93 protein-coding genes and 1 pseudogene are annotated in these 92,026 nt (G+C 40.9%); 28 read left to right on the forward strand and 66 right to left on the reverse strand.

Annotation, left to right across the window (positions count from 1 at the left end; translation table 11 throughout):
* Positions 1-144: 144 nt before the first annotated feature.
* Entirely contained in the window at positions 145-864 is a 720-nt protein-coding gene (locus C5745_RS16795; protein ID WP_105718176.1) for a hypothetical protein, read from the forward strand.
* 453 nt (positions 865-1,317) lie between these two features.
* Positions 1,318-1,788, forward strand: coding sequence for a hypothetical protein (locus C5745_RS16800; RefSeq protein ID WP_105718177.1), 471 nt, complete (start codon positions 1,318-1,320; stop codon positions 1,786-1,788).
* Positions 1,789-2,212: 424 nt separating this feature from the next.
* On the opposite strand, the gene C5745_RS16805 is transcribed toward C5745_RS16800, so the two are convergent.
* The 7 genes from C5745_RS16805 to C5745_RS16835 all read right to left on the reverse strand — a co-directional run bounded on the left by C5745_RS16805 (position 2,213) and on the right by C5745_RS16835 (position 12,916).
* Positions 2,213-2,686, reverse strand: a complete 474-nt coding sequence (locus C5745_RS16805; RefSeq protein WP_105718178.1) for a hypothetical protein — start codon at positions 2,684-2,686, stop codon at positions 2,213-2,215.
* A gap of 24 nt (positions 2,687-2,710) precedes the next feature.
* Positions 2,711-5,698 carry a type I restriction endonuclease subunit R gene (locus C5745_RS16810; protein ID WP_105718179.1) on the reverse strand — a complete coding sequence of 996 codons (2,988 nt, stop codon included), beginning with the start codon at positions 5,696-5,698 and terminating at the stop codon, positions 2,711-2,713.
* Positions 5,698-6,690 (reverse strand): hypothetical protein, encoded by a 993-nt coding sequence (locus C5745_RS16815; protein WP_105718180.1) that lies wholly within the window; start codon positions 6,688-6,690, stop codon positions 5,698-5,700. The genes C5745_RS16810 and C5745_RS16815 overlap by 1 nt, the downstream gene beginning before the upstream one ends.
* Positions 6,691-6,692: 2 nt before the next feature.
* Positions 6,693-8,009, reverse strand: coding sequence for a restriction endonuclease subunit S (locus tag C5745_RS16820; RefSeq protein WP_105718181.1), 1,317 nt, complete (start codon positions 8,007-8,009; stop codon positions 6,693-6,695).
* A complete protein-coding gene (locus C5745_RS16825) occupies positions 8,009-9,799 on the reverse strand; it encodes a type I restriction-modification system subunit M (protein WP_105718182.1) in 1,791 nt (596 codons plus the stop codon). Before C5745_RS16825 ends, C5745_RS16820 begins: the two co-directional genes overlap by 1 nt.
* Positions 9,800-10,035: 236 nt before the next feature.
* Positions 10,036-10,944 carry a DUF5655 domain-containing protein gene (locus C5745_RS16830; RefSeq protein ID WP_105718183.1) on the reverse strand — a complete coding sequence of 303 codons (909 nt, stop codon included), beginning with the start codon at positions 10,942-10,944 and terminating at the stop codon, positions 10,036-10,038.
* A gap of 115 nt (positions 10,945-11,059) precedes the next feature.
* Complete coding sequence (locus C5745_RS16835; RefSeq protein WP_105718184.1) at positions 11,060-12,916, reverse strand: hypothetical protein; 1,857 nt, start codon at positions 12,914-12,916, stop codon at positions 11,060-11,062.
* A 556-nt stretch (positions 12,917-13,472) separates the two neighbouring features.
* Between C5745_RS16835 and C5745_RS16840 the strand changes: the two genes are divergently transcribed.
* Positions 13,473-13,850 (forward strand): hypothetical protein, encoded by a 378-nt coding sequence (locus tag C5745_RS16840; protein WP_105718185.1) that lies wholly within the window; start codon positions 13,473-13,475, stop codon positions 13,848-13,850.
* Positions 13,851-13,869: 19 nt separating this feature from the next.
* Positions 13,870-14,334, forward strand: a complete 465-nt coding sequence (locus C5745_RS16845; protein WP_105718186.1) for a hypothetical protein — start codon at positions 13,870-13,872, stop codon at positions 14,332-14,334.
* Positions 14,335-14,445: 111 nt separating this feature from the next.
* On the opposite strand, the gene C5745_RS20280 is transcribed toward C5745_RS16845, so the two are convergent.
* From C5745_RS20280 to C5745_RS16855, 3 genes are all read right to left on the reverse strand, one after another.
* Complete coding sequence (locus C5745_RS20280) at positions 14,446-14,616, reverse strand: hypothetical protein (RefSeq protein ID WP_165793119.1); 171 nt, start codon at positions 14,614-14,616, stop codon at positions 14,446-14,448.
* 324 nt (positions 14,617-14,940) lie between these two features.
* Positions 14,941-15,255, reverse strand: a complete 315-nt coding sequence (locus C5745_RS16850; protein WP_105718187.1) for a hypothetical protein — start codon at positions 15,253-15,255, stop codon at positions 14,941-14,943.
* A 373-nt stretch (positions 15,256-15,628) separates the two neighbouring features.
* The gene (locus tag C5745_RS16855) at positions 15,629-15,823 is read right to left on the reverse strand and encodes a helix-turn-helix transcriptional regulator (RefSeq protein WP_207795830.1); all 195 of its coding nucleotides are present in this window, start codon (positions 15,821-15,823) and stop codon (positions 15,629-15,631) included.
* 105 nt (positions 15,824-15,928) lie between these two features.
* Between C5745_RS16855 and dinB the strand changes: the two genes are divergently transcribed.
* The 3 genes from dinB (at position 15,929) to C5745_RS16870 (ending at position 21,188) form a co-directional block, all read left to right on the forward strand.
* Positions 15,929-17,089, forward strand: coding sequence for a DNA polymerase IV (dinB, locus tag C5745_RS16860; protein WP_105718189.1), 1,161 nt, complete (start codon positions 15,929-15,931; stop codon positions 17,087-17,089).
* Between the two features lie 2 nt (positions 17,090-17,091).
* Positions 17,092-20,145, forward strand: coding sequence for a DNA polymerase III subunit alpha (locus tag C5745_RS16865; protein ID WP_105718190.1), 3,054 nt, complete (start codon positions 17,092-17,094; stop codon positions 20,143-20,145).
* Between the two features lie 602 nt (positions 20,146-20,747).
* Positions 20,748-21,188: an energy transducer TonB gene (locus C5745_RS16870; RefSeq protein ID WP_105718191.1), complete on the forward strand. Its 441-nt coding sequence runs from the start codon at positions 20,748-20,750 to the stop codon at positions 21,186-21,188.
* 132 nt (positions 21,189-21,320) lie between these two features.
* Here the strand turns inward: C5745_RS16870 and C5745_RS16875 are convergent, their stop codons facing one another.
* From C5745_RS16875 to C5745_RS16895, 5 genes and pseudogenes are all read right to left on the reverse strand, one after another.
* Positions 21,321-21,533, reverse strand: a complete 213-nt coding sequence (locus C5745_RS16875; protein ID WP_105718192.1) for a hypothetical protein — start codon at positions 21,531-21,533, stop codon at positions 21,321-21,323.
* Positions 21,534-21,618: 85 nt separating this feature from the next.
* Complete coding sequence (locus C5745_RS20505) at positions 21,619-21,813, reverse strand: hypothetical protein (RefSeq protein ID WP_207795831.1); 195 nt, start codon at positions 21,811-21,813, stop codon at positions 21,619-21,621.
* A gap of 214 nt (positions 21,814-22,027) precedes the next feature.
* Positions 22,028-22,990, reverse strand: a pseudogene (locus C5745_RS20510) (AlbA family DNA-binding domain-containing protein); the annotation flags it as partial.
* 153 nt (positions 22,991-23,143) lie between these two features.
* Entirely contained in the window at positions 23,144-23,368 is a 225-nt protein-coding gene (locus tag C5745_RS16885) for a hypothetical protein (protein WP_105718193.1), read from the reverse strand.
* A gap of 222 nt (positions 23,369-23,590) precedes the next feature.
* Entirely contained in the window at positions 23,591-23,878 is a 288-nt protein-coding gene (locus C5745_RS16895; protein WP_105718195.1) for a DNA/RNA helicase domain-containing protein, read from the reverse strand.
* 158 nt (positions 23,879-24,036) lie between these two features.
* Between C5745_RS16895 and C5745_RS16900 the strand changes: the two genes are divergently transcribed.
* Together C5745_RS16900 and C5745_RS16905 are read left to right on the forward strand one after the other, a co-directional pair.
* Positions 24,037-24,321: a DUF6922 domain-containing protein gene (locus C5745_RS16900; protein WP_105718196.1), complete on the forward strand. Its 285-nt coding sequence runs from the start codon at positions 24,037-24,039 to the stop codon at positions 24,319-24,321.
* Entirely contained in the window at positions 24,321-25,091 is a 771-nt protein-coding gene (locus tag C5745_RS16905) for a nucleotidyl transferase AbiEii/AbiGii toxin family protein (protein ID WP_105718197.1), read from the forward strand. Before C5745_RS16900 ends, C5745_RS16905 begins: the two co-directional genes overlap by 1 nt.
* A gap of 12 nt (positions 25,092-25,103) precedes the next feature.
* Here C5745_RS16905 and C5745_RS20105 read toward each other — a convergent pair whose 3' ends face one another.
* The 16 genes from C5745_RS20105 to C5745_RS16980 all read right to left on the reverse strand — a co-directional run bounded on the left by C5745_RS20105 (position 25,104) and on the right by C5745_RS16980 (position 45,148).
* A complete protein-coding gene (locus tag C5745_RS20105) occupies positions 25,104-25,397 on the reverse strand; it encodes a hypothetical protein (RefSeq protein ID WP_133166368.1) in 294 nt (97 codons plus the stop codon).
* Entirely contained in the window at positions 25,394-25,723 is a 330-nt protein-coding gene (locus tag C5745_RS16915; protein WP_105718199.1) for a nucleotide pyrophosphohydrolase, read from the reverse strand. The genes C5745_RS20105 and C5745_RS16915 overlap by 4 nt, the downstream gene beginning before the upstream one ends.
* 152 nt (positions 25,724-25,875) lie before the next feature.
* On the reverse strand, positions 25,876-26,082 hold the full coding sequence (locus C5745_RS20110; RefSeq protein ID WP_133166369.1) for a hypothetical protein: 207 nt from the start codon (positions 26,080-26,082) through the stop codon (positions 25,876-25,878).
* 3 nt (positions 26,083-26,085) lie between these two features.
* Entirely contained in the window at positions 26,086-29,268 is a 3,183-nt protein-coding gene (locus C5745_RS16920; RefSeq protein WP_105718200.1) for an efflux RND transporter permease subunit, read from the reverse strand.
* A gap of 4 nt (positions 29,269-29,272) precedes the next feature.
* Positions 29,273-30,757 (reverse strand): TolC family protein, encoded by a 1,485-nt coding sequence (locus C5745_RS16925; protein ID WP_105718201.1) that lies wholly within the window; start codon positions 30,755-30,757, stop codon positions 29,273-29,275.
* 4 nt (positions 30,758-30,761) lie between these two features.
* The gene (locus C5745_RS16930; RefSeq protein WP_105718202.1) at positions 30,762-33,851 is read right to left on the reverse strand and encodes an efflux RND transporter permease subunit; all 3,090 of its coding nucleotides are present in this window, start codon (positions 33,849-33,851) and stop codon (positions 30,762-30,764) included.
* An 11-nt stretch (positions 33,852-33,862) separates the two neighbouring features.
* Positions 33,863-34,942, reverse strand: coding sequence for an efflux RND transporter periplasmic adaptor subunit (locus C5745_RS16935; protein WP_105718261.1), 1,080 nt, complete (start codon positions 34,940-34,942; stop codon positions 33,863-33,865).
* A 22-nt stretch (positions 34,943-34,964) separates the two neighbouring features.
* The gene (locus C5745_RS16940; RefSeq protein WP_105718203.1) at positions 34,965-36,857 is read right to left on the reverse strand and encodes an O-antigen ligase family protein; all 1,893 of its coding nucleotides are present in this window, start codon (positions 36,855-36,857) and stop codon (positions 34,965-34,967) included.
* Between the two features lie 87 nt (positions 36,858-36,944).
* Positions 36,945-38,567 carry a TlpA family protein disulfide reductase gene (locus C5745_RS16945; RefSeq protein WP_133166370.1) on the reverse strand — a complete coding sequence of 541 codons (1,623 nt, stop codon included), beginning with the start codon at positions 38,565-38,567 and terminating at the stop codon, positions 36,945-36,947.
* 46 nt (positions 38,568-38,613) lie between these two features.
* The gene (gene lepB, locus C5745_RS16950) at positions 38,614-39,501 is read right to left on the reverse strand and encodes a signal peptidase I (RefSeq protein ID WP_105718205.1); all 888 of its coding nucleotides are present in this window, start codon (positions 39,499-39,501) and stop codon (positions 38,614-38,616) included.
* 148 nt (positions 39,502-39,649) lie between these two features.
* Positions 39,650-41,671, reverse strand: coding sequence for a transglutaminase-like domain-containing protein (locus C5745_RS16955; RefSeq protein ID WP_133166371.1), 2,022 nt, complete (start codon positions 41,669-41,671; stop codon positions 39,650-39,652).
* A gap of 74 nt (positions 41,672-41,745) precedes the next feature.
* Positions 41,746-42,756 carry a BF3164 family lipoprotein gene (locus C5745_RS16960; protein WP_105718207.1) on the reverse strand — a complete coding sequence of 337 codons (1,011 nt, stop codon included), beginning with the start codon at positions 42,754-42,756 and terminating at the stop codon, positions 41,746-41,748.
* 73 nt (positions 42,757-42,829) lie between these two features.
* Positions 42,830-43,066, reverse strand: a complete 237-nt coding sequence (locus C5745_RS16965; protein ID WP_105718208.1) for an NVEALA domain-containing protein — start codon at positions 43,064-43,066, stop codon at positions 42,830-42,832.
* A gap of 235 nt (positions 43,067-43,301) precedes the next feature.
* Positions 43,302-43,880, reverse strand: a complete 579-nt coding sequence (locus C5745_RS16970; protein ID WP_105718209.1) for a hypothetical protein — start codon at positions 43,878-43,880, stop codon at positions 43,302-43,304.
* A 12-nt stretch (positions 43,881-43,892) separates the two neighbouring features.
* The gene (locus C5745_RS16975; RefSeq protein WP_105718210.1) at positions 43,893-44,936 is read right to left on the reverse strand and encodes a BF3164 family lipoprotein; all 1,044 of its coding nucleotides are present in this window, start codon (positions 44,934-44,936) and stop codon (positions 43,893-43,895) included.
* Positions 44,933-45,148, reverse strand: coding sequence for an NVEALA domain-containing protein (locus tag C5745_RS16980; RefSeq protein ID WP_105718211.1), 216 nt, complete (start codon positions 45,146-45,148; stop codon positions 44,933-44,935). Before C5745_RS16980 ends, C5745_RS16975 begins: the two co-directional genes overlap by 4 nt.
* Before the next feature lie 193 nt (positions 45,149-45,341).
* Between C5745_RS16980 and C5745_RS16985 the strand changes: the two genes are divergently transcribed.
* Both C5745_RS16985 and C5745_RS16990 read left to right on the forward strand, forming a co-directional pair.
* Positions 45,342-46,721 carry a sensor histidine kinase gene (locus tag C5745_RS16985; protein WP_105718212.1) on the forward strand — a complete coding sequence of 460 codons (1,380 nt, stop codon included), beginning with the start codon at positions 45,342-45,344 and terminating at the stop codon, positions 46,719-46,721.
* Positions 46,711-47,391, forward strand: coding sequence for a response regulator transcription factor (locus C5745_RS16990; protein WP_105718213.1), 681 nt, complete (start codon positions 46,711-46,713; stop codon positions 47,389-47,391). Before C5745_RS16985 ends, C5745_RS16990 begins: the two co-directional genes overlap by 11 nt.
* Positions 47,392-47,812: 421 nt before the next feature.
* On the opposite strand, the gene C5745_RS16995 is transcribed toward C5745_RS16990, so the two are convergent.
* Positions 47,813-47,998, reverse strand: coding sequence for a DNA/RNA helicase domain-containing protein (locus tag C5745_RS16995; protein ID WP_105718214.1), 186 nt, complete (start codon positions 47,996-47,998; stop codon positions 47,813-47,815).
* Positions 47,999-48,044: 46 nt separating this feature from the next.
* Positions 48,045-48,326, reverse strand: coding sequence for a hypothetical protein (locus tag C5745_RS20515; protein WP_133166372.1), 282 nt, complete (start codon positions 48,324-48,326; stop codon positions 48,045-48,047).
* Between C5745_RS20515 and C5745_RS20520 the strand changes: the two genes are divergently transcribed.
* Positions 48,303-48,749, forward strand: coding sequence for a hypothetical protein (locus tag C5745_RS20520; protein WP_133166373.1), 447 nt, complete (start codon positions 48,303-48,305; stop codon positions 48,747-48,749). The genes C5745_RS20515 and C5745_RS20520 overlap by 24 nt on opposite strands.
* Before the next feature lie 35 nt (positions 48,750-48,784).
* Here C5745_RS20520 and C5745_RS17005 read toward each other — a convergent pair whose 3' ends face one another.
* The 3 genes from C5745_RS17005 to C5745_RS17015 all read right to left on the reverse strand — a co-directional run bounded on the left by C5745_RS17005 (position 48,785) and on the right by C5745_RS17015 (position 51,106).
* Positions 48,785-49,093 (reverse strand): nucleotide pyrophosphohydrolase, encoded by a 309-nt coding sequence (locus C5745_RS17005; protein WP_243403380.1) that lies wholly within the window; start codon positions 49,091-49,093, stop codon positions 48,785-48,787.
* A gap of 405 nt (positions 49,094-49,498) precedes the next feature.
* Positions 49,499-50,500, reverse strand: a complete 1,002-nt coding sequence (locus C5745_RS17010; protein WP_105718217.1) for a nucleotidyl transferase AbiEii/AbiGii toxin family protein — start codon at positions 50,498-50,500, stop codon at positions 49,499-49,501.
* A 3-nt stretch (positions 50,501-50,503) separates the two neighbouring features.
* A complete protein-coding gene (locus C5745_RS17015; protein ID WP_105718218.1) occupies positions 50,504-51,106 on the reverse strand; it encodes a DUF6088 family protein in 603 nt (200 codons plus the stop codon).
* Positions 51,107-51,641: 535 nt separating this feature from the next.
* Here C5745_RS17015 and C5745_RS17025 point away from each other — a divergent pair.
* Entirely contained in the window at positions 51,642-52,562 is a 921-nt protein-coding gene (locus C5745_RS17025; RefSeq protein ID WP_133166374.1) for a hypothetical protein, read from the forward strand.
* 131 nt (positions 52,563-52,693) lie between these two features.
* Here C5745_RS17025 and C5745_RS17030 read toward each other — a convergent pair whose 3' ends face one another.
* Positions 52,694-53,047 carry a winged helix-turn-helix transcriptional regulator gene (locus tag C5745_RS17030; RefSeq protein WP_105718262.1) on the reverse strand — a complete coding sequence of 118 codons (354 nt, stop codon included), beginning with the start codon at positions 53,045-53,047 and terminating at the stop codon, positions 52,694-52,696.
* Positions 53,048-53,153: 106 nt separating this feature from the next.
* Between C5745_RS17030 and C5745_RS17035 the strand changes: the two genes are divergently transcribed.
* Both C5745_RS17035 and C5745_RS20665 read left to right on the forward strand, forming a co-directional pair.
* Positions 53,154-53,702, forward strand: a complete 549-nt coding sequence (locus C5745_RS17035) for an NAD(P)H-dependent oxidoreductase (protein WP_105718220.1) — start codon at positions 53,154-53,156, stop codon at positions 53,700-53,702.
* A 249-nt stretch (positions 53,703-53,951) separates the two neighbouring features.
* The gene (locus C5745_RS20665; RefSeq protein ID WP_262508130.1) at positions 53,952-54,233 is read left to right on the forward strand and encodes a helix-turn-helix domain-containing protein; all 282 of its coding nucleotides are present in this window, start codon (positions 53,952-53,954) and stop codon (positions 54,231-54,233) included.
* Positions 54,234-54,786: 553 nt separating this feature from the next.
* Here the strand turns inward: C5745_RS20665 and C5745_RS17050 are convergent.
* From C5745_RS17050 to C5745_RS20300, 10 genes are all read right to left on the reverse strand, one after another.
* Complete coding sequence (locus C5745_RS17050) at positions 54,787-55,317, reverse strand: GNAT family N-acetyltransferase (protein ID WP_105718222.1); 531 nt, start codon at positions 55,315-55,317, stop codon at positions 54,787-54,789.
* Between the two features lie 59 nt (positions 55,318-55,376).
* Positions 55,377-55,526, reverse strand: coding sequence for a hypothetical protein (locus C5745_RS20290; protein ID WP_165793121.1), 150 nt, complete (start codon positions 55,524-55,526; stop codon positions 55,377-55,379).
* 352 nt (positions 55,527-55,878) lie between these two features.
* Positions 55,879-56,802, reverse strand: a complete 924-nt coding sequence (locus C5745_RS17055; protein WP_105718223.1) for a glycerophosphodiester phosphodiesterase family protein — start codon at positions 56,800-56,802, stop codon at positions 55,879-55,881.
* 76 nt (positions 56,803-56,878) lie between these two features.
* Positions 56,879-58,285 (reverse strand): RagB/SusD family nutrient uptake outer membrane protein, encoded by a 1,407-nt coding sequence (locus C5745_RS17060; protein WP_105718224.1) that lies wholly within the window; start codon positions 58,283-58,285, stop codon positions 56,879-56,881.
* A gap of 13 nt (positions 58,286-58,298) precedes the next feature.
* A complete protein-coding gene (locus tag C5745_RS17065) occupies positions 58,299-61,760 on the reverse strand; it encodes a SusC/RagA family TonB-linked outer membrane protein (protein ID WP_105718225.1) in 3,462 nt (1,153 codons plus the stop codon).
* Between the two features lie 218 nt (positions 61,761-61,978).
* Positions 61,979-62,938, reverse strand: coding sequence for a FecR family protein (locus tag C5745_RS17070; RefSeq protein WP_105718226.1), 960 nt, complete (start codon positions 62,936-62,938; stop codon positions 61,979-61,981).
* Between the two features lie 69 nt (positions 62,939-63,007).
* The gene (locus C5745_RS17075) at positions 63,008-63,616 is read right to left on the reverse strand and encodes an RNA polymerase sigma factor (RefSeq protein WP_105718227.1); all 609 of its coding nucleotides are present in this window, start codon (positions 63,614-63,616) and stop codon (positions 63,008-63,010) included.
* Between the two features lie 253 nt (positions 63,617-63,869).
* Complete coding sequence (locus C5745_RS20295) at positions 63,870-64,040, reverse strand: hypothetical protein (RefSeq protein ID WP_165793119.1); 171 nt, start codon at positions 64,038-64,040, stop codon at positions 63,870-63,872.
* A gap of 324 nt (positions 64,041-64,364) precedes the next feature.
* Entirely contained in the window at positions 64,365-64,679 is a 315-nt protein-coding gene (locus C5745_RS17085; RefSeq protein WP_105718229.1) for a hypothetical protein, read from the reverse strand.
* Between the two features lie 93 nt (positions 64,680-64,772).
* A complete protein-coding gene (locus C5745_RS20300) occupies positions 64,773-64,919 on the reverse strand; it encodes a hypothetical protein (RefSeq protein WP_165793122.1) in 147 nt (48 codons plus the stop codon).
* Between the two features lie 144 nt (positions 64,920-65,063).
* On the opposite strand from C5745_RS20300, the gene C5745_RS17090 reads away from it, so the two are divergent.
* On the forward strand, positions 65,064-65,720 hold the full coding sequence (locus C5745_RS17090) for a hypothetical protein (protein ID WP_105718230.1): 657 nt from the start codon (positions 65,064-65,066) through the stop codon (positions 65,718-65,720).
* Between the two features lie 331 nt (positions 65,721-66,051).
* On the forward strand, positions 66,052-66,693 hold the full coding sequence (locus C5745_RS17095; protein WP_105718231.1) for an alpha/beta hydrolase: 642 nt from the start codon (positions 66,052-66,054) through the stop codon (positions 66,691-66,693).
* 216 nt (positions 66,694-66,909) lie between these two features.
* Here the strand turns inward: C5745_RS17095 and C5745_RS17105 are convergent, their stop codons facing one another.
* A complete protein-coding gene (locus C5745_RS17105; RefSeq protein ID WP_105718233.1) occupies positions 66,910-67,629 on the reverse strand; it encodes an ATP-binding protein in 720 nt (239 codons plus the stop codon).
* 105 nt (positions 67,630-67,734) lie between these two features.
* Here C5745_RS17105 and C5745_RS20120 point away from each other — a divergent pair, with 105 nt between their 5' ends.
* A complete protein-coding gene (locus C5745_RS20120; RefSeq protein ID WP_133166375.1) occupies positions 67,735-67,929 on the forward strand; it encodes a hypothetical protein in 195 nt (64 codons plus the stop codon).
* A gap of 97 nt (positions 67,930-68,026) precedes the next feature.
* Here the strand turns inward: C5745_RS20120 and C5745_RS17110 are convergent, their stop codons facing one another.
* The 4 genes from C5745_RS17110 to C5745_RS17125 form a co-directional block, all read right to left on the reverse strand.
* Positions 68,027-68,443 (reverse strand): hypothetical protein, encoded by a 417-nt coding sequence (locus tag C5745_RS17110; protein WP_105718234.1) that lies wholly within the window; start codon positions 68,441-68,443, stop codon positions 68,027-68,029.
* Positions 68,444-68,591: 148 nt separating this feature from the next.
* A complete protein-coding gene (locus C5745_RS17115; RefSeq protein WP_133166376.1) occupies positions 68,592-69,233 on the reverse strand; it encodes a hypothetical protein in 642 nt (213 codons plus the stop codon).
* A 303-nt stretch (positions 69,234-69,536) separates the two neighbouring features.
* Entirely contained in the window at positions 69,537-70,772 is a 1,236-nt protein-coding gene (locus C5745_RS17120; protein ID WP_105718236.1) for a TlpA family protein disulfide reductase, read from the reverse strand.
* A complete protein-coding gene (locus tag C5745_RS17125) occupies positions 70,769-71,173 on the reverse strand; it encodes a nucleotide pyrophosphohydrolase (RefSeq protein WP_243403381.1) in 405 nt (134 codons plus the stop codon). Before C5745_RS17125 ends, C5745_RS17120 begins: the two co-directional genes overlap by 4 nt.
* A 143-nt stretch (positions 71,174-71,316) precedes the next feature.
* On the opposite strand from C5745_RS17125, the gene C5745_RS17130 reads away from it, so the two are divergent.
* A complete protein-coding gene (locus C5745_RS17130; protein WP_105718238.1) occupies positions 71,317-71,835 on the forward strand; it encodes a hypothetical protein in 519 nt (172 codons plus the stop codon).
* 127 nt (positions 71,836-71,962) lie between these two features.
* Here C5745_RS17130 and C5745_RS20305 read toward each other — a convergent pair whose 3' ends face one another.
* Positions 71,963-72,133 carry a hypothetical protein gene (locus C5745_RS20305; protein ID WP_165793123.1) on the reverse strand — a complete coding sequence of 57 codons (171 nt, stop codon included), beginning with the start codon at positions 72,131-72,133 and terminating at the stop codon, positions 71,963-71,965.
* Between the two features lie 63 nt (positions 72,134-72,196).
* Between C5745_RS20305 and C5745_RS20310 the strand changes: the two genes are divergently transcribed.
* Together C5745_RS20310 and C5745_RS17140 are read left to right on the forward strand one after the other, a co-directional pair.
* A complete protein-coding gene (locus C5745_RS20310; protein ID WP_165793124.1) occupies positions 72,197-72,340 on the forward strand; it encodes a hypothetical protein in 144 nt (47 codons plus the stop codon).
* 1,223 nt (positions 72,341-73,563) lie between these two features.
* Complete coding sequence (locus C5745_RS17140; RefSeq protein ID WP_105718240.1) at positions 73,564-74,262, forward strand: ATP-binding cassette domain-containing protein; 699 nt, start codon at positions 73,564-73,566, stop codon at positions 74,260-74,262.
* 544 nt (positions 74,263-74,806) lie between these two features.
* Here the strand turns inward: C5745_RS17140 and C5745_RS17150 are convergent.
* The 3 genes from C5745_RS17150 to C5745_RS17165 all read right to left on the reverse strand — a co-directional run bounded on the left by C5745_RS17150 (position 74,807) and on the right by C5745_RS17165 (position 77,032).
* Positions 74,807-75,019: a hypothetical protein gene (locus C5745_RS17150; RefSeq protein WP_133166377.1), complete on the reverse strand. Its 213-nt coding sequence runs from the start codon at positions 75,017-75,019 to the stop codon at positions 74,807-74,809.
* A 138-nt stretch (positions 75,020-75,157) separates the two neighbouring features.
* The gene (locus tag C5745_RS17155; protein WP_105718263.1) at positions 75,158-76,192 is read right to left on the reverse strand and encodes a Fic family protein; all 1,035 of its coding nucleotides are present in this window, start codon (positions 76,190-76,192) and stop codon (positions 75,158-75,160) included.
* Positions 76,193-76,786: 594 nt separating this feature from the next.
* On the reverse strand, positions 76,787-77,032 hold the full coding sequence (locus C5745_RS17165) for a hypothetical protein (RefSeq protein WP_105718243.1): 246 nt from the start codon (positions 77,030-77,032) through the stop codon (positions 76,787-76,789).
* Between C5745_RS17165 and C5745_RS17170 the strand changes: the two genes are divergently transcribed.
* Positions 77,032-77,214, forward strand: a complete 183-nt coding sequence (locus C5745_RS17170) for a carboxymuconolactone decarboxylase family protein (protein ID WP_105718244.1) — start codon at positions 77,032-77,034, stop codon at positions 77,212-77,214. The two genes, C5745_RS17165 and C5745_RS17170, sit on opposite strands and share 1 nt — an antisense overlap.
* 254 nt (positions 77,215-77,468) lie before the next feature.
* On the opposite strand, the gene C5745_RS17175 is transcribed toward C5745_RS17170, so the two are convergent.
* Positions 77,469-78,182, reverse strand: a complete 714-nt coding sequence (locus tag C5745_RS17175; RefSeq protein ID WP_105718245.1) for a VOC family protein — start codon at positions 78,180-78,182, stop codon at positions 77,469-77,471.
* Between the two features lie 123 nt (positions 78,183-78,305).
* Positions 78,306-78,647, reverse strand: a complete 342-nt coding sequence (locus C5745_RS17180) for a winged helix-turn-helix transcriptional regulator (RefSeq protein ID WP_105718246.1) — start codon at positions 78,645-78,647, stop codon at positions 78,306-78,308.
* Positions 78,648-78,761: 114 nt separating this feature from the next.
* Between C5745_RS17180 and C5745_RS17185 the strand changes: the two genes are divergently transcribed.
* Together C5745_RS17185 and C5745_RS17190 are read left to right on the forward strand one after the other, a co-directional pair.
* Entirely contained in the window at positions 78,762-79,238 is a 477-nt protein-coding gene (locus tag C5745_RS17185; RefSeq protein WP_105718247.1) for a hypothetical protein, read from the forward strand.
* Positions 79,211-79,783: an EF-Tu C-terminal domain-related protein gene (locus C5745_RS17190; RefSeq protein ID WP_105718248.1), complete on the forward strand. Its 573-nt coding sequence runs from the start codon at positions 79,211-79,213 to the stop codon at positions 79,781-79,783. Before C5745_RS17185 ends, C5745_RS17190 begins: the two co-directional genes overlap by 28 nt.
* A gap of 390 nt (positions 79,784-80,173) precedes the next feature.
* Here C5745_RS17190 and C5745_RS17195 read toward each other — a convergent pair whose 3' ends face one another.
* The 7 genes from C5745_RS17195 to C5745_RS20315 all read right to left on the reverse strand — a co-directional run bounded on the left by C5745_RS17195 (position 80,174) and on the right by C5745_RS20315 (position 87,677).
* Complete coding sequence (locus C5745_RS17195; protein WP_105718249.1) at positions 80,174-82,858, reverse strand: glycoside hydrolase family 78 protein; 2,685 nt, start codon at positions 82,856-82,858, stop codon at positions 80,174-80,176.
* A gap of 354 nt (positions 82,859-83,212) precedes the next feature.
* Positions 83,213-83,662: a YciI family protein gene (locus C5745_RS17200; protein ID WP_105718250.1), complete on the reverse strand. Its 450-nt coding sequence runs from the start codon at positions 83,660-83,662 to the stop codon at positions 83,213-83,215.
* A 60-nt stretch (positions 83,663-83,722) separates the two neighbouring features.
* Complete coding sequence (locus C5745_RS17205; protein ID WP_105718251.1) at positions 83,723-84,610, reverse strand: helix-turn-helix domain-containing protein; 888 nt, start codon at positions 84,608-84,610, stop codon at positions 83,723-83,725.
* Between the two features lie 363 nt (positions 84,611-84,973).
* The gene (locus tag C5745_RS17210; RefSeq protein WP_105718252.1) at positions 84,974-85,219 is read right to left on the reverse strand and encodes a hypothetical protein; all 246 of its coding nucleotides are present in this window, start codon (positions 85,217-85,219) and stop codon (positions 84,974-84,976) included.
* A 419-nt stretch (positions 85,220-85,638) separates the two neighbouring features.
* Positions 85,639-86,307: an ATP-binding protein gene (locus C5745_RS17215; RefSeq protein ID WP_207795832.1), complete on the reverse strand. Its 669-nt coding sequence runs from the start codon at positions 86,305-86,307 to the stop codon at positions 85,639-85,641.
* A 634-nt stretch (positions 86,308-86,941) separates the two neighbouring features.
* A complete protein-coding gene (locus C5745_RS17225) occupies positions 86,942-87,355 on the reverse strand; it encodes a nucleotide pyrophosphohydrolase (RefSeq protein ID WP_105718255.1) in 414 nt (137 codons plus the stop codon).
* Between the two features lie 154 nt (positions 87,356-87,509).
* On the reverse strand, positions 87,510-87,677 hold the full coding sequence (locus C5745_RS20315) for a hypothetical protein (RefSeq protein WP_165793126.1): 168 nt from the start codon (positions 87,675-87,677) through the stop codon (positions 87,510-87,512).
* Positions 87,678-87,803: 126 nt separating this feature from the next.
* On the opposite strand from C5745_RS20315, the gene C5745_RS17230 reads away from it, so the two are divergent.
* The 4 genes from C5745_RS17230 to C5745_RS17245 all read left to right on the forward strand — a co-directional run bounded on the left by C5745_RS17230 (position 87,804) and on the right by C5745_RS17245 (position 90,315).
* Entirely contained in the window at positions 87,804-88,475 is a 672-nt protein-coding gene (locus tag C5745_RS17230) for a carboxypeptidase-like regulatory domain-containing protein (protein ID WP_105718256.1), read from the forward strand.
* A 17-nt stretch (positions 88,476-88,492) separates the two neighbouring features.
* Positions 88,493-89,083 carry a hypothetical protein gene (locus tag C5745_RS17235; protein WP_105718257.1) on the forward strand — a complete coding sequence of 197 codons (591 nt, stop codon included), beginning with the start codon at positions 88,493-88,495 and terminating at the stop codon, positions 89,081-89,083.
* Positions 89,084-89,183: 100 nt separating this feature from the next.
* Positions 89,184-89,840, forward strand: a complete 657-nt coding sequence (locus tag C5745_RS17240; RefSeq protein ID WP_105718258.1) for a tetratricopeptide repeat protein — start codon at positions 89,184-89,186, stop codon at positions 89,838-89,840.
* 16 nt (positions 89,841-89,856) lie between these two features.
* Positions 89,857-90,315, forward strand: a complete 459-nt coding sequence (locus tag C5745_RS17245) for a hypothetical protein (protein ID WP_105718259.1) — start codon at positions 89,857-89,859, stop codon at positions 90,313-90,315.
* A 193-nt stretch (positions 90,316-90,508) separates the two neighbouring features.
* Here the strand turns inward: C5745_RS17245 and C5745_RS17250 are convergent, their stop codons facing one another.
* Positions 90,509-91,618: a Fic family protein gene (locus C5745_RS17250; protein ID WP_105718260.1), complete on the reverse strand. Its 1,110-nt coding sequence runs from the start codon at positions 91,616-91,618 to the stop codon at positions 90,509-90,511.
* Between the last annotated feature and the right edge of the window lie 408 nt (positions 91,619-92,026).

Genomic DNA, 92,026 nt, shown 5'->3' on the forward strand with positions numbered 1-92,026 from the left:
GCTCAGGCCGCTCTGCTGCCAGTCTGCTATCATAGCAAACATCTGGACTCTTTTTTCTTCTTTGCTCATCCAGCAAAGCTAGAAACAACATAAGATTATTCATAGACGTGGCTCACAGGGCGGATACTACAGTATTTGGGTAGTATGATAAGTTATCCAACACTTGAACAAAAGGTAAGGGCTTTTCAGAGAGAACTTGACGAAGCATTATCAAATGTTAAAACTGTAAGAAATCAAGCTTTTGACGAGTTGCTAATTAAGAAAGGTGAACTTAGGTCAAAGAATGATTATTTAATAAAACAACTTCGTGCTTTAGAGCAAATTGATGTTTTAAGAAAAGAACTTGCAGGTCTTAAAATCAAAATAGAATCTTTGAAATCAAATATCTATTCAAAAGAAAAAGAGCAACGGAACCGTTTGCAGAATGCCTTTCAAGTAATCCAGTCTTTAACCTTGCGTTTGTTGCATAGTGACTTAGGAAGACAAGCTGAATTTAGCACCAGTAAAAAAGTTGAATTAGACTTTGAGAAAAACACTTTTTCATTAGACGGTGAAAACAATTTTTCAGAAAGCTCGAATGTGTATTTAAAAAATAGTGTTCGCTTTGCTATATTTTTCGCATCGCTAGAAAAGGACTTTTTCAGACTTCCTAGGTTCATACTTTGCGATAATATTGAAGACAAGGGTATGCAGCCAGACAGAAGTCAGAGTTTTCAAAAGGAAATTGTGCAATTATCGGCTGAATCAGAAGTAAGACACCAAATTATTATAACTACTTCAATGATTTCCCCAGACCTTGACAATACTGAATTATGTGTAGGGGACTTTTACTCCGAGACAAACAAAACTCTAAAGATTGAATAAATGAAAGCAGCACTTCACAGTCATACACATTGCCAAGTCGTCCAAGTCGTCCAATATCGCTGTCAGCTTAAGAGAGGATAACTTTATAAAAACTTCGAATTTGAACGTAATTGTCCTTGATAACATCAAAAAATCGTATTTTACCGAGATGATATAGTAATTGCCTATAACGGAGGTCACCGGTCCAAAAAAACGGCTCTTATATTGAAATATACTAAATTGATTATCAAGATACAACCTATAGTATGTATTATATTTTTGGAGTAACGATTCAAAAGAAAAGCATGAATTAATAGCTAAGCTATTACCAATTCATCCAATGTTTTGTAAGCACCATTGTTTCATTATAAGGCTTGTTTTTGTCAGGAATTGGGCCAACTTCAATGATGACAGTAACAGCTTTTCTTTATTTTTAGGTGTATTTTGTACAATAGTTTGTAGTAACAACATCGTATGGATACAATCAAAGAATTTAATATTAATCCTGTAGGTGTAATTTCCAAAGAATTCTTAAATCACGGCGTTCACACGTTTCATGAAGCATGTTTATTTGTGATAAATTTACCATATAAGAGAAATACAGATAAGGAAAACCCAAAGGCCATTTTTATTGATAAGTGTGGAACGTGTAGTACGAAGCATGCACTGTTAAAGCAGCTTCGCATGGAGCATGATATGGATGATATTAAGCTAGTGATAGGTGTTTTTGAAATGAACGGTATAAATACCCCTCAAATTCTAGATACATTGACAAAATACGAATTGGAGTTCATACCAGAAGCACATACCTACCTAAAGTATCAAAACGAGTGTTTTGATTTTACAAAAGCAGGCTCTTCACCAACAGACTTCATGGACTACTTAATGTTTGAAAAAGAAATTTTACCAAAACAAATCAATAAATATAAAGTACCTCCGAAATGAAGCCGTTTTTTTGGACCGATGACTTCCGAAATAATCGGACCAGTATTCCGAATTAGCTGGACCGGTGACCTCTGTTATAGACAATAACTACTCCTTTAAATATTTCGTCAAAGTCGGCTTTTAAATTGTCTGGTGTCATTGCTAATCTCTGTTGTTATGCTTATATAAATGATAGACTAGGAAGGCAGCGTATTTCGTTCATTAAGCGTCTCTTGTTAAGCTTTTTAAATAATTGATAAAGGCTGAACAAGAGACGAGCATGAATTTGGCTTCGTCAAATGAAACAGTGTTTTATTGTCTCCCAATATTTTCTTACAATATGCCACCAGTGCCGATACAGATTCTTGTATAGAATTCCTATAATCAGGAGGGGTACGATTCGACAAAAAGTTTAGGGTTAATCTGAGACAAATTACACACCATCTTAAAAGTTATATGGATTACTTTTCAAAATATGTTGATGCAAAGTCAGCAAACTGTCTTTACACCAATCATCTGCAAGATTAAAATCATTTCTACGAGTAATTTTCCCTAAAGGTGATTCTAAGAAAAATGTAGAAAGAGGCCTTATATTATTTGTAAAATAAGCTCTTTCCCAATAAATATCCCTGCATGAAGTAATCACAATCTCGGTGTCCGGATGAAGTTCGAGTTTTTCAATTAATTCATCCATCCTATATTGGTCGTCAGTCGGCGAATGAATGATTATCTTTTTTCCTTTTAATATGATAACTATCGAAAAATCCAAATATTTTCCTGTTGGAGCTGGGAGAAAGCTTGGTAATGGATTGCCATCAATATCTGTTGCGATTACACCACTAGTTAACCATTCGGCTATTTTATTGATTGCAGTTGTTTTACCTGTACTTGGTGCTCCTGAAATAACTAAAAACTTCATAATAATGATAATAGGTTTGTTTTATTACTCTTTATTCAACTGATTATAAATTCTTTTCATAATAAATTCTTTCACTAAACCTCCAAAAGCTTTATCTTCTAATATCTTTTCAAAAATCTCCTGGTTCTGATCCATTCTACCAATGAGCTTCTCGATAAATTTATCATCAAAAGCATATTTGAAAGTATCCAGCTTATTTGCTCTTGCCTGCAATTTCAGTGTTTCATCTTCCAAGAGTTCTGCTTCTATCTGGTCGAAAAACAACTTATCCGCTTCTTCGAATTCGGTTCCGAAACGGTCATTGAGCAAGTGAATAATTTCCGACAGTAAAGCTTCTTCTTCCTTTTGTCTTTTTAGACCCGCTTCTGTGATACCGCTTAATTCGCCATCTTCATTTTTTATAAGTTCAATGGCTCCTTCTTTTATTTTTTGAAGTCTGTAATACTCCAAAGCAATTTCGTCATCTAATTGGATAACTTCTGACAAATCTCTTTTCGGTAAACGGGTCTGTAATAACTTCGCATAAGAGTAAAATTTTTCGGAATCCACGTCTGTAAAGGGCATGATCTGGGATAAGAAAGCATATAGATTCGTCCAGGTTCTTAATCCTTTTTTAAACTCATCCTGATGCTCTTCGTCCAACCCTTTGAACCTGTCTACTGAATTATCCGTAAAAGCATACAAATATTTTTGGTCTTTTGAATTATTCATTTTCGTAGCTGGGTTAAAATAAACCTGAGCAAAAGCATCTATTTCAGTCTCCCAATACACCTGAAACTGGTCTAATCTCTGTTTTAAATCAAACAAGTGGTTAATGTCCGGATCTTCAGTAACAGACGTGATTTCATAATATGGTTGGAAAGAATCCAGAATGATTTGCCGGTCGTTGACAAAATCCAGCACAAAGGTATCTTCTTTACCCGGACAGGTTCTATTCAGACGGGATAAGGTTTGAACCGCTTTTACACCGGACAGTTTTTTATCTACATACATTGTGTGCAATAAAGGCTGGTCAAAACCAGTTTGATATTTATCGGCTACAATCAGGATTTTATATTCTTCGGTATCAAAAATTTCGGGCAACTCTCTTTCACCATAACCTGTTAATTCAGGTTCTGAAACGCCATCCGGATAATTAGCGTCCTTTACCTCGCCCGAAAAAGCAACCAATACTTTGATTTCATTTTCATAACCTTTTTCCTGTATATATTTTTTAAATTCTTCAAAGTAACGCTTAGCGTGCAGTCGAGAACCACATACCAGCATTGCTTTTGCTTTTCCTCCGATTTTTTTGGCAACGATTTCCCGGAAATGTTCGATAATTACTTCTGTCTTTTGAGCCAGGTTATGGGGATGCAGGGAAACATATTTACCGATTGCTTTGGCTGCTTTGCCTTTGTTGAATTTCGGATCATCCTCTATGGCTTTTGTTAAGCTGAAATAGAGTTCGTAAGAGGTATAATTCTGTAATACGTCCAGGATAAACCCTTCTTCAATTGCCTGTCGCATCGAGTATAAGTGGAAAGGTTTTGGTTTTCCTTCCTCATCTTTATCTCCAAACACCTGCAATGTTTTATACTTAGGTGTGGCAGTAAAGGCAAAGAAAGAAATATTAGGTTGCTTCCCACGGCTTTGCGCGGAAGCTTCTATCTGTTCCCTCACAAAATCATTCCCATCGTAGTCATCTTCTACTTCTTGATGAGCGGCATCTTCCAACGATTTTGCGGCCAATACCTCCTTCAATTTTTTACTGGCTTCACCACCTTGAGAACTATGAGCTTCATCAATAATAACCGCATATTTACGTTCTGGTAATTCTCCTACTTTATCCACCACATAAGGAAATTTCTGTAAGGTGGTAATGATAATATTAGTACCGTAGCCCAATGCTGACGCTAACTGGTTACTGTCTTTATCTATTTTTTGTACTACTCCGGTTTTATGTTCGAACTGGTAAATGGTATTTTGCAGTTGGTTATCCAGTACCCGGCGATCTGTGACGACAATGACCGAATCAAACATACGCTCGTCAATTTGGTTGTGTAAGCTGGATAAACGATACGCCAGCCAGGCTATCGAATTACTTTTTCCCGAACCCGCCGAATGCTGTATCAAGTAGTTTTTTCCAACACCTAGTTCCATTACTTTATTGCTGATTGCCCTTACTGCATCTAATTGATGGTAACGAGGAAATATCAGGCGTTCTTTCCTGTAAATTCTGCCTTCTGATATGATTTCTTCAGTTTGTAAATGCACAAATCGCTGAATAATCTCCAGCCAGCTGTCTTTTGCCAGAATATTTTCCCACAAATAAGCTGTTCTGTAACTATTAGGATTAGGTGGATTACCTTTTCCTTTATTATATCCTTTATTGAATGGGAGCCAATAGGTCTTGCCGCCGTCCAGACGGGTTGTCATAAATACTTCGTCCTGATCAACAGCAAAATGTACCAAAGCCCGTTTCTTGAACGCAAATAATATTTCGCGGTTATCTCTTGTAGTACTGTATTGCTTTAAAGCATTACTGACGTTTTGACCAGTAAACTGATTTTTGAGCTCTAATGTCGCTACTGGGATACCATTTAACGATAATAGAACATCTACCGAATTTTTATTGTCTTTACTATAGTAAATCTGGCGGTAAACTTTTAGGCTATTTTGATTATACAAATCCACTGCATCAGGATTCAGACCAGACGCCGGTTGGAAATACGCCATCTGGAAGCGAACGCCATAATCTGTAAAGCCATTACGCAATACATCCAAACTGCCACGTAAATCCATTTCTTTGTACAAGCGTTGCAATACCCGGTTTTCTACATCAGCACCGTGTACGCTTTCTATTTTAGTCCAGCGGCTAGGTTGTGATGCTTTCAGGAAACGGATAATTTCGTGACGAAAGAAGCCCAGCTCTTTGCTATAGGTAGATGCATCACCTAAGGCATAACCTCCGTTTTCTATAAGCGATTGCACCAATGCAGATTCAAATGTATGTTCTGTAGTTATGCTCATTATTCTTCCGTATTACTAGTTTCTTCCTGCATTTGCTGCTGGATAAAGATTTTATAGGCCACGTCCTTAAAAATTCTCACCAACGTATATTTTTCGTGTTTGCTTAAAACCTCTTTTAAAGTAAACTTTTCACCGGAGTAGCAGTCTCTTATAAAATCGTAATTGATTCCATAAAGGGCTTCCGTAGGCTCATCTATAAAAGCAGGAAGCTCTTCACCGATCACTTCACAAGTATCGGGATCAAGGAACTTTACAGCAGGATTATTTTCAAAATTCACATCTTTTCCTAAAAATGTCTTTTTACCTTGTATAGATGGCCAATACACACCATAAAATTCTGATATGCCCGGTGGGTGTATTTTCGCTAATTGGATCGCTCCGTCAATGGAATTATAAGTAGTATCTCTGATCATTCGCAGAAGAACCTGAAAAGGCTCCATATCAAAACTTTTTGCCAGAACTTTCTTTCCGGTGGAAACTTCATCTGTCAAAAACTCCTCAGCTTTTTCTATCTCATCTCCTATGAACCCAAAGAACATATTTTCTTCATTAATCTGGAAAGGTAGAAAGGCTTCGGTTTCGTGGCTGTATTTTATTTTCCAGACTTTGAAACCGTTCTTCTTCCACGACCAGCCTCCGAACATAAATTCAAAATCGCCTAAAGCGTCTTCAAAAGATTGTGGTTCATAGCCTTTTATCGAATTACACAAAGTCGTAAATAAACGAGTAATGTAATCCAGGACATCTGTAATGTCTGTATGCGGATTGGCCAGGTCTTCATCGAATTTAATGGATGATATCAAATTCAAAATAAGAGGATAGGTACGGGTCGTTTCTCCGGCAAAGCAAATCAAACAATCTCTCCGAGGTAATTCAAATAGTTTTACTCCGGAATGCCACCTTTCACCCCCACTTAGGCAGCTATCCGTAGCAAATACCAGTTCATCCAAACCGTAGTTGTTTTTTCTTATCCAGGCAGTACAGAGTGTCATAATTAATCTATTACTTTTATTTTTCCCGTCACCACTTCACTAATTAAAGCAGTACGGTATTCGGTTAATAGTTCTATTAGTTTTTGCGTTTTGGCTATTTTGGCATCAATACGGGTACATTCGGTTTCGATATGGTAAACGATGGATTGTTGTTCTTCTAATGAATATTGAAAAAATGGAGTATTATAAAATGCACCGTGATTCAAATCTGGAATTGTAGTTGTCCCAGCCATTAACAATAAATACTCTTTAATCCTACCACTTTTCAAAAAATAAAAAAGAAACATTTTATCAACCAATTCTCTGTTAAAGTCTATTAAAAAGAAATTATTATGAAATACTCCCTCTACACCAGTTATTGGTTCTCCAGTTGCTCCAGTTCTAGCCATCAAAATATCATCTTTATTACAAATCACATTCGGAGAAGGTTTTTCAATGTATTCTTTTGCTTGATCTGGGTTATTGATAGATCGGATTGTTATGTACTCGAAAGAATTATCGACCTTAGAAAGAAATCTTTTCTCAATAGAAATTTGTAACCCTTGTCTGACAGTGCAGATATTCTTCATTCTTTTCACTTCCCAATGCTCCGGTATTTGGCCTAACCACTCAATACCGCTATCTTTCATTTTTACTTTGGGGTCAATGCCTTTGGTAACTGCCTGATTAATGATTGTGATTTTTTCTTCTTCATAGAGTTCCAGTAAACGTTTTTTATCAGCAATGAGGGCATCTATTTCATCAGTTTTGCGGTCAAGGTAAAAGGCAATGGCAGTTTGTTCTTCTTGAGGTGGCAAAGTAACTCTAAGATCATTTACTTTATCAATTTTAAGGTTAATCCTTGTGAACCCATTTGCACCAGTTAAAAGATTATGACGTAATGGTTTGCTAAATAATTGGTAATTCAAAAACTCAGGAACAATATTTTCGTCCGAAATTCTAAACCCTTTACAAAAACTATTTAGGTAAGTTTCTTCTAAATCTGATGTAAGAACAGCAGATTTTCCTACATCTTCATAATTTTCTGAGCTCATTAGAAAAAACAAATCTCCCTTCTGAACTTTATTTTGGCTTTCATTCTCTGAAATTACGACTGTTTGAAGATTGTCTACATCAATTTTTAAATTATTGGCAATATTGGTAAATGGAATAAAAGACTTATTTTCTGAGTTTGATAGTTGGTTAAAATCATTTGCACTCTTCCCAGAAAGACCACCATATAGATAGCCTAAAAACCGCATACGTTTTTCTTCCCAATGACTTGGAATTTCTCCAACCCACTCGATACCGGATTCTTTATATGTGTCGTATGACTTCATTATTCTAAAGTTATTTTTTCGGTTTCCAATGTCTTTTCTTCCAAAGCCAAAATATCTGCTTTAATTTCAGTTAATGATCTCAATGGCTTAAATTCATAGAAATACTTGGTAAAATTGATTTCATAACCAATTTTGGTCTTGCTTTCATCTATCCAGGCTTCTGACAGATGCGGTTTTACTTCGGTTTTGAAATACTCATCAATTGCCTGTTGAACCAGCTTACCCTCTTTGTTCTTTTTCAGGAAAGGAATGTTTTCATAATCCCGCAAGGAGGTATCCGGTTTGGGTTTTCCTTTTGTTTTTACGACTTTACCATCTTCTTTTAACGGTTGTTCTACCGTTACCCGCCAATAGCCGAAAAACTCATTCGGATAAATCTTTACAAATTCATTTTCCCTAAAATCACCATACAATTGGGTAATTAAGCCTATGCCTTTTGTATTGCCATTCTCTGCAATCTTTTTACGTTTATTGCCCAAACTTCTGTCCATCTTCTGCCAGAATCGATTGAATTCTAACTTACCTTCTTTGAGCAACTCTTCGTCCTTTACACCTGTAGCGTTTACGAGTTGTATTTTTCCTTTACGTTCTTCGCTTTTATGATTGGTCACGATCCATACATATGTGCTGATACCTGTATTGTAAAACAGTTGATCTGGCAGGGCAATAATCGCCTCCAGCCAATCATTTTCAATGATCCATTTACGGATATTGCTTTCACCACTTTCCGCTGCTCCAGTAAATAATGGTGAACCATTAAATACAATACCGACACGACTCCCCGTACTTTTCATTTTACAGATCATATGTTGCAGGAACAACAAAGAACCGTCATTAATACGGGGCAATCCTGCTCCAAAGCGTCCGCTCATTCCTTTTTTCTCCGCTTCGGTTTTGATGGTTTTTTCTGCTTTTTTCCAGTCCACACCAAATGGCGGATTGGACAGCATGTAATCAAATTTCTCACTTTCCAATCCATCCACTGTAAAAGTATTTCCAAACTTGATATTGCTTGGATTCTGCCCTTTAATCAGCATATCCGATTTACAGATTGCATACGATTCGGGGTTTATTTCCTGTCCAAATACTTTCAGTTCAGCCTTGGGGTTTAATTCTTTTACATATTCTTCTCCAATAGAAAGCATACCTCCTGTTCCGCAAGCTGGATCGTATAAGGTTTTTACAATTCCTTCTTTGGTCAGTATTTCTCGATCTTCATTAAATAGTACATTCACCATTAACCGAATCACCTCTCTTGGTGTAAAGTGCTCTCCGGCTGTTTCATTGGACTGCTCCGCAAATTTTCGAATCAATTCTTCAAACACATACCCCATTTCCATTGACTCCATATCGGATAGATCAATTTTTTTAAACTCTGATACCACTCGGAACAATATATCCGCTTTATCCATCCGGTCGATCTGGTCATCAAAATTGAAGTATTCAATAATTTCCCGGGCTCCTGCTGAAAAACCATTGATGTAATTTCTCAGGTTAAGAGCAATACTATTGGGGTCAGCTACCAATTTTTTAAAATCAAACTGACTTTTATTATGAAAGTTAAATCCGGCAATCTTGTTTAGGGCTATATCTTTAGCATTATCCTTCAAGGAAGCAATTTTGGGTAAATAGTCTAATACTTTTTGCTTGGTAGGAGCCAATACGCAATCTAACCGTCTCAAAGCAGTCATAGGTAGAATGACTTTTCCATAATCGGACTGCTTGTAATCTCCTCTTAGCAAATCTGCTACTTTCCAAATGAGGTCTGCTTTCTCTCTAAACTTTTTCATTTATTAATTTTCTTAAAATGTTTTTTTAGTCCGGTTATTGTGCGAATTTAATGTTATTAATGGTACATACAATGTAATTCTGAGAGTTTTTATAGCTTGTTCTACTTTGCAATAAAACCCTAATTCCATCCCTTTACGCAAACAAAGACTTAACTCTTGACTTTATAGGTGTATAAGTTATGATTCTCTGCGCGGTACTTAGAGAATTGCTTAGATCAATCCATTATTCTTTCAAATTAAATAGCCTGCTTCACCAAGCTCATAATATACTCTAAATCTTCTGTGTTCCGCACCGCTATTTGATAATAGCCACTCCCCCATTTCGTTTTATCCGCCATCATCACCCCTAAATTTCTTAAATCCAAGAAATCATAATATTGGGTGTTGATATAGAGTTTTAGCTCTTGGGATTGTATAACTACATCGAGTATAATCCGCTTTTCTTTTTCGAAACTAATGTATAGCTTCTTTGCCATCACGGCGATATCATCTGCTAGATTTAATATGCCGGTTTTATAAGCTTCATACAATTCCTTAACGGAATCGGACTTTCCCTGTAGATGATCATCTTCTGTATACACCTTTACTTCGCTGGTAACCTTTTCCAGTTCGGAATCAGCAGATGCTTGAATTGTCTTTATAGTGGGTGCTGCTTTGGATTTCTTGATGGGATTGACCACGATGATACCGCCTTCGTATTGCTTGATCTCCCATAGCTCAATAGGCAGATCCTTAAAGTTGGATGCTTGCTTTTGGAAGTCTGTAAAGGATGGCGACACGAAAATGACCTTGGACTGCGACCAATCTACATCTGACCGCTTGAGGTTTTCTTGTTGCGATTCGTTGTATTCTACAATAAACTCAGCTTTGTTCTCCAGCATCAGGTTTAGGTAGGACACTCCTTGGTCTACGACGGAAAAGTTTCGCTCCCGTTTGTACTCGATAATGACAAAGGACTGGCTATCCGCATCGTAGGCCAACGTATCAAAACGCTGGGCTTTGATGGTGAACTCAGACTTGACTAAATTCAATCCTGTGATCGCTTCGAGATTAGCCTCGAAAAGCTTTTGCATATCTTTCTCTAGCGTACAGGGCTTTTCTTTTAGGGTATTCAGCTTGTTTTCTTCTTGGTTGAATAATTGCATAGGCTAAGATAGTAATTTTGTGTCATTAAGACTTCTATGGAAAAACAGCTGTGCTAAAATGGCAACGTTTATCTTTAAAACTCCCATCATCCGACAAGTTTACAGCAGTAGTAAATTACTTTCCAATATGCAAATTGAAAAACGGAATATCCACCAATACAGAAGCATTAAACCGCCAAGTATCTATATGCCTACTGTGTTGATCTACACTATTATATTCTCTTTTGGCAGGATTATACGTACCGTGAACTCCCAAGGTAAAGGGGCTTTTCCCCACATTATAAAACAGCCCTAATCCCGGTGCAAGAAACTGTTCAAATCTCACATCGGTATCGGTGGATACCTCGTCAGAAAGATTCTGGTTGACCAAACTTCCGATATCGAGCACGCTCGCAAAAATACTCCAAGAGCCTTTTTTCGCCATATTTTTAAACGACAATGTAAATCCTATAGGAGCTGTCAACCCGTAATTAAGACCAGTGGATTTAATATCGGCACCCTTTAGTCCCTCAGCGCCAATAGTAGCCCCTACATAACCATTGATGGTCACACTGATTTTATTAGCACGCTTGATGGCCGCGCTCCCTATCGGCAAAACGGCAGCTTGGATAAGGTCTTGAACCTCTCCGCCATCTTTCACCATAGTCAGGTCAATGAGAAAGCTAAGAAGCCTAAAAGATTCGCTGTCGCTGATAAAGATTTCGGGGTAAATATCCGTGCTGATACTTAGCAATTGGGGGAAAATAAAACTGTATTGTTTTTCGGTAATGGTATTGGAAAGGTCTAAGGTTTTAGTTAGGATTTTTCCCATAGTCGGAAGATCGACATGGGTTCCTATATTGGAATATTTTACTTTTAAAATAGGTTCATATATATAAAAAACTTGAAGTAAATAGTCCTTAAGTAAATCGAAGGATGGTGTTTTACTCTGCCTTAACGAGTTAAAACTATCTTCGAGCTTCCGAAAAAGTGCGGGAAAATTCTCCGCGTAATTATCGACATAAACCTGTAAACCAATATCACTTCCTGCCGATTCTAACTGTTGGTAGAGCAATGCTTTGAAAAAAAGGTTTACATCTTTATCTTTCAAACTATCTGCTGAAATCCAGATACGGTCAGATGGCTGTACATCACGAAAAGCATAGTTTAAGAGTTGGACAGTCACCAACTCACTATGCTCGGTTTTATAACGGTCTACTAATATATCTATGGCCTGAGATGGATTTGACTGTCGACCAAATTCCTGTAAAAGGGTATAATAAAACTCCGTTTCGTCCAACATGAACAAAAGATGGCGGTTTGTGTTCGGGATTTTCTGGCGTATAGACTCGAATGAGTTTTGTGGAAGATCTTGAAGGTCTAACTCGGCATGATAACGTAGCTGGTTGAGATCAGACGCATAATAAACTCCCGTGCGATTAAGATTTTTGATGTATTTATAACTATGTTGGAACAAGACTTCCAACTCCTTGTGGTTCTCTATCTTAGTCAGTAAAAGCCCTACGCTATAACTTGTTAACTCATCTTTGAATCGTTGCGCCATAAAACTCGCCGTGCCCTGTAACATAGCCCCCTGCCAACTATAACTGCTTATTGTCGACAATAAGCTTTTTGATGTAGGTGGTAATATATATGGGCCGGGATCAACAACCTGCTCGTCACCTGTACCAATAGAGTTGTGAATCTCTGAATTTATAGTACGATAAATAGCAATACACTCACTCTGAAGAAACGGGTTCTTACAAAGAGACTCCTTAGTAAATTCGATATTATACTTTCGCAGTGTATTGATGAAATTCTTCTTATCTTCTGTATACTCCTCCCATCTGCCGGATGCGCGGGAAGCCTTTTTATATAATTTTGCAAGGTAGGCGGCATCTCTGTATGTCGGCAGTTTAGTGAGTACGGAATCTTGTGCTTCGGCAGGCAGCACAATGAGGGATAATAGGAAAAAAAATAGTATCTTTTTCATAGTCAATAATGGTTTTAGTAGTTTTATTTTCTCATAGAAGTTATCTTCTAATCATATCCCCAATATTACGACGAATACTTTACATAAAAAACTGCAACTGCAACCAAAAGTGAATTTTTTTTATGCTACTAATTTCTCCTTTTTCCAACAGCATCTCCTGTATTTGCATGGGTGTTTTGTAACTTCCATTATAGACGCAAAGCCCGCCATGTTTCCAGTCCGGCAGTTTTACGTTCGCACTTCCAGTTCAGGAACACGTATACCTCAGTCGATACCCTCGATAGCTTCTCGTTTACTTTTTTTTCTGATAAGATCGTTGATAAAGAATTTCCGCCCTTTATTGGAGAAACATCTGTCCAGTGCTTCGTAGCGGATAATTGCGTGCTTATTGGTGGCCATTGATCAATTTTGTTGGTCTATATTACGAATATACGTCTTTTGTGTGTACTGTATGTGCACAGTTAATGACCAACCTGTGTACGTACAGTGTATACTGTGTGTTTTACTTTGTGACAAGTTTAATCATCCGTCCATAGCTTTCCTTACGGGAACCCGTATGGTTGGGTCTTTACTTTCCGGATTATTAATTTTATCCCTCAGTGCTTGCAACAGTTACAGATACGGCACCGAGGGATCTGCCGAAAAAAGCAATCTGACCATGGGGGTGGTCAAAAGCAAAATTGTCAAAGGAGAGACAACGCAGGATGAAATCCTTAAACTATTCGGCTCGCCTAACCTGGTGTCGAAGAACAAATCCAACCGCGAGGTATGGAGTTACAACAAAATGTCTGTCGAGAATAAGGCTGGTTCAACTGATTTTTTTGCGGGGCAGCGTGCCAGCCAAAGTACCAGTAGTAAATCTTTTGATCTGATCATCACTTTCGATGAAAACGATGTTGTTGCCGATTATTCTGTCGTATCTACTGCTTATTAACCTTAATCTATATACCAAAATGAAGAAAATTATTACATGTTTATGTGCTGTAGCGCTATTAAGCTCGTGCGCTACGCAAATGATCACTAAATCGCCGGCTGAAGTGAAGATGATGACGACCAAACAGTTTGAATCTGACCAAGATTTGGTATTCAAATCCGCTATCAGCTTACTGCAGTCCGAGAGCTACATCGTAGACCGTGCCGACAAGGAAACGGGATTGATCAACGCCAGCAAACGTATAGAGAACAAAAATGCCAATATGCAACGGGCGTTATGGGGCAGCTCGAAAGACGCGAACACCTCCAAAGCGATGTTTTATGTCGAGGGCATAAATGAAGCGGTAACGGAAGTAAAGATTACGTTGTATGAAGGTGCTGAGTCCAGCCGCAGTGGTTACTGGGGCCAGGTGAATAAGGACAAAGGAACAGATGATTTACGAGCCTCAGGTTTATCAGGCTTGGTTTCAAAGCTTACAAGCTGAGATTGAGCGAAGAAAGGCGCTGGGAAGATAATTTGGGGTAAAAGCCTTTCACTTGTTGGATAGAAATAATCGAAAAGAACTTCTAATCTAAAGCCACTCTAACGGATGGCTTTATTCGTACGGATCTAATCCGGCCCTTTCGACGGTGTACTCCACGCCGTCCTCTTTGGTTAAAAGTTTAGCCATACGATGGGCTTCGTATTCACTTGTAAATACCATCGGATCGCAGTTTTCTGCTCTGACGATGAAACAGACTTTTGTCGCGGTTAATATTATGCTCATATCGTAAAAACAAAAAAAATTAAATTATTTCACCGCCTCATAAAACGCTACAAGTCGGAGATAAGCCGGGCACTTCTCGCAGGTCACATCCGCAATTCGCGCATTTGCCTCTGAACTTGTCTCACAGCTGTTGACGTTGCTGTTTTGTTAGTTTCATTTTTATTATAGATTTATTGGATGAAAAAATTTAATTGGAATGGGCGCGACATTGAGTTTGTGGTGTTATCAGCATTCTCCTTGTTCTGTGCCATATTTTGGATAGCAATTAAGCTGGGTTAGTTTAGTTAAAAAGTTGTCCAGCAAATAGGGAGTATCATAGTATAATCACTTCACGAACTGTTGTTTTAACAATTCTCCGGTGTTCGGGTCAATAGTGCATAAAGTACTTCCGATCCAAGCCAGCAACTGATTTTCATTCAATTTAATTTCCAAGTAATACCCAAACATCTCACTATCTGGCAAATCAGCAATCCATACAATATTTCCGTTTGAACCTATTGCTAATAAGTTCTTCAATAACTCCCAAGTAATCATATTTTGATTAACGTCCAATAACAAAATTTTTATTTCTTTAAAAGAAATTGTCGTTATAATATTTCTTCCGTTCCAATTTTTTAGAGCATACTCGCTTAACTTCATTTTAAAAGGGTTGTATTAGCTAACAATCTGATTGTTTTATTTCCTCCGTTCCTCCTTCCACCCCGCCGATGGCAAATTGGCTTCAAAGGATAAGCAGACCAGCACATAAGCAGCACTGTCTAGTGATCGGTGATGCCTTAAAGAACATCAGGGAAGAGGATTTGATCGGCGCTGTTTGGGTATAATAAACCCCACATCTTGTGATGTAGGGTTTACCTAATTATATAAACTAAATTCAAAAATTTAACTATTTGCTATTGCTAATTTAAGAATTTATTTTTTCAAATCAAAATTTTACCGTGACTTCTATCGGCTCTTAACACGGTAGCCTACGGAAATGATGACATCGAGGTTGTAGAAGTTCGTTTACGCATCACGATACCCGATATAGATCCACCGAAATGATTTCATCAATGGTCAGACCATAATACCTTGCTATCTTGACCAGCAGGCCTATAGGCGGCTCGGCCATACCATACTCATACTTGGAATAGCGTGTACGGGTGATACCCAGCTCGTCGGCCAGCTGTTGCTGTGATCGCCCCCACTTAGCACGCAGATACTTCATATTGTCAGCCAGATACAACATTGTTCTAAATTTGAACAACAAACATACTAATATTTTTAGTATTTCAATATAGCTTTGTATAAAATTTAACAGGGAGGGAATAGCATGGAACGCGCAATAGTACACATGGATCTGGACACGTTTTTCGTGTCCTGCGAGCGCTTGAACAACGACAAGCTGAAGGGAATACCGATCATCGTCGGTGGTGGCGAACGTGGTGTGGTAGCCTCCTGCTCCTATGAGGCACGCTACTATGGTGTGCACTCGGCCATGCCGATCAAGATGGCGTTGCGGCTCTGCCCGGAGGCCAAAGTAATGAAGGGCGATATGGAACGATATTCCAAGCTTTCACATATGGTGACGGAGGTGATCGAAGAAAAAGCACCGGTGGTAGAGAAGGCAAGCATTGATGAGCACTACCTCGACATCACGGGTATGGACCGGTTTTTTGGCGCCTATAAGTGGACGGAGGAACTTTCCCAAGCCATTACCCACCATACGGGTTTACCGATCAGCTTTGCGCTCTCGGTAAACAAGACCGTGGCCAAGATTGGTACAGGCGAAGCAAAGCCTCTCGGTAAAAAGGAGATCAGCGCAGGGATGGTACGCCCATTTCTGAACCCGCTATCGATCAAAAAGATACCCATGGTGGGCGATGCTACCTTCCAGCTGCTCTCGCGTATAGGCATCCGGCAGATACATACGCTAGCGGATATGCCGATGGAAGTATTGCAGCAGATGATCGGCAAGAATGGTGTCGATCTCTGGAAAAAAGCCAATGGTATAGACTATACGCCTGTAGAACCGTACACCGAACGCAAATCGATTTCGACCGAGCATACGTTTGGCCAGGATACGATCGACTTGGCCAAGCTGCGCAGCGTAATCAGCGGTATGGTGGAAAAACTCGCCTATCAGCTGCGCAGCGAGCAGTGGCTGACCTCTACCGTGGTGGTGAAAATACGCTATGCTAATTTCGACACAGAGACCAAGCAGTGCCGCATCCCGTATACTTCGGCGGACCATACGCTGTCGCGCTGCGTGATGGAGCTATTCGACAAACTGTACAACAGGCGCATGCGCATCCGGCTGATCGGTGTGCGGCTGACGAATCTGGTGCGGGGCAGTCTGCAGATCGACATCTTTGAGGATACGCAGGAAATGGTGGCGCTCTACCAGGCGATGGACCGCATCAAAAACCGCTTTGGCGTGGATAAAGTGGGCCGGGCGTCGGGATTCAGGGGGTTACGTAGGGAGGAGGTCTGAGCATGTACCTGAACTGCCACTCCTACCACAGCCTGCGCTACGGAACGCTTCCGCTGGAAACACTGGTGCAGCAGGCGCTTGCCTGTGGGGTAACTTCGCTGGCCCTGACGGACATCAATACCGTGACGGGTATCTATGATTTTGCCAAAATATGCCGCAAGGAAGGGATAAAGCCTGTGGTGGGCATGGAATTTCGCGAAGGAAACCGGCTGCGCTACATCGGCCTGGCGAAAACGCAACGGGGTATCGGCGAGCTATGCCGCCTGCTCACGGCGCGCAACTGCGAGGGTACGCCCCTGCCCGATCAGGCTCCGGCTTTTGGCGACGCGATCATAATCTATCCGCTTTCCAACGTGCCGCAGCAGCTAGGCGAGGATGAATATATCGGCATCCGCCCCAGCGAACTGAACCTGCTGGTACAGGAAAAGTGGAAAAGGTTGTTGCCACGTATGGTGGCGCTAAACCCCGTCACGGTATCGGGCAAGCGGGAGCATAACCTGCACCGTATCTTACGGGCTATTGACCTGAACGTAGTGCTGTCCCGGTTGTCGGAAGAGGATTGCTGCCGGGTGGATGAATATATGCGGCCTGCCGGGGAGCTGCTGGAAATATACGGGGATTACCCGCAGATCGTGGCCAATACGGCACGGATAATGGAAGCTTGTAATTTTGAATTTGATTTCGCCACGCCCAAGAACAAAAGGCATTATACGGGAAACCGGGAGGGTGATATTAAGCTGCTGACGGGCTTGGCTTACGCGGGCTTGAAAAAGCGCTATGGGGAGAAAAACCGGCCTGCCCGCGAACGGGTGGACAAGGAGCTACGGGTAATCGATGAGCTGGGATTCAGTGGTTATTTCTTGATTACGTGGGATATCGTGCGCTACAGCAACAGCATGGGCTTTATGCACGTGGGCCGGGGCAGCGGGGCGAACAGCATTGTGGCATATTGTCTGGGCATTACGGATATATGCCCGTTGGAGCTCGATCTGTATTTTGAGCGCTTCCTGAACCTGAACCGCAAGACGCCGCCTGATTTTGATATCGACTGGAGCTGGCAGGAACGGGACGTGATATTACAATATATCTTTGACCGCTATGGAAAGGAGCATGTGGCGTTCTGCGGTACGAACGTAGAATTTAAGTACCGCTCGATATTCCGGGAGGTGGGCAAGGTATTTGGCCTGCCGAAGGAGGAGCTGGATGGGCTGGCCACCCAGCCGATGGAGTTGCACGATGACAACGCGGTGGTGGTGGCTGTACATAAGTATGGTAAGATGCTCGAAAAGTTTCCGAACCAGCGGAGTATGCATGCTTGTGGGATCCTGATATCGGAGGCGCCGATAACGGATTACACCGCACTGGAAATGCCACCCAAGGGTTTCCGCATCGTGCAGTTTGATATGCACGTGGCGGAGGACATCGGTTTTGAGAAGTTCGATATCTTGAGCCAGCGGGGTTTGGGTAGTATCAATGACGCGGTGAAGCTGATCAGGAAAAACCGGGGGATACAGGTGGATATACGGGATACGACGCTCTCCAAGGGTGAAAAGCGGTGTAACGAGTTTTTGGGCCTAGGCCAGACCATCGGTTGCTTCTACATCGAGTCGCCGGCGATGCGTGGGCTGCTGCGCCGCTTGAAGTGCGACAACTATCCTACGCTGGTGGCGGCTTCCTCCATCATCCGCCCGGGGGTGGCGCAATCGGGCATGATGAAGGAGTATATATTCCGGCATAACTACCCGGATCGTTTTGAATATTTCCACGAGGTTTTCGAGGAGCATCTGGGCGATACGTATGGCATTATGGTGTACCAGGAGGATGTGATCAAGGTCGCGATGCATTTTGGTGGTCTGTCGGCGGCCGATGGGGATATCCTGCGGCGGGCGATGAGCGGAAAGGGCCGGTCGCTCTCGGCCTTGCAACGGGTGAAGGATAACTTTTTTGCGTCTTGCGCACGCCTTGGGCATTCGGAGGAGCTGAGCCGCGAGGTGTACCGGCAGATCGAATCGTTCGCGGGCTATTCGTTCTGTAAGGCGCATTCGGCTTCTTATGCGGTGGAGAGTTACCAGAGTCTTTACTTGAAAGTGCATTATCCGCTGGAATTTATGGTGGCGGTGATCAATAACCAGGGCGGTTTCTACCGTACGGAGGTGTATGTGCATGAGGCGCGCATGTCGGGCGCGCATATCTTAAATCCTTGTATCAATAAAAGTGGGTATGAGACTACCTTATACGGAACGGATGTGTACCTAGGCTTGATGCTCCTGCAGGGGCTGGAGGGCAGGCTGGCGGAGGGTATTGTAGAAGAGCGTGAGCGCAACGGTGATTTTGTGTCGCTGGAGGATTTTGTGCGCCGTATACCGATCGGCATCGAAGGGGTGCAGCTGCTCATTTTTATCGGGGCTTTCCGTTTTACGGGCAAACCGAAAAGTGAACTGCTGGTGCAGGCGAGGCTGCTACTCGTGAATTTTAAGCCGGAGCAGCGCATGCCGCTCTTGTTGCAGGAACCGGCCAAGGAATGGTCGCTCCCCAAGCTGGAGCGCTCTTACTTCGAGGATGCTTTTGATGAGATCGAACTGCTGGGCTTTCCGGTTTCCTGCTCGCCTTTTGATCTGCTGCAAACAGCCTTCCGGGGGGATGTGATGGCGGCTGATCTGGTGAACTGCCACAAGAAGGAGGTCCGTATGCTGGCTTATCTGATTTCACGGAAGCATGTCCCGACAAAACGGGGCGTGATGTACTTTGGGACGTGGATCGATGTGAACGGTGATTATTTTGATACAGCGCATTTTCCGGACTGCTTGGAGCGCTATCCTTTCAGGGGCGGTGGCTGCTACTTATTGCTCGGCACGGTGGAGGTGGATTACCACTTCCCTACCTTGACGATCCACAAGATGGCTAAGTTGCCTTTTATCCCGGATCCGCGGTACAGCCACGACCGCGATAACCAGTACAAGATTCATCAGCAGATCCGTGAGGATGTGAGCATGACGCATCGCAAGCCTTATCCGCAGGCGCACGAGATTGGGCTGCCGAGGCGGAAGATGGGGTGACTTTTTGTCTTATTTCTATACTTTATAATTGTTCCCCCAAATCATTATTTTTGATAAATTTTGAGTTTTAAATTTGTTCGATAGCGTGTCTAGTTTGACGGGAAATTCTTTCAGTTCGTTAATCAGTTTTATAAAAGCTTTTTTTGTATCCGTGTAATCAAGTATAATCTCTCGTTTTCAATTGGCTCTAAGTTTTCTTGTTACCAAGGAGCTTGCTTGGTAGCTATATGTTCTCGCCCATTCTTTTCGGGCGAATTTTATGTACTGTCCATAGACTTATAAATATTGTAATAAAACTCCAAAAAACGTTGCTTTTATTCGGTTTATTATCTAGTTTTAGAAAACGTTATACAAGTAAACAGTAAGATTACTGTTTGGATAAATTTTAAACCTAATCAAAATTAATATTATGGAATACAAGGTAGTACCAGTTGTCGCATTGATAGACCACAAAAGCGCACCTCTAATCATGTTGCCGAACAGTTGGAAAAACTAATAAACCAAGTTGCCAAAGAAGGCTGGAACTATGTAAGACTGGAAAGTGTAACTACCCAGGTGAACGTTTGAATCAATCATCATCAATTTATATTAACTTTAAATAAATGAAAATCACAATCTTAATCTGTCTCCTATGGAATTGTGTGGCATTCGGATTTGGGCAGGAATGGCCAACCAGCGAATTTATTTCCAAATATAATTATCAGCCGGTAAGAGGTAATTTTCCAAATAATAGTCCAGACGAAAATAATAAGCTTATTCCACCAATGTATCCGGATGGTGTGGAAGGGATTAATACAATGATAAAAAAAGAAATAATATATCCTGACACAAAAAAAGCACCAAAAAATAAGGGAAAGGTGTTACTGGAGTATGTAATAGGAACTGATGGCTATGTAACGGAGATCAAGGTACTTGAAAGTGCCGGTAAACTTTATGACGCAGAAGCTAAACGTGTATTGCAAAAAATGGAAAGATGGATTCCAGCCTCTATGAAAGAGAGAAATGTACGAATACGTTATACTCATCCGGTAATATTTAAGTAACTTTCTGCATTTTATATCTGTTCACTTTTGCAAAATGGTAGGTCTTTAATCTCGATTTTCTCTTTTTTGAACTGTCACACTTAAAGTACAAAGTTTGGATCATAATTAAAAAAGCCACTCCAACGGGTGGCTTTATTTATCTTCGACAAATTCAGCTTCGTTGAGAACCTTTACAAATGGATGTAGTATCTTTTGAAAATCAATATCTCCGTTTTCTTTTAAATATTTTGTAGGATCCCCTTCGTACTGAAATTCAAAATCAATTTTAATGGTCATTTGTTTATTTGAACCTGTTCCTACTACATTTCCGTCAAAATTTGTGGATTTTCTTCTAAATTTAGCCATGATCAAATTTAATAAAAAGACACTTTGACATATCCTTCTTCCATAAATAATAAGTTTCTAAAACAATAATCTGTACTCACAAACACTACAATTCATCTGCATAGTCCTCACTGGTTTTGTATCCCTGTTCAGGATGATTATGGGTATACGGAAAACGCTTTTCCAGTTTTCCTTCTGAAATCATCTTAGGAAATATCTTGTTTTTCAGATAATCTACAGATTTTCCGATAATCTTTGCAACCTCATCCATCTTTACATAATCTTGCTTGCACGCGCGCATGATCGCTTGCTCGAGATCGGATTTTGATAAACGGTTTACTTTCTTTGATATGGAGGTGTCAACCTTTGAGGTGTCAACCTTTGAGGTGTCAACCTTAGTTGAATATTCTCCACCCTCTACCCCGCTATCATACTTACTGTCAGGACGTTTCGAAAAGGTGTCAACCCTTGTAGAAGTATAAACATTTTTTGCAAAGCCGGGTTTCTACATTCACTCACACCGCCGGAATAATATTGGTGCAGCGACACCAATAAAGTTCCTGGGTTGGAGAATGCAAACTTTCTGTGTCAAGCTCGATGGTAATATTGCCGCTCAACGAGTAGTCTGTGTGAACCAATGCATTGACAAATGCTTCCCGTAAGGCAGTATGTGTAGGCGTTTCGTCTACTCGTTCATCTTTATCCAATTGGAAAGGTTTAGGCAAGGTGGAAGACAGCTTGGGCCAGACCTTCAGATAGAACTGCAATAAGTTACATTCCCAAGTACCGTCGGGATAGATTCGATCTGTCCACCTTATCTTTTCGTCAGTGGTGAGATGTTCTCTGAAATCGGGGAAATAATCCGGCAGGGCATCCTGATCTTTTATGCTATCTTCCTTGCCAAACATCAAAAGCCCAGCTAAGGTAACTCCCTCTATCTTTGTTTTTCGATCCGTCCTATAGGCCCCGAGTTTCTTCAACAATTCTATATCCTCCAATGCGTGCCATGGGTGATTTGACTGAGAAGAAGAAAACAATTGCCTAAATTGCTTTATGGTTCTTGGATCTAAATCTTCAATGGTATAATGCTCTAAGATAAGACTATCTCTTTTGAGCTCCGCACTGGAGTCAGCTAGCATACGTTTCACTTCATCGTCCGTACAGCGGCAGTCTCCCTCGTGATTGCGCTTGTAGGTATTTCCGAGAGGATTTCTAGTGAGGTAAACAGGTCTTTCAGTTCTAGAAGCAAATGGCACACGGATAGCCAACAAATTACGCCCTTTACTCTTAACAACGCGCAGATCATCATTATTTAAGAGATTACGACTGATAGTATTCGGGTTATTACAGTCATCCCAAAAATGTTTATTGTAAGAAAGGATTTGCTCGTCCAAAAGGCCTTCTATCTCTAGGATGCCTTTTTTTTCTTTGACGCCGATGACTATAATTCCAGTATTGGTATTGGCAAATGCAGAATATGTTTTCCAAAGTTCTTTTGGAAAACCATTTTACCCAGACTTGTATTCTACCTCAAAGTATTCATCGGGAAGAAATTCGTCATTGACCAGAGAAAAAACAGAAAATTCATCGTCCTCAAAAAGATTTAGTTGCTTGTCTTTCATCATCAATCCCTAATTATTAATAAAAGCAATAAGTGAAATAAATGCTTTGCTATCCGGATCATATGCTACGGTATCAAAACGTTGACCTTTAATAATGAACTCCGATTTGATCAATTGAAGTCCGGTAATAGTTTTAAGACTAGATTCGAAAAGCAGTTGCATATCTTTCTTGAGCTTAAAAGGCTTCTCCTTTAAGGTAGATAATGTGTTTTTCGCTTGGGTGAATAATTGCATAGGCTAATATACATAATCTGGTTGATTCATGCTATGATTTGACGGCTAAGAAAATCGTTTAATTGTCTCACCTGCGGCAAAGCTACGCAATGCGTCTTATTAAATACTCTGTTACGCACATTGACTTTATCCTTGAAATGACGCGCAATATTCTGGGTAATTTCTTCAAAATTGTCCCTTCCATCCTCTTTCTGATGATAAAAGATCTTGATGCCGGCACAATTATCGTGTTCGAAGATCATATTGAGCAACGTACGATCCGACAGTCCACACGAATGCCCCCATATGTAAATGTGATTTGGGAATACCACGGCGCATACCTTTGGTATTCTCGTCCGCATTCCAAGGCCGTATATAATCACCATTGCGAAACTGAGATTCCAGATTGTACTCGTAAACGGTACAACCCATCTGTTCGGCCTGCATACGGATAAAGCTGGATGAGCCAATCTCGCCTTTTCGCACGGCTTGATAATCGTCGATGAAGAAAACGCATATGCGGCCTGGCATCCTACTTAATATGACGGACTATTTAAGTACAATATGTATCTAAATTAGGTCTTATCTCGTTACAAAAGGTAATCTTAAGTCCATTAAATAGATGGTTTCTATCCAAATTTATTTTAATTTATTTTCTTTTGTTTCCATTATCCTGTAAATTTGTATAAATGAGCGTAATAAAGGATATATCGCAAATCTTTCCCAAACATTTATTTTGGGATGTCGATCCAAAGAATTTAGATATTCAGGATGACAAGGATTTTATTATCCCTAGGGCGCTAATGGCCACAACGGAAGAAACTTTTGTGAAAGATATCCAACCCTTGGAGCAGCTTTACAGTAAAATGCAAATTGTTAGAGAATTGCGAAAAACAAAAGAGCGTATTAGTAATGAGGTCTGTAAACTTGTTGCTCGTCGTTATCATGTTAGGCAATTTTTACGTTATCAATAATGTCTGCTGTTTCTCCAATTCTATTAGAGACCATTCGTGAATTACAATCTTTAGAAAGTTTCGATGGCTCTGCTCTGGGTGGTGGCACGAACTTAGCTATCCGATACCATCATCGGATATCCACTGACATCGATATCTTTTTCCCTCATATCATCGGAAAAGCAGGTTATGAAAGAGTCAAGGAGGAAGTCCAGAAATTGTATGGTGCACGTGTGTTTGGCCTACAATTTCCCTGTGATATAGACGACCAGTATATTTTCCTTCGTTTTTTTATTATATGCGATGGAGAAACGATTAAGGTAGAGGTGCTTCAAAACATGAAAATGCTCGATAGTATAGAGGATATAGATGGTATTAAATTTATATCGGAACTGGATATAGCATTATTTAAGATGATGTCGGCCGCAAACCGAGCTACTCAAAAAGACATTTATGATCTTGACCTTCTTTCGGAAAAATTCCCATTGACATACCTTTTTGATCAGCTTGAAAGAAAACGTTCTCTATTTTCAGCAGAGTATCATCGTACTATTTTTGATCTCGACGGAGAGACAAATCCATTAGATCATCCTTTAACTTTATTGAAGTTTGACGAGGGAAATATACAAGGTAGTAAATCAAGGCCTCACCATTCACAAAATAGAGTTGATATTGTAAAAGGTCAGAAAGGTTGGCCCATTGCTCGATCGAGTTGGCGAAAAAAGGTTCGCGCTCTTTTTGATCAATTAAATATAACATTTCCAGGCCCCTCCTCTTCGGATGTGGAATAAAGAAAAATCAAATCACCTCCTCACCCTACTCCTGAAATACCGCTCCGTCTCATGCCCATAGATAACCACATCGATCCGTTTGGCGCTAAGGGGGAGTTTATACTCGACCATAACGCCCTGTTCGCTCAGGTTCTGGCGTTCGAGTATATCGGAAAGGCGGAACAGCGAGTTGCGCCACGACATGACTTCGTTCTGCGAGGGATTGTATCCGAATTGCAGCAAGAATTGCTCGCGGAGTATATCGGCCAGTTTATTTTGGATATTTAATTGTATAAACTCGGTTGGTGACCCGGCGTATAGTTTCATAATTCGTCGTATTTTTTTGCGGTGCCTTTCGCTTTATCAACCGGGTATTTCTCGTTGTTGCGTTTTATCTTGTCTTCGATGATCTGCTGGATATCGAGTCCATGCTTGTCGGCCAGTAAAAGGGCGTACATCAGCACATCCGCCAGTTCTTCTTTCAGCTTTTCGGGATCGGCTTCTTCGTTGCCTTTCCAAAGAAATAGTTCCAGCAGCTCGGAGGCTTCTATACTGAGGGCTACGGCGAGGTCTTTGGAATTGTGGAACTGCTGCCAGTCGCGGGCGTCGCGAAAGTTCCTGATCTGCTGCAAGAGTTGTTCGATATCTGTCATGGTGTGCTTCAAAAACGGCTTGATGGCTAAATTTACGAATTTTGTGGGAGTATTGGGGGAGAAATGGAATTATTGTTGACTGTACCAATCAGCGCAAACGGATTTTCATTCTGCATCAGGTGTAAATATTGGATATATTAGTGGGGAGGGTTTTAAAGTGGTATAAGAGCATAATCGCGGTGCACCACGGCATTCCAAATCGCCTCACGAACTGCTATCACAGGGCACCGCCAGCGGCTATTGGTATACGCCCCCTCAACCACGACCGATTTATTTATATGCTTCAAAATGAGATTGTACGCTTGCTCCGCCTGCGCAGCGAGATTGCTTTCGATCGTCTTTTGGTCTATAAAACACACAGATCAATCTATTTTCGTACCGCCCTTGCCTACCCCCATAAAAAGCGGTAAAAACAAGAGCGTAGCGACGGTAGATATGGTCAATCCTCCCATCGTGCCGACAGCAAGCGGAAACCAAAAGGCCTCTTTGCCGTCGCCGATCAAAAAAGGAACGAACCCCAGTATTGTTGATAAGACTGTCAACAATATTGGCCTTATCTTCGCTTGGCAGGCCTTGAGATATGCGCGTAACGGCGATAGCCCCGACCGGACGCTAACCAGATGACTGTATTCTTCGACAATGTAAATATTCGCATTTATAGTCAATGCCGCCAAAAGAATAAAGGAAGCATATCCGCCCTGGTCGAACTCGATGGAAAAAAAATAAAAAGACAGGAATATCCCGATGAAAGAGATCGGGATAACAAATACGATATATAAAGGCTTTCTAAAGGAATTGAATAAAACAGAACAAACGAGATAGATAACGATAAAAACATAGATCAACAAGAAATAATCCTGTTTCTTGTTATTCCCTCCATACCTAGGGTTAGCATCTTTTATTGTATAACCTAATGGCAGCCCTTCGGCAAACTCTTCTATATTGTGTTCCTGCACCTTTCTTCCTTGCTCATGTGCTCCGATGTATTCGTATTGTAGGCATAAACGAAATTGCTGATTAACCTTTCCCACTTCCTTTGGCATCTGCATTTTGTCGATACTCGCCAGTTCAGATAATTTGTAATCATGATCGTTGATATGGATGGGGATATGCAGCATATCCCAAATAGCATAATCGTCTGCTTGCTTCGCATGTAAAAACACACGATCTATACTGCCCTCAGGAGTAGGGAGGTTTCCGGCGTTTATTCTATTTCCAAGTACCGTGTTCAATTGTTCATAAAGCTGATAGGGTTGTATATTTTCCTCGATCAGCCGATCTTTTTTAAGGATAAATGCAAATTCTTCATAATCATCTTTGAACCAGCTGAATTCCGCATTGACAAATACCTCGCGGATACGTCGGTGTTCCAACAATTTTTGTTTGAATTGTTCGGCCCAGTGCAATAATTCGTCATAATTATATCCGAACATTTCCACCCGATAAGATCCGGCCCCCTCTCGAACATCATTACTAAATCCATCACCAAGCCCATAAACACCCCAACTGCCTCCCCCGAGCTCCAAAGACTTGGTAATGAGCCGAGATTTCAACAGGTATGGAAAACCACCATTGGCATGTTCTTCTACAAACTGAATACTGATACTGGCTTGTTGGGCACTGTGTATATCCGTTTGAAATTGCCTAACTTCCGGAAATTGACTGATGTAGCTTTCCATCTGCTGTACCAATCCATTCATCTCTTCTATGGTCGAATTACTCGGCAATGAAGCATTCACTTGTAAGCTTGTTTCTTCTCGATCGGTAAAATAAGTACCGTGCTTTACTTTCTGGACAAACAAACGCAATGTTCCCCCGAATGTATAGTTGACATAGGGTGCTACCGTTTCCTTATAGAACGCACTACCTAGTGTACCGTTATACCAGCTCGCCCATTTTGTATCTTTTTCTATTTTTTCGGGGAGAAGAAATACCGGCAAACCGAAAGCCAAAATCAGTAACGCAATGACGATAGCCCGCCAACGATACAAAAACCGGCATAAAACCCCGTAATACCGATAAAAATAAATCGAAAACCTTAGTCTCTTCCGACGGCGTATTATGGGTTGGTCGCCAGCCTTTTGCTTGGGTCGCTCTAATTTAAGTTTATCCAACAATGCGGGCACCAAAAACAAGGCAATAAACAACGAGATCCCCAGATTGACCATCATCACCATCGCGAAATCAAACAGGTTCAATCGGACACGCTCATCCATCAGAAAAACAACAGTTAATGTACCTATTGTCGTCACCGTAGCCGCCATAATAGACATAAATGCCCGAAGATTATTTTTACGGGTGATATGCTCGGCCATGACGATGGTATTGTCTATAATCAGGGTGAGAGAAATGGTAATCCCGGCTAAAGAGTACAGCTGGATTTCCAGTTCCAATAAATAATATAATATTGCCGCTATGGTCAAATTGCTGAACAGCGATATGACCGTGAGCAACACATACTTTAAATTACGGTAGGTCAATAACATAAACGATAGCAAAATGGCTAACGTCAAACTTGTTCTAAAATAAATCTTGTCGAGTTCTTTTTGGATAAACTCCGTTGCATCATAGTTGAGGTGTAATTCATATCCGGCGGGCAACATTTTTCTGACATCGTTAAGCTCCTGTTTTATCTTTTTTCCCAATGCCAATTGGTTGCTCCATTCATCTGCCACAATGGTTAGGTAGATCGAATTCAATCCATTTATACGAAAATAGCTTTGTGCCTGTTCCTCAACACGATTCACGCGCAGCAGTTTTTCCAAGGGGATGATCGTCCCGTCTCCTCTGCGAACACCGATGTGCATAAAAGCATCGGATATGGATGTATGTGCTGAACGTGCTGTGATCTGTATCCACTCCTTCTTTCGGGAAGGTGTTTCGACCATCGCCATATCGAGAAATTCAACCTGGGTGACTTCCGACAATGTTCGCTGTATTTCCCGCACGGTCACATCATATTTCCTTAAGACATCGGCATCATATTCCAAACGCCACACCATCGGCACAGCTCCCCGCACGTCCACTTGATAGACCCCTTCGATCAGTGCGAGTTGGGACTTTATACTTTTCTCTGCAAAGTCCTGTATTTCGTAGGGAGCCGCTGGCGCGTTAATGGTATAGGCCAATATCGACTTATTGGCATTTTTATCTGCCTTGCTCTGCGAAATGGAGGGGTAGGAAACATTTTCGGGCAGCATACTCCACGTCTGCCGGATAATGGTTGATATCTCAAAGCGGGCGACATCGATATCTGTATGTTTGTTAAACTCGACTTGTATACGCCCCCACCCGTTCCCGGATTTCGAGCTGATCTTCTTTATACCATCTATACGGTTCAGCATAGCCTCTAATCGCGACGTAGCTTCGAGCTCTACCGTTCTGGGCGAGCTGCCATACATGGAGAAGTGCACGCCAATATTCGGCAATGTCTGTGATGGCGCTAGTTTAATGGGTAGTAGCGGCACTAAAGCCAGTCCAATCAACGACAGGCAGGCAAATACCAAGATAACGGAGAAGGATGATATTGTTTGCTGTTTCCCCATCTGTTTACATGTGCATGTTATCAAAAATGTAGGACAGCGATTCGCCTGAATTAAAATCGTATAAGGTTAGTTTCCGGATTCTGAAATAGCATGTCCAGTAGTTTTTCAGCGCGGCAATATAGTTTTTCTGTGCATCTTTCTGCCGATTGAGGGATAACGTTAAGCTATTGATATCTGATTTACCAATGATAAATCGTTGCTTTGTAGCTTGAAAAGCGGCTAACCCCAGTTCTAACGCCTCTTCGGCACTGTTTATCATATCTTGCTGTACGCCAAAATCGCTGACCGTAACCATAATATCCTGTTCCAAACTTTGCTCGCGCTGCTGCGTGGATATCTTCGCTATATTAAGATTATTACGCGCCATATTGACTTTACCTTTTCTAACGCCCCAATCTAGGATAGGGATTGTTAGGCCGATACTCACAAGGTTCTGTTGCAGGGGGTTTCTGTAAGCCCCGGCAAAGGTCGGATCGACTTGATTGAAACCGGCACTTGCAGATAAACTAGCTTGAAAGGCGGCCTCCCGCTGCGTACGTTCTACTTCTCTTTCTGCCTCCATGATTTCTTGACGGTTAGCCAAATAGTCTGGGTTGTTTTTTGCGGCCAGCAATAATGCCTGTTCGACGGGAATATTGATATGCATTGGCCGTTCGGGCAAAACGACGGCTAGCTCCTCACGTTTATCCATATTCAGATAATTACTCAGGCTAAATGTCGCCCTCTGTAGCTCAATTTCGCTGTTCTTCAACGTATTTCGGGCGTTTACGGCATCCAATTTTAAGGTCAGCATATCGGCCTGCGATATAGCAGCAATCTTAAGCCGTTCTTGCCCCATAAGGAACAAGGTATCCGAAGAGTTGACGTTGTCCCTGGCCATTTCAAACTCAGCCTGCGCCATGGCCAACCCAAAAAAAAGCTCGATTACTGCCTCCGCTATCTCTTCCCGTTCGTATAAGTATTGCTTTTTTGCCTTTTCGTATTTCAATGGTTCCACCTTTTTTTCCCATTTAAAGGAATTAAAGCCCATCAAATTCTGAACATACCCGATCCGTAAGGGGACACTGGAATACTGCGAAAAACCTCCCTCGCTAAAATTTCGAAAGTACCCTATTTCCGAATCAATAAAAAAAGTACCTCCGGTCCAATCTAGATTCTGATTAATAGAAATATTCCCGGATGTATAAAAGGATTGCTGTACACGGTAAACATCAATATTATTGTCTGGATCGTAGCGCTTGGTGAACTCTCTATTGTATTGTACAGGCACAAGATTCAGATTCAGCGAAGGCAGTCGACCGGCCTTAAACGACCGGTATTGCCAGTAATTCGCGAGATAAAGATTTTTCACTCTAAACGACTGTAACGAACTATCACTAGCCATATCAATACTCTCTTGGAGTGTCAGCTGTCGAGTCTTGTTGGCCTGTGCCCTCGCCGCATCATACCATCCTACAACGATCAAAAGAATAAAAAGATACTTCCCCATATGTTTATATTTTTACGGCTTTCTTACGGTAAACAAACCAATACACCAATGGCACTACAAAAAGACTGATTGGTGTTCCTATCAACATGCCGCCAATGGTTGCTACGGCTAATGGTTTTTCCAGCTCTGATCCCATATCGTTGCTGAACAATAGCGGGAGCATACACACAATGGTTGTCATACTGGTCATTAGGATGGCATTGAGCCTCCTGCGTCCCGCTTCATGAATCGCCACCATTAAATCTCCACCTTGCTTGCGGAGCTGGTTCATGATATCCAATTTCAGAATGCTGTCATTGATGATGATGCCACTGGTCACGATGATACCGATAGCCGACATCAGGTTAAGACTATACCCGAAAACCATCAACAAACCCAAAGCCGCCGCTATGGCTATCGGGATTTCCATTAACACAATCAAGGGCTGGACAAAGCTTTCAAACTGTGCCGCCAGGATAAAATACATCAACATAATCGATACCAACAGAATGACCAGCAACTCATCCAGCATCTTTTGGTTGAAAAAAAATGCGCCTGAAAAGCCTATATCCCGCTCATTGTTTGGTCGGACCTGGTCCTGCAACTTTTTCCATGTTTCTTCTGGATGCGCCACATCGTACAATTCAAAGGGTATGAACTCACCGTTACGACCGGCTGTGATGTATTTCATCCCCTCTGTCATTTCGATGTTGACAAACTCCTTTAACGGTACGTTACGAGCTGGATCTTCCCGTTGTGATCCCGGTATATAGAGTAGCGTGTTTTGGATCGTTTCGCGCACGTCGGAACACTCCTTCCCCAGTACAACAGGAAGGTACTGCTGATAGGACCGGAGTGTGGTAATCTCTTCTTCCTTAAAGCCCGTTTTCAACGATTGGTTGACCAAATGGTAGGGTACATTATACAGCAGTAGTTTTTCGTGGTCGATCTGAATGTCCATCTGCTTCTGGAACGGCACACTTCGGGAGGGATACCCGGTTGAAGCATGGATACGGCTTTGCCAGGCGATAATAGAATCCTGCCCCGGCATATCGACCTGATTTCTGGGGTAATATTCGAGGCGAAGATCCGGTTCGGCAGTTGCAAAAATCCGCTCAAAGATGCTTCCCGTCGGCATAAAGGCCAAAATCGCTTGTGGAAAATCTTGCTCCAGATAACGCGTGATGCTATCCTGAAGCCCGTTGATGGCTGCCTGCTCGGCTGCCTGCATGTATATTTCACTTTCGGATACGGTATGTTCGCGTTCACTGTTCAATAAAAATTGTTGCTGTCCGATAAGCGCAGAAGTGACCGTTACCTGAGATTGTATGTGTTCTATAAGCGCTTTCGACCGTTTCTGATTTTCTTCCAGATGGATATTTTCATTCCATTCTATCTTCACCAGGAGTTCATGTTGGCTTATCTCGGGCATTTTTTCCTTCGGGATAATAAAAAATAGCCATACGCTTAACGGGAATATTGCCAATATCAACAACACCGTGATTGCCTTATGCGAAAATACCCAGTCTGCTATACGATGGTATATCCGCTCGGGGGCGGGCTTATTTCTCCTCCCCTGACCGCTTACGCTTACCGGTTTAGGTGATCGTCGTCCCGGTATCCGCACACCATAGATGAGTTTGTACAGTACCGGGAGCAACAATATCCCCGTAAGATAAGAAACCAGCAACCCTACAGTCACGGAAAAAGCCTGATCAAAAAATAATGCTCCCGCAATACCGCTCATAAAAATTAAGGGCACAAAGACGGCAATCGTCGTAAACGATGAACTGAGCATCGGCAGGATGACCTCGTTTGTCCCCTTGATGCAGGCCTCATCAATGCCCGAACCGCTTAAACGATACTGGCCGATATTGTCGGTAACGATTATGGAATTATCGATCATCATGCCCAGCGCCAGTATCAGACCTGTTAAGGAAACAATGTTCAGCGAAATATTACAGAGATAAAAAAACAAGAGACTGATGATCAGGGAAACGAACATACTGATGCCAATGATCAACGGGGAGCGTACGTCTCGCATAAAAAAGATAGACACCAAACAGACAAAAACAAAGGCAAGAATGAGATTTTGCTGTAAATTAACAATCGTATAATCCAATAATTCCGTTTGGTTTTGGGTCGTCGAAAATTGTATCTCCGGATAGGTGCGTTTGAGGCTTCCTATTGTACTTTCCAAAGCTTCCTGCAGATTGGACATGTTTTCATTGTCTTGCTTGATAATGCCCATACTAACGGCCCGATGACCATTGTATAACGCAACTCCTTTCTCCTGCTGGGACACCACCTCCATGTCTGCGATATCCTGCAATTGAAAAATCCGCCCATTCTTCCGGATATAGAGCTCTTGGATATCCTCAAGTGTACGCACTACGGAAGAAAAATTAATGTTATAGGCATAATGCCCATCCTTAACTTGCGTTGCTCCGGGTTCTATATTGTTGTCCTCTAGTGCTGATGAAATATCCGATAGTGTAATCCCGGTAATTTCCAACATCTGTTGTTTTGGTGTAACCAGAATCTGCTTGTCTGCTATTCCTGTGATATCGACCATGGCTACCTCCGGCAGTTGCTCTATCCGCTTTTTGATAACCGTATTGGCCAATTCGCTCATCACCAAGAAACCTTGTTCGTCATCCTTCCTATTTCCCAGCTTTTCTTCGTTTAAGGTGAGGTGGAGAAAAAACACGGGGATGTCGGTCGCACTTGCTTTAACCACGCGTGGACGTTCGATCTCTCGGGGAATATGGTTCATGGCTGCATCAATCTTTTCATTTACCTCAATAAAGGCCAAATCGGTATTCTGACCATAGGAAAAATTCAACCGAATGATGGCATGTCCGTTATGTGCTTCACTGTGGATATCACGGATATGGGATACTTGCAGCAACTGTCGCCGTATAGGGGACACCATCGTATTCTCGAGTGCCTGTGCCGACATATTCTTGCCGGATATCTGCACCGTGATTTCCGGGATGGGGATATTTGGCAACAGCGAGATGGGGATATGCAGATAGGTGATCACGCCCAGTATAAAGAACGCCAGAAAGGCCATAAATACGGCTATCGGTCGATTGATGAGGTATTTGATCATATGTACATACTTTAATGGGCCACCTTTACAGGCGTTTCATGCGCCAGATTAAGATTCCCCTCATAGATCACGCTGTCACCTGCATGCAATCCCTCTGTGATCACATAGCCTTTGGAATTCTCTAGACCTGTCTGTACATAATTCCAGTGTGCCTGATTATCTTTGGCCGTAAAAACGACCTTTCTATTGTTCCGCAATACCAGCGCCCCTTTTGGCACGATTAATTGTTTTCCTGCAGAACGCTCTACACGTACCCGGATATTCATACCCTCGTACAAGTCTTTCGATGTACCGCGGATACGAGCCTTCACCGTGACCATTCCATTTTCATCGACTAGCGGATTAATTTCATCTATTACGGCGGATGCATGATAGTTTTGAAGGGAAAAAGGAGATAATTCCACGCGATCACCTTGCCGGATCAGCGGAAGTTCGCTTTCCAACACCGTAAACCGGGCGTCCATGGCTTCATTGGCGATAACCGTACAAAAAGGTTCGTTGCTAGGTGGTTTATTATATTTCTTTGCGGACAGATTCGCAATTACACCATCATAAGGCGCATATAGTACCGTATGTGACAGGCTATAGTCCGCTAGCTCGTATTGGATCATACTATGCTCATAATTACTTTTTATCTTGGCAATCTTCATGATCTCTTGCGGAACCTTTAAGGAGTCTGCCAACATAAATCCTTGACTGATGAGCACGTCCTGCAATTCCAGTTTTGCTTTTTCTAGATTATCCGAGGCTTGTTTGAGGGCGTTCTCTAATTTAAATTGCGCCAGCTGTGCAATTTTCTGCCCCTTCTCGACACGCTGTCCGTTTTTGACGAAAATATCTTCAACGATATGTGCTTCCTCAAAATATAGATCGGCTTTTTGCGCGGCCACAACAATACCGTTCGAAATCAGCTCATGCTTAAATTCTTGTTCCTCTAGCCGGAAAGCTTTAATCTCTGCTGTTTCACTCGGCAACAACGCCTGCACATGTTCGTCATCTTCCCGTGACGTTTCATTGCCGCTCCTGCAAGCGCTTCCCAGTAGCGCTGTAAGCGCGCACAAACTCCAAAGGTGTGCCCGAAACCTCGTCATACTTTTGCATATCGGTAACGGTTTATTGCTCAATCGATACATGATGATTTACTAATTCTTTATTGTCCTCTTCGATACGCTTTCGCATTGCTGCTTTCATCTCTTCAACCGCAGGCGAATTTATTTTCACTTCTTTATTGACAACCTCTACCGCCATGTTATACGCTTTTTCATGTTCTCCCATTTCGTCATATAATTTCACCAGCAAATAATACGGATAAAGGCGGTTAGGTACCTGATTTGCTGCGTAGCGATAGTGTGCCTCTGCTTGGCTATATTTTTCCTGTCGCTGTCTATTACGGCCGATCAATATCCGAAACATTGGATCCGCACTGATGGCCGTGCCATCAAAAAGCACATGGATGCTTTCTTCATATGCTCCTGTCATGTACAGACTGCGCCCGTATTCAAAAAGAAAATGTGGTTGATCGCGCATAAAAGGATATATAACGCTGTAATCTTCGACTACGTGTTCATACATTCCTGCTTGGTAATGTAGCTGGCTCTGCCCCCAGGTTTTATGTGCGGTATACACTGGGTGTCGTTGATAAATAGTTCGGACGGAGTACATCGTTGCTAAAAGAAGAACTGCTATGACCGCATACCTATTCCATTGTCTACGAACCTCCAAGGCGATGGGATTCGCGGCTAGATCGATTGTGATATAACGCGTCGATATACAGCTTGCCAGAAAGAAAATAAATACAATCAAAAAAGGAATCAAACTAAAGGGGTAGGAAAATAGGGCAAAGACCAAGAGAGACGCCAGTCCGCCGACCGCCATGAATCGGCGATGGCGGATACCGGTTATGAAAGCAAACGCGAGGGTGAGCAAAAACAGCGCCAATGGAACGTACCCCTGCTCTGCCGCAATTTGTGCAAATTCGTTAAAAGCGTATTCGGGCTCCCCCGCCAACCATTCTTCCCTTGCTGTCCCTCTTCCAGATTCGAAATACACTTTCTGTGCGTTTCCATAACCTCCGCTGAAACGTCCCAATCCTTCTCCAAACCAAGTTCTTGAGGCCATTTCCATGCTCAACTTCCAGATCAACGCACGCCCATCCGCAGAATCCTTTTTCAAATGATAGAGACCAGCAACTGCTACGCAGATGATGGTTAGAAACACGATTGTCTGTCCTATTTTCCTTCCAATGGTGCGTCGCTTTTCTTTTTTTTGTTTGATAAAACACCGATAGTATCCCCCAAGCACGGCTGCGCATCCTATGGTCGCTGCCATCCAAGCGGCTCTGCTCATCGTAGTCGGTAGGATCAATAGGATTACGATGCAGGTTAACAGTCCGACAGCCCAGCGGATTTTTAATAAAATAGTGCTGCGTTGTCGATGCTTTGCCAGTGCTTCCTTGTCCGAACATAGATAAAAGAGAGAAACAGGCAAGATTACCGCAAGAAAGCCCGCGTAAGGACCGGGATTGAAGAAGGAGCCCGATACAGTATATAAAGCATGTCGTGCGGATGTAAAACCGTACAATTGCAATAAACCCCACAACGCTTCTATTCCCCCAACTAACATCAGGGTAAGCATTAGCATATACAGATTAATCTGATTTTGAACCAAAAAAATGCGGAAACAATAGTATAATATCCCAAGCAATACCAACGTTGCCATTTTATTGTTTATGGCTTGGAAGTATAGATAGGAAAGACCAAAAGCAATTATCAGCCAAGACAGTATAAAATAGTCGGCCGCATGGAATTTAACGCTTTGTCTGTTATTCCAAAACGATAATGCGGTGACTAACGGGATGAATGCTATTACTATATAAAAACCTATATTTTTTCCAATACCGGTATGTGTCTGCCAATCATCTGCAATAAGCGCATTTCCTATCAGTGCTATAAACGGTAGCAGGCAAACGTAATTTATCCAATGTATCCGCGGTTCCTGTATCTTCATTCCACGGGTTTAAAGGATTGTGCTTACTTGTTTCATCATAAAACAAATAAAGCAAAGCACCTCGATTTTAAGAAAGAAACGGACAACTCAATTCTGACGCAATTCTTGCGCGGATATATTGTCTAAAAAGTCCTCCCGCTTAAATTTATCCGGAAAACGTTTGACAAAATCAGACTTCCAATTACGCATCGAATAGTTATCGTCTAGTATTTTTCCTTCTGCACCGACTAGGATATAATGTGGAATTCCATTGAAACGGAATAGCTCGCGCAAAGCCAGGTAGTCGTCGTTGCTCACCCGGTATGAATTGACCATTTTTTGTTTTACTGTATATTCTTCATAGAATTGTTCACTGGTGCTCTCATCTGTCACAAAAAGAAAAGCAAAATCTGGGTGATCGGCGTATTGTTCGCGATCCATGTAATGGGTTTCAATCCTTGATCGACAAGGCGCGCACCACTCTGCCCAAAAATCGACGATCAGTACCTTACCTTTATATTCATCCGATATATTTTTAAAAACCTGTGCAGCATCGGTATCGGGCAACTCGTAACCTGCCCTTCGAATTTCGAGATAATCGGCGTAGTTCTTTATACCGTTAGCAACAATAGAATGGTCGATATGTTGGTTTTCTATAAGCTTTTTCCCTAAATCGGGGAGTTGATTAAGCATAACCGCCATGTGTCTCCCTAACGCAATGTCATTTATCAACCCTCTTTTAGTTAAACCCTCTGGCTGGGTCAATGTCGAATCAGTGAATGACGGTCGGACGCGAAACGGGTTTGCAGACTCATAATGGTTAATAAAAACTGAAAAATCGTAAGAGGCTAAATAGGCTTGATTATTAAAGTCTATCGCGGTGACAAAATCATAGTAATCGTCAGGGAGCGGCATCTTCAGTACCTGATTCGCTGTATCCTGCTTACTATAATAATCTCGATCACGAGCGTATTCAAAAAAATAACTGGCATAAACCATATCCAACTGTGCTTTAATCAGCGATGAAAGTTTCGCTTCCGCCTTGTAAGCCAACAAAACTGAATCTAAAAGTATGGACTCGGTTTTCCATTGGTTTAACCAAGTACTTTTAAATTTGGTCGGGGCCATCTTTTTCTGACGATCTAGTAATTCTTTATAATCTGGTCTACGTGAATCTATCGCAAATAGACGTTCATTGAATTTCCCTAAATCGCCTAAATATTGCATAGGATGCCGTGTGTAAATATTTTTTCCGTGATGATCCTTTTGCAAAAAATCTTCCCAATCTAATAACAATCCTAAGGTATGCCCAGGTTCGATATAAAACTCAAAGGCCTGATCATCAAAAATTATAGAGGAGATCTCAGGATAAAGTGCTTCATAGGAGAATTCAAAAGTGCCATTTTCATAAATTCGGGCCGTAACAGGCAAATCCTCGCGCGTGAAAAGATTGGAATGGTAAATCATACCGCTTGAAAAGCCCAACCCGATGTCGTAGCCCTTAATATAGCCTACAATACGTACAGAATCCTTCCTAAAAAAATCTTTGCTAGTATACGATGCCAAAACCGCAGAATTTTGGGCTTTCATCAGTTCAGTATGCACCCATTTCAACGCTTCTTTCTCTCGCTGCTCATTTGAATGTTTGATTCGCTGACTACCTTCGCTCGTTTGACCGAAAAGCGCAGTGGTGAAAATTACGGCAACAAACACGTTGAGTATCTTCGTCATTGGGTTTATCTTAATCTTCCAAAATTCCGTTCTTATCAAAACAATATCATTCAACGGGTTTAAAAAATCGCTCAAATCTATAGGTATTCGTCCCCAGATCTTTAGACTTCCAAATATAATCTACTTTGCCCACTATATGATCTTCGGGCAGCAACCCCCAATATCGAGAGTCTTTGGAGTCCATTGCGTTGTCTCCTACCATGAAATAGTAGTTCCTATCAAATTGGTACTGTCGGCTTGCATGCCCGTCCAGTGAAAATATGCCGCCATCTATTTCGATCAACTTCTTTCCGGTTTCATATTCGATTATCCGTCGGTAAAGGTTTATATTGGCGGTGTCTAGCGTTATTATGTCTCCTTTCCTCGGAATATAGATCGGTCCAAAGTCGTCAATCGTCCAACCGAGTGCTTTAAACATCTTTGGCGCATATGCCCTTGGCGACATGTACAAAGCCCGTTGCCCATCATTCGCATAAATTCCGTCACCGAACTTATTCAGTTGGCCGTTGAGATAGTAAGCGCCGTTATGTATCACTAGGGTATCTCCTGGTATCCCAACACAACGTTTGACATGATATACATTCCAATTTTTTACAATCTGTTTGGATTTGTAGTACGGATCATTAAAGACCAACACTTGATTTCTCTTTATCGCTCGATATCCGGTCAAGCGGAAAGGCCGCCCGTCCTTACTACTCCCTAGAAAATCTATTCTCGGCCCCGGAATCAGCTTGTTAACCAATATAAAATCTCCCGCAAACAGTGTAGGTTCCATAGAGAACGAAGGAATGCGAAAGGAGGCAAAGACAAGAATACGGAGAACGATCACTACCAGCATCGTTATGACGATCGCTAGCACAATTCTCCCAACATACCGACTATTGTTAATAGTCCTTTCCGTATCGTGTATATTGTGCTTTTTGCTATCTATCATGGTAACAAATAAAGCAAAGTAGTTGGGTTTCGGAAAAGAAAAGAACAATTCAATCCTTACTCAATTCTTGTGTAGTTTAATCGGGCGTTAATTTTCCTTATCTGCTCGATTTTTCAGTCACAGAAAAGAAACTCTATATGCCAAAGTACTACCAAAAATATTGCTTCTCTTGATGATATGAGAATATACGTTCTTCGACTCCACGAGAGATATTTTTCAATAAATATAACGCATTTTTAGGTCCGACAAACTCTAGTGATTTATAATCTATTCCCTTCCTTATCCCTAATGACACCCACTTGCTATCCCAATAAAATAATTCGTAGGTATCACCAGGTAAAACATCATTAGTATCATTACGAGGACAAATTCTTATTTCTTTTAATTGAAACGGATCTTTCAAATCAATCACGAAATAATTCGGTCCCTTTTCACTACTTTCGTAAAACGTATTTCTATCATTATCGAAAAGCATCTCAGCTGACTTGTTATACCCCCCCTTATTTCCTGAAACCTTCCCTTTTAATTTTGTCTCTTTTCCGCTGATTAATCCAATAAATTCAAGTTCAGCAATACTGATTTTTTGGGACGGCTCAAACTGACAAATAATATATCTTGATTCCTGCAGATTGTCCAATGGAAACCGAGTCATTTTAAGAATTAAACTGTCTAAGGTCATTATTTGGACAGAGTCAGAAAGGTCAGCTTTATTCGCGACAGAAAATCTTATACCCTGACTTCGCCTAGCGTTTGAGATATTATGAATTGACAGACGATATTTTCGGTCGAGGTTAAGTGCTATTTGTTCGTCCGAAGGAGAAAAATGGTGAGTTTCACCTTGCATATCCAACAAAAAAGGAGGGCCAGCAGGCACCATATAGTCTCCATTATAGTAGCATGGTAGGTAGACGATATTTTTCCCTACATTCTTAAATTCGGCGTAGCCGTTATTAGCGAGGCTCCAATCGACTGCTTGCCATTCGTCTGGGCTAAATACGGTTAGATACACCGTCTTTTTCTCTGAGTTGTTTAATTGTAGTCTAATTGACGCTGTCTCTAGATATTCACTTGTTACGTCTTTTAACCTATCATTCCGAAAAAAATCTGGTATCGGCTCGTCAACGTCAGCCAATGCCGCTAAACTTTTAGGGTTAACAGCGAAACCTAGTCGAAAAACTTTAGGAACGGTCTTATTGTAAATGATTTGGTTATTGGGAGAATCATATTTTTCTCCCACATAACTCGATCCGGTAATTATGTGCCGCGTGTCACGATGTATATTTTCATTCGTAATTAACTCGGTGGAATTATTTTTATCAGCTATGACAGCGTAAAAGTAATGTCGAGCGCCTACGTTACCCCAATGAGGAACTATTTCAAACGCAGTCGGAATGCCAAGAGCTCGCATAATTTCAACTCTTAATGTAGTTGCTTCGTAACATGTTCCAACTCTGCCGTTAAAGATATTTTCAAACGTCATGGGGAATAAGAAGGGGTAGCGAGCGCCTAGAACGCCGTCTTCTTTAAACCATAAGTGAATATCATCTTTTATACGTTTTGCCACTTCGTGAGGATCGGAGATTGAACCTATGGAGTCTACTAATGGTTTATATTCTTCCAAGAAGATTCTTTTGCTTTGTGGTGAATAAGCATCGGTGACCCGGTATGGCAACACATACTCTTTAAAATCTTCGAAATCAACCTTTTTTGACCAAGGAAAATTTTGTCTAGTATAGAAAGCAAACTCTATGTTTTCTTGGATCTGCTCTTGTGAAAGATACGAAACATCTTCAATTAGCCGAGAACCTCCAATAACAGAGCGTTGTTTTTCAGCTTCAAAAATACTATCCAGTCCTCTTATATAAATTTCTTTCTCAGGCTTTCTCTTACCTTCTTTTTTTTTTCCATTACGATCTAGCTCGCATTGCAGTGCAAGTTTTTTTAGAAAATCGAAATACGGTTGTCGTCCTTGGTTTTCGTCATCTTCTAGATGCTTTAGACCTCCTATATTATTTAAAATATAGCGTGCTGCCTCTAACCTCAGACTGTCATCCTTATAGTGCTCAATAACTCCCGCCTTGGTACTTTCGAAGTATCTCGTTTTATCATTTACACAGGAAATAAATAAAAAAATGGACAAAAAGATTACGCTTATCAGTGTTGATTTCATCTTATCAAAATTTAGACACATTCTACTTCCCTTTATATAGACATTCTATAAACCACGCATCCACTATAGTTTTATTATAATTCATAGCTCACGACTATAGGTTCGGGACTATGAGCGATCGCTTTAAGGTTATTTCCTTCAATACGTATATCCAATACCTTCCTATCTAACTCATAAATATGAATCAAATTTCCATCGAGGTCGAACTGATATACATACTTTCCGTAGGTAGCTATGGCGTCAGGATCGGACACCTCTCCTGCATACAGCGCAAAAACATTTTGCTCCGTAACATCCACTGATATAAATCCTTCTACACCTTTGTTATGGATATTTCTTCCATTCTTTACAGTATAATCTAACTCATCTTTTACAAATTCCCATTTCTTTACAATGGTATCTGTTTCTAAATTATAAAACTCTACTACTCCAGCGTGAAATATAACGTTAGCTAAACATTTCCTATCTGGCGACAATTGACTTTTGCCAATATTTGCCTGAGCATGCAAAACCTTAGAAAAATTTTGGTTTTCCTGTGGACGATATTCTGCTCCGTAATATATCAATTCTAAGGAATCATTCATTATTGCAAACTTCCCATCCGGGAAAAAGCCTGTAGCAACGTACCCTCTATTTGTTTTATACAATTCGTTTATTGAGTAAGATACGTTAACATTTTTATCAAGAACAGGATTGAGATTAGCTTGGTTTGTAAAAATGCTATCGGTAGCATATGAACGGTACCTTTTGGTATTAACGTCAAAAATTCCAAACAGATTCCGTCCTTGGTTAGAGAATACGTCTAGATTTGATAAAGACACCACTTCGTCTGGCCCGCCACCGGTATTTAAAAAAGAAAATAACGTCGAATCTCTAAACGAATCCACGACACTGATTAACCCATTCTCTCCAAAAAAGTCATATACGAAAAGATAATCCTTGTAAAGTTCCATATCAACAGGAAGCCCTACGAAAAAAGTTAAACTATCATTTGCTTGTATGCTCGTGTAGACGCCAGTTTCCAAGTCATTTCCTCGGCATGAGATCAACAAAAAAAACAGAAATCCCCAAAAAAGTTGTTTCATATTAAAAAATTTAAAGGGCCTCTTATATAAGTATATATAAGAGGCATGATAACGGTATAATATTATATTTTAATTAGTCCGCACATATATACCCGTGACGATCGCCATTGGTGGTGATACAAAGGTAATTTATTTTTACTTTACAGTTTCGTTGGCAATTCCCACTGTTCTCATTCAGTGCCAAGGCCTCTACATTCGCCAGGCTAAGCGCCGACAAACCATTTTCAGCTTCATTATTGATATTTACGTTAATCGCGGCAACTGCTGCAATCACAACGGCAACTATACCGCCTAATAATTTTTTTTTCATTTTTTTGATTTTTAATTGAGCTTTAAAAACAAGCTCGTTTTTACAATTCTAAGGCGTGTCCAATACGCCCTTACTGAATCTATTCTTTCAACAGCCAATCCTTTTATAGGATATTATTGCTAATTCTTATCTTTGCCTCCGTACCTCCTTTCTTTTTAAGGTGGGATAGCAGGCGGACAGGCTGCATTTTTTTTCTGAGAGGGCAGCCTGCCGCCTTACTTTTCCCAATTTTATTTCATTTGTTGGTTGTTATTGTAGTTTTATAAAGATCCCATACCTTAGGACTTAGTGTTGGGTTGCCAATGGCTACTACCTTATTTTCCACATTCAATAAAAAACATTGATATTCCATTTCTTCCGCAAACTGATTACGTTTTTTCAATGCGCCGGATTGATCTATAAACACCACCTGCTCCAATCGGTCTCGACGTAATAAATGCGCCAATTCTTTACGGTTTTTCGGTTGAAAGTAAAACGCAAATTCTACCTGCCCCGGGGCTATAGAATCCATTTCCTGCATAAAATGCTTCCATAACGTAAGATTAAGCTTACAGCTTGTACAACCAATGGAATCTGTGTAGACCAACATTTTAAAGGGCTTATTTTGGCAGGGAGGACAGAGTGTATCCGTTCCCTTATACCAGCACTCTACCTCCTCTGGAAAAATAATTTCCTTTCCCATCCGTTCCTTAACAATTTTTTCTGCAGCATTTCGCCTACTATCCTGACAACCTATAACCGTCAATAGCAGTAAAAAAACACCTATAACCCACGTTGTAAAGTTCCTCATCAATTCGCTGTAATTAGCTCTCATTTGTTTCCATTCTTAATCGAGGTTAAAAGTATACTCCACGATAGGTTGATTACTATTTACGTCCAACCCTATCAGAGCACCTCTTTCTTCGTCTATGTGAAATCCAGTGATACACCTATCCAACAGATATTGCCGCACGGGATTCCCTTTAAGATCAAATACATGCACAAAACGCCCTCCTTCCTTATGGTGTTCTGGACGCTTCCGTATATCATCGAATGAACTGCCCCAAAATAGGGCATATATATGCTCCTCGCCCACGTGTATGTCGCTATACCCCATAATACCCGACGGCACTGCATAACCTCCTCTGTTTACAAAGTGGGGTGCACCATGCTCTTGTCCTATCACTTTAATGACTCTCTCTCGCTTTATATCATAAATTTCCAGCACTTGCCCTAGCTGGGTGGCCATACCCAAAATGCCATGATGGGAGTTATAGCTAATGAAGGAACGCCATGCCTGCGCCAATACCATAGCACTCACTTTTTTAGTCGATGATGGAATTTGAAAGGCATGTCTCAAGATATCACCCCCAGAACTCACGAATGATATACGATGCTGCCCCGTATAATCTGGTACGATAAAAACCGAATCATTTAGTCTATCAAAGTCCAGCGCTCGAACAAGCTCCTTATCTAAATCTATTTGAACCGGCTGTTCGTCGATCTGTTTTGCTAGTTTGACAATTTTACTTTTATTGGCATCGAGCGCCCATACATCGCCATGTCTGTCTATCCGAATGTTTTCTGCGCTTAAAAATTCTGCTGGTGCTTCACCACGGCGAGCCAAGCTTTGTTTATGTCGCATGGTCTTGTAATCAAATGTGTGAATATAGTATACGGCCGAATGTATGTCTATTACAGCTAGGACATCATCATTCAACCGCAGTCGGAACGGGTATTTAAGATACACACTATCCTTTATAGCTTTTTCCTTCCCGTGCAATGAAATGGTTTCAGGAAATACCACGGCATCTGCGGTGGCAACGGCACTGCAAGAGGTCATGGTACAACCCAAGCCCATTAGTAAAACAACAGAAAAAATCGTTTTCATTCTACGTATAGTACTTTATCTCCGCTATAAGGACAATCGACACTCCCAAAAAACCGACAGTTTCCATTCCCTGTTTCCCCCTGCGCTAGTGCCTCGATATTTGTCAGAGCGATGCTGATCTTTTTAGGGTGGTCGTGCACATATTGTATATGCACGTTTAACCCTATTCCAATCGCGACGCAACAGATCAATACAGTTAAATACTTCTTCATAATTTTTTAATATTATTACGTTTGTTATACTTGGCGCTAAAGTAATAGCCTAAACAAAAGAAAACGATTTTTCTGGTCTCTCAATTCTGACGCAATTCTGACGTAGAGAGAACGAAACTAAAATATTCATGCCACTCATTCGATAAAATATTTTTTCATATTCACTTAAAAGCTGTAAATTCACGAATCAGACATGCAACTAAACGCAAAACACATCCGAATAATAACTATCGTAATTCTGTTCTCTATTCTCGGAGGACAGGCGATATGGGTATACAACTTATATAAAGCGCAGTACCGTTTGGTAACCCAAGTTAAAGATGAAGCGTTGCAAAACGCGATCCTACGTGAATATACTTACCGGCACGAAAAGATGGGAGGCACAATTGTCTCTAGTCCACGATTTCTGGAAAGTGATACATCTCGTTATATTACTAAGACAATACAGTTAATTGACACCTCTTTTCAAGTACAATTTGACCGGTACGATCCTTACGGCGATGTAAAACTCAGCCAATTCATCCTAAAAGATCACCTTCCCGTCAATGTCTTTATGCTAGACAGTATCTTTAACCAAGAATTTTCTCTCAGTGGTATAACAGCGGCGTCGACGTATATTGAGTATATTGACGTGAAAAACAATAAAGTACTGCAACGGTCTAATGACAAGAATAAGCCTGGAGAATATACAGCATCCGAATTAATCATCATCGATATCTTCGATACGCTGGGTATCAAGGGATATATACAAATATCAACATCCGCTATTGTAAAAACGATGACTTTCCAACTTATTCTCACGGCATTACTGATTATCATTTGCAGCTTCTTTTTGACGATTATCATCCGATCATTTTTCTTGCGGGAGAAAACAGAACGCATGCGACAGGATTCGGTCAACACGATGACGCATGAATTTAAACGCCCTATATCGGTTGCCGTAGCGCAGATTGCATTGATTCCCCATTATCTTCAAAACGGAAATACAGACAAAGTTCAACGGTATGCTCAACAAAGTCTACTGGAATTGCAGAAGCTCAATAAATACACCGAACGTATACAAAAGCTAAGCAACAATAAACGGGAAACAATCATACTAAACAAAGAACTCATTAACCTACATGATTTCTTTACTTCACTCGTTGAAAAATATGAAAACACGGAAGAGAAGTCGGTAAAAATGACCCTTTCTATAAAAGCTACAGAAACCACGATTTATGCCGATTTGCTACACTTCGCTAATATTATGGATAACCTTATTGAAAATGCTATTAAATATTCAACGGAAGATGGTGTAAAAATCGACATCCATGTTTCTGATGAAAGGAACAAGCTAAGGATAAGTGTAAAGGACGATGGTCTGGGCATCTCCGAAAAAGATCTGCCCCGTATCTTTCAGAAATTTTATCGCAGCGAAAATAAAAATATACAACAGAAAACCGGATTCGGTTTAGGGCTTACTTATGTGAAGACCTTGGTAGAAGCACACGCTGGTGACATAGAAGTTGAAAGTAAAGTAGGCCTGGGAACGAAATTTACCGTATCTTTCCCTTTACGAAACGATGCAGAATAAAATTTTAATCATAGAGGACGATAGGGAGCTTGCTCTTGCTTTGAAAGATTTTTTCGAAGAAAATGCACTGCAGGTTTGGCATGCAGCTTCGGGAGAAGAAGGTTTAACGTTATATTATACAGTAAAACCCGACCTGATTGTACTGGACGTAATGTTGCCCCTTAAATCTGGATTTGATGTGATTACAGAAATCCGGGATAAAGATATCAACCTTCCAATCATCATGATGACGGGGTCGGAGTACGACGAAAACAGCCAAGTAAAGGGCTTTACACACGGTGCGATCAACTATCTGCAAAAACCAATCCTCCCTCAAGTGCTATTAGCGCAGATCAAGAATATACTCACTGTGCCACAAGACCTTACACAATATCAGATTGGTGGGATCACTATACGCATTCACGCGCAGTACGCTGAGTTCAATACGAAGTCACGTCAGCTCAGAGAGAAGGACATCCAGTTGTTGAATTTGTTACTACAACGGAAACACCAAGTAGTATATCGACCTTTTATACTCAAACAAATCTGGAGGGATGATCATCCGGATAAAAATAATCTATTGGATGGCGCCATATCGCGGATTAGAAGTTTGCTTAAAGAATTCCCCTCCATATGTATCAAAACAGTATACGGAGAAGGGTACCGGTTAGAAGAAAAGTCGTCTTTATAAAAACTATTTCACGATCTGATAAAAGGATGGTTAACAAACAAGATAAATTTAACCGAGATTGACTATCTCGCGCATACATAATTTCCGGTCTGGGGTACTAAGCGAAACAACTGGCACAAATCGAACGTAGTATCCACCTATAATTTAGCAGTACAATCTATCTTAAAGTATCAACACACTAATAAACAACTATGAATCAAGGTGTTGATAAAAAAATATAGGACGAGGATTATGGTTCTTATTTATCAGGAACGTTAAAAAGTGTCATTACCGAGCGGAATTGAAATGTTTGAAATTCGTACCAACGCGGTCAAGGAGTTCTACACAAAGAAAAAGGGAAGAATCTGTACATCAATTCGAAACCTTAACTCTTAACTCTGCTTCACCAGACTCATAGTATACTCTAAATTTTTGGTGTCTGCTACAACAATTTCATAATCACCATTGCCCCTGTGGCATAATGCGTACTGACATCCAGCGCAGTTAGATCGGCCAACAGCTGTAGACCTACTACAGATTTTCCGGTGCCTGCACCGCCTTTGACGATGATGGCATACTTATCCTGTCCTTTAGCTTTTTGGGCCAGCGACATGACCGTATCGTACACGATCAGCTGTTCGTCCAGCAGGATATAATCTCCTTTGGCCTTTGCCCTACCAAACAGTTGAAGCTCGCCGTTGAATTTTTTTTTGTTTGATGACGTCGGAGACTTGTTTGAGCAGTTTCTTAGATGGCCGGAGTTTGCTATGCTCCACTTCTTCGAGAATGCTCATCCCCTCGCCTGCTCCAACGCGGTTGTGGATAAAGGCGGTAAGTTCGTCACGGTCGTCTGCGCCATATATCGGAAACCGCTCTACCGCATCTTGAAAGCGGCTATCGAGCAATGTCTGATCGGTAGAGATGCTATAATTGTGTCGGTAGCTACAGGCGGACAACTGAATGGGTTTCGTTTCTTGATAAAAGGCGCTGTTGTTCTCTTTGAGGTAGTAGAGATAGTTGCCGACCTGCACGCTTGGGTGAAGGACCTGACGGTTGCCCCCGCCGACCCAGGTCAGTACGTAATCGCTGTCGTAGTCCGTAAAGTTGCACTTTTCCCATTGCTTGAGCTCGATGATAACGGCCTGTTTCTGCTGTTGCTCGTCATGCCCGTAGATAACCACATCGATCCGTTTGGCGCTAAGCGGGAGTTTATACTCCACCATAACGCCCTGTTCGCTCAGGTTCTGGCGTTCGAGTATATCGGACAGGCGGAACAGCGAATTGCGCCACGACATGACTTCGTTTTGCGAGGGGTTGTATCCGAATTGCAGCAAGAATTGCTCGCGGAGTATGTCGGCCAGTTTATTTTGGATATTTAATTGTATAAACTCGGTTGCTGACCCGGCGTATAGCTTCATAATTCGTCGTATTTTTTTGCGGTGCCTTTGGCTTTTTCTACGGGATATTTTTCGTTGTTGCGTTTGATCTTGTCCTCGATGATCTGCTGGATATCGAGTCCATGCTTGTCGGCTAATAAAAGGGCGTACATCAGCACATCCGCCAGTTCTTCTTTCAGCTTTTGGGGATCGGCTTCTTCGTTGCCTTTCCAGAGGAATAGTTCCAGTAGCTCGGAGGCTTCTATACTGAGGGCTACGGCGAGATCCTTGGAATTGTGGAACTGCTGCCAGTCGCGGGCGTCGCGAAAGTTCCTGATCTGCTGCAAGAGTTGTTCGATATCTGCATGGTGTGCTTCAAAAACGGCTTGATGGCTAAATTTACGAATTTTGTGGGAGTTTCATTTACTCTTTCTTTATACTTGGTTCGCTACTTATTCGCAAGTTGTTCGGAAGAGTACCGGGATTTTACCGGGGAAGTACTGGGGATTTACCGTGTTGCGTACGGTAAATTCTCGGTAAACACTCGGTAAATCCCCATTGAATGGGCGAACAAAGTGCGAACAGTGTGCGAATACTGTTTAAGTAATGTTCGAAGAAAGGACGACCTGACAAATTAATTGAAATCGTAGTTGGAAGCTTAGGTATTAGCCAAGGTACGATCAGGGTGCTCAACGGATGGCCTGCTCCAACGCATGTGGGCTATCCATAATACGGAACTCGGCGAATCACAATCATCGAGAGGATTTGTTAAATCTTTCCTCGATCTCTTTTATCCTATCCAAAAGCTGTTCCCAATTTAAACTTTCTCCGATGATCATATGCTCTTGAATAGTTCTATAGTCAGCTCCCCATTTTTCTATTATAGTTTCGAGCGGTAGGATTTTTAACTTTCCTTTCCTATGATTGGAGTAATCCATTCCCCTTAATGGCGTTACTGTTTTGCGATGCTGAACAATAGTATCAAATAGCTCATGATCTGCAATAGCCATTTCACCAAACTCAGCGTTCATAATTTTATCTAGATCATAAAGATGCCTGGTTAATCGATCTGTTCTGATTTTATCCGGTGGTTTTGAAAACTCCTCGTGTAGTAGAAGTACCTTCTCAATAAAAGTTCGCGTTGGAATAACTACCTGAACATCAAATGACGGCTCAGTAAAATCGAGATCTTTATAATGATGGTCAAGAAACGATATCACGGATTTTGTTTCAAACGGTTCGGTTAATGATCTCGCGCCCATTTCCAACAGAACCCGTTGTTGAATATAGGCATTATCGGTCGGAACAACGGATTGGTAATATATCTCTAATGTATTTGGATCACTAGTATCATCAATATGTTCGTTATACCTAATTTCATATAATTTCTCATCAATGCCTAGCTGATTCAGTTGATTGATAAGCTCCTCACGGAATTCATTAATAATAAAACCTCCAGAGGCCCTTCTCAATTTTTTTATTTGAGATTTAGATGTCAATTGATCAAATCCTAACAGATACCGATCAATAACCAGGTCTATATCTTCCGAGAAACGATCTATCAGGTTATACGCCTTACTCAATGACGTTCCACCTTTGAAGATTATTGAATCTGAATATTTAGATCGAAAAACTGCTTTTAATATAATACATACCCACCAATCCTTTTCCACCACAAATGCTGGTAATCCTATAGAATTTTCCACTTGCTCCAAAACCTGAAGCTTTTGTTCATCGGTCAGATTTATCCACATACTTTAAGATTGATAAAGGTTATTGATTTGTTTTTGAATCCATACTGGTGCATATACTACTTGATTTTGCATCACTTTCTCATCTAACTTTTTCACGGCTTGCTTAATGGTATTTAAAAACTCTTCAGTAATCTCTTGTTGCCCTTTTTCCTTAAAAGCCTGCACGATGAGATGCAGTAACTCGTCTTTTATGGCAAAGCTTTTGGGAACAGTTCGTTTAAATTTGATGATTCTATTTCCTATTTTCACTTCACGTTGCGAGCCATCAGTAAGATACACCGCTTTTAATGGGACTTGTGTCGTAAGCCCTAGTAAATATAACGCCATCACGCCTGTTGGTGCGATGCGAGCTTTATCTCTTTTGGCAATTTCCCTTGCAATCTCTTCAAGATTGGGATATATCGTACCCAGCAGAGGATCTTTCTTTGGTTTGATATAGATACCATGAGCCAGTCTTTCAATAAAACCATCATTCTCCATACGGAAAAGCGTCAGCCGGATATTCTCCGGTGTCGCAAAATGCTTAAAGTCTTCGGCAAAAAATAATTCGCCACGCGACGATTTCGAAACCTTGTTTTCTATCTTATTTTTAGCTGTTTCCGGCATTTATAAATTCGTTAATCTGTAACAAATTTAGTAAATATTTGTTACAAGTAAAAAACCAACAGGTTTCCACGCAAGATATGCATACCAAAGATGCACTGAAAAATGGCGAAACCAATCAGCGTATTTTTCTGCTCAATGCTTGGAAAGAAACAAGTGAAATTTTTACTGATGACATCGAGGTTGTAGTATTTCACATCACGGGTCTATGTTTTATCTTATATAGCACCGTGCTGAGTGGTTGTTCGGAAATTCCGAACAACCACTTCCTCTTCGAGCTCTCCCTCTTCGAAAAATGCTTAATATATTTACTAACTCGTCACTATCTGTTAAACTATCTTCAGATAAGCGTTTATTTTTGAAGCCACGATTACGAAAAAAAGTAAATGTCTCCTTCTTCAGATCATCAACTGATACACGGGGAACAGCCGCGCCATCCCAACGGACACCTTTCTTCTGTAGTAGAAATTTATCCAAGGCTACGCAGTAGGGAATATTATCAAATTATGGGACAAATTACGATCTTTACACAATGAGCATGTCGCAAGAAATATGGGAAGAATTTATTAAAAAGTACCCACAGGCAAATAGTGGTAAACTATCTATCGAGCAGATCAATGTCTTGATGGCAAAATATTTGGAGAAACGTAATGCGTCAGCAGTCGATGATTTTGATGGACTCAGTCCGCACCAAATGCACCTCCTACTCCACTATCCTTTAGCTGAGGATAGCCCATTGAAATGGGTAGCTCCTCATTATGAAAGCGATTTGGATGCGATCCCGTTATTGGCACTATCCGACATGTTGTTGGCAGAAATACAAAAAGCGGGCGAGCTCAGACTCACAGCGAAAGGTAATCTTCCGGTGGCGGTGTGCACATTGTTGGTGAAGAAAAATTTAATCGACTGGAAGTACATGAAATACGTAAAAATACTTTCGGAGGATAATATTCCATATATATGGCCAATCAAGGAGTACCTCACTACGGAAGGCTTGATCAAGAAACGTAATAACAAGCTGTCCGTGACAAAAAAGGGGGAGAAGTATCCAAAGCTTGGTCACAGCGAAAGACTGCTGCAACTTCTTTCCTTTTTTACTGCTCGATTTAACTGGCAGAATCTTTACGGCATAGAAGATGACGGAGAAATTGGCTCCATGGGATGGGCGTTTTCGCTCTATCTGTTCAGGAAATATGGCCACGAAACGAAAAACGCGCAATTCTATGCGGATAAATGGACCCGCGCCTTTCATACGCAGTACTGGTCTGAACGGAATAATCCAGCTTACAAAGCAATCATATCCGATATTAGATATGCATATGAACACCGATTTTTCGGGTGCTTTGCTAAGTGGTTCGGTTTAGCGGAGGTTGAAGAAATTCAAATTCCGAAACAGATGATATCGCTGATGGAAGTAAAGAAGTCTGAAACGCTGGACAAGTGCTTTGGAATGAGATAGCTAATAGTACGGCATTGCTCCTGATCAATAATTCAATGTTATTGAGGAATAGACTGGTTATTGTGAGAAAATAATTAGTGTTGCTAATCTAGCTGATATTCTCCTTTGTTTAGGGCATTGACAAAAGAAGACTATTTGAGTAAAAACTCACCTTTTTCTTCTACAATCTCATTTCCCCATTTTGAAATTGCTTCCAAAACCGGAATAAAACTCCTTCCAAAATCGGTCAAGTTGTAGATTACCTTTATTGGTGGCTTTTCGCCATAAACCTTTCGGGAGACTAATCCGTCTTTTTCCAATTGTTTCAGTTGTAAGCTTAAGGTCATTTCTGTGACTGTCTGCATTTCTCTACGAAGCTCACTGTAGCGTCTATCTCCATTTTTTAAATGGTGTAATATTACAGTTTTCCATCTTCCGCCCACTAAATCCATTGTCAAACTAACCGCACAAGGATAGGTTTTGTTTTTAAATTTTACGTTTCTCATATCTTTTTTTATAGCTATCAAACTTGATAGTTATTGTAAATGCAATTTACTAAAAATACTTTTGTAGCTATAATTTTTATAGTATAACTTCTAAAGTAAAAAAAATATGGCATTAGTTATTTTAGCGCATCCGAATTTAGATAAGTCAGTAGCGAACAAAACAATCATTGAAGAATTGAGAAAAAGTAATTTGCAGTTAGAAATACGTAATCTTCATGAATTGTATCCTGATTTTAAAATTGATATTCAAGCGGAACAACAAGCTTTATTACGGCATGAAACTATTGTTTTCCAATATCCATTCTTTTGGCTGAGTATACCTGCTATTTTGAAACAATGGTTTGATACCGTGTTTGAATACCAATTTGCTTACGGTTCGAAAGGAGACAAACTAAAAAACAAAAATTTTGTTTCGAGCTTTACCATTGGTTCGCCCGAAAATGCTTACCAGACATTAGGTAAGCATAATTTCCGTGTTTATGAATTTTGCAAAAGCATTGAGCAAACTGCACATTATGCACAAATGAATTACACGGAACCACTTTATTTTTATGGTGCATCTTCAACAGGAAAATTCAATACCGAAGATGATATAAAAATTAATGCAAAAAAACATGCGAACAAACTGATTACTAAGGTACGGGAACTTGAATAATGTTCCTGTAATCTATATCGGGGAAAAAGGAGGAGCCGGGTATAATATCCCTTTATTTTGAAGTCTATTTAAACAGAATTTTTGTATTCGGTTAAATTAACACCCGACTGCTTTTTGAAAAATTTGTTCAGCTTGCATACACCGGAGTAAGCTGACCCCTCAGGTGTCCATCCGTTTTCAGATTCCGGGGCAAATTGATCCCTTATAAGATTCTGATTTTGGTTTACTTTGGGAAAAAGATATTATCCAATGGCCGGAAAACCCAGACACTTGAGTCAGATAAAACAGATGATCAGGCTGCACAAGCAGGGCTATGCGATCAAATCGATAGCACGCAGCCTAGGCATAAGCAAGAATACGGTAAAGTCATACCTGTATTACAGACCACTCATACATTATTTCCTTTTTGCCACATTTTCCTTAACAAGTTGCAGCCCCTTAGTCGGATTAAAGCTCAACAATTGTTTGGATAAATCTGTAAAATTTGGCAAAAATAGACCTTCGATTCACCAACTTTTATGTAATAGGTAAAAGGAAAAAAGGATTCGTTAATCTCACTGATCTTTTCCAGATAAATTTTTCTTGTCGTAAACAGCTTCTTTATAATCACGTGATTTTCCGACAAATAAACATCAGCATAAGAAAAACCAAACTTCAAAACCAAAGAAATCGCGGCAAGAAAAATGACCAGAAAGGCTCCGCCTTCTACTGTAAGGTTCTTTGAAACAATAATATACATACATACCCTTTTATCTATTTTTTCTTTTGCAACTCACTTTCTATAAGGTGCAAGGAAATATTTAGTGCGCTTATCCTTCGTGCCAAGAGCGTATGCTGTGAAGATTTTTCTTCCAATTTTAAAATGGCCTTATCACACTTGTTTAGCAGCGAGGTAAGAGTATTCTTGGCTTCGATGAGCTCGTGTTCGGTCGGCATACGGAATTGTTATGAATTTAAACGTAATTCTTATGTATGAAGGCAAATTTCATAAAAAAAATAGTCATTTGGTCATCTTTTTATATTTTTATAGTTGATCAATTTCTGGTTGAATATTACCCAAAAATCGGAACATCCTCGGGTGGCGCTAGTGCCAACTTGATCTTTTCAGTACAAACCAATCTGTGGGGTCACCCGCATAGTCAAAAGTTTCTTGCAAGTCAAAGCCTAATTTAGTTAACACCCTTTTTGAATTTACATTTTTCGGATCGGTTATTGCATAAATTTTATCCGCATTGAGGTTTTTAAATCCATAGTCCAATATTGCGGTTGATGCTTCGGTCGCAAAACCTTTGCCCCAATGTTTTCTCTTAAACCGATAACCTAGCTCGTAGAAGTTAACGTGATTATTCAAAGGTTCTCTAAAATATTTTATCCCTGCCCAACCAATACATTCGGTAGTTAGCTTGTCAACAACTGCCCAACGAGCAATTCCATTTTCCGCATATTGCTTTTTTAGCATTTCAATCGCTTTCGTTACTTCGTCAATAGATTTAACAGGATTGTTCTCAATATACAAATGAACCTCTGGGTCAGAGTCCATTTCAAATAAATCATTTTCGTCTGTATATTCTAACTCTCTTAAAATTAACCGTTCTGTTTCTATCAATATATTCATTAAGAATGGGTAAAGTTGTTTTTATCGACGTCTAAGTTACAAAAAAGCCAATGTGTTGGCTAATTCTCGCTTCCCTTAAGTCGATGCTTCAGCACCATTATATCCATTATCTCTGGACGGCTCATTTCTACTTTTCCTAATACCTTTATCAATTTCACAACATGGTCAGTTACCTGTGCGATGACTGGTTCTGTAGAAGGAAAAATCATACGTATAAAGTTGCGTAAGAACACAAAGCATTCCCGACCGTAGCTCTGCAAGATGCGCGGGATATCAGAACCCAACTGCTCTCCCCTTCTTCGAAAATATGGTTAATATGTTCACTAACTGTAGCTTAATAATATCAGTATAATCTTCAAACTATTTGGACCGTTGGTATTGTGCCCGCCCCTCCAGGATCCTGAAGCCCCCTTTTTACTTGCTTATTTCGCAATCGAAAACCAAGAAGTGGGAGCATCTGTAGAAATAAACACACCCATGCGATCATGCCCCAGCGTCTTAGATAGTAGTTCAGTTTGAAAGGTTGCTTTCCATAGTTTTATAATTAATTTTTGAAATTCATTACTCGTGGAGACTTTTACCCTTAATGTATTTTTGTAGATCATCTGGATGATTAGTCTCTATAATCGACACTCCTTTGTCCATAAGCCATCCCCATCCCAATTCTGGATTTTTACGCGACACATAATCATCGTGACCTGCACTGTGGTGCGACCATGTAGCAGCGATAAACGCTCGAGAGTCAGACGATACCATTTTGACTAATTTCCAAACGGGGGACGTCTCGTCCGCAATCCTAAACTGAAAGGCTTTTGGTCTAAGTTTGTCCATGTATTCCTTGACATAGCTTTCTGGTTTAATCGTTTTATCCGAGATTACCGGTACAAAGATTACTTGATCCAGATAGTCGCCAAACTGCTTTTGGGCTTCATCATATGAATAGTCCAAGACAAACATACTCTGCGATAAGGTGCCGGTCTTCTCCAATACTGGGAGTATCTTATCTATTTTTCCCTTCGATTTGTCGAGGTAGACAAAGGTCTTTCCTTTTGTTAACAACATAGTTTCTTCGAGCGTTGGGATACGCTCATCGGTTAAAATGCCAGTTGCATCCTTTAGCCGGAATCGCTTTAGTTGCACTAAATTGAATTCTCTGACTGCCCCATCGCCATCGGTCGTGCGGTTGAGCGTGGTGTCATGGAGGATAACGGGAACGCCATCTTTGGAAATTTGCACATCGGTTTCGATAATATCTACGCCTGCTTCTATACAATGGCGGAAACCTTTGAGCGAGTTTTCCGGGGCGTGGATCCAATCGCCTCGGTGGGCGGCCACCATAACCTTAGGCGTATTGTCCTCCCATGCTATGGGGTTCTCGGCGTTCGTTTTTTCTTCGTGAACACCTTTTCCACCGGGGTTACAGCTAATTAATATACAGATCATTACACCGAACAAAGCGATTATATATATTGGATTTATTTTCATATCGTCTTTTTATATGCACTGGTTTGTTGCCTTAAAATGGGAGTACCTCGCGCGACAAGTACTCCCGATTTCTTCACTAATTATAGCCTGGGTTTGGGGTTAGCTTACCACTGCTTGCATCAATCTGCGCCTGCGGTATCGGAAAGAGCAGATCATGCTCTTCCATTGTAAACGGTAGAGCAGAAACACCTTCGCTGTCATTCATCACCTGCAGTGCTTTTCCTGTGCGTAGGAGATCAAACCACCGGTGGTTTTCGAAAGCAAGTTCTAAACGACGTTCCAGTGCTATCGCTTCCCTGAATGACTGCTGATCGGGTAAACTTGTCCGGTCATATAGGCTAGCATCCGCTCTATCGCGCACGGCATTTAGGTATGTGAACGCTTCATCGTTCCCATAAGCCTGCTCGTTCAAGGCTTCGGCAACCATTAGGAGTACATCAGCATATCGGAGTACCATCGTATTGAAACCGAACGAGCCGTCGGTTCCCCTTGTATCGATCCGTTTGGCAGACCGCGCGCTATTGAATGCATAAACTATCGAAGATTCAAACCTATTGTCAAAATTTTCTTCGAATAGCCTTACGATATTGGGAGAAGGTTTGTTATTGACGTCTCCCGATTGCATCGGATCCGTAATCGTGTTACCTTCGCCGTTCGTACCGCTTTTGTATTGTACTTCGAAGATGGATTCTCTATGATTTTTGTTGGAGACTGAGAATACGTCCGCAAAATCTGGTAGCAAGCCGTAGACGTCCGAATTGATTACAGCTTCAAGTTGTGTGAGCGCGTTGCCATAGTCTTGTGTGGTCAAGTACACTTTACCAAGGAGGGTTTTTGCAGCCCCGCGTGTCGCTCTGCCTCCTTCATTTCCGTCCCAGACTTCGGGTAGCGATTCGGCTGCGCTCTGTAAGTCGCGTATGATTTGTGCGTAGACTTCTTCGGTTGAGGTACGCTCGTGCGCAAAAGCTTCGAACGCGTCTTCAATCTCATTCGTTACCAAGGGTACGTCTCCCCAAATGCGGACTAGGTTGAAGTAGGTAAGCGCTCGTATAAACTGTACCTCGCCCTTCCGCTGTGTTTTGGCCGTTTCGTCCATTTCGATGGCATCGATCCTATTTAGGACAATATTACAACGCTGAATGCCCTTGTAGCAGGAGTTCCAAGTATTGTTCAACATAAAGTTACTTGGACTGAGTGTAAAGTTATCGAACGCCGCCCTCGCGCCTCCTTCTTGGGTAGTGTTATCATTGAATGTATTGTCCGATCGTACTTCCATAAAGTGGTCGAAACCGTTTCCACCGTATTGGGCGCCGTCTTGCAGGGCATCGTACGCGGCCATTACTGCCTGCTCCATATCGGACGCCGACCGGTAGAATCCGTCAGCGCTCTGCTGTGAGATGGGCATAAGATTGATGAAGTCTTCCGAGCAGGAGCTCAGTGTGAAAGCTGCGAAAATTATCGTTATTGTATGTTTGCTTTTCATGTTCTTTCAAATTTTAAAATGTTACGTTTACGCCTAAGGAAAATGTTCTAGATGCGGGATAATTACCAAAATCTTCTCCGGCAAGAACAGCATTCCCATAACGATTCGACACTTCAGGATTATAGCCGGAATAATCTGTCCAGGTAAAAGGGTTCACGGCCGACACATAGAACCGTGCGGTCTTCATGGCTAAGCGTCCGAGTAGTTTCTCGGGAAGTGTATAACCAAAAGTGAGATTGCGGAGCCTTATGAAACTACCGTCCTCCACGTGCCAGCTGGATGGACGGGTGTGGCTTGCACTGCCCACGCCCTGTACGGGACGAGGCGCTTCGGGCGAATTATATATCGATAGGTTGTTTCCCCAGGTCTCGGCTAGATAACGATGTGTGGCGTTGAATACTTCAAATCCTGCTTTTCCCTGTATATTGAAGGCAAGATCGAATGACTTATACCGAAGGGTGTTGGCAAATCCCCAAGTAAATCTCGGATTGTTATCACCAAGGATGACACGGTCGTCCGCATTCACCCTACCATCGCCATTCGTATCGGCGTAGATAAAGTCTCCGACCGCTTGGTTCTGCCCCTCTAAATGGGGCGTGCTGTTAAATTGGTCAAGGGTTTGGAATGTACCGTCCACGCGATAACCAAAATAAGACCCAATAGGTTCTCCGACACGAACAATGAACGCAGGATCCGTCAACCCCCCGTTTTGGAGAAATTGATGTTGCCCTGGACCTAATTCCACTACTTTATTCTTGTTGGCCGAAAAATTGATGGAGCCGCTCCACCAAATATCTCGACCGATTTGCTGCTCGGTAGACAGAAGGAACTCGAAGCCTTTATTCTGGACTTTTCCAATATTCTGTAATGAGTTGGTAAATCCAGAGGTGCCTGGAACTGTTACATTCAACAGAAGGTCCTCTGTATCGGCACGATAGTAATCGGCTGTCAATGCCAATTTTCCATGAAAAAAAGCGATATCTATACCGGCGTCGAACGTCCGGGTAGTTTCCCATGAAAGATTCGCGTTTGGTGACGTATTTGGTGCAAGCCCATTTCGTATTTCGTCCCCGATCACGTAATTTGCTTCACCAAGTAGCGCAGTACCTCCATAATAGGGAATTTCGGTATTCCCCGTGGATCCGTAACTCGCGCGTAACTTAACATCAGATAACACACGCGAATCAGGAAAGAAGGACTCCTCCGACAGACGCCATCCCGCTGAAACAGAAGGAAACCAACCCCATTTGTTGTTTCTGGCAAAGCGCGATGACCCATCCCGACGTATCGATGCCATGAGCAGATACCGGTTATCATAATCATAGGTAAGCCGCCCTAAGTACGATAACAGTGTCCACTCTCGATGTTCGGAATATCCGCTGGTGGTCTGCGCGGCGTTCAGCGTCTGAATATCGTCGTTCGGAAAATTACGGCCGTCTAAGTATGTACGGCGATTGCCCTCCTGTTGGGCACTATAACCGGCCAAGAGGTTAAATTGATGGCTGCCGATCTTACGGTCATAGGTAAGTGTCGTTTCGGATAACCAGTTGCGGCTGGAGGAGTTGTTGGACCAGGCATAGTTAAAAGTTGTCGTAGGGGCTGGCTGGCTTCGCCAATTCAATACCTTCGGTCGGTAGTAGAATCGCTCCATGTAATTCAGGTCGACTCCAAAGGTGGTTCTGGCCTTCAGACCTTCCGCAAGTTCTAGTTCTGCATATGTGTTTCCCAGTAGACGGGTATGGTGCAACGAATTGCTGATCAGTTCTGCAAGTGCTACAGGATTTTCTATCGTAGCGACTGATGAAGCTCCGGATGTATTTGTGCGTATCATTTCCCCTAGCGCGAAACTTCCGTCGGGATTTCTGACGGGCAGATTGGGATGGTACATCAGCGCCGATATAACCACGCCTTCGCGCCACCACTCTCCATCCGAATTGACCATATTATTATTGGTAAACGACGGATTAAAGTTGATACCTAGTCGCAACTTCGGTGTGATCTCTGTGTCCATATTTACGCGGGCACCATAACGCTTCAGACCTGAGTTGATTATGATACCTTGCTGATCAAGGAAATTTCCCGACATATAGTAACGCGTACGGCCTGTTCCGCCAGACACGGAAAGTTCATAGTTCTGCATAGCGGCGCTGCGATAGATCTCGTCTTGCCAGTCTGTCTCGGGAAGTCCGGGGGTTCCGTTGATGTAAGGAATAAGATAGGGCGCATAACGGTCTCCGCTTCCACGTATATCCTGTGGGTCGTCAGCAGTATGTTCGGTAGGGTTTTTCGCGATCCAGGACAGGTCCCTAGCGAGTTTCGAGTAGTCTGCAAACTCATAGGCACCCATAACATCGACCTTCTTTGTCAACTGCTGTAACCCGCCGTAGGCGTGCAGATTGATCTGGGGAGCGCTGTCTTTGGTTCCTTTTTTCGTTGTGATTAATATGACACCATTGGAGCCTCGGGAACCGTAGATCGCAGCTGCTGCAGCGTCCTTAAGCACCTCGATTGATTCAATATCGTTTGGATTGATGGAACTTAAAGGGTTAACAAAATAAGACGACACAAAGTCATTCTGGGTCGAATTTCCTTGTGAAAATCGTTCGTACGAACTGGACGAAATGGGGACTCCGTCTATTACGATCAATGGCGAATTACCGCCGGTAATGGAGGATGTTCCGCGTACGGTAATGCTGACCGCCCCGCCAGGTGCACCGCTCGACTGAGAAATATCAACACCTGCTATACGACCTGCCATAGCTTGATCAAAACTGGTCACCGGTTTGTCCTTGATAGCTTCAGCTTTCAGTTGACCCACCGATCCGGTAATCTTGTCTCTCTGTTGGCGACCGTATCCAATTACTACAAGCTCATCAAGTGCCTGCACGACGGGTTCAAGCGTTACGTCAATTGCGGCTCGATTGTCGATAGTTATTTCGCGTGTATAGTATCCCATAAAGCTGACCATTAAAATTTGCGCATTGCCCGTTACTGCGAGACGATAGTGTCCCTGATCATCCGAGGATACCGCAAGGCCATTACGGTTTTTGATACTTACAGTGGCTCCCGAAATCGGTGCGCCCCGTTGATCGGTAATATTGCCGCTAATAGTGCGGGGCTGTTGTGCCTTGGTCAGAAATATGATACCGTCGCGCTCGAAGAAAACGATACCGTGCCGCCCAACGAGCGTACGTAGAATAAAACCAAGCTGTTGGTTCTTGAAGTCTGCTTTTTCTACTTGGATCGCGTCCAGCGAAAGCTGTCCGGTATAAGCGAACTCGGTAAGCGATTTGTCCTGTAGATCCTGTACTGCCTCGTGCAGGGTAACACCGGTATAGGAAACGCTTAGTCGCTTTTCCAGAACCTGCGCTCGACCAGGTGCTGCTTGGAGGCAGGTCACAACGGTGATCAGCAGGACGTTTATAACGGTAAAGATTCTCATAAAGGTATAGGTCAAAGAATGAAATTTATTCATATTTATGTATGCGTCTCAAAAAAGATAAGTTCACGTTCGCTTAATTCTTAAATATTCAATTAAACTGTTCGCTTTTTTACTATTTTTGGAGACAGGGTTTTTAAATAATACATGTTTAGATCCTTCGTTGGTCATGGCAGCAGAATAGGATTCGAAGCTTCCTGCTGTCACACCGATTCGGCAGGTACTGCACTGTGCAGTCCTGCTTTTTTCTAAAATCAATAGATAATAATCTTATTATTGCCTCCCTCTTTATATTGTTTTCCTATTAATGTGCATATGTGTTCCAATGCCTGTTTTACGGAACGGTCTTTACGAACGGTCAGGTTATAGGTTGCCCCCCAAACTTCCGGGTCTCTGGTCGTCAACGTGATACCGTAGACGTTCATAAATACCTGTGAGAGTTCCGCGAAAGTCGCGCGGTTAAGTACATAGTAGCCTTCTGTCCACGATCTCAAGTTTCCGGCAACAATATCGCGGCCTACCTGCTTTGTTGCTTTGTTATAGGTAAGCAATTCTCCGGCTCGAAGTTCAGCAATGTTCCTGTCGGGATCGCTGACTCCGACAAGACCTTCGGCAACGCCCACCCTTATATAGTCAAGCTTTTCGTATGCCTTAACGTTAAACGAGGTTCCTAGTACCTTGACATGCAATCCAGATGCGTCTACAATAAATGGTTTGGCGGTATGTCGCCTGACGGCAAAGAATGCTTCTCCGGAGAGTTTGACATTGCGTTCTTCACCATTAAAGTCTTTTGGCAATGATAATACCGAATTTGCGTTTAAAAATACTTCGGTGCTGTCGGGAAGTAGCACCTTTTTCATTTGACCAGGACCGGTAACTATGTCTGTTGTTATTCGACTTGCGACATCGGTTCCGAATAATTCTACGCCTAAGCGATGAAGCATGAATGCAATGGAGCATATCATAAGTATTGCAGCGGCAGCTCTTATCAGGAAAATACGGCTTTTTCGGCGGCTTATTTCATTCGGACGTAAAGCACGAGCAATGACGCGGTCTTCATAATCGGATCGTGCGGCAGTATCGGAAAGCCACGTGACGTCATTACGATCGTTGTCGAATGAATCATACCAGCGTTCAATTATGTAACGCTCGGCGGGAGTTGCTTCGTCTTGCCTATACCTGGATATGAGCCGTTTTAAAAATGATATCTTCACGAGTTGTTAATTTACCCTAAGGACGTGTGGGCGTTACCGAAAGTATATTTCGGAACAATTAACAAACGGTTAGTTTTTTGTTAAGAGATAGGTGAGAACAATAAGTAGTGTTCTATTGATATCTGGATACTTGTTCGCAATGGACGATCGTAACCGTCGGGCGAGTTCGGAACTATAACTTTTTACGGTCTGCTCGGCAAGTCCCATCGCCGCCGCGATTTCCTTCAGCGAGTAGTCCTCTCCGCGAAGGATAAAGATTCGCTGCATGTTTTCCGGAAGCTCAGCAACTGCTTCGGAAAGCATACGGTTTAGATCTTTGGCAGCCATAATGTCTACTATAGAATCCTGCATCTCGTCGAATCTTTCCAACAAGCGATCAACTGCCCTTCGACGCAATGTTTCCCTTCGGATATGGTCGAAAATGCGGTTTCGGAGCGATACATTTAGATAGGAAGACAAAGAGTTTTCTACATATAGGCTTTCTCGCTTTTCCCAGATATTTATCAGTAGGTCCTGCACAATATCTTCGGCATCTTCGCGGTTACCGAGGCGGTTGAACGCCAGTCCGACAAGTCGATAGCCGTGATCTCGAACGAGTTGTTCATACGCGCTGACATCGCCTGAGCGCAATGCTTCGGCTAGGGTCCTATCGGTGGCGTATCGAATAACAACTGTCATAAGAAAAAAAAGCGTTCGGTCTTTACAAAGGTAAGTAACTTACCGCTCGCGTACTTTTGTGACAGTGTTAATTGTTTATTAATTTTGAGGAGCTCGATGCTGCCTTCGTTCGCAGATAAATATTTCAAAGCCTGCAGGCTGAGACTGAGCGAAGAAAGGTGCTGAGAAGGTAATTTTGGGTAAAAGCCTTTCACTTGTTGGATAGAAATAATCGAAAAGAACTTCTAATCTAAAGCCACTCTAACGGATGGCTTTATTCGTACGGATCTAATCCGGCCCTTTCGACGGTGTACTCCACGCCGTCCTCTTTGGTTAAAAGTTTAGCCATACGATGGGCTTCGTATTCACTTGTAAATACCATCGGATCGCAGTTTTCTGCTCTGACGATGAAACAGACTTTTGTCGCGGTTAATATTATGCTCATATCGTAAAAACAAAAAAAATTAAATTATTTCACCGCCTCATAAAACGCTACAAGTCGGAGATAAGCCGGGCACTTCTCGCAGGTCACATCCGCAATTCGCGCATTTGCCTCTGAACTTGTCTCACAGCTGTTGACGTTGCTGTTTTGTTAGTTTCATTTTTATTATAGATTTATTGGATGAAAAAATTTAATTGGAATGGGCGCGACATTGAGTTTGTGGTGTTATCAGCATTCTCCTTGTTCTGTGCCATATTTTGGATAGCAATTAAGCTGGGTTAGTTTAGTTAAAAAGTTGTCCAGCAAATAGGGAGTATCATAGTATAATCACTTCACGAACTGTTGTTTTAACAATTCTCCGGTGTTCGGGTCAATAGTGCATAAAGTACCTCCGATCCAAGCCAGCAACTGATTTTCATTCAATTTAATTTCCAAGTAATACCCAAACATCTCACTATCTGGCAAATCAGCAATCCATACAATATTTCCGTTTGAATCTATTGCTAATAAGTTCTTCAATAACTCCCAAGTAATCATATTTTGATTAACGTCCAATAACAAAATTTTAATTTCTTTAAAAGAAATTGTCGTTATAATATTTCTTCCGTTCCAATTTTTTAGAGCATACTCGCTTAACTTCATTTTAAAAGGGTTGTATTAGCTAACAATCTGATTGTTTCATTTCCTCCGTTCCTCCTTCCACCCCGCCGATGGCAAATTGGCTTCCATTCTTTATCACAGTGGTATACCTGCTTCTTCTCTTTTCCTACTAACTTCAGCGAGTTCTCTTCCTCTCTCTGCTACGGCCTCATGCCGCGGATCCTCTGTTTCTGCTTGCTTTTCTCGAGCTTTGTCTTTCTTCCGAAAAAAATTGAACATCATAATTGTATTTAATTGATTTTCTAAGATAATAAAAAAGACGAGGTAATAAAATTTCGTGCTTATATATAGTTTTTGCTTGTCTTCACAAATGTGTTTATCTTTAGGAAGTTCAGAATACCAATCACCTTTATTTGTGTAAAAAAAATGAGAAAAGATTTACTCCTTGAAATAACCGAAGCCGTTGAAAAAGCGCAGCGTCAGATACGTAAAGCTCACGAAACTTGGAATAGAAATCAGAGATTCTTAGAAGAAAACTACAGCGAAACAGATGAGGAACAAAGCAAAAGTGAGAAAAAGTCGCTTAAAATAATGCAACGGCGTGAAGACCTGACTTACCGGTTCAGAAATAATATCTGCAAAGACTTGGAAAAAATGGATCTGGCTATATCGCCATTGATTGATAATCGTCACATGAAATTCTTTATAACCACCGATGCCCCTGATGATTTCTTATACGATGATAGCCTCAATTTTCTCCACGACATGGCTTCAACACCGGCACTCGCCATCGCCGAAGTAGAGACATATTACAACATAGCCCCACACGATTATTTCCCCCTTTATAGACCTCGTTATTTACTTTTTCATATTAACATTACACATGAAACTTTTTGCATGAGTCTTATGAACCCCGATAGATTAGACATTCGAAACTACAACTCAAAAACGCCATACATTGTTTTAGCAGAGTTCCCATTAGAAAACTATGATCTGGAAAAAGTCCACCGTATTCTTGTTGATTTCGTAAAAAAAGAGATAGAAGAAATAATTCAGATTTGTATACCTGACGTAAAAGACTGATGAGATTTAAATATACTGGAATATAAATATTGCCCGGCGAATGTCTGCACAACACTTTGCAATGTTCCCTCAAAGCTGTTGTCTTTCTCATTGCCGAATAATGCTGTTGCTTCTTTTTTTCCTATTAGCTGTTTCTTAAGTTCAGCAATTATTCTTTGGTTGAAGTGAGCTTCAATTGGTCACTTTTAAAGTTGGACGCAAATGTATTATAGAAGCAAATATACCATTCTTTTATACTAAAAAAATAGCAACAATAACCGTGGAAATAGTTATTGATTTGTGCATCTAAACATTGTTTCATTGAACGGAATATACTAAAATTTAAATCGTCATGAAAAAAGTCTACATTTTTAGTGGCTTAGGTGTCGACAAAAGAGTTTTTCAAAAAATAGATTTTGGAAACTTAGATATCGAATTCGTAGAGTGGATTGAACCTCGAAAGGATGAAAGAATTGAGGAGTATGCGAAAAGGATCTCACAGAAAATCATTGTTGAAAACCCGATTTTAATTGGTCTTTCTTTCGGTGGCATTATTGCCGTCGAAGTTGCAAAAACGCTAGCGATTGAAAAGCTAATTTTAATTGCTTCTGCCAAGACTCGAAACGAAATACCAATGCTGTATAGGATTTTGGGGAAACTAAAGATACATAACGTTATACCCGCATCGTTTCTTAAAAGCGCCAATTGTATTTCTAACTGGTTCTTTGGGGCTCAAATACCGAGCGACAAAATATTATTAAAACAGATCCTAGAGGAAACTGACAATAAATTTCTTTATTGGGCACTTGACAAAGTAGTGACTTGGAGGAATCTGCAAACGCCACAAAATTACGTTCATATACATGGGCTCAATGACAGAATTCTACCGATCAAAAACATAAAAACGGATTACAAAATTCAGGGTGGCGGTCATTTTATGACAGTGAACAAATCAGAAGAAGTAAGTAAATTGCTCAAGAAGAGCATTGATTGAGCTGGAAAATATCCGCTTTTGAAAGCTCTTTTTTTCCATTGTTTGTCTGGAGCAGCAACAGCGGCTGGTCCTGCTGGAGATCGTTGAGACATCGCGGAACCTCTACCATAATTGCCAGCGAGTTGCCCGTAGCCAGATGCAAAAAAGAAGTTCTGTTAATTATTTGACGCAATAAATGCGCAATCATGACGCAATTGACGCAATTAATGACGCAATTCAATTTAAGGTATAATATGCGCCGGCACCCTTAAGTCCACTTGATTGAAACAATTTTCTTTCAATCAAATCTTTTATATCTCGTGTTGCTGTTTCCCTAGAAACATTGGTCAACGTCTGATAGTCACTATTCGTTATTTTTCCCTTTTCTTTCGCAAACAAAACAGCCTTCATCTGCCGGATGTTCAAACCAAGAGATTCAAGATAGTCGGCATTATAAATATCCTTCTTGAATACCACCCAAAAATCGGAACCTTCAACAATATAGCTAGGTTCAGGAAGTCCAGCGGCTACACACAATTCCGTCATTTTACTAATACCACGGCCCCAAGACTCCACATAACCACTACGGAAAAAAGAGTTTGCTATATCCGGATTATATGGCCTAGATGAATGGCTTTTTAATAAATTACTCACCGTCCAGTTTTCCGGAAGATGCCCCTCATTCCAAATCATAAGCTTATCAGGATATACCCGAATCTGAATCGGGGTTGATCCAGAATAGTCTTTATGTGCGATCGCATTTAACAAAGCCTCCCGAACAGCCTCCTTGGGGTATTCATATGTTTCATTACGATGGATCCCATCGTAACTGATCTTACCTACATCATCCTTACCGATGAAAATAGTGCCCCCATTCGCATTTGCAAACCCACATATCCATTTCAGGTATTCGTCTCTCCAGCTCTGTTTGTATTCTATATTTTGAGATTCTGCCATTGTTAATTTGTATGGAGCAAGTTATATAAGTTGGTCTTGTTTCAAAGATAAATAATTTCCCGTATTGTGGCAAATCTGGCTGGAATTAAGAAATATTATCACACTATGGAACAGAAATACGATCTTTACACAATGAGCATGTCGCAAGAAATATGGGAAGAATTTATTAAAAAGTATCCGCAGGCAAATAGTGGTAAACTATCTATCGAGCAGATCAATGTCCTGATGGCAAAATATTTGGAGAAACGTAATGCGTCAGCAAATACGGGCCACCCTCGGGTGGCGCTAGTGCCAGCTTGATCTTTTCAGTACAAACCAATCTGTGGGGTATTCTTCTGACATCGCATTTGGAAACCTTGCTCCTTAATCGTAGTGTATCATAACTGGCTTATCTCCTCTAATCAAAGGCTATTTTTCGTACGAACCATTTATCTGACAATTTTTCCACTACTTCCCCAGCCTTAGGAAACGATTTCGGGTTGCCTGTAGAAGCATCATACTGATAAATAAACTCTACTGAACTTAGAGACTGTCTATGTTGGAAAATAAAATTAAGAGTACCTTCTATTGTGTCTCTATTCACACAATCAATACCCAGATCACGCATTTTTTCGGATAAACTATTTAAACTATCATCAATACAATATACATCTTCGTCTTCTAACTGTGTCAGTAAAACAGCAGCGAGCTGATCCAGATCATTTCGGTTTTGTTCATAATATCGCTCATAGCTATCACAGGATATTGTAGTAAATGATACTAAAACAATAATAAAAAAATTGATTCTTTCCTTGATCATCTTATGTAGCTGCATTTATAATTGTTACTCCCTTAATAATTCATCTTCGTGCATAGTAATACGGAGACCCTGCTCTATCTCACTCGGCAAGCGGATCCAACACGTTCCACCCCGTCTCAACATTATACAACCTCAACCACTCGACTTTTGTATCCAGGAAATATTACAGCTTCTGTTTTGCTATCCACTTTTTAGTAGGTTCCATCCATTCTGTCAGCGGTTTGTAGAGAAATCCGTGACCTAATCCTGTGTTTAATTCGATCTCCTCGAAAGTAGTTGTATAGTTGTCCTTATCTTTCCAATATTGATAACTTTTACCTGCTATGTCGTCAGATGCGTCGAATATCGATAAGACCTGTCCGTGAAACTTCCAATTATTGTTTTGTTCTTGATACGCATTATTGCCTGCTAAAAAAACATAATTGATAAGATGTGTATTGAACGATGAAATATGACTCGCTATTATTGCACCTTTTGAGGCGCCAACAATAGTGATATTTTTAGGTCGAACGCCTATAGCGATTAAACTATCGATTTGTTTTGACACTCTTTTCGCATAACGCTTAGGATCCGCATTGGTGTTTCTTATTTCGCAATATACGACGGCATTGATGGCTTTAAAAGCAGCCAAAATGCTATCTAACTCATACTTTCCAAAAGCTTCACTAATGGCTTCCCTACCTTGGTCTTCGATTATTTTGCCGTGTAAATAGACGATATGCTTCTGCGCTGACAGTTGTGCAGAGGCTTTTTGACCGACCAGGCTAAACATGAGTATCAAAAAGCAAAACTTCAGTTTTTTCATAATATATCCTCTACTTCTTCTTAAGTGGTTGCTAATTATTTTTCGATCTTAATAATGCGCCGTTAAGATACGGTTTATCTGCTTATAGTGAAATACAGTTTCGGATGAAGTTTATCATCGACACTATTGGCCACTACAACGAAAATTCTGTTATTGTAATTAATGGTTGCAAGTCCATCGGATCAAGGGTGTTGGCCATGTCGCTTTATTTTTTTTCAAGCGGCGAGGTAGTTTCTTGATCTCTTATAGTGGCACGAAACGTAGAGGTTTCCTTAAACCAGATCTAGAAAGCGGAAAAAACAGTTATTTTTTTTGGTTCTCAGTATGGGTTAACGCATCACTCAGTTGCCTATATAATGCTTCACCGTCGCTAGGACGCTTCGCTTCGGCGGTAACCAACTGACCTAATCTATCAAAAATGGCATACGTTGGATAAGTGCGGGGGACATTTTCCGTATGGAGCAGGTCTACCCATATGGGCTCTATTGCCTTGTTGTTTTTCCGCAAATGAAAGCCGGTAACTGTATTGAGCCTGATAAACTGTTCCCATTTTTGATGATCTTGATCACTGTCCATAGCGAGATAAAGAAAAACAATGTCTTTTCGATCTCCAAATCTTTCTTTTAGGGCTTGTGTATGCTGCGTGATTTCCGCGACACATGGCCCGCACCATGTCCCCCAAAAATCTAAGTATACCACCTTACCATGAAACGGTTTCAAAAGCGTTCCTATGGAAACTATGTCATTCGTCTTTTCTAAAAAAATAATATCGGGATGATCAGTGTTTGCTAACAATAGCGCGTTGAGTCTATCGAGTTCCTGATTACACACCATTAAAAAAGAACTGTTGGGGAAATGATTTGTTAACTCCTCACGTATCGTCTCTGCGACAAGCAAGTTCTTTTTATCGATACTGGACAACAACTGATTAGCCAAGTATCTTTCATGAGCATAAGGTGGCAAATAGTTTTTTGACAGCAGGAGGGCTAAATAAGTTTCCCCGTAATCTTTGATTAAGCGCTGAAGGGAGTCAATCGATAACCCAGTGGCATCTGCAAATACTTCAGGGCCACTGAACTTCCGCAATTCATGTATTGCTAAATTGTGGAGATATTGGTTGGCCATGGGAATATGTATCAACGACAACTCATCCGGCAAGGGTGTCAACGTCACCGTGGTATCTGCAATAATCTTCCAAGCCTCGTCGTTTCCTATCTTGTAGAAAATGCTGTTAGAGAGATCGAACAATCCATTGGAATAATAATACAAAATAGCTCTCTGGCGGACGGTATCGTCGACTGTATTCATTAATGAATCTCTTTCTTGTAATATGCGGGGTAAAAAAACGTTGATCAACGAATCCTTATTCCATTTATGATACCCATCAACAAATATACGGTTGAGAAGCAACTTTTCATCTTGCCAACTACCTTCTTTAACAACGGGCTCCTGCGTCAAGAGATGAGGCAAAGCTGGATGGTCTTGTCCGTAAATATGAGTAATAAACAGATGTAACGCAATAATCAATATAGCTTTCATAAAATTTTGAATGTAGCGGCGGTTCCTTTCGCTTTATCAACCGGGTATTTCTCGTTGTTGCGTTTTATCTTGTCTTCGATGATCTGCTTGATATCGAGCCCATGCTTGTCGGCCAGCAAAAGGGTGTACATCAGCACATCCGCCAGTTCTTCTTTGAGCTTTTGGGGATCGGCTTCTTCGTTGCCTTTCCAAAGAAAGAGTTCCAGCAGCTCGGAGGCTTCTATACTGAGGGCTACGGAGAGGTCCTTGGAATTGTGGAACTGCTGCCAGTCGCGGGCGTCGCGAAAGTTCCTGATTTGCTGCAAGAGTTGTTCGATATCTGTCATGGTGTGCTTCAAAAACGACTTGATGGCTAAATTTACGAATTTTATACGGAAGACGATAAACGAAAGACAAATCATAAAGAACATTATTTATTTCTTTGGTAAAAGAAATTATTTTATGGACACTTAACAATAGGTTTACGTTGGGAGTTTAACTTCGTCATCCGCGTGATGTTCCAAGCGCCTTCGGTTCTACAGAACAGAGGATAAATATTGTAAACATGAAAGTATATCAAAAACTCCTTTTAGTATTCGTATTCCTATACTTACCTAATCCTACTACAGCACAAACGGACCCAGATAAAATAAAAAAGGTCGAAAATGACTTCAATTTTTTATTATATTTCAAAAGAGAATACGAACGGTATGACGCCGCCTTAAAATACCCCAACATACCTAAGACTAGAAGAGATTCGCTGCAGGTTAAAAAAGATTCATGTTATAATAAGTACGTACAAAAAGCAAAGTCGATTCGCGAAAATGCCGATTTCTATTTACCGGTAATAAATGAAGCGATCAAGAACGGCCGCGTGGAATCTGATCAACCTGAAAGAGTTTTGTACAATCATGTGAATACATTGCTGCCTTTCGACGGTGAACTCAACTCTGTAAGCAGATTAGAGCTCCATAAGCTCGTAAAGCAATACATTATCGAAGCAGATACCCTATTGCCGGCGAAAACCGAAGCCTACCGAAAAGTTGGACACGATGTCGGATCTTATAAACTAATTAGGGAATAAACTGCGTGCAGATCTGCTTGGAAAAGTAGAAAACGAAAGAGGACTTTATATCCATGCTTTATAGCTTCCTTCTTACATTCCCTAAAAAAACGCTGGCTGAAAGTCGTGGGCCATACCGGACATTTGTTTACTGTAGTATCCATATGTCTTCACTTGCTCTGTAAGAAAATCCGTGATGCCGGCCGTATTTGTCTACGTAATAAATATGCGCATCACCCCCTAGCTCATCCGTCGTATAGGGTATTCTAATTTTTCTATAATCGTGCGAAACTTCAATTACCCCCATGTACTTTTCCATCCTGGAAAAATGCTAATATTTCTAGTGATCACAAATAGTATTTTTAAATGTTACATTTGCCGCATGACTGTAGAAGAACTAAAGACCGCCTTACTAGGCAAGCAATTCAGCCAGCCGGTTGTGTTAGCTGATCACATGGTAGTACAAGACATTGACCAGTTTTTACGGATTCGATTTATCGAATGCGATTTGTGGAAAAAGGAATAACGAAATTTCATGAAGCTACGAGGTAGGTTTTGAAAAGCTTTTGTTGTCGGTTATTGTTTTACTATTTTTAGCTGTATAATTAGATGGCACTTATGTACGTCCACATACTAGAAGAGCACCTAGAAAAAGGTGGTTTTTAAAGTGGCACAATTCAAACCGTAATATCCAGTTTCAACTTATTTTCCCTAATTTCGTTAAGGTTGGTGAAGTGTTTGTAATGTTTTGGCAAAATTATGGCAGAAGCGGTTTAACTTTTTTATTGAAATAGAAGCATTTGGAAAGGAATAAAAAAATATTTTCCCGGTTTTTAAAGACAAGGTTATTGCAATCTTTTCGGCTCCTAAAGGAAATTGGAGCCGTAAGAGTTTGTCTGTTGCTTTTAATAAGTTTACACGTACTCATTTTAATTCCCAAAATATTTTTGTTTGCACCTTGGTTCGGAATGGCAGCAAACACCTGTCTTTTGCTATATCTTCATAAAAATCGAGGGGATTTAAAGTTCCTTAAAAATTCGTTTAGGCCTTTTGCAGATTCTTTAATCGGTTTCGAATATATGGTATTGTCGTTGCCTGCTTTCGTCCTTTTTGCCATACATAAGGATTTTCTATGCATGTTAACGACTGCCATTTTGGTGCCAATTATTGTAAAAGTCAACTTTAGGTTTTTTGACAAAAAACGCTTGTTGCAAAATATTAGTATTGTACCTAACGTGGCATTTGAATTAAAATCTGGTATACGGTCAACCATTTTTGCTTCTTCCCTTTGTGTTTTGATAGGAACCGCGTTCGGAGCGAATATCATTATATCTGTAATAGCAATTTTTATATTGACTATTATTTTTGCGACATACAATATAAGTTGCGAATCTAGACTTATGGTAGAGGTCTTTAGACTTTCACCGCATCAATATCTGCTCTATAAAATCTGGAGGCAAACAGTGTTTTCGTTATGTTGCCTCGCTCCGATTAATCTCACTTTCATGTATTTTCATGGAAGCTATTGGTATATACTATTGTTTGTTAATGCCATTAGCCTTATTGTTCAGACTTTAAGCATTTGTTTTAAGTACGCTATGTACATTCCTAATCAAACACTTCGCTTGAACAGGTTTCTTTTATGGGGTGCTATTGGCTGTTTTTTTATAGTTTATTTTGCACCTATTCCAGTTGCGCTATTGGTGATATACTACAATAGAGCAATAAATAACCTAAACGCTTATCTATATGTTAAAAGTTGAAAACTTGATTGCAGGTTATTACAAGAGCACCCCCGTTTTGGAGGGAGTGAATATGGATTTACCAAATGGTCAGGTTCATGGAATAGTGGGTGCGAACGGCTCTGGAAAGACTACCCTGTTACAATGTATTCATGGCACAATAAAAAAGGTGCAAGGAGAAATCTTATATAATGGGATGCCCATTAAAAGAGAAGACGTGTCTTTTTTAGAAACTGATAATTATTTCTATAAAAGGATAACTGGTAAAGAATATTTACAGCTTTTTGGGGCTTTTAACAAGGATTTTGATGTCTTAGGTTGGAATGCCCTTTTCTCGTTGCCATTAGACAAAATGGTTGATGACTATTCTACTGGTATGAAGAAAAAAATAGCTTTTTTAAGCGTCTTATCTTTTAATACGCCAATTGTCATCCTCGACGAGCCTTTTAATGGTATTGATATGGAAACTGTACAACTAATCAAGGTGATTATAAAAAAACTGAGAGCAAGCGGCCTTACGGTGGTTGTTACTTCGCATATTTTGGAGTCATTGTTGAATATCTGCGATACTATTAGTTACGTAAAAGGAAAGAAAATTGAAGCCACCTTTTATCCGCCAGACTTTGCATCAATCGAAAGTCGAGTGTTTGATATAGACTCCAATGGAGGTGGAGTTATTGTAGATAAATTATTAAAATTAAAATAGTAATGTCTTTGAATCAATGTCCTTATTGCGAGTCCTCCGGTACCGCTTCCCAAATAAAAAACGTATATGCCACTTGGCAAATTTATGTTTCGGTGTTTTTATTCCCTATAGGCCTAATTTCTCTGGTTCTTGGTAAAAAGTCGAAAAGATGCTATAACTGTGGCGGAAAATGGTCGACTAACTAATGTATTTTCATTTCCCAACGTTGTGTTATGTGATAGATGAATAAGGTAGGAAGGGAAAGTATTCCTCCAGATCCGGCGTTCAGAATAGCAATAATTTAAAAGGAGATTAAAAGGGAGTTGGAAATGCGGGGGAAAGATGTGACGAAATAAATATTGACAAAACAAACCATATGTCTTCGCTTGCTCTGTAAGAAAATCCGTGATGCCGGCCGTATTTGTCTACGTAATAAATATGCACATCACCTCCTAGCCCATCCATCGTATGCGGTATTCTAATTTTTCTATAATCGTGCGAAACTTCATTATCAGCCGGTAAGAGATACAGTTTCTACCAAAATCGCTTATTATGGAAAAACAAATTAGATATAAGTTTGGCATAAAAACTCCTTTTTTGTCAAACCTATATAATGGGCAGCTTTCTGCCCTATTGTTTGGGCTACTTTGACTCCTATATAGTAATTGGGTTTTCTACCTTCAATCAACTTTTTGGTCTTCAGATGCTTCTCTTCCGATGGTGTCAATGCGCGTTTCTTCTGCACCTTATCCAACATGATGATTTCACACTTCTCCATATCATCGACTTTATCTGGAAATATCAACCACTTACCGAATTTAAGAAGAGGCACCGCAATGTGTTCGTACTGAAAAAGGCAACCTTTCCCGGCAGTAAGGTATTGCGGGTGCCGATACCTTTTAGGACTATTACGGCATCAAAAATAAGTTTTGACGGCAAACCGGAATTGTTCCATAAATATTTCCTTGAAAACACTGATGTTGTTCTGCTCATAAAAGATCAGCATTGCTTTTTTGTATTCGATGGAATCAATCGTCCTAAAGGAAATCGGGCAATACTGATTGGCAATCAGAATGGCATTGCTGACAATTCGCGCTGTTCGTTTGTTTCCATCATTGAATGCCTGAATGTAGGATAACAACACCAGTGCCAACAGGGATTGTTCAAATATGTTCTTCTTGTTGTTGATTAGGTGGCACATATCTTCAAGGGCTTCTCTTATCTGGTGCTCGTTGTCCAAAGGTTTGTAATTTGTACCGGAAATACCTACCCGACGTTGCCTGAGATTGCGTTCAACTGGAAGATCCTTGACCAAAATACTATGAATATCTTCTATTCTTGCTATGGTCAAGGGTACAACATAATCGGGATTATCAATGATGAAGTTCAATGCTTCTTTATGATTTAAGAGCATAGTGGCATCGTCTTTCGGTTTTCCAGCAGCAGTTTCCTTATCCTTCAGCAAACGTTCTGTTTCCAGCAAGGAATAGGTATTGCCCTCGATCTGTGATGATTTCCAGCTCAAATCGATGGCAAGCCTTTCCATTTCCTTATTGTACACATCCTGGCTCATGTGCGCTACGTTTCGTCGAAATTCGTCCTGCAATTGCTGTAAATTGCTTGCTTCATCTACAGTAAAAATATCGGCGTTGGCCAGCACTTCCCTGATCAACTGAAAATTAAATACTTCCTGTATATCGCGTTCGTCAATCTCTTTTTCAAAATAGGCGTCCATATCAATGTATCCTAACAGTTGATTGGCTGGACTTACCCGATAACGGGTTGCACGGCGTTGTCCCTCGGATATGATCTGACCGCTTTCCAATAAGTTAGCAATAACCCGCTTTACGGTTGCATAAGACCCTTTGCCGATACCTTTGTGGATTTCAGGAGATGAACTCGTTGGATTCTCCTGTAGGAATTTAATAATGTCGTTACCTATCTCTGCCATGATGAAGCTCATTATATGCTTTTATAAGCTCAAAGTTACGTATAAATGAGCTTATTTGTTAATTTTTTTGAGCCTATATATCAATAATGAGCTCTTTCTTAAGTATTATAAGCTTAAATAACCCGTTTTGTGAGCTTAAATAGTGCAAGCGGTGAGCCTATAAGCTCATGTTACAAACTTGTGCTGCATCAACCATCTGTCTAGCATGAGATTGTTATGTCGGTTTTTAATCAACAGAGATTAAGACGGGTTCCCTAGCTAATTAGTGCACATGGACCTGGATACGTTTTCGTGTCCTGCGAGCGCCTGAACAACGACAAACTACTTGCTGCTCGGCACGGTGGAGGTGGACTACCACTTCCCTACCCTCACGATCCACAAGATGGCCAAGCTGCCGTTTTTATCCCGGATCCGCGGTACAACCATGACCGCGACAGCCAGTACAAGATTCATCAGCAGATCCGTGAGGATGTGAGCATGACGAACCGGGCGCCTTACCCGCAGGCGCACGAGATCGGGCTGCCGAGGCGGAAGATGAGGTGAAGACGCCTTGTATCGTCAGTTGGACGAAAACTCTTACGAGGTGATACGCTCCTATTCTAATCTTTCACTTTCGTTTAATTCCTCCATCTCCTCTCTTAATTTCCTTATTTGATCTTGGATGAGTCTGTGCCGGGATCGCGAAAATAATAAAACACCCGCAATGACAATCACCATCGGAAGAGTAGTCAATTCCTTTACTCGTAGTTTCTTTTGTTCATAGGTCAAAAACAACATGTTAATATGCTTTACGGGCTTGGAAAAATCTAGCTTACCCAATAGCTTAAACGACCAGCTCATTGAAATATTTGGTCAATGCTTGGAAAGAAACAAGTGAAATTTTTACTGATCAAGAAAGAGCTGCATTGGCAATCACCGAAGAAGTAACTTTAATTCAACAAAATGGATTGACCGATGAACTTATGAATTTGCCTCGCGGTTTTTTAGCGAGAACCAAATTGCTGAAATCATTATGGCGGTAGTTACCATCAACGCTTGGAACAGAATTGCCCTCAGTGGACATTTTCAACCCGGACAAGCCTTTGCGTAAAGTGGTGCAACATTAAATCAAGGGATTGAGCGGTAGTATAGGTAGTATAAATTGAACTGTCACAAATTTAATTTACACTACCCCACAATGGCGTCTCTTCAACATATTGCAAACTCCGTTCCTCTTCAATGATTGTAGATATCTTTCCAAGGACTACGCAGTTCGATTTGCACTACCGTACTAGGGTTAGAGTTTAACATTATACTTTTGTGCTAAACGCTCTTTTTCCTCGTCCGTTAGACTCACCTGGTTTAACAATGCTCTGCATTCTTCCTCTCGTATCGTATCGTTAATATTGCTCGCTAGGTCTATTCGAATAAGTAATGCTTCCGCGATATCCACGTGCGCTTCGTTTTCGATATTTTGCAACGCGGCATCCAAAGTTTTAACGGATGCTTTTTCATCTTCTTTGTAGTCCCTAAACACTATGGACTTCGCAATGGATTTCTGTAAAGGACTTTGGTTTTCGTCAAATGCCTTTTCATACGTTTCATCGTGTTCTTTTCCATATTTGATGAAGATAATAGAATTACCCGAAACATCTGTTAATGTAAATCGGGCTGTTCCTGGTTTCATTCTGGAAATTCTGGGTATTCCCGAATGTGGAACTCTGCCCAGATTTTGTTTAAACCTTTGGGTAAAATTCTTATAAACTTTTTCTAAATCGGATACCATAACAAGGCAACCGCTATATAGATTGTTTGCTGCCGTCATCCCTTTTACCTTGCCAAAATGTAACTCGTACCCGCCTTTTTCAACGATACCGTATTGATAAGGCCGGGTCATTTTATAGGTAGTTGTATAACCCATCATTTCCCAGAAGGTAACGGTTTCTTCTATGGCTACACATGGCAATTGCGGTACCGTCAGCCAATCTTTTTGATGCTCTAAATGCTCCATTCTTTATTGAAATTTGTTTGAAGCAAATCTAAACACATCAGAACATAGAACCATGTTTATATACTTTTTTGTATATAAAGGACATTAACTGTCTTTTGTTATTCTACTATTCGGTTACTGAGTTTAACCAATGCCAACTTCTTCCATTAGAGCGGTGCCGTATTCGGTTAATTGGTCAATGACAGGTAAGGCTTTTTCCGCTTTTTCGGTTAACTGATATTCTACGCGAGGCGGTTTTTCTACAAATGTGTTTCGCGTAATCATATTTTTATTTTCCAATTCCCGTAGCTGCGTAAACAGCATTTTATCTGAAATGTGTGGTATAGTTTTTTTCAAATCGGCGTAACGTAATGCACCATTCCTAAGGCTGATTAATATTGGCATTTTCCAAGTACCACCGATATGTGCCATTGCAAACTCAATAGGATTATAATAAACTCTGTTATCGTGCAAAAATTCTTTCATGGTGTTCTCTCACAAAAATCGCAGGTTTTAACGTTTTTAATTTCCGAACCGCTTTTCCGCTGTGTTTATGCTTCAAAACGGCTTGATGGCTAAATTTACGACTTTTGTGGACGTATGGGGAGGAGAAATGGAATTATTGTTGATTATACCGAATCGGCGCAAACACATTTTCATTTTGCATCGAGTGTAAATATTGGATATATTAGTGGGGTGGTTTTAGACATATTCTTTATAGTAGGTATCGCTTTATTATCAGTAACTGCGATAGACGCGTTGGGTGCTATAGCTTCCAGAAAGTTTAGGTTCAACTATGGTTACTTCACTGTTTTGTCGTTCATCACATATTTCTTCACAGGATACTTCTTATCTTTCGTCACCTCGCTAAGTTCGGTTTTACTTTTGTGTGGGATGATCGGAATATTTGATGGAACAATCGGCTTTAAAATTGCAAAGAGATTAAAACCGTACGCGGGAAAGGTAAATTATGATGAAATTAAACATGATTATTCCGTCGTACTAATAATTTTCTTCTTAGCTATAATGGTAGGAGCGCTGGGTTATGCTTGTACCTTTTTAGTCGGTTTAAAATAAGTAACCTTGATGATAAAGGAAAAGAGAGATTAAGACAAATTCTTGGCGGATCACTACGCGACACATTATACACGATATTATTAGGACTAGATGGTGACGCAAGTATCGGCGATAACCAAACATGCTATAAACTTTTCGACGAAAACGACAATGAATTGACCGGTGGAGAAATTGACGTTGCTGCTTATGAATATTTTCACAATAACAAGTTTCAGATTGACAAAGGGGAAGCTGACTTTATAGCTACGCTAACATATTTTACGAAAGAACAAGGTGGAAGACAGACGCCAGCGTTTTCAGGCTATCACCCACAAGTAAAATTTGAATTTTCAGAAATGCAGACTTCAGGACAGCAGACCTTTATTGATAGAACTACTGTTTATCCTGGAGACACGGTTGAAGCTGAAATCAAAATTATAGCTATCGAACATTTCGCTGGACTACTTAATGATAAAATGAAATTTGACTTTCGGGAAGGTTCAAGAATTATTGGGACAGGTCAGATTAAACATATTATAAACAACCAACTTAGATGCAAACAGTAAGCTATTTTCTAAAGACCAAGCATAGTAATGATAGGTTTGTCGTTGAGATGAGAACGTTTGAACTAAAATGGTTTATTATTACGAACAATTTGGCGCGTGTGAATTTGACATGAAGATATACGTACGAAAGCCGACAAAAAATGAGATTAGAAACCTGCAGACAGCATGACTGAAAGCCAAATATTCTTTATATTGGGGGATGCAACTTGGAGTCATAAATTATAATCTCTTTACTTCACTCTCAACCAGTTCTCCCTCTTTGAAGATATTGAGTACATGTTCATCAATCGTCGATTTAGATTAAATTCCGACATGCCACACGAATCTGCTTTGACAACAAATCTTTTGTCAATCATTTTGGCAATAAAATCATTGTCAAGTGGCATTACTCTACTGTCTTATAATAAGTAAGCTTTCGAACGCATAGCTTCCTGAACCTATCTGTTCCTGCTTTCCATTCGGCAGTATAACGGTTGCTGTCGTATTAACCGGAATCTGTACGCGCAGCCTGAAACGGTTGCCCGCGATTTCCCAAGACGACCTCAGTAATCCATAGCTCGTCATCAGCTCTGCTTTTGCGTGGTTCAGCTTCCCTCCCGGCTGAGGCCTGATGATGATTTTCTTATAGCCGGGTGTTGCTCCGTCGGGCAAGATTCCGGCAATACTCCGGTACATCCAATCGCCGATTGCTCCATAAGCATAGTGGTTAAATGAATTCATAGTTGCTGTTTGGAAGCTGCCATCCGGCTTGATGCCATCCCACCGTTCCCATATGGTCGTCGCACCCATTTTCACCGGATACAACCAGGAGGGGTAGCTCTCCTGCAAGAGAAGATCATACGCGACGTCCGTATAGCCAAACCGACTTAATACATGGCACAGATAGGGCGTACCCAAAAAACCCGTGGTCAGGTGGTTGTCATAGCTCCTGATGTTCTCGACGAGGCGGCCGGCAGCCTGTTCCCGCAGGTGCTCCGGCAACATGTCAAAATTTAAAGCCAATACATAGGCCGTTTGCGTTCCCGACACGAGCCTTCCATTGGCGCTTAAATACTCTTTTACAAAAGCATCTTTAATATCCTGCAGCAAACCGGAATAGGCTTCGACGTCTTCCGTTTTGCCCAATATTTTAGCGGTATTGATCAGTAGCTGGGTCGAATGGGCGTAAAAGGTCTGGGCAATCAGATATTTGTCTGTCACAGCGGCCCTCCCATCCGTGTCATCATCTGGACGATAAAACAGCCAGTCGCCGAAATGCCGCCCGCTATTCCATAGGTTGTTTTTGGATATCCCCTTGATATAGTCGACCCATTTTTTCACACTCTCGTACTGCTCTTCGAGTATCCGTTTATCACCGTAGGCCATATACATCTCCCACGGGACGATGGTCGATGCATCGGACCAGCCGCTGGAACCGGCTTCCCAGTCTGCAATGACATTCGGGATCACATGAGGAATCTTACCATCGGCCTGCTGCTCAGCCTTTAGGTCTTTTAGCCATTTGGTGAAAAATCTGGACACATCCATATTGTAAGCAGCAGTCCGGTAAAAAACCTGCGCATCACCCGTCCACCCTAACCTTTCGTCTCTTTGAGGGCAATCTGTTGGCACATCCAGGAAATTACCTTTCTGCCCCCAGAAAATATTATGCTGCAGCTGGTTTAACATCGGGTTGGACGTACTGAATGTTCCTGTTTGTTTCATTTCCGAATGGAGCACAATTGCCGTCAGGCCTGCCGTGTCCACGGCCCCTGGATATCCCTCGAGTTTTAGGTAACGGAACCCCTGAAAACTAAAATGTGGCTCAAAAACCTGCTCCGTTCCGTTTAGAATATACTTGTTTTGTGCTTTTGCGGTTCGTAGGTTTTCCGTATAGAAATTACCGGCTTTATCCAAAACCTCGGCATGACTTAGGATTACCGCCCTACCCGATGGCCCTTTCACTTTCATCCGTACCCAGCCTGTCAGGTTCTGACCGAAGTCGACAACCGTATCTCCGGCAGGGGTAATCATCAATTTCAGCGGCTTCAACCTTTCCTGCATGCGTACAGCAGGGCCTTCCATAGCCACCAGCTCCGACTTACCGTCAGGTAGGACAGTCACCGGCAGCCATGAAGCATCCTCTTGGTACCCGGTATTATCCCAACCCGTTTTTTCCAGTCTGGAATCATAAGTCTCCCCATGATAAATATCGGAACATAAGATCGGGCCGTAGCTGCTTTTCCAGCTATCGTCTGTTTGGATGACGTCTTTGCTACCGTCGGCATACGTTACCAACAGCTGCATCAGCAGGGCACGGGTCTTCCCATAATAGCTCCGTTGATTTCCAAAGCCGATATGTCCCTTATACCAGCCATCGCCTATCGTCACGCCGATGACATTTTCACCCATTTTCACCTGCTTACTTACGTCGTATACCTGGTATTGCAAGCGTCCCTTATTGTAGCTGGTCCATCCCGGCGCGAAATAATCGTCGCCGATGCGGCCGCCATTCAGCGCTGCTTCGTACAAACCTTTTGCCGTGATATACACAAAGGCTTGCTTCACTTTCTTGTTGATTTTAAACTGTTTCCTTAATAGCGGGCTTCGCAGAGAAGTGTCCTGCCCATGCACGGAAATCCATTGCGCCGTCCAATCTTCATGCTTCAGTCCTATCTGAAACAGCTTCACAGTGCTCCACGGCGATGTATTTCCGTGGTTATCGGTTACCCGTACCTGCCAATAGTAGCGCGTCGCGGACTTCAGCTCCGGACCGTCATACGGAATATGCACCGACTGATCACTGTTCTGTTTATCTTTCCAGATCAGATCTTTTCCGGAGGTCAGCCTTTTCTCGTCTAAAGCGACGCGGATTTCGTAGGATTCCTGCGTCGTGTTTTTGACATTACTGTTCAGCTTCCAGCTAAATCGGGGCCGCGCAGTCTCCAGACTCAACGGATCATCCTGATATTCCGTCCAGAGATCGTATAGGCTTATTTTTTGTGCAAAACTCGGCGTGTAAAAGATAACGAGCAATGCTATCAACGCGCATATGCTCCCCGGCTTAACTGGTTGGTTATATGATCTTTGTGTCATATCCCAAATATATTTAGAATTTTACAAAAAAACTAAGTCGATTAATCATGACATCATTAATTAGCGTGTCAAAATCGTACTCAGGATAGGTAATGTAAGATAAATGATATCCAGTTAGAAAGAATCACTCAATTATTTGAGAAAATGATTGCGGAGGAAGATACTGAATATGAGCACAAAGATGATGTGATGAGACTACTACCTTATACGGAACGGATGTGTACCTAGGGCTGATGCTCCTGCAGGGACTGAAGGGCAGGCTGGCAGAGGGTGCTTTCTTTCGCTAAAGGAAGTCCCGTTTCCAAATTCGTAAACCGACATTTCAATGCGATCATGATCTACTACATCGCCTCGCTACTTACTAATTTTTTTTGGAATTTCCCTAACTTCGACGCTTCCGCCATATGCGAGAACTGGAATCGATTTAGCAAGTTCCAATGCATGTTCCATATCTTCTGCTTGAATAACAACATTGCTTACAACTTTAAGATTGTCGGCAAAAACTATTTCTTTTCTTACCTCTTTTTTTGCTCCCGAAACGGTATAGCTCTCACCCGGAAAAGCAAAACTTAAAACGTAAACACCTGTATCTTTCCATTCTTCCACAAGTTTATCCCATTGAGGGTTTACCAATTTCGCTTTTTCGGAATTGTAGGTTTCAGGGACTCGTACCAGTAAACTAAAATGCTTCATTGTAATGGTTTCCTTTCGTGTTATCATTGTATCTGCTTGTGAAAACGCTATTTGACTAAAAAGAACAGCTAACTCAAACAAAAACGTAATTTTAAAAACTATCATAATCATTTATTTCGACAGTGCAAAATTGGTCAAATTAATACCACAACGTAGGGACTGGCGGTTCTACTACTCGGACAAATCGTGCATCAGCTTTGAGCGATATTCCTGTGGCGAAATGCCGATGATTTTTTTAAACAACCTGCCGAAATAAGAGGGGTCGCTAAAGTTCAAATGGTAGGCAATGCGAGATATAGGCTCGGAAAAATCCTGTAAATATTTTTGGGACTGTATAATGACAAACTCCTGTGTAAACTGTTTGGCTGACTTATTCCAAACCTTCTGGATACAACGGTTTAAGTAGTTTGATGAAATACGAAGCTGTTTGGCATAATCGTTTATGCTGTAACCATCTGAATAATGCTTATACACGAGAGCCCGGAACGAAATGGCAATATCATACTGCCTTGACAGCCCATTTTTCAGTTCCGAAGATTTTAAAAGTTTCAGTAATAGAGATTGGAAAAGGTACAGTGCAATTTGTTCATCAGGCATTGAGGTTCCCAATTCCTGCATTATCAGTTTGCTAGTTTGCTCGACAAATTTAAAGTCGTTGCTGTGCAAATGAATGATTGGGGAAGTGGTAAACAACTTGAAAAAATAAAGTTGGTCTTTGAACTGCTGTAGAACTTTGTCATCAAAAATAATATAGTAGCCTTTAATGTTGTGAGTTTTCCGCAACAGTGACGTTACTTCGCCTTGCATTACTAATAATGCTTGATTTTCTGATACTTTTTTTATCAGGTTGCCCACCTGCTGCTCAAAACTTCCAGTTGTAGGCAAGATGATAAAATTAAAATTTGCTTTTAAGAGCGGTGTCGGCGTGGCAATGCTTCCAGACGACAAATCTTCTAATGTATAAATCTGAAGAGGAGTTCCCAAATACCGAAACTTATCAGGAAAATCGCTGATATAGGTTTTTGTAAATTCTTTGAATGTGATTTCGGTATTTTTCACTTTTCAGTTGCTTTTGGATATTGATATCTTCGACTAACTAATCTGCTGTAAGAGTTGTTCGATATCTGTCATGGTGTGCTTCAAAAACGGCTTGATGGTTAAATTTACGAATTTTGTGGGAGTTTCATTTACTCTTTCTTTATACTTGGTTCGCTACTTATTCGCAAGTTGTTCGGAAGAGTACCGGGATTTTACCGGAAAAGTACCGGCGATTCACCGTGTTGAGTACGGTAAATTCTCGGTAAACACTCAGTAAATTCCCGTTGAATGGGCGAACAAAGTCCGAACATTGTGCGAATACTGTTTAAGCAATGCTAGAAGAAAGGACGACCTGACAAATTAATTTAAATGGTAGTTGGAAGCTTAGTCGATATATCCTCTTTCTCTGGCAATATCATTATAGTCTAAAACTTCAATCAACTGCCCATGACGATATAACTCGACCAGTTGGCTGCCTTCATTTTTTGAAACAGAATCGCCAAGTTGAAATTTAGATTCCCACGAACGTTCAATGCCCAATTGTTGGTCCTTATTCACAATCGTCATCACATTATGGTTATTCTTTTGCCGGTATATGGATTCGATAGTGCCGTGAAAACCTCGTTTCATTCTGTCTTCAAAAAAGAACTGACCTGGAGTGCTGTTCGTGGATTCCCAAATGATAAATACTACTAGAATAATAAGGGAGATAGCAGCGTCAAAAGAACGATGGTGGTGTCTTTTTTATTCAGCCGAATTACAGGGATTTTCATCGTATTATATTGTAAATTTTTCTATAACTATAACGTCATCGCTTCGCAGTTGTCTAAGCATATCTCGATCTAATTCAAACAAATAAAGTGTATCGATATTGGCAAATACATGACTAGGTTCTGTTTCGTGTTACGGTGTTAAATAGTCAAAAAGGTAACCACGCCACCAAGCAAGGAAATCAATAAAAAGATAGCAATCAACGCACGTCCGATTTCGCCAAACCGATCTTTCCAAGTTTCCTTATATGAAGTTATTTTCTTGGCAAGAATAGTAGGCTATTGCGTTAAAAGCTTCAAAACCCGTTTGCCAGCTTCAGTAATTTTATACCGTTGGTTAGGGTGTGTTTTTTCTCCCGGATAATCTTGGCTTACCCACCCCAAATTAATCAAAGGATCCAAGTACTTTGCTCTGTTTCTACTTTGGTTGGTCAGGTCCATGGCATCAAACAAATCCTGTCTAGTCATATGATGAGAAAGTATAGATAACATTTCCTGAACTCGATCATGAATACTTTCCTTTAATATAGTATGTACAGATTTTCCAGCTCCGTTACTAGCTCCGTTACTAGCTCCGTTACTAAATTTGATTAAATCATCTAAGGTATTAAATTCCAGTACAGTAGCTCCGTTACTAACTCTGTTACTAATTCCTTGGTGAGCAGGTAGAATAGCTAAAAAGTAGTTCCGGTCTTGATCAGTTTCAAAGATAGGATCCGGAGAACCATTTTTCTCCATAGCATCATAAACAGCAGGGAATCCAGTGCCTCTACCTTCCGTCAGCTCTAGTTCTTTTAGAAAATCTCCGATCCGTCGATTACGATATTCTCTAGCAACAATTCTGCGTTGGGTGCGTACAACTTGCGCATCTACAGGGGGAACAGGCCCAGGGTAGCTTAATACTTCAATCTTATCCGGCCAGACCTGTACTTCAATAGGACTTCCCAAATCATAACTTTTATGATAAACAGCATTGGACAACACTTCTTCCTTTTCAATTGATAAAAGATCGCTATTATAGAAAGAGGAAACGACCGCTTGCAGTTTGGAAAAAGATGTTAATTTTGATGAGCATCGTTCTTGTTGAAGTGATGTTGTTTGTTAGGGGGCCAATATACGATTGGTATACTGTTTACCTCGGCGTATCCATTGGCATGGGGATATTAATTTCGTTACTAGCATATCTGCTAATCGACAGATATGTAGAAATTCGCCCGAGTAAAGAAAAGTCGTAACATCTATGTCCCATGAGATAAGGATACAATATTTTTCGTAAAGTGTTATTTAACCTGATCGCTGCCTTTGCAATATTACCATTTTTGATGTTGCTGGATAAAATTTGGGATCATCTGTTTGGAGGACTTTATTATTTTGAGAACAACCTACACCACACTTAATTTTTCGTTAACTGACGTCATTTATACTCATGAATATTTTTATGGCTTTCTTTCTTTATTATTCAATTGATGCCGTCGCAAATCCCAAGAATCTCGAAATCAGCGATAAAGAGGTGCTTTAAGATAGTGCGTCGCTTGCATTTCGATTAAAAACTTCTCGTCCTGTATCACCTATCCATATGTGGCTATAGTTCATTGTATTTTTTGGCGGTGCCTTTTGCTTTTTCAACTGGATATTTCTCGTTGTTGCGCTTGATCTTGTCATCGATGATCTGTTTGATATCGAGTCCATGCTTGTCGGCCAGTAAAAGGGCATACATCAGTACATCTGCCAGTTCTTCTTTTAGCTTTTCGGGATGGGCTTCTTCGTTGCCTTTCCACGGAAATGGTTGCTGTAGCTCGGAGGTTTCTATACTGAGGGCTACGGCGAGGTCTTTGGAATTGTGGAACTGCTGCCAGTCGCGGCATCGCGAAAGTTCCTGATCTGCTGCAAGAGTTGTTCGATATCTGTCATGGTGTGCTTCAAAAACGGCTTGATGGCTAAATTTACGAATTTTGTGGGAGTATTGGGGGGGGGGGAGAAATGTAAATGGCGACATTTTAGCAATAGTTCTATTGTTAAATAGGTTGACAATGAAATTATTGTCTACGGTATGCTATCAGATAGCAGATAGCTTCGCTAATATACATTCCTCGGTATATGGTCCTTCTCCTAATCTTACTACTAATCTTCTCCTAATCCTTCTCCTAAAATCAGCTTACTAATTCCCAAGAAGAATGTTTGAAAGATCCTTTGTTGATAATTTTATTATGCTTTCTAAGCTCCATTATCAAATTCTCTACTTTCTTTTTCTTCTGCCCATCCGTCATCCAATCAGGCAACTTATTCCATAGCAACTCATCAATTTCTGCTCGAGACATAGTACGATGCTGTGATAATGAAATCGTACGCTTGTTCCAAATGGAGAAATATTGTATTATAAAAGATTTTTGGTAGCTTTATACAGTACAATTATCTGTAAAATAACCAACGCAACTAACTAATGTATGTCTATAAAAATTCCAAAACCCTGCACTGAGAAATGGAGTAATATGCCTCCTTCTGAACGAGGACGACATTGTTCTGTCTGCCAAACGGAAGTAGTCGATTTTACGAATTGGGATACAGAAGATATCGTGAGATACATCCAGAATGCCAACAAAAAGATCTGTGGCAGAATAACCCCTGTACCCTTCCCGGATAGACATTACGCCAATTGGCTTTGGAAAAGCAAAAAATATATCAGAGTAGCTGCCGGTTTAATTCTTTCAACTGTGATAGGGATCAAATCTGCACAGGCAACGTTCAAGCATAACGAAAGTATTATCGACATTAATTACGTAATTCAGATTGACTCTATAACTATCAAAGGGGTTGTCACAGATAAACAGAATAATCCTCTGATGGACGTGCCTATCTCAATAAATAAGCAATTCCTCTCATCTACAAATGCTAACGGACATTTCGCCCTAAAATTTGCAAAAGAGAACAGAGAGGAAGTTTCGCTATTTTTTCAATACATTGGCTATAAAAGCAAAACGATAAGAATAAAGCTAAAAAAAGAAACAATTCGTCCGCTTAAAGTGATATTAGACGAAGATATCGTTTACATAGGAGAAGTTATTGTTAAACGACCTAATATGTGGCAACGATTTTTTCATTTTTTTAAAAAGATATGATCCACAATTAGTTAACCATGAAAAAGCTCATTCTAATTCTAATCGCGTTTACTGCAACACATTCATTTGCCCAAACAGCGAAAAATGTGTTCTCAAGGAAATCCACGCCTGTTACAATCAATAAAAATACTGACACTTCTTTACGCGTGATCATCGTTGACAAAGAGAAACAGGTACAGCAGCTCGCCTACTTTGTCAATGATAGATTTGTTAAGAATCTTGGTTCTATTAACCCTAAACAAATGGAAAGCATAGATGTCATCAAACGAGATACCGTGATCGGAACGCAAACATATGAGGGTCAGATCCATATAAAGACTAAAGCAAACTATACTCCTAAATTTATTTCCTTAGCAGAACTGAAAGATAAATATACAAGCTTTAAAGAAATGCCTGTAGTATTTATGCTGGACGCAGAGGTGATCAATTCTGATGAAGAAAGTTATTTTGTAGATGAAAATAACCTGTTAACGATAATCATCGACAAACTGAAAACAAATAAAGACAATGTCGAGATAGGATTAATAAAATTATTGACAAAATCCAAAGAGAACATTGATAAAAGAAATAACATTATGATCCGTGGCGAAGGGATAGTGGCGGAATAAAAAACACAAATTTACTTTATAAACTATCTTTACAAAAGGAATTGAGCGAAAAATGGTGGGGCAAGAAAATAGTTGGCGGTAATTTTTTAAAGAAACGACAATGGCGGATTGGTATAGGCGAAAAAGTTGGACTAGAGCAGATGAAGAAGAATATTTCGTCAGGCTTGGCCGTGCACGAAAGAACGGAAGGCCACAATATTTAAGAGTACAAGCAGTCGAACTTATTGAAACTAAAGATAAAAATTTATTGTCGGTAGCAGAGGTACTTTTATACAAAATTCTGACAGACTATCCAGACGACAGGATTGAAAAAAGTCAAACCTATAACTCATTAGGAGAGATATATAGGTTAAAAGGAGACTATGAAACTGCACTGATGTATTTTCAGAAGTCACTTGACTTTGAAAGAGAATTTCCTAATGTTATTACTAGCGCTTACTTGAACTTCTCTGAAACAGTTGTTCTTGCAGAGAGAACCGACTTGTACGGTTCAGTTGAGAAATTATTGACAGAAAAAATAGGACACGACACTTTAACGTTCCCGGGTCAAAACTATATAATGTATTCTGTTATGGCGATAATTTTTGAGTTTAAAGGTAACTTGAAGCAAGCGAAGGCATTTGCGAATTTAGCTGATAAAAATGCTACGACAGAGATAAATTCACTCTGGGATCCACAAAAGAAAAAATATGGAACTGTAAAAGAAAGGAAAAAATGGTTAGACAAGCTTGCTGGACAGAACAAAAACCGCGGTTAAGGATAATTTTAAAAAAATGGCAAAATACGATAATGCTAAAAAACCATTATACCGAAAGGTAAATACGAGAGCGAGAGGTGTCCATCATAACTTTGGCGGTGACTTTAAATATTCAAAAAATAAAAAAGGTGAAACTCCGGAACAGATTAGGGGTACTATGTTCGGCAAAAAAAATCGTGGCCTCGACTATACACCACTATTTAGATTTTTGCTATCAAAAGTTGGTTCAAACTGGAATGAGGTGTTTAGCGAAGCTAAGTCTAGGCTAGATAAAACAGAACCAATATTTTGGATAGTGGCTTTAAATTCAAACAATAAAAAGGATTATGTGAGAATTGGTGAATCATCATATTTTTCAGGAATGTATGTAGATGACTCAGAAAACTTACAGCTATCGAATCCAAACTTAAAGGCAAATGATTTAACCCCTTTTTGTAGTTGCTGCACCCATACACTGAATGGAGAAGTGTTCTAATGGGAAATCTGCCAAAACTGATTACAAATTGAAACGATATCAATATAAAGAACCAGGAAGAATTCAAAATCGAAAACGAAGGAATTTTACTTACGGATTTTTCTAATACGAAATATAAAATTGGTTTTGATGGAAAACTAATTTCGGATACTTAGATTCTATATCTTCCGACCGAATATAAGTAAATGATGGTTTAACCCTCCAATATGCGAATCAAATCCTCATTGATATAAAAAACTTCTCGTCCGTCTTTCGCTGATGTGAGTATTCGTGCGGCGACCAGTTCATTGAAATATTTGGTCAATGTTGTTCTGGAGGTTATTTGCAGGACATCACTGATCAACTTTGGTTTGATGTAGGGTTGGCTGAACAGTAGCTCATTTACTTCTTTGTTATACCATTTGATGGTTGATTTACCATATTCCAACGTGGTTTCCATTTGATCCAGTATGCTGTTAATAAGCTGATTGGTCAATAGTGCTGTTTTTTCAACGGCGTCTAGCATATAGAGTATCCATGGCTTCCAAGTTCCGCGCTGCGTAACGGTGCCTAAATTATAATAGTAATCATCTTTATGAACGATGATGTATTTGGAAAGATACAAGACGGGTTGATCTAAGAGGCCTTTATTCACTAAATAGAGTAAGTTTAATATCCGTCCTGTACGACCATTCCCATCGGGAAAAGGATGTATGGCTTCAAATTGGTAATGTGCTATACACATTTTAAGTAATGGATCTGTGTCGGATAGCCTGTCATCATTTAAGTAGTCCAGTAGGTTCTCCATCAATCGTTCAATCAAACCGGTGCCTCTTGGAGGTGTATAGATGATTTCCCCCGATCTAAATTCACTCTGCCCACGTTGGATTACCGTCAATGTATGAGGCGGTCGTATGCTACCTGATGTATTTTTGATTTGCCGGAAAATGGCAATTATACTGTCCAAGTCGATACCATCCTTTTCCTTTATACGTTTATACCCCTCCCAAAGCGCTTCCCTATACCGCAAAACTTCCTTCGTCGCAGGATTTGCGTTTTTTTCTTGGATAGTATCCGAAACGGCTTTATAAAGTTCGTCTTCTGTCGTAAAAATATTTTCGATAGCTGATGATGCCTTAGCTTCTTGAAGAGCAATAGTATTGATCAACATATAGGGATTGGGCAAACGTTGGATATTACTGTTTACTCCTGCCAATGCTCTTGATGCCGTGACCATTTTTTTTAGAATGTCTACATCCTCACCAATATTTTCGGGAGGCAGTAACGGAAGATCGTTGAAAGGTTTCGTTCTATCGTATACCATATATGTTCAAATCTAGCCCAATATTGGACATATACACAAAGTAATGAAAGAAAATGGACATATTTATGGTATTTGTTCACTTTGTTTAAAAAAATGAACATATATGGATTACTTGTTCATTAGAATGAGTGTGATGCAGGCGCCATAGCAGACGCGTTAGGTGCCACTTCTTATCTTTCGTCACCTTGCTAAGTTCGGTTTTACTTTGTGCGGGATGATCGGAATATTTGATGGAACAATCGGCTTTAAATTTGTTGCGCCTTTTTAATCGGTTTAGAATGAGTAAATTTACTTCATGGACACAAGCTTATCCCCTATTATTACAGTCGAAGAGCTTCTGCTTATAAAAAGCAGAGAAAATCTGGTCATCATCGATGCCTCGAACGCCAAAGATGCCTATGCAGACTT

The organism is Sphingobacterium haloxyli, assembly GCF_002980525.1.
Lineage (GTDB): Bacteria > Bacteroidota > Bacteroidia > Sphingobacteriales > Sphingobacteriaceae > Sphingobacterium > Sphingobacterium haloxyli.

Bases quoted from the DNA above. Each gene is read 5' to 3' on its own strand.
- C5745_RS16795 (WP_105718176.1), top strand. From the start codon at position 145: ATGATAAGTTATCCAACACTTGAACAAAAGGTAAGGGCTTTTCAGAGA.
- C5745_RS16800 (WP_105718177.1), top strand. From the start codon at position 1,318: ATGGATACAATCAAAGAATTTAATATTAATCCTGTAGGTGTAATTTCC.
- C5745_RS16805 (WP_105718178.1), bottom strand. From the start codon at position 2,686: ATGAAGTTTTTAGTTATTTCAGGAGCACCAAGTACAGGTAAAACAACT.
- C5745_RS16810 (WP_105718179.1), bottom strand. From the start codon at position 5,698: ATGAGCATAACTACAGAACATACATTTGAATCTGCATTGGTGCAATCG.
- C5745_RS16815 (WP_105718180.1), bottom strand. From the start codon at position 6,690: ATGACACTCTGTACTGCCTGGATAAGAAAAAACAACTACGGTTTGGAT.
- C5745_RS16820 (WP_105718181.1), bottom strand. From the start codon at position 8,009: ATGAAGTCATACGACACATATAAAGAATCCGGTATCGAGTGGGTTGGA.
- C5745_RS16825 (WP_105718182.1), bottom strand. From the start codon at position 9,799: ATGAAAAAGTTTAGAGAGAAAGCAGACCTCATTTGGAAAGTAGCAGAT.
- C5745_RS16830 (WP_105718183.1), bottom strand. From the start codon at position 10,944: ATGCAATTATTCAACCAAGAAGAAAACAAGCTGAATACCCTAAAAGAA.
- C5745_RS16835 (WP_105718184.1), bottom strand. From the start codon at position 12,916: ATGAAAAAGATACTATTTTTTTTCCTATTATCCCTCATTGTGCTGCCT.
- C5745_RS16840 (WP_105718185.1), top strand. From the start codon at position 13,473: ATGGTTGGGTCTTTACTTTCCGGATTATTAATTTTATCCCTCAGTGCT.
- C5745_RS16845 (WP_105718186.1), top strand. From the start codon at position 13,870: ATGAAGAAAATTATTACATGTTTATGTGCTGTAGCGCTATTAAGCTCG.
- C5745_RS20280 (WP_165793119.1), bottom strand. From the start codon at position 14,616: ATGAGCATAATATTAACCGCGACAAAAGTCTGTTTCATCGTCAGAGCA.
- C5745_RS16850 (WP_105718187.1), bottom strand. From the start codon at position 15,255: ATGAAGTTAAGCGAGTATGCTCTAAAAAATTGGAACGGAAGAAATATT.
- C5745_RS16855 (WP_207795830.1), bottom strand. From the start codon at position 15,823: ATGAAGTATCTGCGTGCTAAGTGGGGGCGATCACAGCAACAGCTGGCC.
- dinB (WP_105718189.1), top strand. From the start codon at position 15,929: ATGGAACGCGCAATAGTACACATGGATCTGGACACGTTTTTCGTGTCC.
- C5745_RS16865 (WP_105718190.1), top strand. From the start codon at position 17,092: ATGTACCTGAACTGCCACTCCTACCACAGCCTGCGCTACGGAACGCTT.
- C5745_RS16870 (WP_105718191.1), top strand. From the start codon at position 20,748: ATGAAAATCACAATCTTAATCTGTCTCCTATGGAATTGTGTGGCATTC.
- C5745_RS16875 (WP_105718192.1), bottom strand. From the start codon at position 21,533: ATGGCTAAATTTAGAAGAAAATCCACAAATTTTGACGGAAATGTAGTA.
- C5745_RS20505 (WP_207795831.1), bottom strand. From the start codon at position 21,813: ATGCGCGCGTGCAAGCAAGATTATGTAAAGATGGATGAGGTTGCAAAG.
- C5745_RS16885 (WP_105718193.1), bottom strand. From the start codon at position 23,368: ATGCAATTATTCACCCAAGCGAAAAACACATTATCTACCTTAAAGGAG.
- C5745_RS16895 (WP_105718195.1), bottom strand. From the start codon at position 23,878: ATGCCAGGCCGCATATGCGTTTTCTTCATCGACGATTATCAAGCCGTG.
- C5745_RS16900 (WP_105718196.1), top strand. From the start codon at position 24,037: ATGAGCGTAATAAAGGATATATCGCAAATCTTTCCCAAACATTTATTT.
- C5745_RS16905 (WP_105718197.1), top strand. From the start codon at position 24,321: ATGTCTGCTGTTTCTCCAATTCTATTAGAGACCATTCGTGAATTACAA.
- C5745_RS20105 (WP_133166368.1), bottom strand. From the start codon at position 25,397: ATGAAACTATACGCCGGGTCACCAACCGAGTTTATACAATTAAATATC.
- C5745_RS16915 (WP_105718199.1), bottom strand. From the start codon at position 25,723: ATGACAGATATCGAACAACTCTTGCAGCAGATCAGGAACTTTCGCGAC.
- C5745_RS16920 (WP_105718200.1), bottom strand. From the start codon at position 29,268: ATGGGGAAACAGCAAACAATATCATCCTTCTCCGTTATCTTGGTATTT.
- C5745_RS16925 (WP_105718201.1), bottom strand. From the start codon at position 30,757: ATGGGGAAGTATCTTTTTATTCTTTTGATCGTTGTAGGATGGTATGAT.
- C5745_RS16930 (WP_105718202.1), bottom strand. From the start codon at position 33,851: ATGATCAAATACCTCATCAATCGACCGATAGCCGTATTTATGGCCTTT.
- C5745_RS16935 (WP_105718261.1), bottom strand. From the start codon at position 34,942: ATGACGAGGTTTCGGGCACACCTTTGGAGTTTGTGCGCGCTTACAGCG.
- C5745_RS16940 (WP_105718203.1), bottom strand. From the start codon at position 36,857: ATGAAGATACAGGAACCGCGGATACATTGGATAAATTACGTTTGCCTG.
- C5745_RS16945 (WP_133166370.1), bottom strand. From the start codon at position 38,567: ATGACGAAGATACTCAACGTGTTTGTTGCCGTAATTTTCACCACTGCG.
- lepB (WP_105718205.1), bottom strand. From the start codon at position 39,501: ATGATAGATAGCAAAAAGCACAATATACACGATACGGAAAGGACTATT.
- C5745_RS16955 (WP_133166371.1), bottom strand. From the start codon at position 41,671: ATGAAATCAACACTGATAAGCGTAATCTTTTTGTCCATTTTTTTATTT.
- C5745_RS16960 (WP_105718207.1), bottom strand. From the start codon at position 42,756: ATGAAACAACTTTTTTGGGGATTTCTGTTTTTTTTGTTGATCTCATGC.
- C5745_RS16965 (WP_105718208.1), bottom strand. From the start codon at position 43,066: ATGAAAAAAAAATTATTAGGCGGTATAGTTGCCGTTGTGATTGCAGCA.
- C5745_RS16970 (WP_105718209.1), bottom strand. From the start codon at position 43,880: ATGAGAGCTAATTACAGCGAATTGATGAGGAACTTTACAACGTGGGTT.
- C5745_RS16975 (WP_105718210.1), bottom strand. From the start codon at position 44,936: ATGAAAACGATTTTTTCTGTTGTTTTACTAATGGGCTTGGGTTGTACC.
- C5745_RS16980 (WP_105718211.1), bottom strand. From the start codon at position 45,148: ATGAAGAAGTATTTAACTGTATTGATCTGTTGCGTCGCGATTGGAATA.
- C5745_RS16985 (WP_105718212.1), top strand. From the start codon at position 45,342: ATGCAACTAAACGCAAAACACATCCGAATAATAACTATCGTAATTCTG.
- C5745_RS16990 (WP_105718213.1), top strand. From the start codon at position 46,711: ATGCAGAATAAAATTTTAATCATAGAGGACGATAGGGAGCTTGCTCTT.
- C5745_RS17010 (WP_105718217.1), bottom strand. From the start codon at position 50,500: ATGTGGATAAATCTGACCGATGAACAAAAGCTTCAGGTTTTGGAGCAA.
- C5745_RS17015 (WP_105718218.1), bottom strand. From the start codon at position 51,106: ATGCCGGAAACAGCTAAAAATAAGATAGAAAACAAGGTTTCGAAATCG.
- C5745_RS17025 (WP_133166374.1), top strand. From the start codon at position 51,642: ATGTCGCAAGAAATATGGGAAGAATTTATTAAAAAGTACCCACAGGCA.
- C5745_RS17030 (WP_105718262.1), bottom strand. From the start codon at position 53,047: ATGAGAAACGTAAAATTTAAAAACAAAACCTATCCTTGTGCGGTTAGT.
- C5745_RS17035 (WP_105718220.1), top strand. From the start codon at position 53,154: ATGGCATTAGTTATTTTAGCGCATCCGAATTTAGATAAGTCAGTAGCG.
- C5745_RS20665 (WP_262508130.1), top strand. From the start codon at position 53,952: ATGGCCGGAAAACCCAGACACTTGAGTCAGATAAAACAGATGATCAGG.
- C5745_RS17050 (WP_105718222.1), bottom strand. From the start codon at position 55,317: ATGAATATATTGATAGAAACAGAACGGTTAATTTTAAGAGAGTTAGAA.
- C5745_RS20290 (WP_165793121.1), bottom strand. From the start codon at position 55,526: ATGATTTTTCCTTCTACAGAACCAGTCATCGCACAGGTAACTGACCAT.
- C5745_RS17055 (WP_105718223.1), bottom strand. From the start codon at position 56,802: ATGAAAATAAATCCAATATATATAATCGCTTTGTTCGGTGTAATGATC.
- C5745_RS17060 (WP_105718224.1), bottom strand. From the start codon at position 58,285: ATGAAAAGCAAACATACAATAACGATAATTTTCGCAGCTTTCACACTG.
- C5745_RS17065 (WP_105718225.1), bottom strand. From the start codon at position 61,760: ATGAATAAATTTCATTCTTTGACCTATACCTTTATGAGAATCTTTACC.
- C5745_RS17075 (WP_105718227.1), bottom strand. From the start codon at position 63,616: ATGACAGTTGTTATTCGATACGCCACCGATAGGACCCTAGCCGAAGCA.
- C5745_RS20295 (WP_165793119.1), bottom strand. From the start codon at position 64,040: ATGAGCATAATATTAACCGCGACAAAAGTCTGTTTCATCGTCAGAGCA.
- C5745_RS17085 (WP_105718229.1), bottom strand. From the start codon at position 64,679: ATGAAGTTAAGCGAGTATGCTCTAAAAAATTGGAACGGAAGAAATATT.
- C5745_RS20300 (WP_165793122.1), bottom strand. From the start codon at position 64,919: ATGATGTTCAATTTTTTTCGGAAGAAAGACAAAGCTCGAGAAAAGCAA.
- C5745_RS17090 (WP_105718230.1), top strand. From the start codon at position 65,064: ATGAGAAAAGATTTACTCCTTGAAATAACCGAAGCCGTTGAAAAAGCG.
- C5745_RS17095 (WP_105718231.1), top strand. From the start codon at position 66,052: ATGAAAAAAGTCTACATTTTTAGTGGCTTAGGTGTCGACAAAAGAGTT.
- C5745_RS17105 (WP_105718233.1), bottom strand. From the start codon at position 67,629: ATGGCAGAATCTCAAAATATAGAATACAAACAGAGCTGGAGAGACGAA.
- C5745_RS20120 (WP_133166375.1), top strand. From the start codon at position 67,735: ATGGAACAGAAATACGATCTTTACACAATGAGCATGTCGCAAGAAATA.
- C5745_RS17110 (WP_105718234.1), bottom strand. From the start codon at position 68,443: ATGCAGCTACATAAGATGATCAAGGAAAGAATCAATTTTTTTATTATT.
- C5745_RS17115 (WP_133166376.1), bottom strand. From the start codon at position 69,233: ATGAAAAAACTGAAGTTTTGCTTTTTGATACTCATGTTTAGCCTGGTC.
- C5745_RS17120 (WP_105718236.1), bottom strand. From the start codon at position 70,772: ATGAAAGCTATATTGATTATTGCGTTACATCTGTTTATTACTCATATT.
- C5745_RS17125 (WP_243403381.1), bottom strand. From the start codon at position 71,173: ATGATTTGTCTTTCGTTTATCGTCTTCCGTATAAAATTCGTAAATTTA.
- C5745_RS17130 (WP_105718238.1), top strand. From the start codon at position 71,317: ATGAAAGTATATCAAAAACTCCTTTTAGTATTCGTATTCCTATACTTA.
- C5745_RS20305 (WP_165793123.1), bottom strand. From the start codon at position 72,133: ATGGAAAAGTACATGGGGGTAATTGAAGTTTCGCACGATTATAGAAAA.
- C5745_RS20310 (WP_165793124.1), top strand. From the start codon at position 72,197: ATGACTGTAGAAGAACTAAAGACCGCCTTACTAGGCAAGCAATTCAGC.
- C5745_RS17140 (WP_105718240.1), top strand. From the start codon at position 73,564: ATGTTAAAAGTTGAAAACTTGATTGCAGGTTATTACAAGAGCACCCCC.
- C5745_RS17150 (WP_133166377.1), bottom strand. From the start codon at position 75,019: ATGGAGAAGTGTGAAATCATCATGTTGGATAAGGTGCAGAAGAAACGC.
- C5745_RS17155 (WP_105718263.1), bottom strand. From the start codon at position 76,192: ATGGCAGAGATAGGTAACGACATTATTAAATTCCTACAGGAGAATCCA.
- C5745_RS17165 (WP_105718243.1), bottom strand. From the start codon at position 77,032: ATGAGCTGGTCGTTTAAGCTATTGGGTAAGCTAGATTTTTCCAAGCCC.
- C5745_RS17175 (WP_105718245.1), bottom strand. From the start codon at position 78,182: ATGGAGCATTTAGAGCATCAAAAAGATTGGCTGACGGTACCGCAATTG.
- C5745_RS17180 (WP_105718246.1), bottom strand. From the start codon at position 78,647: ATGAAAGAATTTTTGCACGATAACAGAGTTTATTATAATCCTATTGAG.
- C5745_RS17185 (WP_105718247.1), top strand. From the start codon at position 78,762: ATGGGGAGGAGAAATGGAATTATTGTTGATTATACCGAATCGGCGCAA.
- C5745_RS17195 (WP_105718249.1), bottom strand. From the start codon at position 82,858: ATGACACAAAGATCATATAACCAACCAGTTAAGCCGGGGAGCATATGC.
- C5745_RS17200 (WP_105718250.1), bottom strand. From the start codon at position 83,662: ATGATTATGATAGTTTTTAAAATTACGTTTTTGTTTGAGTTAGCTGTT.
- C5745_RS17210 (WP_105718252.1), bottom strand. From the start codon at position 85,219: ATGAAACGAGGTTTTCACGGCACTATCGAATCCATATACCGGCAAAAG.
- C5745_RS17225 (WP_105718255.1), bottom strand. From the start codon at position 87,355: ATGTCGCCATTTACATTTCTCCCCCCCCCCCAATACTCCCACAAAATT.
- C5745_RS20315 (WP_165793126.1), bottom strand. From the start codon at position 87,677: ATGTCTCGAGCAGAAATTGATGAGTTGCTATGGAATAAGTTGCCTGAT.
- C5745_RS17230 (WP_105718256.1), top strand. From the start codon at position 87,804: ATGTCTATAAAAATTCCAAAACCCTGCACTGAGAAATGGAGTAATATG.
- C5745_RS17235 (WP_105718257.1), top strand. From the start codon at position 88,493: ATGAAAAAGCTCATTCTAATTCTAATCGCGTTTACTGCAACACATTCA.
- C5745_RS17240 (WP_105718258.1), top strand. From the start codon at position 89,184: ATGGCGGATTGGTATAGGCGAAAAAGTTGGACTAGAGCAGATGAAGAA.
- C5745_RS17245 (WP_105718259.1), top strand. From the start codon at position 89,857: ATGGCAAAATACGATAATGCTAAAAAACCATTATACCGAAAGGTAAAT.
- C5745_RS17250 (WP_105718260.1), bottom strand. From the start codon at position 91,618: ATGGTATACGATAGAACGAAACCTTTCAACGATCTTCCGTTACTGCCT.